This window comes from Leclercia sp. M-A074-M (genome assembly GCF_965195605.1).
In the GTDB taxonomy this organism is placed as follows: Bacteria; Pseudomonadota; Gammaproteobacteria; order Enterobacterales; family Enterobacteriaceae; genus Enterobacter.
On record NZ_CBDAHM010000004.1, the window covers coordinates 1 to 115343 of the forward strand.

At 57.2% G+C, this 115343-nt stretch carries 103 protein-coding genes and 3 pseudogenes (1 of these 106 running past the window's edge); 68 read left to right on the plus strand and 38 right to left on the minus strand.

Annotation, left to right across the window (positions count from 1 at the left end; all coding sequences use genetic code 11):
- Positions 1–349, plus strand: a 349-nt coding sequence (locus ACOKCT_RS09635) for an energy transducer TonB (protein WP_199184428.1), incomplete at its 5' end; no start/stop codon positions are given.
- Between the two features lie 49 nt (positions 350–398).
- Here the strand turns inward: ACOKCT_RS09635 and ACOKCT_RS09640 are convergent.
- The 6 genes from ACOKCT_RS09640 to ACOKCT_RS09665 all read right to left on the minus strand — a co-directional run bounded on the left by ACOKCT_RS09640 (position 399) and on the right by ACOKCT_RS09665 (position 8906).
- Positions 399–2777, minus strand: a complete 2379-nt coding sequence (locus tag ACOKCT_RS09640) for a glucose/quinate/shikimate family membrane-bound PQQ-dependent dehydrogenase (protein ID WP_420193408.1) — start codon at positions 2775–2777, stop codon at positions 399–401.
- A gap of 281 nt (positions 2778–3058) precedes the next feature.
- On the minus strand, positions 3059–3982 hold the full coding sequence (locus tag ACOKCT_RS09645; RefSeq protein ID WP_103179742.1) for a LysR substrate-binding domain-containing protein: 924 nt from the start codon (positions 3980–3982) through the stop codon (positions 3059–3061).
- 207 nt (positions 3983–4189) lie between these two features.
- Positions 4190–5065 carry a 4Fe-4S binding protein gene (locus ACOKCT_RS09650; protein WP_328797669.1) on the minus strand — a complete coding sequence of 292 codons (876 nt, stop codon included), beginning with the start codon at positions 5063–5065 and terminating at the stop codon, positions 4190–4192.
- On the minus strand, positions 5065–5898 hold the full coding sequence (locus tag ACOKCT_RS09655; RefSeq protein WP_103179740.1) for a dimethyl sulfoxide reductase anchor subunit family protein: 834 nt from the start codon (positions 5896–5898) through the stop codon (positions 5065–5067). Before ACOKCT_RS09655 ends, ACOKCT_RS09650 begins: the two co-directional genes overlap by 1 nt.
- Positions 5891–6523: a DMSO/selenate family reductase complex B subunit gene (locus ACOKCT_RS09660; RefSeq protein ID WP_103179739.1), complete on the minus strand. Its 633-nt coding sequence runs from the start codon at positions 6521–6523 to the stop codon at positions 5891–5893. Before ACOKCT_RS09660 ends, ACOKCT_RS09655 begins: the two co-directional genes overlap by 8 nt.
- Positions 6507–8906 carry a DMSO/selenate family reductase complex A subunit gene (locus ACOKCT_RS09665; RefSeq protein ID WP_159339370.1) on the minus strand — a complete coding sequence of 800 codons (2400 nt, stop codon included), beginning with the start codon at positions 8904–8906 and terminating at the stop codon, positions 6507–6509. Before ACOKCT_RS09665 ends, ACOKCT_RS09660 begins: the two co-directional genes overlap by 17 nt.
- 435 nt (positions 8907–9341) lie before the next feature.
- Between ACOKCT_RS09665 and ACOKCT_RS09670 the strand changes: the two genes are divergently transcribed.
- Entirely contained in the window at positions 9342–10685 is a 1344-nt protein-coding gene (locus tag ACOKCT_RS09670) for a VOC family protein (protein WP_159339369.1), read from the plus strand.
- A gap of 42 nt (positions 10686–10727) precedes the next feature.
- The gene (locus ACOKCT_RS09675; protein ID WP_103179736.1) at positions 10728–12236 is read left to right on the plus strand and encodes a carboxylesterase/lipase family protein; all 1509 of its coding nucleotides are present in this window, start codon (positions 10728–10730) and stop codon (positions 12234–12236) included.
- Here ACOKCT_RS09675 and ACOKCT_RS09680 read toward each other — a convergent pair.
- Positions 12223–13065: a LysR family transcriptional regulator gene (locus ACOKCT_RS09680; protein WP_156654574.1), complete on the minus strand. Its 843-nt coding sequence runs from the start codon at positions 13063–13065 to the stop codon at positions 12223–12225. The two genes, ACOKCT_RS09675 and ACOKCT_RS09680, sit on opposite strands and share 14 nt — an antisense overlap.
- Before the next feature lie 110 nt (positions 13066–13175).
- On the opposite strand from ACOKCT_RS09680, the gene ACOKCT_RS09685 reads away from it, so the two are divergent.
- The 4 genes from ACOKCT_RS09685 (at position 13176) to rimL (ending at position 17684) form a co-directional block, all read left to right on the plus strand.
- On the plus strand, positions 13176–14345 hold the full coding sequence (locus ACOKCT_RS09685; RefSeq protein ID WP_156654573.1) for a pyridoxal phosphate-dependent aminotransferase: 1170 nt from the start codon (positions 13176–13178) through the stop codon (positions 14343–14345).
- A gap of 11 nt (positions 14346–14356) precedes the next feature.
- Entirely contained in the window at positions 14357–15130 is a 774-nt protein-coding gene (locus tag ACOKCT_RS09690) for an ABC transporter substrate-binding protein (RefSeq protein WP_103179733.1), read from the plus strand.
- 248 nt (positions 15131–15378) lie between these two features.
- Positions 15379–17034, plus strand: a complete 1656-nt coding sequence (locus ACOKCT_RS09695; RefSeq protein ID WP_103179732.1) for a glucan biosynthesis protein D — start codon at positions 15379–15381, stop codon at positions 17032–17034.
- 101 nt (positions 17035–17135) lie between these two features.
- On the plus strand, positions 17136–17684 hold the full coding sequence (gene rimL / locus ACOKCT_RS09700; RefSeq protein ID WP_103179731.1) for a 50S ribosomal protein L7/L12-serine acetyltransferase: 549 nt from the start codon (positions 17136–17138) through the stop codon (positions 17682–17684).
- Here rimL and ydcK read toward each other — a convergent pair.
- Positions 17679–18659: a YdcK family protein gene (ydcK, locus tag ACOKCT_RS09705; RefSeq protein WP_263950769.1), complete on the minus strand. Its 981-nt coding sequence runs from the start codon at positions 18657–18659 to the stop codon at positions 17679–17681. The genes rimL and ydcK overlap by 6 nt on opposite strands.
- A 122-nt stretch (positions 18660–18781) precedes the next feature.
- Here ydcK and tehA point away from each other — a divergent pair, with 122 nt between their 5' ends.
- Both tehA and tehB read left to right on the plus strand, forming a co-directional pair.
- A complete protein-coding gene (tehA, locus tag ACOKCT_RS09710) occupies positions 18782–19786 on the plus strand; it encodes a dicarboxylate transporter/tellurite-resistance protein TehA (RefSeq protein ID WP_156654570.1) in 1005 nt (334 codons plus the stop codon).
- Positions 19783–20379 carry a tellurite resistance methyltransferase TehB gene (tehB, locus tag ACOKCT_RS09715; protein ID WP_263950771.1) on the plus strand — a complete coding sequence of 199 codons (597 nt, stop codon included), beginning with the start codon at positions 19783–19785 and terminating at the stop codon, positions 20377–20379. Before tehA ends, tehB begins: the two co-directional genes overlap by 4 nt.
- Before the next feature lie 99 nt (positions 20380–20478).
- Here tehB and pepT read toward each other — a convergent pair whose 3' ends face one another.
- Entirely contained in the window at positions 20479–21708 is a 1230-nt protein-coding gene (gene pepT, locus ACOKCT_RS09720; RefSeq protein ID WP_103179724.1) for a peptidase T, read from the minus strand.
- Positions 21709–21823: 115 nt separating this feature from the next.
- Here pepT and ACOKCT_RS09725 point away from each other — a divergent pair, with 115 nt between their 5' ends.
- Both ACOKCT_RS09725 and ACOKCT_RS09730 read left to right on the plus strand, forming a co-directional pair.
- The gene (locus tag ACOKCT_RS09725) at positions 21824–23416 is read left to right on the plus strand and encodes an ABC transporter substrate-binding protein (RefSeq protein ID WP_220436163.1); all 1593 of its coding nucleotides are present in this window, start codon (positions 21824–21826) and stop codon (positions 23414–23416) included.
- 139 nt (positions 23417–23555) lie between these two features.
- Positions 23556–24227: a DUF3313 domain-containing protein gene (locus ACOKCT_RS09730; RefSeq protein ID WP_420193409.1), complete on the plus strand. Its 672-nt coding sequence runs from the start codon at positions 23556–23558 to the stop codon at positions 24225–24227.
- 35 nt (positions 24228–24262) lie between these two features.
- Here ACOKCT_RS09730 and ACOKCT_RS09735 read toward each other — a convergent pair whose 3' ends face one another.
- Positions 24263–25159, minus strand: a complete 897-nt coding sequence (locus ACOKCT_RS09735; protein ID WP_156654567.1) for a DMT family transporter — start codon at positions 25157–25159, stop codon at positions 24263–24265.
- 186 nt (positions 25160–25345) lie between these two features.
- Between ACOKCT_RS09735 and ACOKCT_RS09740 the strand changes: the two genes are divergently transcribed.
- Complete coding sequence (locus ACOKCT_RS09740; protein ID WP_156654566.1) at positions 25346–26218, plus strand: AraC family transcriptional regulator; 873 nt, start codon at positions 25346–25348, stop codon at positions 26216–26218.
- Here ACOKCT_RS09740 and ACOKCT_RS09745 read toward each other — a convergent pair.
- Positions 26198–27385 carry a benzoate/H(+) symporter BenE family transporter gene (locus ACOKCT_RS09745; protein ID WP_255410822.1) on the minus strand — a complete coding sequence of 396 codons (1188 nt, stop codon included), beginning with the start codon at positions 27383–27385 and terminating at the stop codon, positions 26198–26200. The two genes, ACOKCT_RS09740 and ACOKCT_RS09745, sit on opposite strands and share 21 nt — an antisense overlap.
- Before the next feature lie 68 nt (positions 27386–27453).
- On the opposite strand from ACOKCT_RS09745, the gene ACOKCT_RS09750 reads away from it, so the two are divergent.
- Together ACOKCT_RS09750 and ACOKCT_RS09755 are read left to right on the plus strand one after the other, a co-directional pair.
- On the plus strand, positions 27454–27981 hold the full coding sequence (locus ACOKCT_RS09750) for a helix-turn-helix domain-containing protein (RefSeq protein ID WP_103179718.1): 528 nt from the start codon (positions 27454–27456) through the stop codon (positions 27979–27981).
- 80 nt (positions 27982–28061) lie between these two features.
- The gene (locus ACOKCT_RS09755) at positions 28062–30026 is read left to right on the plus strand and encodes a peptidase U32 family protein (protein ID WP_159339363.1); all 1965 of its coding nucleotides are present in this window, start codon (positions 28062–28064) and stop codon (positions 30024–30026) included.
- Here ACOKCT_RS09755 and ACOKCT_RS09760 read toward each other — a convergent pair whose 3' ends face one another.
- From ACOKCT_RS09760 to ACOKCT_RS09780, 5 genes are all read right to left on the minus strand, one after another.
- On the minus strand, positions 30027–30257 hold the full coding sequence (locus ACOKCT_RS09760) for a DUF2554 family protein (RefSeq protein ID WP_156654564.1): 231 nt from the start codon (positions 30255–30257) through the stop codon (positions 30027–30029).
- A 445-nt stretch (positions 30258–30702) separates the two neighbouring features.
- Positions 30703–30831: a DUF2474 domain-containing protein gene (locus ACOKCT_RS09765; protein WP_103179715.1), complete on the minus strand. Its 129-nt coding sequence runs from the start codon at positions 30829–30831 to the stop codon at positions 30703–30705.
- Complete coding sequence (gene cydB, locus ACOKCT_RS09770; protein WP_159339362.1) at positions 30831–31841, minus strand: cytochrome d ubiquinol oxidase subunit II; 1011 nt, start codon at positions 31839–31841, stop codon at positions 30831–30833. The genes ACOKCT_RS09765 and cydB overlap by 1 nt, the downstream gene beginning before the upstream one ends.
- Positions 31841–33247 carry a cytochrome ubiquinol oxidase subunit I gene (locus ACOKCT_RS09775; RefSeq protein WP_103179713.1) on the minus strand — a complete coding sequence of 469 codons (1407 nt, stop codon included), beginning with the start codon at positions 33245–33247 and terminating at the stop codon, positions 31841–31843. Before ACOKCT_RS09775 ends, cydB begins: the two co-directional genes overlap by 1 nt.
- 231 nt (positions 33248–33478) lie before the next feature.
- Positions 33479–34507, minus strand: coding sequence for an LLM class flavin-dependent oxidoreductase (locus ACOKCT_RS09780; protein WP_103179712.1), 1029 nt, complete (start codon positions 34505–34507; stop codon positions 33479–33481).
- Between the two features lie 359 nt (positions 34508–34866).
- Between ACOKCT_RS09780 and ACOKCT_RS09785 the strand changes: the two genes are divergently transcribed.
- From ACOKCT_RS09785 to ACOKCT_RS09820, 8 genes are all read left to right on the plus strand, one after another.
- Complete coding sequence (locus ACOKCT_RS09785; RefSeq protein ID WP_039028652.1) at positions 34867–35055, plus strand: hypothetical protein; 189 nt, start codon at positions 34867–34869, stop codon at positions 35053–35055.
- Positions 35056–35167: 112 nt separating this feature from the next.
- Positions 35168–36586 carry a PLP-dependent aminotransferase family protein gene (locus ACOKCT_RS09790; RefSeq protein ID WP_103179711.1) on the plus strand — a complete coding sequence of 473 codons (1419 nt, stop codon included), beginning with the start codon at positions 35168–35170 and terminating at the stop codon, positions 36584–36586.
- A gap of 291 nt (positions 36587–36877) precedes the next feature.
- Entirely contained in the window at positions 36878–38023 is a 1146-nt protein-coding gene (gene ydcS, locus ACOKCT_RS09795) for a putative ABC transporter substrate-binding protein YdcS (RefSeq protein ID WP_312348616.1), read from the plus strand.
- 16 nt (positions 38024–38039) lie between these two features.
- Complete coding sequence (locus ACOKCT_RS09800; RefSeq protein WP_420193410.1) at positions 38040–39053, plus strand: ABC transporter ATP-binding protein; 1014 nt, start codon at positions 38040–38042, stop codon at positions 39051–39053.
- A 1-nt stretch (position 39054) separates the two neighbouring features.
- Positions 39055–39999, plus strand: a complete 945-nt coding sequence (locus ACOKCT_RS09805) for an ABC transporter permease (RefSeq protein WP_263950777.1) — start codon at positions 39055–39057, stop codon at positions 39997–39999.
- Positions 39989–40795, plus strand: a complete 807-nt coding sequence (locus ACOKCT_RS09810; protein WP_420193411.1) for an ABC transporter permease — start codon at positions 39989–39991, stop codon at positions 40793–40795. The genes ACOKCT_RS09805 and ACOKCT_RS09810 overlap by 11 nt, the downstream gene beginning before the upstream one ends.
- A 24-nt stretch (positions 40796–40819) precedes the next feature.
- Positions 40820–42244: an aminobutyraldehyde dehydrogenase gene (patD, locus tag ACOKCT_RS09815; RefSeq protein WP_156654556.1), complete on the plus strand. Its 1425-nt coding sequence runs from the start codon at positions 40820–40822 to the stop codon at positions 42242–42244.
- Between the two features lie 197 nt (positions 42245–42441).
- On the plus strand, positions 42442–43890 hold the full coding sequence (locus tag ACOKCT_RS09820; protein ID WP_420193412.1) for a flagellin: 1449 nt from the start codon (positions 42442–42444) through the stop codon (positions 43888–43890).
- 15 nt (positions 43891–43905) lie between these two features.
- Here ACOKCT_RS09820 and ACOKCT_RS09825 read toward each other — a convergent pair whose 3' ends face one another.
- Genes ACOKCT_RS09825 through ACOKCT_RS09835 form a run of 3 tightly spaced genes read right to left on the minus strand, consistent with a single transcriptional unit; the run spans position 43906 to position 44798 of the window.
- Positions 43906–44088, minus strand: coding sequence for a DUF1869 domain-containing protein (locus tag ACOKCT_RS09825; protein WP_103179704.1), 183 nt, complete (start codon positions 44086–44088; stop codon positions 43906–43908).
- 4 nt (positions 44089–44092) lie between these two features.
- Entirely contained in the window at positions 44093–44446 is a 354-nt protein-coding gene (locus tag ACOKCT_RS09830; RefSeq protein WP_156654553.1) for a DUF1971 domain-containing protein, read from the minus strand.
- Between the two features lie 10 nt (positions 44447–44456).
- Positions 44457–44798: a DUF1971 domain-containing protein gene (locus ACOKCT_RS09835; RefSeq protein ID WP_159339354.1), complete on the minus strand. Its 342-nt coding sequence runs from the start codon at positions 44796–44798 to the stop codon at positions 44457–44459.
- A gap of 418 nt (positions 44799–45216) precedes the next feature.
- On the opposite strand from ACOKCT_RS09835, the gene ACOKCT_RS09840 reads away from it, so the two are divergent.
- Both ACOKCT_RS09840 and ACOKCT_RS09845 read left to right on the plus strand, forming a co-directional pair.
- Entirely contained in the window at positions 45217–45390 is a 174-nt protein-coding gene (locus ACOKCT_RS09840) for a GhoT/OrtT family toxin (RefSeq protein ID WP_032610845.1), read from the plus strand.
- A gap of 84 nt (positions 45391–45474) precedes the next feature.
- The gene (locus ACOKCT_RS09845) at positions 45475–46233 is read left to right on the plus strand and encodes an alpha/beta fold hydrolase (protein WP_420193413.1); all 759 of its coding nucleotides are present in this window, start codon (positions 45475–45477) and stop codon (positions 46231–46233) included.
- Between the two features lie 55 nt (positions 46234–46288).
- Here the strand turns inward: ACOKCT_RS09845 and ACOKCT_RS09850 are convergent, their stop codons facing one another.
- The 4 genes from ACOKCT_RS09850 to ACOKCT_RS09865 form a co-directional block, all read right to left on the minus strand.
- On the minus strand, positions 46289–46696 hold the full coding sequence (locus ACOKCT_RS09850; RefSeq protein ID WP_420193414.1) for a hypothetical protein: 408 nt from the start codon (positions 46694–46696) through the stop codon (positions 46289–46291).
- A gap of 345 nt (positions 46697–47041) precedes the next feature.
- Positions 47042–49204 (minus strand): virulence factor SrfC family protein, encoded by a 2163-nt coding sequence (locus ACOKCT_RS09855; RefSeq protein ID WP_420193415.1) that lies wholly within the window; start codon positions 49202–49204, stop codon positions 47042–47044.
- Positions 49201–52182: a virulence factor SrfB gene (locus tag ACOKCT_RS09860; RefSeq protein WP_263951668.1), complete on the minus strand. Its 2982-nt coding sequence runs from the start codon at positions 52180–52182 to the stop codon at positions 49201–49203. The genes ACOKCT_RS09855 and ACOKCT_RS09860 overlap by 4 nt, the downstream gene beginning before the upstream one ends.
- 4 nt (positions 52183–52186) lie before the next feature.
- Positions 52187–53533, minus strand: a complete 1347-nt coding sequence (locus ACOKCT_RS09865; protein ID WP_159339352.1) for an SrfA family protein — start codon at positions 53531–53533, stop codon at positions 52187–52189.
- A 281-nt stretch (positions 53534–53814) separates the two neighbouring features.
- Here ACOKCT_RS09865 and ACOKCT_RS09870 point away from each other — a divergent pair, with 281 nt between their 5' ends.
- Positions 53815–55413: an ABC transporter substrate-binding protein gene (locus tag ACOKCT_RS09870; RefSeq protein ID WP_159339351.1), complete on the plus strand. Its 1599-nt coding sequence runs from the start codon at positions 53815–53817 to the stop codon at positions 55411–55413.
- Positions 55414–55511: 98 nt separating this feature from the next.
- Positions 55512–55745: a YdcY family protein gene (locus ACOKCT_RS09875; protein WP_156238843.1), complete on the plus strand. Its 234-nt coding sequence runs from the start codon at positions 55512–55514 to the stop codon at positions 55743–55745.
- A gap of 1 nt (position 55746) precedes the next feature.
- On the opposite strand, the gene ACOKCT_RS09880 is transcribed toward ACOKCT_RS09875, so the two are convergent.
- Positions 55747–56196: a DMT family transporter gene (locus ACOKCT_RS09880; protein ID WP_103822045.1), complete on the minus strand. Its 450-nt coding sequence runs from the start codon at positions 56194–56196 to the stop codon at positions 55747–55749.
- Complete coding sequence (locus ACOKCT_RS09885; RefSeq protein ID WP_103179695.1) at positions 56193–56711, minus strand: GNAT family N-acetyltransferase; 519 nt, start codon at positions 56709–56711, stop codon at positions 56193–56195. The genes ACOKCT_RS09880 and ACOKCT_RS09885 overlap by 4 nt, the downstream gene beginning before the upstream one ends.
- Before the next feature lie 150 nt (positions 56712–56861).
- On the opposite strand from ACOKCT_RS09885, the gene ACOKCT_RS09890 reads away from it, so the two are divergent.
- From ACOKCT_RS09890 to ACOKCT_RS09905, 4 genes are all read left to right on the plus strand, one after another.
- The gene (locus ACOKCT_RS09890; RefSeq protein WP_103822044.1) at positions 56862–57437 is read left to right on the plus strand and encodes a helix-turn-helix domain-containing protein; all 576 of its coding nucleotides are present in this window, start codon (positions 56862–56864) and stop codon (positions 57435–57437) included.
- A gap of 65 nt (positions 57438–57502) precedes the next feature.
- Entirely contained in the window at positions 57503–58543 is a 1041-nt protein-coding gene (locus ACOKCT_RS09895) for an NADP-dependent oxidoreductase (protein WP_103179693.1), read from the plus strand.
- Positions 58544–58798: 255 nt separating this feature from the next.
- The gene (locus ACOKCT_RS09900; protein WP_103179692.1) at positions 58799–59467 is read left to right on the plus strand and encodes a GntR family transcriptional regulator; all 669 of its coding nucleotides are present in this window, start codon (positions 58799–58801) and stop codon (positions 59465–59467) included.
- Between the two features lie 181 nt (positions 59468–59648).
- Positions 59649–61187 (plus strand): methyl-accepting chemotaxis protein, encoded by a 1539-nt coding sequence (locus ACOKCT_RS09905; protein ID WP_159339350.1) that lies wholly within the window; start codon positions 59649–59651, stop codon positions 61185–61187.
- Between the two features lie 34 nt (positions 61188–61221).
- Here the strand turns inward: ACOKCT_RS09905 and pqqU are convergent, their stop codons facing one another.
- Positions 61222–63336, minus strand: a complete 2115-nt coding sequence (pqqU, locus tag ACOKCT_RS09910) for a TonB-dependent receptor PqqU (RefSeq protein WP_420193416.1) — start codon at positions 63334–63336, stop codon at positions 61222–61224.
- A gap of 264 nt (positions 63337–63600) precedes the next feature.
- Between pqqU and ACOKCT_RS09915 the strand changes: the two genes are divergently transcribed.
- Positions 63601–64662: a YncE family protein gene (locus ACOKCT_RS09915; RefSeq protein ID WP_420193417.1), complete on the plus strand. Its 1062-nt coding sequence runs from the start codon at positions 63601–63603 to the stop codon at positions 64660–64662.
- A 419-nt stretch (positions 64663–65081) separates the two neighbouring features.
- On the opposite strand, the gene ACOKCT_RS09920 is transcribed toward ACOKCT_RS09915, so the two are convergent.
- Entirely contained in the window at positions 65082–65681 is a 600-nt protein-coding gene (locus ACOKCT_RS09920) for a TetR/AcrR family transcriptional regulator (RefSeq protein WP_263950792.1), read from the minus strand.
- A 127-nt stretch (positions 65682–65808) separates the two neighbouring features.
- Here ACOKCT_RS09920 and ACOKCT_RS09925 point away from each other — a divergent pair, with 127 nt between their 5' ends.
- The gene (locus ACOKCT_RS09925; RefSeq protein ID WP_103179686.1) at positions 65809–66210 is read left to right on the plus strand and encodes a RidA family protein; all 402 of its coding nucleotides are present in this window, start codon (positions 65809–65811) and stop codon (positions 66208–66210) included.
- A gap of 54 nt (positions 66211–66264) precedes the next feature.
- Here ACOKCT_RS09925 and ansP read toward each other — a convergent pair whose 3' ends face one another.
- Positions 66265–67761, minus strand: coding sequence for an L-asparagine permease (ansP, locus tag ACOKCT_RS09930; protein WP_159339348.1), 1497 nt, complete (start codon positions 67759–67761; stop codon positions 66265–66267).
- Positions 67762–68051: 290 nt separating this feature from the next.
- On the opposite strand from ansP, the pseudogene ACOKCT_RS09935 reads away from it, so the two are divergent.
- Positions 68052–68150, plus strand: a pseudogene (locus tag ACOKCT_RS09935) (cupin domain-containing protein); the annotation flags it as partial.
- On the opposite strand, the gene ACOKCT_RS09940 reads toward ACOKCT_RS09935, so the two are convergent.
- The 4 genes from ACOKCT_RS09940 to ACOKCT_RS09955 form a co-directional block, all read right to left on the minus strand.
- Complete coding sequence (locus ACOKCT_RS09940) at positions 68122–69429, minus strand: HdeD family acid-resistance protein (protein ID WP_201304727.1); 1308 nt, start codon at positions 69427–69429, stop codon at positions 68122–68124. The pseudogene ACOKCT_RS09935 and the gene ACOKCT_RS09940 sit on opposite strands and share 29 nt — an antisense overlap.
- Positions 69430–69431: 2 nt before the next feature.
- Positions 69432–70679 carry an MASE1 domain-containing protein gene (locus tag ACOKCT_RS09945; RefSeq protein WP_159339347.1) on the minus strand — a complete coding sequence of 416 codons (1248 nt, stop codon included), beginning with the start codon at positions 70677–70679 and terminating at the stop codon, positions 69432–69434.
- 136 nt (positions 70680–70815) lie between these two features.
- Positions 70816–72060: an MFS transporter gene (locus ACOKCT_RS09950; protein WP_159339346.1), complete on the minus strand. Its 1245-nt coding sequence runs from the start codon at positions 72058–72060 to the stop codon at positions 70816–70818.
- A 147-nt stretch (positions 72061–72207) separates the two neighbouring features.
- Entirely contained in the window at positions 72208–73743 is a 1536-nt protein-coding gene (locus ACOKCT_RS09955; RefSeq protein WP_159339345.1) for a methyl-accepting chemotaxis protein, read from the minus strand.
- Between the two features lie 346 nt (positions 73744–74089).
- On the opposite strand from ACOKCT_RS09955, the gene ACOKCT_RS09960 reads away from it, so the two are divergent.
- The 23 genes and pseudogenes from ACOKCT_RS09960 to ACOKCT_RS10070 all read left to right on the plus strand — a co-directional run bounded on the left by ACOKCT_RS09960 (position 74090) and on the right by ACOKCT_RS10070 (position 97327).
- The gene (locus ACOKCT_RS09960; RefSeq protein ID WP_159339344.1) at positions 74090–74629 is read left to right on the plus strand and encodes an adenylate kinase; all 540 of its coding nucleotides are present in this window, start codon (positions 74090–74092) and stop codon (positions 74627–74629) included.
- Between the two features lie 110 nt (positions 74630–74739).
- A complete protein-coding gene (locus ACOKCT_RS09965; RefSeq protein ID WP_159339343.1) occupies positions 74740–75735 on the plus strand; it encodes an LLM class flavin-dependent oxidoreductase in 996 nt (331 codons plus the stop codon).
- A complete protein-coding gene (locus tag ACOKCT_RS09970) occupies positions 75732–76853 on the plus strand; it encodes an amidohydrolase (protein WP_103179679.1) in 1122 nt (373 codons plus the stop codon). The genes ACOKCT_RS09965 and ACOKCT_RS09970 overlap by 4 nt, the downstream gene beginning before the upstream one ends.
- A gap of 15 nt (positions 76854–76868) precedes the next feature.
- Positions 76869–79129 (plus strand): annotated as a pseudogene (locus ACOKCT_RS09975) (NtaA/DmoA family FMN-dependent monooxygenase).
- Between the two features lie 9 nt (positions 79130–79138).
- Positions 79139–79648, plus strand: a complete 510-nt coding sequence (locus tag ACOKCT_RS09980; RefSeq protein WP_263950799.1) for a GNAT family N-acetyltransferase — start codon at positions 79139–79141, stop codon at positions 79646–79648.
- A gap of 9 nt (positions 79649–79657) precedes the next feature.
- Complete coding sequence (locus ACOKCT_RS09985) at positions 79658–80581, plus strand: amino acid ABC transporter permease (protein ID WP_263950800.1); 924 nt, start codon at positions 79658–79660, stop codon at positions 80579–80581.
- Positions 80565–81338, plus strand: a complete 774-nt coding sequence (locus tag ACOKCT_RS09990; protein ID WP_156654534.1) for an amino acid ABC transporter ATP-binding protein — start codon at positions 80565–80567, stop codon at positions 81336–81338. Before ACOKCT_RS09985 ends, ACOKCT_RS09990 begins: the two co-directional genes overlap by 17 nt.
- A 9-nt stretch (positions 81339–81347) precedes the next feature.
- A complete protein-coding gene (locus ACOKCT_RS09995; RefSeq protein ID WP_103179673.1) occupies positions 81348–82235 on the plus strand; it encodes a transporter substrate-binding domain-containing protein in 888 nt (295 codons plus the stop codon).
- Positions 82236–82278: 43 nt separating this feature from the next.
- Complete coding sequence (locus ACOKCT_RS10000) at positions 82279–82899, plus strand: glutathione S-transferase family protein (protein WP_103179672.1); 621 nt, start codon at positions 82279–82281, stop codon at positions 82897–82899.
- A 32-nt stretch (positions 82900–82931) separates the two neighbouring features.
- A complete protein-coding gene (gene pptA, locus ACOKCT_RS10005) occupies positions 82932–83162 on the plus strand; it encodes a tautomerase PptA (RefSeq protein ID WP_156654533.1) in 231 nt (76 codons plus the stop codon).
- Positions 83163–83610: 448 nt separating this feature from the next.
- On the plus strand, positions 83611–85746 hold the full coding sequence (locus ACOKCT_RS10010; RefSeq protein WP_420193418.1) for a T6SS effector phospholipase Tle3 domain-containing protein: 2136 nt from the start codon (positions 83611–83613) through the stop codon (positions 85744–85746).
- Between the two features lie 9 nt (positions 85747–85755).
- Positions 85756–86463, plus strand: a complete 708-nt coding sequence (locus ACOKCT_RS10015) for a T6SS immunity protein Tli3 family protein (protein ID WP_156654529.1) — start codon at positions 85756–85758, stop codon at positions 86461–86463.
- 3 nt (positions 86464–86466) lie between these two features.
- Positions 86467–87174, plus strand: a complete 708-nt coding sequence (locus ACOKCT_RS10020; protein ID WP_420193512.1) for a T6SS immunity protein Tli3 family protein — start codon at positions 86467–86469, stop codon at positions 87172–87174.
- 321 nt (positions 87175–87495) lie between these two features.
- Positions 87496–90006, plus strand: a complete 2511-nt coding sequence (locus ACOKCT_RS10025; protein WP_263950803.1) for a DUF2345 domain-containing protein — start codon at positions 87496–87498, stop codon at positions 90004–90006.
- Positions 90003–92138, plus strand: coding sequence for an effector protein Tle3 domain-containing protein (locus ACOKCT_RS10030; RefSeq protein WP_412531187.1), 2136 nt, complete (start codon positions 90003–90005; stop codon positions 92136–92138). Before ACOKCT_RS10025 ends, ACOKCT_RS10030 begins: the two co-directional genes overlap by 4 nt.
- A 9-nt stretch (positions 92139–92147) precedes the next feature.
- Positions 92148–92855: a T6SS immunity protein Tli3 family protein gene (locus ACOKCT_RS10035; protein WP_263950806.1), complete on the plus strand. Its 708-nt coding sequence runs from the start codon at positions 92148–92150 to the stop codon at positions 92853–92855.
- Positions 92856–92858: 3 nt separating this feature from the next.
- Positions 92859–93554 (plus strand): annotated as a pseudogene (locus tag ACOKCT_RS10040) (T6SS immunity protein Tli3 family protein).
- Between the two features lie 3 nt (positions 93555–93557).
- Positions 93558–94253, plus strand: coding sequence for a T6SS immunity protein Tli3 family protein (locus tag ACOKCT_RS10045; RefSeq protein ID WP_263951671.1), 696 nt, complete (start codon positions 93558–93560; stop codon positions 94251–94253).
- Positions 94254–94256: 3 nt separating this feature from the next.
- On the plus strand, positions 94257–94964 hold the full coding sequence (locus ACOKCT_RS10050; protein ID WP_263951672.1) for a T6SS immunity protein Tli3 family protein: 708 nt from the start codon (positions 94257–94259) through the stop codon (positions 94962–94964).
- A gap of 3 nt (positions 94965–94967) precedes the next feature.
- Complete coding sequence (locus tag ACOKCT_RS10055; RefSeq protein ID WP_420193419.1) at positions 94968–95675, plus strand: T6SS immunity protein Tli3 family protein; 708 nt, start codon at positions 94968–94970, stop codon at positions 95673–95675.
- 88 nt (positions 95676–95763) lie between these two features.
- Positions 95764–95946, plus strand: a complete 183-nt coding sequence (locus ACOKCT_RS10060) for a PAAR domain-containing protein (RefSeq protein WP_409454962.1) — start codon at positions 95764–95766, stop codon at positions 95944–95946.
- A complete protein-coding gene (locus tag ACOKCT_RS10065) occupies positions 95946–96512 on the plus strand; it encodes a hypothetical protein (RefSeq protein ID WP_420193420.1) in 567 nt (188 codons plus the stop codon). Before ACOKCT_RS10060 ends, ACOKCT_RS10065 begins: the two co-directional genes overlap by 1 nt.
- The gene (locus ACOKCT_RS10070; RefSeq protein WP_420193421.1) at positions 96497–97327 is read left to right on the plus strand and encodes a hypothetical protein; all 831 of its coding nucleotides are present in this window, start codon (positions 96497–96499) and stop codon (positions 97325–97327) included. The genes ACOKCT_RS10065 and ACOKCT_RS10070 overlap by 16 nt, the downstream gene beginning before the upstream one ends.
- 134 nt (positions 97328–97461) lie before the next feature.
- On the opposite strand, the gene ACOKCT_RS10075 is transcribed toward ACOKCT_RS10070, so the two are convergent.
- On the minus strand, positions 97462–98358 hold the full coding sequence (locus tag ACOKCT_RS10075) for a LysR family transcriptional regulator (protein ID WP_103179665.1): 897 nt from the start codon (positions 98356–98358) through the stop codon (positions 97462–97464).
- Between the two features lie 129 nt (positions 98359–98487).
- Between ACOKCT_RS10075 and ACOKCT_RS10080 the strand changes: the two genes are divergently transcribed.
- From ACOKCT_RS10080 to ACOKCT_RS10095, 4 genes are all read left to right on the plus strand, one after another.
- Positions 98488–99795, plus strand: coding sequence for an MFS transporter (locus ACOKCT_RS10080; RefSeq protein ID WP_156654522.1), 1308 nt, complete (start codon positions 98488–98490; stop codon positions 99793–99795).
- Positions 99796–99811: 16 nt separating this feature from the next.
- A complete protein-coding gene (locus ACOKCT_RS10085; RefSeq protein WP_103179663.1) occupies positions 99812–100879 on the plus strand; it encodes a tartrate dehydrogenase in 1068 nt (355 codons plus the stop codon).
- Positions 100880–100882: 3 nt separating this feature from the next.
- Positions 100883–102145: a glycerate kinase type-2 family protein gene (locus ACOKCT_RS10090; protein ID WP_420193422.1), complete on the plus strand. Its 1263-nt coding sequence runs from the start codon at positions 100883–100885 to the stop codon at positions 102143–102145.
- A gap of 391 nt (positions 102146–102536) precedes the next feature.
- A complete protein-coding gene (locus ACOKCT_RS10095; protein ID WP_103179661.1) occupies positions 102537–102983 on the plus strand; it encodes a hypothetical protein in 447 nt (148 codons plus the stop codon).
- Between the two features lie 149 nt (positions 102984–103132).
- On the opposite strand, the gene ACOKCT_RS10100 is transcribed toward ACOKCT_RS10095, so the two are convergent.
- The 3 genes from ACOKCT_RS10100 to ACOKCT_RS10110 are packed head-to-tail and all read right to left on the minus strand — an operon-like array spanning position 103133 to position 104324.
- A complete protein-coding gene (locus ACOKCT_RS10100; RefSeq protein ID WP_103179660.1) occupies positions 103133–103369 on the minus strand; it encodes a hypothetical protein in 237 nt (78 codons plus the stop codon).
- Complete coding sequence (locus tag ACOKCT_RS10105; protein WP_103179659.1) at positions 103369–103845, minus strand: DUF2778 domain-containing protein; 477 nt, start codon at positions 103843–103845, stop codon at positions 103369–103371. The genes ACOKCT_RS10100 and ACOKCT_RS10105 overlap by 1 nt, the downstream gene beginning before the upstream one ends.
- On the minus strand, positions 103842–104324 hold the full coding sequence (locus ACOKCT_RS10110; protein ID WP_159338837.1) for an Hcp family type VI secretion system effector: 483 nt from the start codon (positions 104322–104324) through the stop codon (positions 103842–103844). Before ACOKCT_RS10110 ends, ACOKCT_RS10105 begins: the two co-directional genes overlap by 4 nt.
- A 282-nt stretch (positions 104325–104606) precedes the next feature.
- On the opposite strand from ACOKCT_RS10110, the gene fusA reads away from it, so the two are divergent.
- Positions 104607–106709 carry an elongation factor G gene (fusA, locus tag ACOKCT_RS10115; protein ID WP_263950813.1) on the plus strand — a complete coding sequence of 701 codons (2103 nt, stop codon included), beginning with the start codon at positions 104607–104609 and terminating at the stop codon, positions 106707–106709.
- Positions 106710–106725: 16 nt separating this feature from the next.
- Positions 106726–107343, plus strand: a complete 618-nt coding sequence (locus ACOKCT_RS10120; RefSeq protein ID WP_103179657.1) for a trypsin-like peptidase domain-containing protein — start codon at positions 106726–106728, stop codon at positions 107341–107343.
- A 141-nt stretch (positions 107344–107484) separates the two neighbouring features.
- Here the strand turns inward: ACOKCT_RS10120 and ACOKCT_RS10125 are convergent, their stop codons facing one another.
- On the minus strand, positions 107485–108057 hold the full coding sequence (locus ACOKCT_RS10125; RefSeq protein ID WP_159338841.1) for a flavin reductase family protein: 573 nt from the start codon (positions 108055–108057) through the stop codon (positions 107485–107487).
- A gap of 136 nt (positions 108058–108193) precedes the next feature.
- Here ACOKCT_RS10125 and ACOKCT_RS10130 point away from each other — a divergent pair, with 136 nt between their 5' ends.
- From ACOKCT_RS10130 to ACOKCT_RS10155, 6 genes are all read left to right on the plus strand, one after another.
- Entirely contained in the window at positions 108194–108886 is a 693-nt protein-coding gene (locus ACOKCT_RS10130; RefSeq protein ID WP_263950814.1) for an ABC transporter ATP-binding protein, read from the plus strand.
- Positions 108883–109851, plus strand: a complete 969-nt coding sequence (locus ACOKCT_RS10135; protein WP_263950815.1) for an ABC transporter substrate-binding protein — start codon at positions 108883–108885, stop codon at positions 109849–109851. The genes ACOKCT_RS10130 and ACOKCT_RS10135 overlap by 4 nt, the downstream gene beginning before the upstream one ends.
- A gap of 38 nt (positions 109852–109889) precedes the next feature.
- Positions 109890–111545: an ABC transporter permease gene (locus ACOKCT_RS10140; RefSeq protein WP_420193423.1), complete on the plus strand. Its 1656-nt coding sequence runs from the start codon at positions 109890–109892 to the stop codon at positions 111543–111545.
- A 71-nt stretch (positions 111546–111616) separates the two neighbouring features.
- Positions 111617–112384 (plus strand): arylamine N-acetyltransferase, encoded by a 768-nt coding sequence (locus tag ACOKCT_RS10145; protein ID WP_420193424.1) that lies wholly within the window; start codon positions 111617–111619, stop codon positions 112382–112384.
- A gap of 53 nt (positions 112385–112437) precedes the next feature.
- Positions 112438–113265, plus strand: coding sequence for an ABC transporter permease (locus ACOKCT_RS10150; RefSeq protein WP_420193425.1), 828 nt, complete (start codon positions 112438–112440; stop codon positions 113263–113265).
- On the plus strand, positions 113265–114086 hold the full coding sequence (locus tag ACOKCT_RS10155; protein ID WP_420193426.1) for an ABC transporter permease: 822 nt from the start codon (positions 113265–113267) through the stop codon (positions 114084–114086). Before ACOKCT_RS10150 ends, ACOKCT_RS10155 begins: the two co-directional genes overlap by 1 nt.
- Before the next feature lie 75 nt (positions 114087–114161).
- Here the strand turns inward: ACOKCT_RS10155 and ACOKCT_RS10160 are convergent, their stop codons facing one another.
- Positions 114162–115343 carry the 3' portion of a Zn-dependent hydrolase gene (locus ACOKCT_RS10160; RefSeq protein ID WP_420193427.1) on the minus strand. Its footprint extends 45 nt past the window's final position, so the window shows 1182 of its 1227 coding nt (coding positions 46–1227); its start codon lies off the right edge, out of view; its stop codon occupies positions 114162–114164.

A 115343-nucleotide genomic window follows, 5' to 3' on the forward strand; every position in this document is an offset into this window, starting at 1 on the left:
GAGCAGCGGAGTGGGGGTCGGGTTATCTTTCCCGGTGGGCGGCAGCACATCGACCGTCGATAACGGGCAGGCGGACTGCGACGGCGACGTATACCGGGTGCAGCCGCGCTATCCTGAGCAGGCCGCGGCGCAGAACTATTCCGGCAGGGTGACGGTTTCGTTTAACGTCAAGCTCAATGGCCGCGCGACGGATTACGAAGCCGCAGGGGATAAACCCTTCTTCGAGGAGACAAAACGCGCCGTCTTACGCAGCTGCTGGCCAGCAGGCGTCCATCAGAACCTGGTGGTGAGTTACCAGAACGGCAAGACGGCAACCTGGATCGAAAATTCTCTCTCCGCTAAGCCGTAGAAATAAAAAAGCCGGCCACAAAGGTAGCCGGCTCGACGGTTAAACGCGATTACGGCTTATCAGGCAGCGCATAGGCGATGATGTAATCCCCGCGATCCGGAGACTGACGCGCGCCACCCGCATTGATGATGATGTACTGCTTGCCGGTTTTCGGCGACACGTAGGTCATCGGCCCGGACTGGCTGCCCACCGGCAGGCGGTCTTTCCAGATCTCTTTCCCGTTGGCGGTATCGAACGCGCGCAGGTAGAAATCCTGCGTACCGGCGAAGAACAGCAGGCCAGACTGGGTGGAGAGCGACGCGCCCAGCGTCGGCATGCCAATCGGGATTGGCATGTGCATGCGGATGCCCAGCGGACCGGTATCTTCCACAGTACCTACCGGCACCTGCCACACCAGCTTGCCGGACTTCAGATCCACGGCAGACAGGCTGCCGAACGGCGGTTTCTGGCACGGAATACCCAGCGGCGACAGGAAGCGTTCGCGCATCGCACCGAACGGTGTCCCGTCCATCGGCACAATCCCCATCTCAATCCCGCTGGCATTTTTGGCTACGTTGGCGCGCGGCACCATGTAGTTCGCCAGCCCCAGGCGCATGTCGTTCACGAACATCAGGCTGTTGTTCGGGTCAACCGAGACGCTGCCCCAGTTCATGCCGCCGAGCGAGCCCGGGAACTGCAGGGAGCGATCGAGACCCGGCGGGGTAAAGACGCCCTGGTGGCGCATCTCTTTAAACTGGATGCGGCAGAGCAGCAGGTCAACCGGCGTAGCGCCCCACATATCCGATTCGGTCAGGGTCTGGTTGCCAATCATCGGCATGCCGACGGAGTATGGCTGGGTCGGGGAGTAACGCTCGCCTTCAACATTTCCGGCAGGCACCGGACGCTCTTCCACCTTCGCCACCGGCTGGCCGGTTTCGCGGTTGAGCATAAAGATCATGCCCTGCTTGCTGGTCTGCACCAGCACTGGCGTGGAGCCGCCTTTACCATCCGGCAGATCGTACAGCAGCGGCTGCGACGGCAGGTCGAAGTCCCAGAGATCGTGGTGGGTGGTCTGGAAATGCCAGCGTACCTGACCGGTTGTGGCATCCACTGCCACAATGGAGGAGCTGTATTTATCATCCAGTTCGGTACGCTGACCGGCCCAGAAGTCCGGGGTGGCGTTACCGGTCGGAAGGTAGATCAGGTTCAGCTTCGCGTCATAGGACATGGCTGACCAGACGTTCGGCGTCCCGCGGGTATAGGTCTGGCCTTCCGGTGGCAGGCCGGTGATGTTCGGGTTACCCGGATCCCAGGCCCAGGCCAGCTTGCCGCTGTGCACATCATAGGCACGCACCACGCCCGGCGGCTCATCGGTGGAGAAGTTATCCGCCACGCGGCCACCTACCACCACGACGTTGCCCGCCACCAGCGGGGTGGAGGTTTGCTGATAGTAGCCAGGCTTCACTTCACCCATACCGACGCTGAGATCGACCACGCCATGCTCGCCGAAGTCCTCACACAGCTTGCCGGTATCGGCGTTGATGGCGATAAGACGGGCATCGGTGGTCGGCAGGAACAGACGACGCGGACAGGCGGCAGGCTGGGTTTCAGCCTGTGACGTTGTCACATTTGCACTCTCTTCAAAATAGCCCAGACCACGGCAGCGCTGCCAGTTTGGCGCGGTGGCTTTGGAATCATAGCGCCACTTCTCTTTGCCGGAGTCGACATCCAGCGCCAGCACCTTGCTGTAGGGCGTACAGACGTAGAGCGTATCGCCAATCTGCAGCGGAGTGTTCTGATCTTCCGCCCCGGAGCCGTTGCTCTGGGGAATGTCGCCGGTGTGGGCAACCCAGGCTACTTTCAGATCGCTCACGTTCTGCTTGTTAATCTGATCCAGGGCGGCAAAGCGGTCGCCGTGGGTGGTGTTACCCCAGTGCGCCCAGTTTTTCTGCTGCTGCCCCGCGGCCACCGGTTTTACCGGTACGGGTTCGTTAGCGGCAACCAGGGTCTGCGGTTTAAACATCCAGCCAAGGCTCACCAGCATCAACACCGCCAGCACGGCGGCAACGCCGAACGCCGGGGTTTTATTGACCGGACGATCTGCGCCGCGCAGGAACGGCCAGACAAGGGCGGCCAGGAACGCCAGCACCGCAAAAGTGAACAGGCGTGAGAAGAGCGGCCAGAAATCCCAGCCTGCGTCGCTTACGGCCCAGATCAGCGAGGCGATAAACGCCACCGCGTAAAGGAGAATACCGCTGGTGCGCCCGCGTGCGATCAGGAATGCGGCGATCAGCATCACCACGCCCATGATCAGGAAGTACCAGCTTCCCCCTACGGTGGCGAGCTTAAAGCCCAGTCCACCGACGGCCAGCCCGATGATCGCCATCAGACCAACCAGTAGCCACTGCAGGAACCGGGGGAACCCACGTAGCGAATTACCTATAGCCATTTCTGTCTCCTGAAATAATCGCCTCTTCTCTGGCCAGGGCAGATTCAAACCTGAACCAAATGGGTAACAGAAGAGAAGATCCTTAATGAAAATGTCGGGCATGACGCCATTGTGGCGCCTGAGAGATCACCGCTGTGTTATTAAAATGAACCATTTGGTGAAATCGGCGGGTATGATAAATCTGTTAAATTGTTTAGTGCAATTGTTAATGAATGATTTCGCATTATTTGAGTAATGGAAACAAAAAGCCCGTCATCACGACGGGCTGGAGAGGGGTGAGATTAGACTGGCATCGATTTACGTATCGCGCTCAGCAGCGTCTGGGTGGCGGCGGAGAGCGGGGCGTCCACGCGGGTTAATACCCCAATCGGTTCGCCTGGACCGGGCGTTGTCACCGGCAACGCCACCAGCGTGCCCTGACGCAGATCCTCTTTCACTGCCCCGGACGGGACAAACCAGACATAGTCATAATCGACCGTCAGCTGACGCGACAGCGAGGCCGAGAGGGTTTCAATGCAGCCTGGTGGCAGTTTGCATCCCTGGGTTTGCAGCAAGGTTTCGGCATTCTGGCGCGGCACGGTGCCTTTCGGCGACACCACCACCGGCCACTCCATCACCCGGCTGAGGGTCACGGTATCGTTGAGGATGGGATGGCGCGGACGGACCACCAGCTTCAGGGACTCCAGGAAGAGCAGCTCATAGTTCAGGCCGCTCATCAGCTCCGGGTCCGACATTCTGCCGATCCCCAGATCCAGCTCGCCCGACTTCAGGCCCGCCAGCAGCATGGTGTTATTCATGGTGGCGACCTGCAAGGTGATGTTGCGCTGCTGCTTGTGGAACTGGCCGATGACCGCCGGCAAAATGCCCAGCGCCGCGGTGGGCAGGGCACCAATGCGCACGACATCGGGCACCACATCGTTACGCCGCGTCAGCGACTGGCCCGCGGTATTCAGGGCATCCAGGACTTTGACGGCATGAGTCAGGAACTGCTCGCCCATGAGCGTCAGTTGCGCGCCCAGGCGCCCGCGTTCGAACAGCCGCGTGCCGGTGAGCTGCTCCAGCTCGTTCAGCGTTTTTGAAAGCGCAGGCTGGCTCAGATTAAGGGTTTCAGCCGCGCGCCCAAGCGTACCCTGCTGAGCGACGGCCACAAAAGTATGAAGATGGCGCAGACGAATGCGCTGAGAAAACAAGCCATTTTTTTCCATAAGCGATGTTAAAAACAGAGCCTTCAGCGTGACAAGAAAAGTTATTTAATTTTGATAACTTGATAGCAAAATATCATTAACATTTCATCAGTTTTAGTAAAGCATCGAATAAAATCTGTCGCTTACATGCGCTATCAGGGGAGACCTGGTGAGAAGATGTAGGGGGAGAGAGCCATTTTGCATAACAAAATGGCAACATTAAAGGGGTTACGCTTCCCGCATTGCGAAAGCGTGGCGCTGGCAGATATGACAGCGATCCGCCTCAGGGGAGAAGGTGTAGAAGGTGTGATGGCAGCTACGACAGGTTTTTACCGCAAACGGATAGCGTTGTGGCGTTGCGGCCTGTAGCTGGTGCTCAATGCGGATCGCAGCGGAAAAACAGACCGCGGTACAACTGTTACAGCCCGTACAGCGGGCAGGGTCCCACGCCAGCGCCGTCTCAGTTATTTGAAGCGCATTTTCAGGGCAGGCTCTGGCGCAGGCGCCGCAGGCCATACACAGGGACAACGACAAGGAGAACTGATACTCGCTGAAGGACGATAATAACGCTCTGCGGGCGCGGCGACCGGCGCTGACCCGGCCTGACTGGACGTTCTCCTCGGGGATGTGCAGCCAGTGACGACGTAGCGGGTTAACGGCGCGGGGCGTCGGCGGAAAAATCTGCCACTCCGGCTCCCGGAGCTGCCGCAGGGTGAGGTTTAATTCGGCGACGACCCGGACCCACACCGGATGATCGGCGCTCTCCAGCGCCACGCCCCGGATGGCGTACTGGAAATGCCACATCAATAATTCATCGGCGGTTATGCAGGCTGAAAACGGCGCGACTAAGCGATCGGCCTGATAGTTCCTGAGCGTGGGAGTCAGATTTTCCGGGGCGTCGGTGGGACACGGAAAGAGGCAGTTACCGCAGCGCAGACAGCTTGCGTCATCGATCGTCTGCCCGGCGGCGGAAAGGGTAATAGCCGCCACCGGGCACGCGTCTGCGCAGGCGCGGCAGGGGTGGCGAGGGAAGGTGCGGCGCAAACAAGAAGCCCCCACGCCGGGGGGCGCAGGGGGCTTAGCGTTAAGGCGAAAAATAGCCATCAGTGAATGTTAAAGAAAACAAAGCGGAACGCGATCTCCGCCAGCACCAGCAGCACGCCACCGGCCAGAAGCCCGGTTCTGCGGTTGCGCCAGCCGCTTACGGCAAACAGTACCGCTCCGACGACAGAGGCGACCCAGCAGACCAGGCGCAGCCCTTCAAGCCGGGCAAATGCCTCCAGCGGCTGATGAGGCAGGGTCACCACGCTCTTCAGCGGCGCGTTGGCCAGATAATCCATGTATGCCGGCTGCGCCAGCAGGCGGATCGCGACAATGCCCACCACGCACACCACCGCCAGGCGTAACAGGGTATTGCGCGTCTGCATTACCGGCCCGGTGTTGAGGATCGGCAGCCAGGCCATCCCCACCGCGCCGAGGATGCCCACCGCACCATAGAACATCAGCCAGGTGTTGAAGTGCATCCAGGTGATGATAGAGCTGTTGGCGTAAATGGCGCTCATGCACCAGACGTCAATCAGCCCCAGCAGCGCCGCAACGGGCAACAGGACGCTGACCAGTCGCTTTTTCACCAGCAGGATCAGCGTACACAGCCCCAGCACAGCCAGATAGAAGCTGGCAAAGACGATTTCACGGCTTAACCACGAGCTGGCGACGTGGCGCAGCGCGTTAAAGGCGTTCAGCGGATAGCCCAGGTGCAGGGTGGAGGCGATTAACCCCAGGCCACCCATCACGCAGGCTGTCAGCAACACCGGCAGCAGCTGGCGCGTTGCCTGCGGGAGCGGTTTTGCCGCACCCGCGCTGAGCGTGAGGAACAGCGTGATGCCAACGGAACCCTGTACCAGAAGGGTAAATATCAGTAACGGCAACTCATGCATGCGGTTGCTCCTCTTTCTCAGCGCCCTGGTGTGGCTTGATCACCAGGTTAGGATGCGTGATGGATGAATCCGGCAGTCCCTGCACATCACAGACGCTGCCGTAGCGGGCGCGCAGTTCGTCAATCGGGCCGAACTTGATGGCACCCAGCGGACAGGTAGCGACGCAGATCGGCTGTTCTCCTTTGGCCTGCAGATCGACGCAAAAATCGCATTTGGACATCTGGCCCGTCTCTTCATTCATCTGCGGCGCGCCATAAGGACACGACCAGGCGCAGTAGCCGCAGCCCACACATTTGCGGGTATCAACCCGCACGATGCCGTCGCCGGGCCGCTTGTGCATGGCCGTTGTCGGGCAGTTTTTAGTGCAGATCGGATCTGCGCAGTGGTTGCAGGAGATCGACAGGGTATAGGCGAAGACGTTCTGCGCCATGCCGCCCTGTCCGGTTGGGATAAACCCGCCGCCTTTCACCTCGTAAACGCGGCGGAAGCGACGGCCCACCTCGAGATTATGTTTATCCTTGCAGGCCACCTGGCAGGCTTTACAGCCTGAGCAGCGGGACGAGTCGATAAAGAACCCCAGCTGTTTATCGCTGACGGGTGGAAAATCATTAAACTGCTGCGTCATACTTTGCGACCTCCACAAGCATGGTTTGATGAGCATTACCTTTAGCAAGCGGAGTGATACGCGCCGAGCTAAGAACGTTTGGACAACCGCCGAGATCGACGCCGTTAGCGTCCGGTAGCCACCAGGCGCCAGCCTGCATGGCGACGACCCCAGGCATGATCCGGACGGTCACTTCTGCCGGCACCTGGCAGATGCCGCGCTGGTTATGAATACGGACCGTGTCACCCTGGCGAATGCCGCGTTTTTCCGCATCCAGCGGGTTGATCCACAGCTTCTGAACCTGCACCTCCTGCAGCCACGGGTTGGCGTACTGGGTGGAGTTAGCGCGGTTTTTGCCCTTCCAGGTGATGAGCTGCAGCGGGAACTGTTTCGTCAGCTCATCTTCAGGGCCTTCCTGGGCTGGAACGTAGTGCGACAGGGCAGGGATGTCCGGGTTATGCATGTCATAGAGCCGCTTTGAGAAGATCTCAATTTTGCCCGATGGTGTCGGGAACGGGTTATTCTCCGGGTCGCGGATGTTCGCTTCGAAGGCGATAAGCGGTTTGCTTTTGAACAGATGCTGACGCTGTTGCTGTAACTCGCTAAAGGTAGGCAGATGTTCATCTGGCATGGAGAGGCGCGTCTGCTCCCAGATGTGCTCAATCCACTCTTTCTCGCTGCGGCCTTCGCTGAACTGCGCTTCGATACCCAGCTTCGCCGCCACTTCCCGCTGCCAGTCATAGTCAGAGCGACGTTCGAACTCAGGCTCAACGATCTTTTCGGACAGAATCAGATAGCTGCCGGTACCCCAGCTTTCGCCAATGTTCCAGCGCTCCATAAAGCTGGTTTCCGGCAGCAGGAGATCCGCATAGCGGGCGCTGGGCGTCAGGTAGAGATCGCTTGCGACAATAAACTCAATTTTGGATTCATCTTCCAGGACTTTCACCGCCTGATGAATATCCGGGTTCTGGTTGGCGAGATAGTTGCCCGCCAGCGAGAACAGGAGCCGGATATTGCTCTTCAGCTGCGTTGCCCCCGTCAGGCCATCTTCCGGCGTCACCTTGCTGGCATCATCGGCGGCCTGCACCCAGTTCATGATCGAGATTTTTTCTTTCACCGGGTTGTCCGGCATCTCCGGGCCGGTGGCAAACTTACGGTTGCCGATGCCGCCGTAGCCCGCTGCCCAGCCGCCTTTTACGCCGACGTTACCGGTGATGGTCGCGAGCAGCGTGGAGCCACGGGCGGTGCGCTCGCCGCAGATATGGCGCTGCGGCCCCCATCCCTGGATCAGCGCCGCGGGTTTGGTGGTGGCGTAGTCGCGGGCGAGCTGGCGAATGGTCTGGGCCGGGACGTGGGTGATTTTTTCTGCCCATTCCGGCGTTTTCACCACACCATCTTTTTTGCCCATCAGATAGGCTACCAGCGACTCGTTAGCGGGCACCCCTTCCGGCATGTTCTCCTCATCAAAGCCCAGGGTATAGCGATCGATAAAGGCTTTATCGTGCAGGTTTTCGCTGACGATGACGTACATCATCGCATCCATCAACGCGTTATCGGTTGACGGTAAAAGCGGAACCCACTCATCGGCCAGCGACGACACGGTATCGGAGTAGCGCGGGTCGACGACAATAAAGCGGGTGCCGTTCTGCTTCATCTGCTGAAAATAGTGGTTGGTATGGCCGAAAATGGTTTCCGTCGGGTTATGCCCCCAGAGGATCACCAGGCGGGTATCCTGCAACGTATCAAGAGAATTGCCGGTAGCGACCGTACCGTAGGTATAAGGTGTGGCGGCGGCGGTATTGCCCATACTGACGGAGTGGTAATATTCCAGATGCCCGCCGGTCAGGTTCAATAAACGGCGCATCATTTTATCGCCGGAAAAAGTGCCGCCGCTGACTGCGGTATTATTGTGCACGAAGCGGGATTCAGGACCATATTTCTTCGTAATGCGGGTAATATTATCCGCGATCAGGGTTGTCGCCTCATCCCAGGATATGCGTTCAAATTTACCTTCGCCACGCTTACCTACCCGTTTCATTGGATATTTCAGACGATCGGGATGATAAACAAATTTACGATAGCTACGACCGCGCACACAGGCTCGCATCACCGGCATATCGGGATCGAGTGCGGCATCCGGCCGGGTCGTAATTTGGGTCACTACGCCATCGGCAATATGCGCACGAATATCGCATTTACCGCCGCAGTCAAAGGTACTGCAGGTTTGCACCACCCGTGCGGCAGGCGTCGTACCCACCGCAGGGGCCTCTGCGCCAGGGGTAGAGGCGCTTGCACGCCCGGAGGTCAAAAAAGGCAAGGCGATGGCGGCGGAACCCGCCTTCAGGAAACTTCTGCGCGACACCCCGGACGGGAAGGCATCTTCATTGTTTTCAGGTACAGACATATTATTCCCTCATAAAAAATGTCCTTATTTTCCCTGACGCTTTAAAAGAGGTAGTTGATATTTATCAAAGAGGGTCATTAACCAGATTTAACGGCGGAAAATTCAGACTGTTGCGATAATAATTATCATTTATTCATAATGCGGGAAATGAACGAATAATTTTGCTATGGGGTTAATGACAGCGGGAATTTCAATAAATAATCAGAATAATAAAAGTTAAAATATGTACAGTGCTGCCACTATTAATAATGCAGGATATAAATGTTTGTTAGCGGATATTTTCGTTTCACTTAAGATCGGGGCTTTAATCCTTCTTTAACAGCGAAGCATGAAAAACAGGCAGCCAACCACTCAGATCACAATTCGTAAATTCTTCCAAACAGCAGCAACGGCCTTCTCTACACTCCAGGTAATATTCACTGGAGGCATGACATCATGGCGAACACCATCACGGCTGATGATATTCGGGAAAACTTTTCGCAGGCTATGTCGGCGATGTACCAGCAGGAAGTTCCGCAGTACGGCACTTTGCTGGAGCTGGTAGCGGATGTGAATCTGGCGGTACTGGAAAATAACCCGAAGCTGCACGAACAACTGGCCAACGCGGATGAACTCGCCCGTCTCAACCTCGAACGCCACGGGGCGATCCGTGTTGGTACGGCCCTGGAGCTGGCGACCCTGCGACGTATGTTCGCCATTATGGGGATGTTCCCGGTCAGCTATTACGATCTCTCCCAGGCCGGGGTGCCGGTCCACTCGACCGCCTTTCGCCCGGTAGACGATGCCGCGCTGTGCCGTAACCCGTTTCGTATCTTTACCTCGCTGCTGCGCCTGGAACTGATCGACAACGTGGCCCTGCGCGAAAAAGCGGCAGAGATCCTCGCCCGGCGTAACATCTTTACTCCCCGCTGCCTGGCGCTGATTGACCTGCACGAGGCGGAAGGAGCGTTCACCCCGGCGCAGGCCGACGAGTTTGTTCAGGAGGCGCTGGAAACCTTCCGCTGGCATCGTCACGCCACGGTCGATCATGAGACATACCTGGCGCTGCACAACGAACACCGGCTGATTGCCGACGTGGTCTGCTTCCCGGGCTGCCATATCAACCACCTGACGCCGCGCACGCTGGATATCGACCGGGTGCAGGCGTTAATGCCGGAATATGGCATCGAGCCGAAGATGCTCATCGAGGGGCCGCCGCGCAGGGAGACGCCGCTTCTGCTGCGTCAGACCAGCTTTAAGGCGCTGGAGGAGCCGGTACTGTTTGCCGGAGAAGAGCGCGGAACCCATACCGCGCGTTTTGGCGAAATTGAACAGCGCGGCGTGGCGTTAACCCCGAAAGGGCGCGAGCTCTATGACCGCCTGCTGGCGGAGGCCGGGACCGGCAAGGATAATCTGACCCACCAGCTGCATCTGCAGGAGGTTTTCCAGGCCTTTCCCGACAGCGATATCTTCCTGCGTCGCCAGGGACTGGCGTGGTTCCGCTACCGCCTGACCCCGGCAGGAGAGGCGCACCGCCACGCCTTTGGACCCGGTGACGATCCGCAGCCGCTCATCGAGCGCGGCTGGGTGGTCGCCCAGCCCATCACCTATGAAGATTTCCTGCCGGTGAGTGCCGCCGGGATCTTCCAGTCCAACCTTGGTAACGAAACCCAGGCCCGCACCCGCGGCAATGCCAGCCGTGATGCCTTTGAAGAGGCGCTGGGCTGCCCGGTGCTGGACGAGTTCACCCTCTATCAGGAGGCGGAAGAGCGCAGCAAGCGACGTTGCGGTTTGCTTTAAAAACGGTACTCTGCGGGGATGTGATAGCAACTGAAGGTCGATATGGAAAACGTCTCTTCCCCGATAGTGACCACGTGCCAGGGCGATATCTGCGGCATAACCGATGGCGATGTACAGGTCTGGCGCGCCATTCCCTATGCCGCGCCGCCGGTGGGCACATTACGCTGGCGTTCGCCGCAGCCGGTGGCAAGCTGGCAGGGCGTGCGCCAGGCCACCACCTTTTCGCCCTCAAGCTGGCAAAGCAGCGAGTACTGCCAGCAGTTGGGTGGGGGCGATCCGGGCCGTTTCTCGGAGGATTGCCTCTATCTGAACGTCTGGTCGCCGATGGAACGTGCCGCGCCGCTGCCGGTAATGGTCTGGCTGCACGGCGGCGGCTTTACCATTGGCGCAGGCGGGCTGCCACCCTACGATGGTAAAGCGCTGGCCCAGCGCGGGGTCGTGGTGGTGACGCTCAACTACCGGCTCGGCCACCTGGGCTTTTTTGCCCATCCGGCGCTGGCGGGAGAAGAGGAGCGGGTGGTACACAATTTTGCCCTGCTCGATCAGATAGCGGCCCTGGAGTGGGTGCGCGACAACATTGCTGCCTTTGGCGGTGATCCGGCGAACATCACCCTGTTTGGTGAATCTGCCGGGGCGCGGAGCGTGCTGTCATTGCTCGCCTCGCCGCTGGCAAAGGGGCTGTTTCATAAGGCGATAATCCAGAGCGGCTACACCCTGCCGGACACGCCCCGGGAGCAGGCGCTTAAAAAAGGCGAGGCGTTGGCGGCCCATTTTGGGCTGGAAAACGCCACCGCAGAGCAGTTGCGGGCGATCCCACCTGAGGCTTTCTGGCCGCTGACGGCACCGCACAACATAGCCCCCGCGCCGATCCATGGGGATTGTGTGTTGCCGGAGCCGATGCTGGAGGTCTTTTTTGCCGCCCGCCACCATCCGGTGCCGATCATGGTCGGTTCCAACAGCGATGAAGCGAGCGTGATGGCGGTGTTTGGCATCGATCTCGCCGGACAGATCCAGAAGCTGCGCCGGGAGCGGCGGCTGGGACTGGGGCTGATCAAGCTGCTCTATCCCGGCGTCAAAGACGATACCGAACTGGGGCGTCAGGTATGCCGCGATATGGCCTTCACCACCCTGGGGTTTGTCGTGATGCAGGCCCAGCAGCGGGTAGGGGAGCCGTGCTGGCGCTACTGGTTCGATTATGTAGCCGAAGCCGAACATGCCACTTACATCAACGGGGCCTGGCATGGCAACGAGGTGCCGTATGTGTTTGATACGCTTACCCTCGCCGAGCCTGCCCGACAGTATGTTAATGCCAACGACCTGGCCTTTGCCGCCCAGGTTGCCGACTACTGGGTCAACTTTGCCCGCCATGCCAGCCGGGAGTGCGACACGCTGAATGGCCCGACGCGCTGGCCTGCCTGTCACCGCAGGCGGGACGTTTTGCTACGTATCGGAGTGAATAAACATGCGGGATTTAAGCTTGAAAACCGATTTATGCGCGCCCGCATGGTGCTGTTTAAACGGGTGATGAAGCACCACGTCAGCCTGGATTAAGCAGACACGCGCGAAAGGCGGCCAGCCCCGCCGCTTTGCCGCGCGACTCCCGCAGCACCAGCCGGTAGCTGGCGCCGGTTCTTACGCTGCTGGCATAGGGCCGCACCAGCCGCCCGGCGCGGATATCCTCCGCCACCAGCGTCTCGTCGGCAATGGCGACGCCCAGCCCCTGAATAGCGGCAGTGATCGCCAGATCCATGGTGTCGAAGTGTTGATTTTTGTGCATGGCAGGCGGCTGTACGGCCTGTTTCTCCAGCCACAGCGACCAGTCGGTTTTATCCCGCGTCGGGTGCAGGTAGGTAAGCGACTCCACCGCTGTGCCCTGGCGCAGGGGACTTAATACCGGTGTTAATGCCTCTTCAAACAGCAGATCGCCCGCGCTCAGATGGGTGCCAAAGACAATGGCGGCATCATAGGATTCGGTTTTGAAGTTGACGCTGTGTTCATTGGTGGTGGTCAGGGCAATCTGCAATTCAGGCTGCTCGCGCTCCACCTGCAACAGCCGCGGTACCAGCCAGCGCATGGCGCAGGTGGGCACCTTCAGGCGCACCACGGTTTGTTGCGCCCGGGCCTGGTCCGCCACCGTGAGAAAGTGTTCATACGACGCGCGCAAATCCGGCAGCAGGGCGCTGCCCTGAGAGGAGAGACGCAGCCCGCGGGCGTGGCGCTCAAACAGCGGAAAACCAAACCAGCTTTCCAGCGCGGCGATCTTACGGCTCACCGCCCCCTGGGTCAGGCAGAGCTCTTTTGCCGCATGGGTCAGATTCAGATGTCGGGCGGTAACAATAAACGCCTCAACGGCAGTGAGCGGGAATGCGCGATGCGACACAGAACCTCCAGGTATGATTTTTTATCATGGCTATTATGACAACAATTCGATTGTCGCCACAATAGCGTTCAGGTTGAATAGTTATGCACTATCTACCAGAGGAAATTCCGATGACGCTGCGTACTCCGATACAACCCCGATCCAAACTGCCGGACGTTGGCACCACGATTTTTACCGTTATCGGTCAGCTCTCCGCTGAACACAATGCCATCAACCTTTCTCAGGGGGCGCCGAATTTCGACTGCGATCCCGCGCTGGTGGCAGGTGTCCACCGCGCCATGCAGGCGGGCCACAACCAGTACGCGTCCATGACCGGGCTGGCGTCGCTGAAGGAACGCATCGCCGATAAGATCGCCTCCCTCTACGGTACGCAGTACGATCCTGCCAGCGAAGTGTTAGTTACCGCCAGCGCCAGCGAAGGGCTCTATTCGGCCATCAGCGGGCTGGTGCATGCTGGTGATGAGGTGATCTACTTTGAGCCGTCGTTCGACAGCTACGCGCCGATTGTCCGTCTGCAGGGCGCCACGCCGGTAGCCATCAAGCTGACGGTGCCGGATTTTGCCGTTAACTGGGATGAAGTGCGCGCCGCTATTACCTCGCGCACCCGGATGATTATTGTCAACACGCCGCATAACCCGAGCGGGCAGGTCTTCTCGGCGGAGGATCTGGCGCAGCTTGCGGCGATCACCCGCAACACCGATATCATTATTCTCTCTGACGAAGTGTACGAGCACGTGGTGTTTGACGACGTGCCGCATCACGGCATGGCTACCCATCCGGGGCTGGCGGAGCGCAGCGTGATCGTCTCGTCGTTTGGCAAAACCTACCACGTCACCGGCTGGCGCGTCGGCTACTGTGTCGCCCCGGCGCCGTTGATGGATGAGATCTGCAAAATCCATCAGTTTTTGATGTTCTCTGCCGATACCCCTATGCAGTATGCGTTTGCTGAACATATGGCCGATCCGCAAACCTGGCTGTCGCTGGCTGCGTTCTACCAGCGCAAACGCGATCTGCTGGTCAACCTGCTGGCCGACTCACCGTTCCGCCTGCTGCCGAGCGCAGGCTCCTTCTTCCTGCTGGCGGATTACCGCCACTTCAGCGATGAACGCGACAGCGAGATGGTGAAACGGCTGATTGTTGATTACGGTGTTGCCACGATCCCGCTCTCGGCGTTCTATACCGACGGGACAGATAACAAATTAATCCGTCTCTCTTTTGCCAAAGATGAGGCGACATTACGGGCAGGTGCGCAGGCCCTGTGTCGGGTAAAACCACGCTAAGGAGTTCAGATATGAAAGTAAAAGCCTTCGTTGTCGGCCTGGGGTTGCTGTGTTCGTTTTCCTCACTTGCCGCAACCGAATTACGTTACGGCGTAGAAGCTGAGTATCCGCCTTTTGAGAGCCGTAACGCCTCGGGTGAACTGGAAGGGTTTGATATTGAGCTGGGGAACGCAATTTGCGCGGCGGCGGCCCTGAAGTGCAGCTGGGTTGAAACCTCGTTTGACGCGCTGATCCCGGGGCTGGTGGCGAAGAAATTCGACGCCATCAACTCGGCGATGAACATCACCGACCAGCGTCGCCAGAGCATCGACTTCACCCAGCCGATCTACCGTATTCCATCTCAGCTGGTGGGCAAGACCGGTAGCGCGGTGGACGCCACCCCGGAAGGGCTGAAGGGCAAGACCGTGGGCGTGTTGCAGGGCTCCATTCAGGAAACCTACGCCAAGGAGCACTGGGAAAAACAGGGTGTCACCGTGGTGTCGTATAAAGATCAGAACATGGCCTGGGGCGATCTGCTGAATGGCCGTATTGACGCCTCGCTGGTGATGTCTGCCGCCGGACAGGCGGGCTTCCTGAGCAAGCCACAGGGGAAAGGCTTTGGCTTTATCGGTAAGCCGGTCGCCGATGACACCATCCTGGGCAGCGGGATCGGCTATGGCCTGCGTAAAGGCGATGAGGCCACCAAAAAGCAGCTTGATGCCGCCATTGATAAAGTCCGTGCTGACGGCACTATCGACAAGCTTGCGCAGAAGTACTTCCCGGGCATCGATGTCAGCGTGAAATAATCATCTTACGCTAAGCCTCCGACGATGATGTCCGTCGGGGGCTTTTTTAAACATAACTTTACCTCCGTTTCAGGCAATTCCCCTCGACAGAAAATTCTTTCGCGCTTTGTTCATATTCTCGCCTGCCAACAATTGGATTCTTAACCGTTTTTGTTTAGGCTGTGCCCTTTTAATGATGTTCTTTCTTGCCGTTGTTTCGCCTTAAGCGAAACCCACCACCCCACGACCATAAGGACGTTTTTCCAGGCATGAATCGCAGACGTTTTTTAAAAGGATCTCTGGCCGTCGCCGCAGTAAGCGGAACTTCCGGTTTCGCCGCACTCTTTTCCCAGGCGGCCAGTGCAGCTGAATCGGATATTGCGGACGGCACCAGCCGCCGTTTCGACTTTTCTGTGCTGCAATCCATGGCTCACGACCTGGCGCAAACACCGTGGGGTGGTGCGCCGCGTCCGCTGCCGGATACGCTGGCAACACTGACACCGCAGGCTTATAACAGCATCCAGTACGATCCAAAGCAGTCGCTGTGGAACAACATCGAAAACCGCCAGCTTGATGTGCAGTTCTTCCACGTCGGGATGGGCTTCCGCCGTCGGGTGCGCATGTTCTCCCTGGATAACCAGACCGCCCAGGCGCGTGAGATCCACTTCCGCCCGGAACTCTTCAACTACCACGACGCGGGGGTCGATACTAAGCAGCTGGAAGGGCAGAGCGACTTAGGCTTCGCCGGTTTCCGCGCCTTTAAATCGCCGGAGCTGGCGCGCCGCGATATCGTCTCTTTCCTCGGCGCGAGCTACTTCCGCGCGGTTGACGACACCTATCAGTATGGGCTCTCCGCCCGCGGCCTGGCGCTGAACACCTACGCCGACAGCACCGAGGAGTTCCCGGACTTCACCGCCTTCTGGTTTGAAACCGTTAAACCCGGGGCGACCACCTTCACGGTCTACACCCTGCTCGACAGCCCGAGCATCACCGGGGCCTATAAGTTTGTGATCCACTGCGAGAAGACCCAGGTGATCATGGATGTCGAAAACCATCTCTACGCCCGTAAAGAGATCCAGCAGTTGGGTATTGCCCCGATGACCAGCATGTTCGCCTGCGGCAACAACGAGCGCCGCGTCTGCGACACCATTCATCCGCAGATCCACGACTCCGATCGTCTGGCGATGTGGCGCGGCAACGGCGAATGGGTTTGCCGCCCGCTGAATAACCCGCAAAAGCTGCAATACAACGCCTATACCGACAAAAACCCGAAAGGTTTTGGTCTGCTCCAGCTTGACCGCGACTTCTCCCACTATCAGGACATCATGGGCTGGTACAACAAGCGCCCAAGCCTGTGGGTTGAGCCGCGTAACCAGTGGGGCAAAGGCACCGTCGGGCTGATGGAGATCCCGACCACCGGCGAAACCCTGGATAACGTGGTCTGCTTCTGGCAGCCGGAAAAACCGGTGAAGGCGGGGGATAAACTGAACTTCCAGTACCGTCTCTACTGGAGCGCCAGGCCGCCGGTCCGTTCCCCGCTGGCAAACGTGCTGGCCACCCGTACCGGCATGGGCGGCTTCCCGGAAGGCTGGGCCCCTGGCGAGCACTATCCGAAGGTGTGGGCGCGCCGTTTTGCGGTCGATTTTGTCGGCGGCGATCTGAAAGCGGCCGCGCCAAAAGGGATCGAGCCGGTAATCACCCTCTCCAGTGGAGAAGCGAAGCAGATTGAGATCCTCTATGTGGAGCCGTTCGATGGCTATCGCATCCTGTTCGACTGGTACCCGACCAGCGATTCGACCGATACGGTGGATATACGGATGTTCCTGCGCTGTCAGGGCGAAGCGATCAGCGAAACCTGGCTGTATCACTATTTCCCGCCCGCGCCGGATAAACGTCAGTATGTAGACGACCGCGTAATGCGTTAAGCCTTTGCCGGGTGGCGGCTGCGCCTTACCCGGCCTACGAACTGCACCAAACCGTAGGCCGGGCAAGCGCATGCGCCGCCCGGCGTTGCAGAGGAAGCACGATGACCACACCAACTGAAGAGATCATTCCCGTCAATGCGCATATCGAACTGCGTGCCGCCGACGAGCGTTACACCTCCGAGCTGCATAATCTGGTGATCAAAAACCGGGCGTGGTTACAGGACTACCTTAACTGGCCGCAATATGTCGGCACCGAAGAGGACACCCGCCAGAACATTCAGAGCAACCAGATGCTGCATCAACGGGGTTACGCCAAGATGTTCCTGATTTTTCACGATAATGCGTTGGTGGGGGTGCTGTCGTTTAACGCCATCGAGCCGCTGAATAAAACCGGCTATATCGGCTACTGGCTGGATGAAGCGCATCAGGGGCAGGGTATTTTGTCCCAGGCACTGGAGGCCTTTATCCGCCACTACGCCGGACGCGGAGAGATCCGCCGTTTCGTCATCAAGTGCCGCGTTGACAACGCCGCCAGCAATCAGGTGGCGCTGCGCAACGGCTTTGTGCTGGAAGGGTGTCTGAAAGAGGCGGAATTCCTCAACGGAGGCTATGACGACCAGAACATCTATGCCCGGATCTGCACCTCATAATGCACCAATCAGCGGCGTGCGGGTGATATGCTGCGCGCCGTTAATCACCTTCTCACCGCGCAGGTGGATCATCTCGCCTTCCGCCGCCTCAATCACCGCGTCATCGGTAATCTCAATATGATGCTCGATCAGCACTTCCCCGCGAATGCGTGCCCGACCCTGAATCACCACTTTGTCATCTATTAAAATCGGTCCGCCGCGTAGCCAGGCTTCGCCGCCAATCAGCACATGGTGTTTAATCACGCAGTTGCCCTCAACCAGGGCATTTTCCGCCACCTGGGAGCTGTAGCGCAGGGTAGGGATGGCATCCTCCTCAAGCCCCGCGAGCAGGCGCGCGTTGCCGTACACTTTGGCGCAGTCGCATACCCAGACGTTGTTCACTTCGTTGCCTTCGATCAGCGCGTTGTCAAAAATTTCAGCGCGATGCTCAACAAAAGCGTAGCTGACAATGGCGTTGCCGTAGATCTGCGCCTGATGCACTACCCGCGACTGGCTGACCGTGGCCTCGCCAAAAATACGCAGGATCTGCTCATTGTCCGGGGTTAACCCTTTAGCGGCGATCACCATGCTGTTGTGCAGGATGCGGGCATTACCAAACAGATGGCATTCACCACGCACCACCGAAGACTGAACGGTGACGTTGTCACTTAAGCGCGCGCCGTGGCCGATCTCGGCTCCGTCAACCCATGCGTTATCGCCGACAGACGCCTGATGACTAATTACGCATGGCCGGGTAAGGCGCGCGTTACCGCTCACCTGTGCCCCGGCAAAGACCACGCTGTTCTCGTCGTAGATCCAGCAGTCATCCTCCTGCGAGAGCGCCGATTGGTCATCGATCCAGCCCCCCCGGGTGCCGCTTTTCACATCGCTGAAATCACGCGCGGCGATAATCTGGCGTACTTTTACCGCTGTTTTGGTCTCGCCATCCTGCCAGTGGTGCAGACGGCTCTCTTCGCTGAGTTGATATTTATTCATCACTGTGTCCGCAGTTGTCCTCTTTACTAACCGTAGCAAACTTTGGCTTGATCGAAAGAGTGGCATCGGCAAATGAAACTCCTTAAACTAGCATTTCAAATATAATTTATAGCTTAAAAAAAATGTACAAGACTCAACCCGCTGAACGCGTTCTTAATTTGCCCGCTGGCTACTACGGTATGGTGCTGGGTACGATTGGTATGGGCTTCGCCTGGCGCTATGCCAGCACCATCTGGCCGGTGCCGCACTGGCCGGGGGAGATGCTGGTGTTGCTGGCGATGACGATCTGGCTGCTGTTAACCGTGGCGTTTATCACCCGCGCGGTGCGGTTTCCCGGCAGCGTCCTGGCGGAGATGCGTCATCCGGTAATGAGCAGCTTTGTGAGTCTGTTCCCGGCCACCACCATGCTGGTGGCGATTGGCTTTGTGCCCTGGTATCGCCCGCTGGCGCTGGCCTTGTTCAGCGTGGGCGTGGTGGTGCAGTTGAGCTATGCGGCGTGGCAGTCCGCCGGGCTGTGGCGCGGCAAACATCCGGAGGAGGCGACCACCCCGGGGCTCTACCTGCCGACGGTGGCTAACAACTTTATCAGCGCGATGGCCTGCGGCGCACTCGGGTTTCACGATGCCGGGCTGGTGTTTCTCGGCGCGGGGGTCTTCTCCTGGCTGAGCCTGGAACCAGTGATACTGCAACGGCTGCGCAGCGCGGGTGAACTGCCTGCGCCAATGCGCTCATCTCTCGGTATTCAGCTGGCCCCTGCGCTGGTGGCCTGTAGCGCGTGGCTCAGCGTCAACGGCGGCGAGGCGGATACCTTTGCCAAAATGCTGTTCGGCTATGGCCTGTTGCAATTACTCTTTACCCTGCGGCTGATGCCCTGGTATCTGTCGCAGCCCTTTAATGCTTCATTCTGGAGCTTTTCGTTCGGCATCTCGGCGCTGGCCACCACCGGCTTGCATCTGGGGCAGAGTAGCCCGTCCGGTTTCTTTCACGCCATCGCCATTCCGCTCTTTATTTTTACCAATGCCATCATTGCGCTATTACTGGTGCGTACGTTTATCCTGTTGATGCAGGGGAAACTGTTGGTTCGTGCAGACAAAGCAACGCTTATGCAAGCTGAGGAAAAAGAATGACTGTGTTTGATGAGAACTACTTTACCGAAAAATATGGCCTGACCCGTACCCACTCCGAAGTGCTCTACAGCGCCGGGATTGTTAAGCCGGGCAAGACGCTGGATCTCGGCTGCGGCAACGGGCGAAACAGCCTCTACCTTGCGGCGAACGGCTTTGACGTCACCGCGTGGGATAAAAGTCCGATGGGCATCGAGAATATCGAGAGCATCAAGGCGAAAGAGGGGATCACTAACCTGCAGACGGCGGTCCAGGATCTCAACACCCTGCGCTTTGACGGCGAATACGATTTTATTCTCTCTACCGTGGTGATGATGTTCCTGCAGGCGGAAACCATCCCCAATCTTATCGACAACATGCAGCGCTGCACGAAACCCGGCGGCTATAACCTGATTGTGGCCGCAATGGATACCGACGATTATCCGTGCAACGTCGGCTTCCCGTTCGCGTTTAAAACCGGCGAGTTAAGCGACTACTATGCGGGCTGGGAACTGCTGAAATATAACGAGGAGGTGGGCGAGCTGCACCGCACCGACGCCCAGGGGAACCGCATTAAGCTGCGTTTTGCCACGATGCTGGCGCGTAAGCCGACGTAACCGTTCTTGTCCGGCGGCGCAGGGCTTGCACGGGCCTACAAGACCGTAGGCCGGGTAAGGCGTAGCCGCCACCCGGCGTATCCGTGCGTGCCAACCCGCTTAACGCGCCGCCAGCAGACAGAGCTGCAGCGCCGTGTTGTACGACGCCTCGAACGATTTCAACGGTAAAAACTCAAATTTTGAGTGGAAGTTATGGGCGCCGGTGAAGAAGTTCGGGGTTAACAGCCCCTTCGCCGAGAGCGCTGCACCGTCGGTGCCGCCGCGCATTGGGGTCGGTTTTGGCGTGATGCCTAAACTTTCCATCGCCTCGAACATCAGGTCGATTGCCCGGCGATCGTCACCTACCGCATTGCTGATGTTGCTGTAGGTATCTTCGATATGCCAGCTTACCTGCGCGGTAGGGTGTTGAGCGGCAATCTTCTCCGCCACTTCGCCAATTTGCGCCTTACGGGCGGCAAAACTCTCACGGTCGAAATCACGAATGCTCGCCTTCAGCAACGCCTCGTTTTGCCCGGCCTGAATGCCGTTAAACCAGATATAACCTTCCCGGCCCTCGGTATGCTCCGGGGTTTGCAGACGATCGAAATGGTTGATGTAGTCGGTTGCCATCAGCAGCGGGTTCACCAGCACGCCCTTCGCCGACATGGGGTGCGCCGTCACGCCGGTAAAGCGAATCTCCGCTGCCGCCGCGTTGAAGTTCTCGTAAACAATCTCCCCCAGCTCGCAGCAGTCGATGGTCCAGGCGAAATCGACATCAAAACGGGCCAGATCCAGCGCTTTCGCCCCGCACAGGCCAATCTCTTCGTCCGGCACAAAGGCCACCACGATATCGCCATGCTTATGCTCAGCGGTAAGGTTCTCTAGCAGCGTCATCACCACCGTCACCGCCGATTTGTTGTCGGCGCCCAGTACGCTGGTGCCGTCGCTGAAAATGATTTCTTCATTGGGGTAAGCGAGGATTTCCGGGTGTTCGCTGACCCGCAGCCAGATATCTTTTTCCGCATTCAGGCAGAGATCATCTCCGGTAAAGGTGAGGATCTGTGGATGAATATCCGGTGATAAACCGACGTCAACGGTATCGATATGGGTGATAAAACCGATTCGCGGCGCGCCGGGAACATTGCCCTTTTTTACCGCGGTGACGGTGGCAAATTCGTCGATCACGATCTCCGACAAACCCAGCGTTTGCAGCTCTGCGGCCAGCATCCGTGCCATCTCATGCTGGCCGGGTGTGGAGGGCAGGGTTTTCACCTTTGGGTCGCTCTGGCTGGTGACAGCCAGGTAGCGAAAGAAGCGTTGGGTTAATTGTCTGGCGAGCGCAGAAGCCATGGTGGATCCTTCTTTATTTGAGTTATCAGGTGTTTGCGAAATCACTTTAATGATATTTATGGTTTGGCACGACAAAAAATTCATTAGCCGTCAAATTAAAAGACAGGAAAACGCGATGAAAAGCAACCTCACAAAACTGGCGCTAACCGTCGCCGCGCTGACGGTCAGTTCCACCGTTGCCGCTAAAACGCTGGTCTATTGTTCCGAAGGATCGCCTGAGAACTTTAACCCGCAACTCTATACCTCCGGCACCAGCGTGGATGCCAGCGCGGTGCCGGTCTATAACCGGCTGGTGGATTTTACGCCGGGCACTACCGATCTGGTGCCAAGCCTGGCCGAAAGTTGGGAAGTGAGCGAAGACGGCAAGGTCTACACCTTCCATCTGCGCAAGGGGGTGAAGTTCCAGAGCAACAAGCTGTTCACCCCAACGCGAGACTTTAACGCCGATGATGTGATCTTCTCGTTTATGCGACAGAAAGATCCGAAGCATCCTTATCACAACGTCTCTAACGGTAACTATTCGAATTTCGAAAGCCTGGAGTTTGGCAAGCTGATTACCGCCATTGATAAAGTGGATGATCACACGGTGCGCTTTACCCTGGCGCATCCGGAAGCGCCGTTTGTCGCGGACTTAGCGTGGTACTTCGCCTCGATCCTCTCCGCTGAGTATGCGGATGCGATGATGAAAGCCGGCACGCCAGAGAAGGTGGATATGGAGCCGATTGGCACCGGGCCGTTTAAGCTGGCGAAATACCAGAAAGACTCGCGCATTCTGTTCACCGCCTTCCCGGAGTACTGGCAGGGTAAAGCAAAACTGGATCGTCTGGTGTTCACTATCGTCCCGGACGCTTCGGTGCGCTTCGCCAAGCTGGAGAAAAACGAATGTCAGGTGATGCCGTTCCCGAACCCCGCCGACTTGCCGCGGATGAAGGCCAACAAAGATCTTAACCTGATGAGTAAGGCCGGGCTGAATACCGGCTTCCTGTCGTTTAACACCCAGAAACCGCCGCTGGATAATGTCAAAGTGCGCCAGGCGCTGGCGATGGCGATTAACAAACCGGCTATTATCGAGGCCGTCTTCCAGGGGACCGGAACGGCGGCTAAAAATCTGCTGCCGCCGGGCGTGTGGAGCGCGGACAGCGAGTTGAAGGACTACGATTACGATCCTGAAAAGGCCAAAGCCCTGCTGAAAGAGGCCGGCTTTGCCAACGGGATGACCATCGACCTGTGGGCGATGCCGGTGCAGCGTCCGTACAACCCCAATGCCAAACGGATGGCCGAGATGATTCAGGCCGACTGGGCAAAAGTTGGCGTGCAGACCAAAGTCGTCACCTACGAGTGGGGGGAATACCTTAAGCGGGTGAAGGGGGGCGAGCATCAGGCGGCCCTGATGGGCTGGACCACGGCCACGGGCGACCCGGATAACTTCTTTGGTCCGCTCTTTACCTGTACCTCGGCCAACGGCGGTTCTAATTCCGCGAAATGGTGCTATCCACCATTTGATAAAATTATTGCTGAAGCTAAATCTATTACCGATCACGATAAACGGGTGGCGTTATATAAACAGGCGCAACAAATGATGCACGATCAAATGCCTGCGGTAATGATTGCGCACTCCACTATTTTCGAACCCGTCCGTAAAGAAGTCACGGGCTATGAAATAGACCCGTTCGGTAAACACTTATTTTGGCAAGTAGATGTAAAATAATCATTTATTACTGCCCGTTATCGTTACGGGCACTTTTTTTCAATTTGTGCTCTCTTCCTCATTTTTTGTCACTTTCTTTCCGGCCAACTTTTGCTATAACTTCAATTGCATATTTGCACTTCACAGGGATACACCCATTATGCGTACTAATACTTTATTTAAAGTTGCCGCGCTCTCCGGCCTGTTGCTTCTCGCTGGTTGTGCGTCAAAAGTGGCCGCGCCTGATCAATATTCAGGTTTTTTAAAAGACTACTCAGGGCTTAAAGAAACGACTTCCGCTTCGGGCAAGCCAACGCTGCGCTGGGTTGATCCGTCTTATAACGAAGCGAACTACGACAGCATTATCTGGAACAATATCACCTATTATCCGGCACCAAAGCCAACAACCCAGATCGGCCAGCGCACGCTGGATGAACTGTTAAACTACACCAACACCAAAATGAAGACAGCTATCGGCCAGCGTAAGCCGATTGTGACGACGCCAGGTTCACGTAGCCTGATCTTCCGCGGTGCCATTACTGGTGTGAGCTCGCAGAAAGAAGGTCTGCAGTTCTATGAAGTGGTTCCTGTTGCGCTGGTCGTGGCGGGTACGCAGATGGCAACCGGCCACCGAACCATGGATACCCATCTCTACTTTGAAGGCGAGCTGATTGACGCCCAGACCAACAAGCCGGTGATTAAAGTGGTGCGTAAAGGGGAAGGTAAAGAGCTGAGCAACGAAAGTACGCCAATGACCTTCGCAACCCTGAAGCAGGTTGTGGATGACATGGCGACCGATGCCACCATGTTTGATGTGCATAAAACCCAATAATATCAGGCCGGCCTGCCGCGTGCAGGCCGGTTTTGTTACGCCGTTCGTAGCCGTCGGAACCAGCTCTCCGGGCGGGCAAACATCACCAGATTCCCCGTTAAGATCAGCAGCAGCCCCGCAATCCCGTTGCTGTGCCAGACATAGCCTTCATACACCGTAGAAAATGAGAGCGCCACCAGCGGAAACAGCAGGGTGCTGTAAGCCGCCTTGCCTGCGCCAATTCTTCCTGCCAGCGTGAAGTAGGCGCCAAAGGCAATCACCGAGCCAAAGAGCGCCAGATAGAGCAGCGCACCCATGTAGCTTACCGACCAGACCGGCGTAAAGTCATCCCCGCGGATCAGCGCAATCGCCCCCATCACCAGCGTACCGTACAGCATCGCCCAGGCGTTGGTGGTCATGGTCTCCAGACCGTTGCGCTGGTGGCGCAGGCTGATCATATTGCCCAGCGAAAAACCGTAGGTGCCCAGCGCCGAGAGGGCAATGCCAAACAGCAGACCGGCACTCCAGCCGCTGGCCAGCAGGTCGTTCCAGAAGAGTGTTATGATGCCGAGCAGCCCCAGCGCCGCCGCCAGATAAAAACGCGCGGGCGGACGCTGACCAAAAAAGAGAAAACTGTTCAGGGCGTTATAGAGCACCGCCATGGAGAAAATCACCGACTCCAGCCCGGTATTGATATACGCCGCCGCGGTGTAAAAACACCAGAAATTAAAGCAAAAGACGCAGCATCCTTGCAGGCCGCAAAACAGATGGTCGCGCAAGGCCAGCGGACGCAGGCGGCGCAGAATCAGCAGCACCGCCATGATGGTGGCGGTGGCGACGGCAAAGCGCCAGAAAATAGAGACCGGCGCGGGGACCGGCCCTTGTTGTAGATAGATGGCAATCCAGGTGGTTCCCCAGATAATGACGACCAGAGCGTACAAAAATGCGTTCATCCTATTTCTCTTTTCAGCAAAGTCTGGGGGTCAGTATGGCGGCAGGGAAACGGGTCTTCTTTCACAGACTTGCGGTGGACTTGCATAATCTTGCGCTTTTTTCCTGACCTGCGCGGAAGAGGACTGGCACTGAGGCGAAGAACTTTTTAGACTTGTTAACTCTTATTAACAACCGGGTGAGTGGTTATGGCTGAGACCTACGGTGCCTTTGAAAATCTGCGCAAACATAAAGCGGTATTGCACAATGCCGTGGCGCTGAATTCAGGGATCCAGCTGGCGGCCTGGTCGAATAAGCGCGACACCATCACCCAGTATTGCGATCACCATACGCTCAGTCTCTATATCGCCGACGGCTACGAGAGCTATCACAAAACCACCGCCGGCTGGAAAAATGGCGGCGGTCCGGACCGTTTCTGCCTGATGCCCAAAGAGAGCGAGTCCACCTGGGATATTCGCGACGATCTGTCGTTTGTGCATCTCTACTGTACCGATGACCACCTGCGTAGCGTCGGGGAGCAGGTGTGGGACAAAAGCCCCTACAGCTTTACCCTTGACGAAAATCTGTTTGGTGACGATGCCAGCATCACCGCCCTGTATCGCCATTTTATCCTTGGCTGCGACTGGCAGCAGTCTGCTAACCAGCTCACGCTGAGTACCGCCTCCACGCTGCTCCTGACCCATCTGGTGCAGCATTACAGTAACGTGCAGTGGGCGTTGCCAACGGTCACGGGCGGCCTGTCGCCGTTCGTCCTGCGTAATGTGCTGGCCTTTATCGAAGAGAATCTGGCCCAGCCGCTGACCCTGGCGGAACTGGCCGCCCAGGCAAGCTTAAGCGAGTTTCATTTTGCCCGCATGTTCCGTCAGTCGATGCAGATGGCGCCGCACCAGTATGTGATGCAGCGGCGGATGGAGAAGGCCAAAACCCTGGTGCGGACCACCCGCCAGCCGCTCACCGACATTGCCCTGGCCTGCGGATTCAGCTCCGCCAGCCATTTCAGCAACCGCTTTCGCGCCGCCACCGGGCTTACGCCGTCCCAGCTACGAGCGGCGAGTACGTAGCAGCAGGGCGTAGCAGACGCCGCCCGCCACCAGCCCCCAGAACGCCGAGCCTATCCCCGCAAGGGTTGCGCCGCTGGCGGTCAGCAGAAAGGTCACGATGGCGGCATCGCGCTCGGCCTCATTATGCAGCGCCTGATGCAGACTGCCGCTGATGGTGCCCAGCAGCGCCAGACCTGCCAGCGTCTGGATCCAGCTTAGCGGCAGAGCCGCCATCAGTCCGCTAATTGAGCCGCCAAAAATGCCGGCCAGCAGGTAAAAGACTCCCGCCGCAGCCGCAGCCAGCCAGCGTTTACCGGCATCCGGGTGCGCATCCGGGCTCTGACAGATGGCGGCGGTGATCGCCGCAATGCAAATGGAGTAGACGCCAAACGGCGACAGCAGCAGCGCCAGCCCGCCGGTGACAATGATGAGCGGCGAGACGGCCACCGGATAGCCGGAGGCTTTCATCGTGGCGAACCCCGGCGCATTCTGTGACGCCATGGTGACTAAAAAGAAGGGCAGGCCGATGCTGATAAGCGTGGTGAGATTGAAGGTGGGGGCGATAAATTGCGGCATCACCAGCGCGAAAGTGAGTCTGTCCGTGACAACGTCACCTTTCAGCGCCGCGACTAATCCACCCACCAGCAGGGTGGCGACGATGGCATAGCGTGGGGCAAAGGCTTTGGTCAGCAGCCAGGCCAGCAGCATACTGCCACATAACAGCAGATGCCCCTCCAGATTGCTGAAGGCCTGTAACCCGAAGCGCAGCAGCACCCCGGCAAGCATCGCCGCCGCCAGTGAATGGGGGATGATCTTCATCAGTCGGGCAAACAGGCCGCTGACGCCACAGATAACGATCAGGGCATTGGCAAAAATAAAGATGCCGATGGTTTCTGAAAGCGTGACTCCTTGCAGGCTGGTCGCCAGCAGGGCGGCACCCGGTGTCGACCAGGCGGTGAGCACAGGAGCTTTATACCACCACGACAGCCCCAGCGTGCTGATCCCCATCCCCAGACCCAGGGCGGTCATCCAGCCTGCAATCTGCGGGGCCGTTGCGCCTGCCGCTGCCGCAGCTTGCCAGATAATAGCGGCAGAGCTGGCGTAGCCCACCAGTACGGCAACGAAACCGGATAAGAGGGTGGGAAAGGTGAGCGAGGATGCGCGCATGAGAACTCCGTTGTGCGTTATAACAGCCGTGAATGTAGCACTGTGCGTTATAGCATACAAGTGGTACACTCGCGGCAAGAGGAGGGGCTATGGACATTACGCAACATCTTGCAATTACGCTGAAAACGCTGCGCCAGGCGCGCGGCTGGAGCCTGTCGAAGCTGGCTGAAGAGACCGGGGTGTCAAAAGCAATGCTCGGCCAGGTCGAGCGGAACGAATCCAGCCCGACGGTCTCGACGCTGTGGAAAATCGCTACCGGACTCAACGTGCCGTTCTCCACCTTTATCACCCCCGAAGCGGAAAACCCGCCGGTATTCGATCCCCAGCAGCAGGCGATGGTGGTGAAACCGCTCTTTCCCTGGGATGAGGCGCTGAAATACGATCATTTCTCGATTACCCTCGCGCCGGGCGCCCTCAGTGAATCCACCCCGCACGAGGCCGGGGTAATTGAGCATGTGGTAGTAATAAGCGGTGAGCTGGAGATGCAGATCGACGGCGTCTGGCAGACGCTTTTACCTGATACCGGCCTGCGTTTTGCCGGAGATAAACCGCACGCCTACCGCAACAGCAGCGGCCAGACGGTGCACTTTCACTCACTCATCCATTATCCCCGATAAAGACACGCAAAACTGTTTCACTGGCCCATACTTCTGACTACAATAGCCGCCATTTTGACCATAACGGATAACGACGAAGTATGCGCCTGCCATCCCATCATCTTGAACTTTTAAGCCCGGCTCGTGACGCCGCCATTGCCCGTGAAGCGATCCTTCACGGTGCCGATGCGGTCTATATCGGCGGCCCTGGTTTTGGCGCCCGCCATAATGCCAGCAACAGCCTGCGCGATATCGCCGACCTGGTGCCGTTCGCCCACCGTTTTGGGGCGAAAGTGTTCGTGACCCTGAACACCATTCTTCATGATGATGAACTGGAACCGGCGCAGCGTCTGATTACCGATCTGTATCAGACCGGCGTTGATGCGCTGATCGTCCAGGATATGGGTGTCCTTGAGATGGATATCCCGCCGATCGAGCTGCACGCCAGTACCCAGTGCGATATCCGCACCGTGGAAAAGGCGAAGTTCCTCTCGGATGCCGGTTTCACCCAGATCGTGCTGGCCCGTGAACTGAACCTCAACCAGATCCGCGATATCCACCAGGCGACCGACGCCACCATCGAGTTCTTTATCCACGGCGCGCTGTGCGTGGCCTACTCCGGGCAGTGCAACATCTCCCACGCCCAGACCGGGCGCAGCGCCAACCGCGGCGACTGCTCCCAGGCGTGTCGTCTCCCCTATACCCTGAAAGACGATCAGGGCCGGGTGGTGGCTTTTGAAAAACATCTTCTGTCGATGAAAGACAACGACCAGACCGCTAACCTGGGCGCGCTGATCGACGCGGGCGTGCGCTCCTTCAAGATTGAAGGGCGTTACAAGGACATGAGCTATGTGAAGAACATCACCGCCCATTACCGCCAGATGCTCGATGCCATTATTGAAGATCGCGGCGATCTGGCCCGCAGCTCCGCCGGACGTACCGAGCACTTCTTTATTCCGTCTACCGACAAGACCTTCCATCGCGGCAGTACCGACTACTTTGTGAATGCGCGCAAAGGAGATATCGGCGCGTTCGACTCGCCGAAGTTTATCGGCCTGCCGGTGGGTGAAGTGCTTAAAGTCTCCAAAGAGCATCTGGATGTGGAAGTGACCGAACCGCTGGCGAATGGCGATGGCCTGAACGTGATGATCAAACGTGAAGTGGTCGGCTTCCGCGCCAACACGGTGGAGAAAACCGGTGAAAATCGCTACCGCGTCTGGCCAAACGAAATGCCTGCCGACCTGCATAAAGTGCGTCCGCATACCCCCCTGAACCGTAACCTGGACCATAACTGGCAGCAGGCGCTGCTGAAAACCTCCAGCGAGCGCCGCGTTGCGGTGGACATCGAGCTGGGCGGCTGGGAAGAGCAGCTGATCCTGACCATGACCAGCGAAGACGGTACCAGCGTCACCCATACCCTGGACGGGCAGTTTGAGGTGGCGAACAACGCCGAAAAAGCGCTGAACAACCTGAAGGATGGCGTCGCTAAGCTGGGTCAGACTATCTATTACGCCCGGGATATTCAGGTCAACCTGCCTGGCGCGCTCTTTGTGCCGAACAGCCTGTTGAACCCGTTCCGTCGTGAAACGGCCGAGATGCTGGACGCCGCGCGCCTGGCCAACTACCCGCGTGGCAGCCGCAAAGCGGTCTCTGTACCGCCGCCGGTCTACCCGGAAACGCATCTCTCATTCCTGGCGAACGTCTACAACCACAAGGCGCGGGCATTCTATCAGCGCTATGGCGTGGAACTCATTGATGCTGCGTATGAAGCCCACGAAGAGAAGGGCGACGTACCGGTGATGATCACCAAGCACTGCCTGCGCTTCGCCTTCAACCTCTGTCCAAAACAGGCCAAAGGCAATATCAAGAGCTGGAAGGCGACGCCGATGCAGCTGGTGAATGGTGATGAGGTGTTAACCCTGAAATTTGACTGCCGTCCATGCGAGATGCACGTCATCGGCAAGATGAAAAATCACATCCTTAAAATGCCTCAGCCGGGCAGCGTGGTGGCTTCCGTCAGCCCTGACGATCTGCTCAAAACGCTGCCGAAGCGTAAAGGCGCGTAATTAACGAAAATGTGTATCCGGTTTGCGCGACTTCTGCCAGTGGTGATGTTCGCGCAAGCCGTCTGCCGACTCTTCTGCCACCACCCGTAACTCATCGCTATCCGCCTCGTGGCGCAGCTGCTGCTCGACGTTCTTCACCCAAAAAAATTCATGTCCTTTATGGCTGGCCATCAGTTGGCCGGAGAAAAGGGCGCAGGTGAGCATTATTGTTGATAACGTTTTTTTAAACATCTTGCCACCGGTTGATTACGTTTACGCAGTATGATGCCGATAGTTTCGTGAGGTTATTATTCGGGTTTTTAAAGGCGGGAAAGGATTTGTTGGGATTTGTAGGGATGGGGAAGGTGGGATATGCGGCGGTTGAGGGAGTTCCGTTCACCTTGCGTTCCTTGCTTCTCTGCAAACCACGTCACCCGTGAACGTGTTAAGGGGGCTATTGCCGCCCCCTTAACAATCCCGGCTCCCGGCAAGAAAATCGCCGCTTCGCGGTGCCCTCAGCTTATTCCCTCCGGCTATCGGGTCGGGGGCGATCCTACATCCCTGTAGGTCGCCCCCTCTCGGCGCATCCATGCGCCTCGCCCCGGCCTGCGGTCAACGCTTCGGCGATTTTCAGCCGGACCAGGGAGCCGCTGTAAATTGAGTGTTATGTAGCGGCCAAATTATCGCTTTAAGTTGGCTAGTGTGACTTAAACCCCGCCGCCGTCATCAGCATACGGAAGAAAAACCCCACCAGCGCCAGCGCCAGCACGCTGCCGCCCCAGATAATCACCATCCACATCAGACGTTTCCAGACAGGTTGATTCATCAATGATAGCCCTCCCCAGGCTGGACTTTTCCGCGAAATACGTAGTAACTCCAGAAAGTGTAGACAAGGATGATCGGGATAATAAACAACGCCCCCACCAGCATAAAGCCCTGGCTCTGGGCAGGCGCAGCGGCCTGCCAGAGGGTGACAGAGGGCGGAATGATATGCGGCCAGATGCTGATCCCAAGTCCGCTAAAACCGAGAAAGATTAACCCAAGAGTCAGCACGAACGGCAGATGGTGGCTATGCGGGTTATCCAGGCAGCGCCACTGCCACAGGCCCAGCAGCGCCACCAGCAGCGGAACCGGCAGCAGGAAGAACAGGTTCGGCAGGCTAAACCAGCGATCGGCAATGGCCGGGTGCGCCAGCGGTGTCCAGAGGCTGATCGCCGCAATGATGACCAACAACGCCAGCAGCAGGCGCTTCGATATCTTACGCATCCGACCCTGAAGCGGGTTTTCACTTTTCATCACCAGCCAGGTGGCGCCCAGCAGGGCGTAGGCCACTACCAACCCCAGGCCGCAAAAGAGGCTGAACGGGGTAAACCAGTCGAACGGCCCCCCGGCAAAAGCGCGGCCGCTGACCGGAAAGCCGTTGATTACCGCGCCCACGACCATCCCCTGGGTAAAGGTGGCGAGCAGTGAACCGCCAATAAACGCCTTATCCCAGAAAGGACGATGTGCGGGCGTCGCCTTAAAGCGGAACTCGAACGCCACCCCGCGGAAAATCAGCCCGATCAGCATTAAGGTGAGCGGAATGGTCAGGGCATCGATGATCACCGCATAAGCCAGCGGAAAGGCGCCAAACAGCGCGGCTCCGCCTAATACCAGCCAGGTTTCGTTCCCGTCCCACACCGGGGCGACGCTGTTGACCATCACGTCCCGGTCGTCCGCGTCCTGGATGGCGGGAAACAGAATACCGATACCGAGATCGAAGCCGTCCATCACGATGTACATCAGGGTGGCAAAGACAATAATCACAAACCAGATCAGGGAGAGGTCGATGCCCATTATGGTGTCTCCTTGTGAGTGAATTCAGCGCTCGCAGCCGAGAGCGGGCGCGCCGGGCGGCCATCGTTTTCGGTCGGGAAGCTCTCTACTTCCTGCGGCCCTTTTTTAATCAGGCGCACCATGTAGCTGTAGCCGACGCCAAAGACCGAGGTGTAGACCACGATAAAGGCCAGCAGGCTGACGCTCATGTGCAGATCGCCGTGGGCCGATACCGCATCTCTGGTGCGCTGGAGTCCGTAGACCACCCAGGGCTGACGGCCCACTTCGGTGGTCACCCACCCGGCGAGAATCGCAATTAAGCCCGACGGTCCCATCAGCAGGGCAAACCACAGGAAAGGCCGGGAGTAATAGAGCCGCTGCCTGTAGCGCAGCCACAATGCGATCGCGCCCAGGAGCAGCATTAGCAGGCCCAGCCCGACCATAATGCGGAACGACCAGAAGACGATGGTTGAGTTGGGCCGATCCGCTTTCGGGAACTCTTTCAACGCCGGAACCTGCTTATCCAGGCTGTGGGTGAGGATCAGGCTGCCGAGCGCCGGGATCTCAAGGCCATAGCGGGTGCGCTCCTGCTCCATATCCGGCCAGCCAAACAGCAGCAGCGGCGTCGGCTCGCCGGGCGGGTTCTCCCAGTGACCCTCAATAGCGGCAATTTTGGCCGGCTGATGCTTCAGGGTATTGAGGCCATGCATATCCCCGACCAGCGCCTGTAGGGGGGCGACGATCAGCGTCATCCAGAGCGCCATTGAGAACATGCGGCGAATGGCGGGGGTATTGTTCCCGCGCAGCAGATGCCAGGCCGCCGAGGCCGCGACAAACAGCGCGCTGCTGAGAAACGCGGCAATCGACATATGCAGCAGGCGATAGGGGAAAGAGGGGTTAAACACCACCGCCAACCAGTCCACCGGCACCACCTGGCCGTTGACGATCTCATAGCCCTGCGGAGTCTGCATCCAGCTGTTGGAGGCGAGGATCCAGAAGGTGGAGATAATCGTGCCCAGCGCCACCATGCAGGTGGCAAAGAAGTGCAGCCCCGGCCCGACTTTGTTCCAGCCGAAGAGCATCACCCCCAGGAAACCCGCTTCGAGGAAGAAGGCGGTGAGCACTTCATAGGTCAGCAGCGGACCGGTAATGCTGCCCGCAAACTGGGAAAAACCGCTCCAGTTGGTGCCAAACTGGTAGGCCATCACCAGCCCGGAGACGACGCCCATGCCAAAGTTAACGGCGAAAATCTTCGACCAGAAATGGTACAGCGAGCGCCAGACGGGGTTTTTGCTTTTCAGCCACAGCCCCTCCAGCACCGCCAGATAGCTGGCGAGGCCAATGGTGATCGCCGGGAAAATAATGTGGAAGGAGACAGTAAAAGCAAACTGGATCCTCGCAAGAACAAACGCATCTAAACCAAACATGCACAACCTCAAGGTCAATCGGTGTGACTGTTATGGTAAATCAGCGCGAAAATCAGTATCAGAGACAGAAAAGGGGAATTTTTGTATAACAGTTTCAGGAAAACAGGGCGTTATCCGGAAGTGTTAAAGTTAGTTGCCACCACGCCCGGCGGCGCTTCGCTTGCGCGGGCCTACGGGCAGGGACTTTGTAGGCCGGGTAAGGCGTTAGCCGCCACCCGGCACAACGTTTGTTTATTCGTCCCGCCACCCCATGGCCGGTGCTACATGCTTCAGGATCGACTCGATCACATGCACGTTGTACTCCACGCCCAACTGGTTCGGCACGGTCAGTAACAGCGTATCCGCCTCGGCAATCGCTTCGTCCTGCTTCAGCTGGGCAACCAGCTTGTCTGGCTCGGCGGCATAGCTGCGCCCGAAGATGGCGCGGGTTTTCTCATCCAGATAGCCCACGCTGTCGCTTTCATTACGGCTGGAGCCGAAGTACATCCGGTCGCGATCGTCCATCAGGGCGAAAATGCTGCGGCTGACCGAGACGCGCGGGGTGCGGGTATGTCCCGCTTCGGCCCAGGCGGCACGGTAGGCGCGGATCTGTTTCGCCTGTTGGATGTGGAACGGCTCGCCGGTTTCGTCATCTTTCAGGGTAGAGCTTTGCAGGTTCATCCCGAGCTTCGCGGCCCACACGGCGGTGGCGTTAGAGCCTGCGCCCCACCAGATGCGATCCCGCAGACCTTCGGCGTGCGGCTCCAGGCGCAGCAGGCCCGGCGGGTTAGGGAACATCGGCTGTGGGTTGGGTTTAGCAAACCCTTCGCCGCGCAGCACATCCAGCAGCACTTCGGTGTGACGGCGCGCCATATCCGACTCGTTTTCGCCCTCCGCAGGAACATAGCCAAAGTAGCGCCAGCCATCGATCACCTGTTCCGGCGAGCCGCGGCTGATCCCCAGCTGTAAACGCCCGCCAGAGATCAAATCGGCTGAGCCCGCATCTTCCGCCATATAGAGCGGGTTTTCATAACGCATATCGATTACGCCGGTGCCGATCTCAATCCGGCTGGTTTTTGCGCCAATGGCAGCCAGCAGCGGGAAAGGGGAGGCGAGCTGGCGGGCAAAATGGTGCACCCGGAAATAAGCGCCATCTGCGCCCAGCTCTTCGGCGGCGACCGCCAGATCGATAGACTGCAGCAGCGCATCAGCGGCGCTGCGGGTGCCGGACTGCGGTGACGGTGTCCAGTGACCAAATGATAAAAAACCGATCTTTTTCATTCCGGGTTTTCCTGATTTCTGAGAAACAACATAACCCTTACTTTACGGATTACCCGATGAGAAGAAATGGCGTTTATTTCACTGATGAGGTCAAAAAATTTGAATGAATTCAGCGGCTCTGCTTGTTTTATGGAAGGATAGTGTAAATACCGCTTGCATCCTTCCATCATTAATGCGTTAATGCTCTTTCGGTTTGAAATCCAAAAATATCTGAAGCAGTTCCTAAAGCAATCTCATCACGTTGTGCCTCTCCACAGTCGCTCCTGGGTTTTATCTTTACGCTCTGATTAGTTTTGTCTCAGACCCTTATTGCCTTTAAGGCCCATTAGTTTTTACGTGTATACGTACAGGAGATTTACATGAGTTCTACTATCCATTTTCGTTGCCCATGCTGTCATGGTTCGCAGTTCCGTACTTCCATTTTCGACGTGTCTGAAAAAAATCCACACGGTGCGAAGTGCATTTTCTGCAAATCTTCCATGATCACCCTCGACCATTTAGCGGCCTCCCGTCATGCCCGCCAGGTCCCGTTTGAGCTGCGCAAGTAATTCAGTCAGGCGCCGTCACGCCTGCTGACATTCCTCTCTCACCTATAACAGTTTATTAATTCTGCCTTTTTTCTCCTGCTGATATACTATGTAACGCAGCAAGGAGAACCCGATGAAAAAATACCAGCGCCTGGCGCAGCAAATCATTTCGCAGATCGACCTGGGCGTCTGGCAGCCCGGCGATAAGCTGCCCTCCCTGCGTGAGCAGGTGACCAGCAGCGGGCTGAGCTTTATGACCGTCGGCCATGCGTACCAGATGCTGGAGAGCCAGGGGCACATTGTGGCGCGCCCGCAGTCGGGGTATTACGTCGCCGCCCGTCCCAGCGGAGAGCAGCCGATGCCGCCCGCGCAGGTGATGCGCGACGAGTCGGTGGATATCAATACCTATATCTTCGATGTGCTGCAGGCCAGCCGCGATCCCGCGGTGGTGCCCTTTGCCTCGGCCTTTCCCGATCCGCGTCTCTTTCCCTTACAGCAGCTGAACCGTTCCCTGGCGAACGTCAGCAAAACCGCCACCGCCATGAGCGTGATCGAGAACCTGCCGCCGGGCAATGTCGATCTGCGCCACGCCATCGCCCGCCGCTATGCCCAACAGGGGATGAACATCTCCCCGGATGAAATTGTGATTACCGCGGGCGCGCTGGAAGCCCTGAACCTCAGCCTGCAGGCGGTCACCGAGCCGGGCGACTGGGTGATTGTGGAGAATCCCTGCTTCTATGGCGCGCTGCAGGCGCTGGAGAGGCTGAAGCTGAAGGCGCTGTCGGTGGCGACCGACGTGCGCGACGGTATCGATCTCAACGCCCTGGCGCAGGCGCTGAACGACTACCCGGTTAAAGCCTGCTGGCTGATGACCAACGCGCAGAACCCGCTGGGCTTTACCCTCAGCGCCGACAAAAAAGCGCAGCTTGTCGCATTACTCGCCCGGCACAACGTCACCCTGATTGAAGATGATGTTTACAGCGAGCTCTATTATGGCCGCGAAAAGCCGCTCCCGGCGAAAGCCTGGGATCGCAGCGACATGACCCTGCACTGCTCCTCCTTTTCCAAATGTCTGGTGGCCGGGTTCCGCATTGGCTGGGTCGCCGCCGGGAAACATGCCCGCCGCATCCAGCAGCTTCAACTGATGAGCACCTTGTCCACCAGTTCGCCCATGCAGCTGGCGCTGGTGGATTATCTCGCCACCAAACGTTACGACGCTCATCTCAGGCGCCTGCGCCGCACCCTGGCTGAGCGCAAGCAGCAGGCGTGGCAGGCGCTGCTCCGCCATCTGCCCAATGAGGTGAAAATTCACCACAGCGACAGCGGCTATTTTTTATGGCTGGAGCTGCCCGCGCCGCTGGACGCCGGTGAGCTCAGCGCCCGGGCGCTGAAGCACCACATCAGCATTGCGCCGGGCAAAATGTTCTCCACCTCCGATACCTGGACGCCATTTTTCCGCTTTAATACCTCGTGGGCCTGGGGAGAGCGGGAGGAGCAGGCGGTGAACCAGTTAGGGCAAATAATTAGCGGGATGTTAAAAACGCAAAAATAAGTTTTTCTCGCTATTGATCGCAGCCGCTAAATAATCATTTCTTATCCCCTTAATCACGCCGCAATTAATTTGCGGCGTTTTTTATTATCGCTCATAGGAAATATGCATAACCTCATCGCCTGCTAACCCCTTGTCTATAATCCAGTTACCGGGGAATGCGCCCCCGGTCACAACCTGGCGAAATTTCTCAGGCCTGCCGGGTGGGCTGCAATGGCGCGGTCTACGTTTAATTAAGGAGATATTCTACCGGCACGGCTGCCTTCTGATTTCATTACGACAGGAGTAATACGTATGAGCAAAACATTTGCCCGTAGCAGCCTGTGCGCGCTCGGCATGACTATTTTGACTGCGCAGGCGGCAGAGCCGCCAAAAGAGATCGGCAATGGCGAAGGTCGTCTGGATATCATTGCCTGGCCGGGCTATATCGAACGGGGCGAGACCGATAAAAACTACGACTGGGTCACCCAGTTTGAAAAAGAGACCGGCTGTAAAGTTAACGTCAAAACCGCCGCGACATCCGATGAGATGGTGAGCCTGATGGCGAAGGGCGGATACGATCTGGTGACCGCCTCCGGCGACGCCTCTCTGCGCCTGATCATGGGCAAACGCGTTCAGCCCATCAACCCGGACCTGATCCCCAACTGGAAAACCCTCGACCCCAGGATCGTCAAAGGGGAGTGGTTCAACGTTAACGGCAAGGCCTACGGCACGCCCTATCAGTGGGGGCCAAACCTGCTGATGTACAACACCAAAACCTTCCCGACACCGCCTGATACGTGGGGCGTGGTGTTTAAAGAACAGACCCTGCCGGACGGCAAATCCAACAAAGGGCGCGTGCAGGCCTACGATGGGCCGATCTACATTGCCGATGCGGCGCTCTATGTCAAAGCCACCCAGCCAGATCTGGGCATCACCGATCCCTACCAGTTGACGGAAGCGCAGTACACGGCGGTGTTAAACGTGCTGAAAGATCAGCATGCACTCGTGCACCGCTACTGGCACGACACGACGGTGCAGATGAGTGACTTCAAAAACGAAGGGGTGGTGGCTTCCAGCGCCTGGCCCTATCAGGCCAACGCTCTGAAAGGGGAGAATCAGCCGATAGGCACCGTCTTCCCGAAAGAGGGGGTGACAGGGTGGGCGGATACCACGATGCTGCACGCCGATGCCAAACACCCGATGTGCGCCTATAAGTGGATGAACTGGTCCCTGACGCCAAAAGTGCAGGGCGATCTGGCGGCGTGGTTCGGTTCCCTGCCAGTGGTGGCAGAAGGCTGTAAAGCCAGCACTCTGCTCGGCGATAAAGGCTGTGAAACCAACGGCTACACCTATTTCGACAAGATCCTGTTCTGGAAAACCCCTGTCGCCAACGGTGGCAAATTTGTCCCTTACAGCCGCTGGGTTCAGGACTATATCGCCATCATGGGCGGTCGTTAAGCGCAGGGAGCGGAATATGACCTACGCAGTAGAGTTTAACGATGTCTCCCGCCTGTATGGCGATGTGCGTGCGGTGGATGGAGTAACGATCCGGATCCGTGACGGGGAGTTTTTCTCCATGCTGGGGCCTTCGGGCTCCGGCAAAACCACCTGCCTGCGCCTGATTGCCGGTTTCGAGCAGCTGAGCGGCGGCGCGATAGCTATCTTTGGCAAAGACGCCAGCGAACTCCCTCCCTGGGAGCGGGACGTCAATACCGTCTTTCAGGACTATGCCCTGTTTCCCCATATGTCGATCCTCGAGAACGTGGCCTACGGGCTGATGGTGAAGGGGATCAACAAATCTACCCGCCAGGCCCAGGCCCGCGAGGCGCTGGAGAAGGTCGGCCTCAGTTTTGCCGAAGTGCGCAAGCCTTCCCAGCTCTCCGGGGGCCAGCGTCAGCGGGTGGCGATTGCCCGGGCGCTGGTCAATCAGCCCCGTGTTCTGCTGCTGGACGAACCCCTCGGCGCGCTGGATCTCAAGCTGCGGGAGCAGATGCAGTTTGAGCTGAAAAAACTGCAGCAGGAGCTGGGCATCACCTTTATTTTCGTCACTCACGATCAGGGGGAAGCACTGTCGATGTCTGACCGGGTGGCGGTCTTTAACAACGGGCGAATCGAGCAGGTGGATACCCCGCGGGAGCTCTATCTGCGTCCACGCACCCCGTTTGTCGCCAGCTTCGTTGGCACCTCGAACGTCTTTACCGACGCCACCGCCCGGCGCGTCTGCGGCATGGCCGGTAGCTACTCCCTGCGCCCGGAGCATATTCGTCTGGACGGGCAGGGTGAAATTCAGGTGCTGGGCCAGGTGCAGGCGGTGCAGTTTCAGGGGGCGGCGACCCGTTACGAGCTGCGGCTTGCCGAGGGGGAGAAACTGCTGGTGAGCCAGGCCAACCTGACCGGCTCCGCGCTGGCCCCGGGGGTTGAGGCCGGGCAGCAGGTGACCGCCTCGTGGGCGCGCGACGCTATGGTGCCGCTGCATGAGGAGAGGTGAAATGGAGATGAGCGTTTCGCCGCCACCGGCTTCGCACGGCCTGTCGGGACGTCTGTCGGCGCTGTTCTGGCGCAGGCCGTCGTTGGGGCTGTTTTTACTCCTGCTCGGGCCGCTGATGTGGTTTGGCATTGTCTATCTCGGGTCGCTGTTCACCCTGCTGTGGCAGGGATTCTACACCTTCGATGACTTCACCATGGCGGTCACGCCGGATCTGACCTTCGCCAACATCCGCGCGCTGTTTAATCCCGCCAACTACGACATCATCCTGCGTACCCTGACGATGGCGATTGCCGTCACCATCGGCAGCGCGATTCTGGCCTTCCCGATGGCCTGGTATATGGCGCGCTACACCCACGGAAAGTGGAAAGCCTTCTTCTATATCGCGGTGATGCTGCCGATGTGGGCCAGCTATATCGTCAAGGCCTACGCCTGGACGCTGCTGCTGGCCAAGGATGGCGTGGCGCAGTGGTTTCTCAGCCATATGGGGCTGGAGCCGCTGCTCACCTCGCTATTGACGGTGCCGGGCGTGGGAGGCAGTACGCTCTCCACCTCCGGGTTGGGGCGCTTTCTGGTATTCGTCTATATCTGGCTGCCGTTTATGATCCTGCCGGTGCAGGCGGCGCTGGAGCGTCTGCCGCCGTCACTGCTGCAAGCCTCAGCCGATCTCGGCGCCCGGCCGCGGCAGACCTTCCGCTATGTCGTGCTGCCCCTGGCGATCCCGGGCATCGCGGCCGGGTCGATCTTCACCTTCTCCCTGACGCTGGGCGACTTCATCGTGCCGCAACTGGTGGGGCCGCCGGGCTACTTTATCGGCCAGATGGTCTACTCCCAGCAGGGGGCGATTGGCAATATGCCCATGGCGGCGGCCTTCACCCTGGTGCCGATTGTTCTCATTACCCTCTATCTGGCGTTCGTGAAACGTCTGGGAGCGTTTGATGCACTCTGAACGCGCACCGCTGTTTCTGAAAATCGCCACCTGGGGCGGGGTGATCTTCCTCCACTTTCCGCTGCTGATTATTGCCATCTATGCTTTTAATACCGAGGACGCGGCGTTCAGTTTTCCGCCACAGGGGCTGACGCTGAAGTGGTTCAGTGCCGCGGCGACGCGCAGCGACATTATTGAAGCTGTGACGTTGTCACTTAAAATCGCGGCTTTGTCGACGGCCATTGCGCTGGTGCTGGGCACTCTGGCGGCCGCGGCGCTATGGCGGCGGGAGTTCTTTGGCAAGAACGCGGTATCGCTGATGCTGATCCTGCCCATCGCCCTGCCGGGGATCATCACCGGTCTGGCGCTGCTGACGGCGTTCAAGACCATTAATCTGGAGCCCGGTTTCTTCACCATCATCCTCGGTCACGCCACGTTTTGCGTGGTGGTGGTGTTCAATAATGTGATTGCCCGTTTCCGGCGCACCTTCTGGAGCCTGGTTGAAGCCTCGATGGATTTAGGCGCTAACGGCTGGCAAACCTTCCGCTACGTGGTGCTGCCCAATCTGGGGTCGGCGCTGCTGGCGGGGGGTATGCTGGCGTTCGCCCTGTCGTTCGATGAGATTATCGTGACGACCTTTACCGCCGGACATGAGCGCACGTTACCGCTGTGGCTGTTAAACCAGCTTGGGCGTCCGCGCGATGTACCGGTAACAAACGTGGTGGCACTGCTGGTTATGCTGGTGACCGCCATTCCCATTCTGGGGGCCTGGTGGCTGACCCGCGACGGCGAAAACGTAGCCGGAAGCGGGAAATAACCTTGACTGAAACAGGACAAAGCTATGCAAACTCAACTGCTGATTAATGGTGAACTGGTCAACGGCGAAGGGGAAAAGCAGCCGGTCTATAACCCTGCCACCGGCGAGGTGCTGCTGGAGATCGCCGAGGCCTCTCCCGCCCAGGTGGACGCAGCCGTGCAGGCCGCGGACCGCGCGTTTGCCAGCTGGGGGCGGACCACGCCAAAAAGCCGCGCCGAGTGTCTGCTGAAGCTGGCGGATACCATTGACGCTCAGGCCGACACCTTAGCCCGGCTGGAGTCGCAGAACTGCGGCAAACCGCTGCACTGCGTGATGGGGGATGAGATTCCGGCGATTGCCGACGTGTTCCGCTTCTTTGCCGGGGCGGCGCGTACTCTGCACGGTTCGGCGGCAGGAGAATATCTGGAGGGGCACACCTCCATGATCCGCCGCGACCCGGTTGGCGTTGTCGCGTCCATTGCACCGTGGAACTATCCCCTGATGATGGCGGCGTGGAAGCTGGCGCCCGCGCTGGCGGCCGGTAACTGCGTGGTGCTGAAACCCTCTGAAATCACGCCGCTCACCGCCCTGAAGCTGGCGGAGCTGGCAAAAGATATCTTCCCGGCCGGGGTCATTAACGTGCTGTTTGGCCGGGGTAAAACCGTGGGCGACCCGCTGACCGGGCACGAAAAGGTGCGCATGGTGTCGCTCACCGGCTCTATCGCCACCGGCGAACATATCATCGGCCATACCGCCTCGACGATTAAGCGCACCCATATGGAGCTGGGCGGCAAAGCGCCGGTGATTGTCTTTGACGATGCCGATCTCGACGCGGTGGTGGAGGGGGTACGCACCTTCGGCTTCTACAACGCCGGGCAGGACTGTACCGCCGCCTGTCGTATCTACGCCCAAAAAGGGATATACGCCGCGCTGGTGGAAAAACTGGGGGCCGCGGTCGCCAGCCTGAAGATCGGCGATCCGAATGACGAGAGCACCGAACTGGGTCCGTTAAGCTCCCAGGCGCATCTCGACCGGGTGTGCAAAGCGGTGGATGAGGCGAAAGCCCTGGGACATGTACAGGTGATCACCGGCGGCAGCAAGCACGACGGTAAAGGTTACTGGTTCCAGCCCACCGTGCTGGCAGGGGCGAAGCAGGAAGATGCCATCGTCCAGCGGGAGGTGTTTGGTCCGGTGGTGAGCGTGACGCCATTCGACGACGAAGAGGAGGTGCTGAACTGGGCCAACGATTCGCAGTATGGGCTGGCCTCTTCCGTGTGGACCCAGGATGTGGGCCGCGCGCACCGCGTCAGCGCCCACCTCCAGTACGGCTGCACCTGGGTGAATACCCACTTTATGCTGGTGAGCGAAATGCCCCACGGCGGGATGAAAATGTCGGGCTACGGCAAGGACATGTCGGTGTATGGTCTGGAAGACTACACCGTGGTTCGTCATATCATGTTTAAGCACTGATCTGTGCCCAGCGCCGGTTACTGCACGGTAACCGGCGCGCAATAATATATTTTATTGAATACATTAACTTAGAAATATATTTTGCTGCCCCTTATCTCAGGGGGAAAATATATCGTTTGGTTTTATAAAATATTTCCTAAATAAAATTTTGAGCGGGCCGATAGAGTAGTCAGACCAGACAAACGGCCCTGTTCATCATGCTTGCAATTAATCATAACGAGATTGCCGGGCTCTCGCTTAAGTCCCGGAAAGCAAACACGACGATGCTTTCTCAAACCATTGAACGCCTGTCATCCGGCTTGCGTATCAATAGCGCGAAGGATGACGCGGCCGGGCAGGCCATTGCCAACCGGATGTTTTCAAATATCAATGCGGATAGCGTTATCTCCCGCGGGCTCGATGACGCCATAAGCCTGGCGCAGACGGCGGAAGGGAGCCTGAGCGATATCGGGAATATGCTGATTAAAGCCAAAAGCCTGGCGATCCAGGCGGCGAACGGCACGCTGTCGCCGTCTGACCGGGAGAGTATCAACCAGGAGTATCAGCAGATCCTGGCGACCATTACTCAGGTCTCGGAGCAGACTGAGATCTTCGGTCAATATCCGCTGGCGACCGATAAGCCGGTATTACCGCCGCAATTAATCGGCGACGTACCGCCGTTAAACAACAAATTCCCGCTAGCCGGAACCGATTATTCATTCAGTTCTGGAATTATTCCGCTGGCCTATATTCCGGCCGGGTCGACGAATATCACCATTACCATTGATTCGCTGGGTCTGGATGACGATCTACAGTTATTTACCCGGGATGGAAAACATCTCGCCGGGACACCTTTATCTGGCCCTGATGCGGATTATACCTGGGTCAGCCGCGGCATCACTGATGGCACCAAAGCCACCGCATCGGTACTGACGGCTAAAAACGGTTTTAGCAGCGGGGCGGTCTATGACGATAGCCAGCTAATTGAGGGCGGCCCGAGCTGGAGCCTCAGCGGGGAATCGCTTAACTATAACGGGATGACCATTACCTACAGCGGCGATGGCGATCGCTATGAAGATAAAGCGATTGGCGCCTGGAACGACGGGGCTAACGGTTCGAACCGCATCGAACGCATGACGCTGGATACCGTCACCGAAGATCTGCTGGTGATGGTGGTGGGGAGCGGATCCTTTACCAGCAACATTACCTGGGGAACCTTGCCGACGCCGACAATGACCCCGGCGGTTCCGCCGAAGCAGAGCCGTCCCATAGAGGTGGTGACCAGCGCCAATTTTGGGGAGCAGATGCAAACCACCACCATTGAGCCGACCCCGACGGATTTAAAGACGCTGCAGCTGGAAAATAGCGATATGGCCTCCGAGGCGGGCGCCAGAAAATGTATGGGATTACTGGATGCCGCGCTGGAGAAAGTGAGCAGCTATCGGGGGCAGTATGGCGCGATGATGAACCGGTTTGAATCCAGCAAAGCGGTGCTTTCACAGCAGGGTGTGGCGATGCAGGCCGCCCGCAGCCGCATCCAGGATGCCGACTATGCCGCCGAGGCCAGTCAGCTTGCCCGGGCGCAGATCCTGGCGCAGAGCCAGAATGCGGCCCTGAAAATGGCGAATCAGGTGCCGCAAACGGTGCTTGAACTGCTCAAAATGTAAGAAGGGAGCGGCAAACTACCAGCCGCACACCTCGTGCTCGTTTTCCGTGTCGTAGGCGCGCACGGTGTTCACCAGCTCTTTCACCACGTCGGCAGCGACATCCGGGACGAGCAGCTCCATGGGGGCATCCGTCTCGTAATCCACCGACACCCCATTGCTGTTATTGGTGACGGTAACGGTATACGTTGCTTTGCCCATGACGTTACTCCTTGTGAGTATTAACGACTTTACCCAAGCCTGCGCCATTCAGCGTCACCTCAGGGTCGGCAAAAAAGTCGATATTGAACACGGTGTCCTCGGTCATGAGTTCGATACGATGCCATTTTTGCGGCGGGGAAATACCGAAACTTCCGGCTTCAATCAACAGCTCCATATCAGATTCGGTGGCGTCGCCGTCCGGAAATCCAAAATATTTTACGGCGCCCTGCATCACGGAGAGACGGCCATAGACGCCTGCTTTGGTGTTGTGATGGGTGAAAAGCGCGGCAGGTGCAGTCTCTTTAGTCCAGAAGGGAGTAGCACGGGTATGCACAAAATTGGCAGGAATACGTAACATCGTTAGCTCCTCAGGCGTGAGAACGCCCGGCAAATTTTAGAACCTCGGGTTCAACAAAAAAATCGATATTAAAGAGGGTATCGTCACTCATCAGCTCGATGTGATGCCAGCGTTCAGGCGGGAAAACAGCAAAATGGCCGCTTTCAATGATCAATGTGGTGTCCGGATCGGGTGACGTTTCATCGGTATAACCCAGATAACGCACGGCACCCTGCATCACGCTAAGACGCGGATAAACGCCGGGACGGGTGCCGGTATCCAGATGGCGCCTGAAAAGGGCCGGTGGGGCAGTCTCTTTGTTCCAGAACGGTGTGGAACGGGTGTGTATAGAGTGTTGCGGAATACGCAGCATAACGTCCTCCCTGTGGATGAGGTCATTACAGCTCGGGTGATGGCTATTTTGTATCATAAATTGCATTTAAAATGCAACTTTAAAGGGGGGTCTTTTTCCAGGCTATACTTATCTACGCCGAAGGCCACAAAGGAGAGTCTGATGCTACAAGTCGATAAAGACAAATCCCGCAAAGTACCCGATTCGGGTAACAAAAAGCCTCAACCGGTTAAGAAGTAGAACCGGACTTCCAGGGCCGCAAAATGCGGTCCTGGTCAGCGTTTGTCCCGCCAGCTCCCGCCACAAAGTTGTAGCAAGATATACCTAACTGTTATTACCACGCAAAAAATGTGGATAATGTGTAACAAAAATACTTGATCCATATCAACATATGTCGCATATTGCGCGCGGTTATTGAACAGCACATTGGGTATTTGAAATGACGTTGTATCAAAAGATGTTAATGTTTTACGCCGTCATGGCGGCCATCAGCGCGCTTATCACCTGGTTTCTCTCTAAAGATCGCAAACGTATCCGCTTCCTGAGCGCCTTTCTGGTGGGCTCCACCTGGCCGATGAGTTTTCCGGTTGCGCTGCTGATTTCGCTTTTCTGACAACGCCCCCCGTTTTACGTTACGGCGATAGCATTCCTCTTTGATGAGCTGTATAAAAACACAGTCGTCTGAAAAGGAGTGCTTATGAACAGCTTTTATTCGCAACAGGCCCGTTGCCTGGTGCGTTGGCAGGAACTGCCCGGGAAGGGGGAACCGCTGGTCTTCATCCACGGTCTCGGCTGCGCCTCTTCCTACGAGTATCCCCGGATAGTTTGCGACCCTCAGTTCGGCTCCCGCCGGGCTATTCTTATCGATCTCCCCGGTAGTGGTTACAGTGATAAACCGGAAGCTTATACCTATCAGACCTCAGCGCAGGCGCAGGTGGTCATCGAACTGCTCAACCATTTAGCCCTAACCTCATTCTGGTTATATGGCCACAGCATGGGCGGCAGCATAGCAATAGAAACGGCTGAACTGGCCGGGGATCGTCTGTCAGGGTTGATCGTGTCTGAACCCAATTTTCATGCTGGCGGAGGCATGTTCAGCCGGGGTATCGCTGCTCAGACGGGGGAGGAGTTTGTCAGTGCCGGTTATCAGGCCATCCTGTCGGCGGAAACCTCCCCCTGGAAGGGTTGCCTCCAAAGCACTGCCCCCTGGGCAGTGTGGCGCGGAGCAACGAGCCTGGTTAATGGGGTACAGCCCAGCTGGAGCGAGCGCTATTTGCAGCTGAGTTGCCCGATATGGCTGATTTTTGGCGAGCTTTCGCTGCCGGATACCGATCTGGATGAGATGCGCCAGCAGGGTGTCGCAGTGAAAATGATCCCTGATGCTGGACATTCGATGTCGTGGGAGAACCCGTCAGCGCTGGCGAAGGCGTTGTTCGACTGTATGCATCAGGAATAGCGATCCGTCTATGACGAGCCGCAGGGTTGCAGGACAGTGCCATCAAACGTCTGTTTCAGACTAACATGATCTGCAACGCTCTGCGATCGTCATGGGTAATATCATGCGGCTGCTCTCCCTGACGGGTTAAGCGTGGCGCAGGGCTGTTAACCACTGTTTGTAGGCCGGGCAAACGCAGTGCCGTCCGGCGCAACACTGCCGGGAGGCGGCTTCGCCTTACCCGGCCTACAAAACTGCGATCGTCATGGGTAATAATATCATGCGGCTGCTCTCCCAGACGGGTTAAGCGTGGCGCAGTGCTGTTAACCACTGTTTGTAGGCCGGGCAAACGCAGTGCCGCCCGGCGCAACACTGCCGGGTGGCGGCTTCGCCTTACCCGGCCTACAAAACTGCGATCGTCATGGGTAATATCATGCGGCTGCTCTCCCAGACGGATTAAGCGTGGCGCAGTGCTGTTAACCACTGTTTGTAGGCCGGGCAAACGCAGTGCCGCCCGGCGCAACACTGCCGGGTGGCGGCTTCGCCTTATCCGGCCTAAAAAACCCGACCCGAAAGCCTGAAGGAATAAGCTGAGGGCCACCGCGAAGCGGCGATTTTCTTTGCCGGGAGCCGGGATTGTTAAGGGGCGGCGATAGCCCCCTTGACACGTTCACGGGTGACGCGGTTAACAGAGAAGCAGCGAACGCAAGGTGAACGGAACCACCTCCACTGCCGCATGTTCCCCTCACCCCACCGAGACAGGCCTGGAGTGAGGGGGGTACAGACCGCTCCTGTACCGTGTCTTACCGGCTAAGGTTCTTGCACCGTATCAGGCGAGCAAGGCCTGCAACGCTCTGCGATCGTCATGGGTAATATCATGCGGATGCTGATACCCGATGTTATCAATCGCCTGGGTATAGAGCGCCACCAGCCAGTCATAGACATAGGCCGTGGCTGCATGCACCGGCTGCTCTCCCAGACGGGTCAAGCGTGGCGCAGTGCTGTTAACCACAGGCGTGACAAACACCGGCTGCCCTTTGCGGATGCGGCTGGCCGGGCGGGCGGAAGCCGGGGTCTGAGCGTAGCCGACCCATCCCACAAAATTGCCGAGTGCGGCATGCAGCTGTGCAGCGCTGCTTTTATCGGTATCAACAATCTTTTTTAGCTGCGCCAGCAGATTCAGACGGTAGCTGGCAATCACCAGCACATCGCCAATCTGCTGCAGGATCGCGGTATCCAGCCCCAGACGGCTGGCGACGGCTTCATCCCGGCTCCACTGGCGCAGATGGTTGATCCACACCTGATGGGCCAGACGCGCTTTGTCCGTCGGCTGCAACATTTCATCGCTATCCTGGGCGCTGTCGGCAAACAGGTCGATGGCATCGGTAAACAGGCCGTTGACCTGCTCTTCGCGCGGCTGCTGCACGGCGAGCAGCGTCTCAAAGGCGCGCAGCGGCGGGAGTAATCCCTCCAGCAGCTCGCCGTGACGGGCGGCGCTCCCCTGCAGGGCACGCACCATCGCTTCGGCGGTGCCGCGCTGGGCGTCAGGATCCTGAGTCAGCGGGGCCAGATACCCCCGCATCAGCTGATGCAGTTCCCGCTGATGCTGCTGGCGTAACCCCTGCAAACGCGTCTCACGCTGGGCGGGCAGCGTCGCCTGGGATAACCACTCAATCACCCGCTGCATACTGCTGCTGTCCAGCGCCTGCAACGTTCCCCAGTGCTGACCGGGTTTGCCGAGCAGCTGTTGCACCGCTTCGTCGAGATTGGAACGGCGGGTAAAGCGCGCGTCCTGGGGCGTAATCGCCCACACCAGCCCTGGCAGGGCGGCATCGTCGCCCGGCTGGGTCGCTTTCACCCAGTTAAGCAACATTTTCGCGGTGCGGGCGGTCTGGCCGTGATGGGCAGTGGCATTGCAGATCACCAGGACATCTGGCTGTAGCTGCTGGCGATAGTGCTCCAGCAACCACTGCAGTTTCGCCTGGGCCAGCGGTGAATCGGGCTGCGCTGACGGGGCCGGAATATCAATAATATCCACTCCAGCCAGCGCGCTATTTTCTACCGGCAGGATCAGCTCCCGGGTGAGCAGGGCCAGCACGTCCAGCGGGATGCTGATGGCGTTAAGCAGCTCGCCGTTGTGCAGCGGGTGCAGTACCGCCTGCTGGACCTCCGGCAGGGCGATATCACCCCGGGTGAGGAACCCTTCGGTCGGCAGGCCAAAATTATCCACCAGCAGGCTCAGCGGCGCCGCCAGCGCCTGGGCGTGGCTGGTCTGGTGCAGAATTTGCGCCAGCTTGAGCCACTGCTGGGTCAGCTCCTGCTGTTCGCCCCACAGTAAGGACCAGACGCTTGCGCGGGTACTCAGATCCAGCGACGGCAGCAGCAGGGCAAACTGATGCCACAGGGCATCGTCCATTTGCTGGGCGGCGGCGGGCACCGTGTCGCGCCAGTAGCGGGCGATGGTGCCGACGTCGGCGGCGGTGATACCCGGTACGCTCTGAGGCTGGCGCAGGGCGCGCCATTTCTCCAGACGCGCCTCAATAACGGATTTATCCACCGCCGGGAGCGTGGCGCGGGCCAAGAACACCTGCACCAGTTCAGCTTCGGTGAGCAGGCTCAGGCGCAGCGGAAACGCGTCATCGGCCACCTCCGTTGCGGTGGGGGTAAAGCGCAACGCCATGTTGGTCAGGGCGTGGCCGGGATTGATGTGCGAAAAGTAGTCAAAGGTTCGCTGGCCGACAATCACGTTCATTCGCTGATTGTCGCTGCCGCACAGGGTGACGAGCAGGTGGGCTTTCGCCGCCTGGGAGTGACCATATAACCCGATGGTGCTCCCGGCGCTCCGCGCCCGCTGAATAGCCTTTTCCCGCGCGTCGGCCACCGCCAGTCTCGCCAGCAGGGCATCGGCGTCATTGTCGAGGAGCGGGGCGTGCTGACGCGTTGCGTTGATCCACCCGATTAATGCCTGAGTCGTGGTCGTCGTGGCTCTCATTTCAGGTATACGCTCCCGCTGTCGATCCAGTAATGGCTACCGCTGTGTCGGCGATCGGCCAGAGTATTCAGTTTAAAGGTCAGGGCATCGGCCGGGACCGGCGTACCGTCCTGTAGCCAGGCATCGCTCAGCTCAAAGGCTTCCGGACCATCCTGTTTATTGCCGCCGCAGAGCTTCAGGCGCACGTTAAGCACCCCGTCTCCGGCAATGGATTTCGCCAGCTCCGCCGAGTTAATGCTCAGGGTATAGAGCGGGGTGGCAGGCCAGCGGGCGTTCGCCAGCTGACGGAAGCCCAGCGTCACATTGCCGCGCAGCGGGAAGTGCAGGCGGGTATCCAGCTTCGCCCCCGGCTTGTCGAGGTCGATATCCTGATACCAGACGTTCTCCTCGCGCAGGGTATTTACCGTGTTATCCAGTACCCCGAGGTAGCGCACCGTGGAGTAAGCGCCGATATCCGCCGCCTTAAAGTTAAAGCGCGGCAGGCGCAGATCCAGCGCCAGGCTACAGAGCATCGCCCCAACCGCCGCGGTGGATTTCGGATTGCCAATGCGCCCCTGCTGGCTGAACGGATACCACTCATGTACCCGGTATTTGTCCAGCCACACCATCCGGCTGACTGGCACCGGCTGCAGATGGCGGATCAGCGCCTGAACGCCAGGCAGACAGCCCGGACGCCCGGTGATCAGCAGAATATCGCAGGCGTAGTGGGAGATTGCCTCTGCCACCGCATGCAGCGGTGCTGCCAGGGTAAAGTGTCCGGCCAGCATCGCGTCCTGCATTTCGCGGAAATTAACGTGCAGCGGGACGGCAAACAGGTCGAACGGTGCCGACCCGGCTGGCAGGGCGTGCTCGATGGCCTGTTGCAGGTAGTTCATCACGTTGCGCGTCGGCTTGCGGGTCAGCAGATCGCCAAAGGTGGCGTGCAGTCCGTCGAGGGGATCGTCAACGTCGCTGGCTTCCCAGGCGGCGAGGATCGCATATCCAATCGGCATAAACAGCTGTAAAGCCGTCTGCTGGCGCAGCACCGCCTGGGTGTCGATGCGCCCGGAGTCGCCAAACAGCGAGGCCATCAGCAGAGACGCGTCGGCAATGCCCGATTTCTGCAGCTGGGTTTGCAGGGCGGGCAGCACGTAGCGCTGGATCACATCCAGCAGCGTGTCATCCCCTGCGATCTTAAAGCCTTCGCGGAACAGCAGCTGCGGGGTGATCTTGACGTTACTGCCCGAACCGTCGTCGAGCTGGTAATGGGTAATGGCCATATCGGTGGTGCCACCGCCGATATCAATCGAGGCGACGCGCAGGGCCCGGCCCGGCTGACAGCCCGGCTCTGGCTCGCGATCCGGGCGGGCAAGGGCGGCGAAAAAGGCTTCGGTCTGACCGTTGTAATGGGAGATGGCTTCGTTATAGAGCCACACTAACTGGCCGCAGCTGGCCTCATCCCACTCCATCTGGATCTCCGGCACCGGCACCACGCTTTTCTCCTGCTGTTTACGGCTGGAGAAGTCCTCATCCTGCGGGTGCCAGCCCATCGCTTTCCAGACGATGGCGATGGCTTCAAACATACGGCGGCGGAATATCTCGCGCTCCTGCTTCGGCATGGCCGACGGCAGGGTGAGGATCAGGGTACGCAGCTGGCGCGGTGACGCCGGGAAGCCCAGACGCAGACGGGTGGCGACGCTGTTGATCTGCCCCAGCGCCTGCGCCAGCAGCTCGCAGAGCATGTGGGTCATCAGGGTGCTGCGGCTGTATTGCGGGGAGAAGACCGGCAGACGTTCATCCTGCGGCAGGGTGAACAGCGGCTGGCCGTCATCGTTCATCAGGTTCATCAGCGGGAAGGCGGTCGCCAGCGGTTCGCGCTGGGTTTTGCTGTTCATCTGGCTGAAACGCCAGTCCTGTACCACCGGGGTTTCATCCCACAGATAGCGGCGCGGGCTGGAGATACCGCTGTTGCCTTCGGTGCCCAGCCGCTGGGTCGCCAGCTTGCGCGCCTCGTCGCCGACGCGCACGATAGAGGGCCAGACAAAGGCGTCTTCGCGGCCGCTCTCCACCGAGAAGTGCTGCTTGCCGAAGCGGGCTTCGGAAAACTCCAGGCGGCTGGTAAACAGCGGTTCGTTGAGGAACTGCGGCTCGCTTAACGAGCGCACCTGTAGCTCGGCGGTCTGGCGCAGTCCGTCGTTGGCGTCGCCATGATCTTCAATGATCACCCCGCAGGTATGGGTGTTGCCGACATCGAGGATCAGATCCACCGGGATAGCCGGGGTGCTGAGGGTGTGGGTAACAAATTTGACTTCCGGCACCGTGAGCTGTTCCCCCAGCATCGCCAGAATGTTCAGCCAGTGCGCCTGGTATTCAAAATTGCGCATCGCCAGCTGTAAATCGCGCTCGGCGCGGTTCTCCACGCCGGTGGCGTACTGGGTGAAGGCTTCCCGCAGCCAGCCGTCAATCCAGGTCTGGTCGAGGAAGTTCGCCACCTCGTCGTCGCGCCAGGCCAACGCGAAACGGGTGCCGTTGAGAATGTCGTTCTCCACCGGCGACAGGGCGCTGGTGGCGTGGGCGGCGATCTGGCTGTCCAGCGCCAGGGTCACGCGGTGGCTGTTTCCGGCGTTGTCCGGGGTCTCCAGCTTACGCACCTGCACGCGGGCCCAGTTGTCCGGGCCTTCAACGAAGGTGCGCGGTGGGTTAAAGCGCAGGAACGGCACCGGCAGCCAGACACCGTCGAGCACCGCCAGCGACTGCTGAAGCGGAATGGTGCTTTCGGGTTTCACCACTTCTGGCTGTCCGCCGTTGGTGGCGGGCAGGGTATAGCGGCCATTCACCAGATCAAAATCGAGGCGCAGCAGGGGGCCGTTGGCGGTTTTACGCACAAACCGCCCGCTCTGGGCGGAGTCCTGCGGCGTCAGGCCAAAATCAAGAAACTGTACGCCGCTGTTCGCAATCAGCGTCACGCTCTGTTTGTAGTCGCAAAGGTTTACCAGCATAGGATCACGCACCTGCCTTCCTGAATGTCAATGGAACCACGGTCTTCGCGTCGTAGCGCGCGCTGCATTCCGCCACATCACTGGTGCCGGCCTTACAGGTAATTTCCGGCATCGGGTAGCGCGAGCCGTCAGCGCAGCGGGCATGGCCCCGGGTTTTGATCAGCAGCTCGCCGTTGCTGTGCAGCCCGGAGAAGACCTCCACGCGGCAGACCACGTTGTCGCCGTGCACCACGCGGGCAGTGCCTTTGTTGTTCTGGATTTGATAGCGCAGTGAAGGCGGCTTGCCGGTGATCGGATCGGTGACATCCAGCATGACCCGCCAGCTACCGTTGAGAAAACGGGTTGAACCGGCTTTCACCTGCCCGGCGTCCATGACCAGCGCATCTTTCGGGATGGCGGCAATCACCACCGGTTCCGCAGGGGCTGGCTCTTCGGCTTTAACGGCCACCACTTCAGCCTGATGCAGCGGCAGATTCAGTGGCAGAGGCTCAACCGCGGCAACGGGTTTGGGCTCAATCGCCACCGGGGCAGCAACAGCGGTTTTGACCGGCTCGGCGACAGGTGCCTGTTTCGGCCACAGCAGCGGGGCGGCAACGGCGGCCACCACCACGGCGGCAACCGGCAGCGGCCACAGCGGAACGCGACGTTTTTTCGCCTGCACCACCGGCGCGGCAGGCTCCGGTTTTGGCTCTGGCTCGCTGGCGCTCATTACCGGCGCGGACTGCGCTTCGTAGAGGTCATTGGCGGTGATCTTCACCGTCGCCGGGGCGGCAACCAGCGGTTCATCGGCTTTTTCGAAAACGATGGCCGGGGCCGTTTCAGGCTCGGGGTCGGGCTCAGCCACCGGCGCGGGCATCGGGTCCGGCAGCAGCGAGGCGCGCAGGCAGTCGAGAATATCCTCCCGCGCGTTTTCATTGAGGTTCACAAAACCCCAGAAGGTGATCACCGGCTTGCCATCAACCAGGAAGAGGAAGTTTTCACCGGGGAACTGAAATGCTTTGGAAAGCAGGGAACCAAACAGCTGCTGGGCGGTTTTTGGCGACTGAAGCGATTTTTTGCTCAGGGATTCGACACTCGACAGGGTGCCTTCCAGCAGGCGCAGCGCCCGAAAACGCGCATCTTCATCGGCGGCTTTCCAGCTTTTAACGGCGCCCTCAACCGGTGAGTACCAGTCCACCCGGTCGCCCTCGTCATTGACCTGCGGAATGGCAAGGCAATCGACAATGGCTTGCTGTTTGCGCAGACGCAGCGCCTCACGGATTTGCAATGCTGATTCAAAAACGGCCTGTCCGCCGCCGCCAACGGCCTGAAAATCATCCAGATTGCCGCTGCGTAAAAGGGTTTTTGCCACGATTTGGTCCCATAGACTTTTTCACGCGTCTACTTTACGAAATCTGCCGGCAAACAAACGGCAGAAGAGACGGCAAAAGGGGCGATTTCTTGCAGCATTGCGGCGGTCGAAAGTGCTTGACGTTGAATGTACCTTAAGGCAAATCGCCGTCTGGCGATTGGCGGGAAAATCAGCGGAAATAACTGCTTTAGAATAACCTGATAGTGTTTCGTTATTTGCCTGTGGGCAGGTGCTGTGCTGTTATTATCGTTCTATATAATAAAACCAAACAGGTAATTAACATGTCTACAGGGAAAACTCTTCTTGCGCTGGCGTTAAGCGCATTACTGCCAGCGGGTGCCGCATGGGCGGCCAATAACGATACCATTATCTACTGCTCTGAAGCGTCACCGGAGTCGTTTAACCCGCAGATCGCCAGCTCCGGCCCGAGCTTCGTTGCCAGCTCACAGGTGCTCTATAACCGCCTGATTAACTTCGATCCGGTCAAAAATACCCCGGTGCCTTCACTGGCTGAATCCTGGACCATTTCGCCGGATGGCAAAACCTATACTTTTACCCTGCGCAAAGGGGTGAAGTTCAACAGCAACAAATTCTTTAAACCGACCCGCGATTTTAACGCCGATGACGTTATTTTCTCGGTAATGCGTCAGAAAGACCCTAACCATCCATACCACAACGTCTCTCAGGGCAACTACGAATACTTTAACGACGTCGGCCTGGATAAGCTGATCCAGGAGGTGAAGAAGATCGACGACAACCACGTGCAGTTTGTGCTGAGCGAACCGAACGCCGCCTTCCTCGCCGACTGGGGGATGGACTTCGCCTCGATCCTGTCGGCGGAATATGCCGACGCGATGCTGAAAAAAGGCACCCCGGAAAATGTCGATACCTGGCCGATCGGCACCGGACCGTACGTGCTCCAGCAGTATAAGGTTGACTCCCTTATCCGCTATATCGCCAATCCGAACTACTGGGATGGCGCGGTGCCGACCAAACACCTGATCTTCTCCATCACCCCGAACGTCGAAACCCGCCTCGCCAAGCTGCAAACCAACGAGTGCCAGATTATTCCTGCCCCATCGCCGGTGCAGTTTGAGGTGATCAAGAAGAACAAAGACCTGACCCTGCACAGCGTCGATGCGCTGAACGTCGGCTATCTGGCGTTTAACACCGAGAAAAAACCGTTTGATAACGTGCTGGTGCGCCAGGCCCTGAACTACGCCACCGACAAAAAGGCCATTATCAACGCGGTATTTATGGGCTCCGGCACGGTGGCAAAATCGCCGATCCCGCCGAATATGATGGGCTTTAATAAAGATGTGCAGGACTACAGCTACGATCCGGAAAAAGCGAAAGCGCTGCTGAAACAGGCGGGGCTGGAGCAGGGCGCGGAAGTGACCCTCTGGTCGATGCCGGTACAACGCCCTTACAACCCAAACTCGCGCCGCATTGCGGAGATGATCCAGAGCGACTGGGCGAAGGTGGGTGTTAAAGCGAAAATCGTCTCCTATGAGTGGGGCGAATACCTCTCCGGCATGCGTAAAGGCGAGCACGACAGCGCCCTGTTTGGCTGGATGTCGGATAACGGCGACCCGGATAACTTTGCCGACGTGCTGCTGGGGTGCGACAGCATCAAAACCGGCTCCAATGCTGCACGCTGGTGCGACAAGGGCTATGATGACCTGGTGCAGAAGGCGAAGCTCACCAGCGATCCCGCCGCGCGTGCGAAGCTCTACAACCAGGCGCAGGAGATCTTCTATCAGCAGGCACCGTGGATTGCGCTGGCCAACGGCAAAACCTTCTTTGCTACCCGCAGCAATATTAGCGGATACAGCGTGAGCCTGATGGGAAGTGATTTCTCGAAGGCGAAAGTAAACTGACAGAGCGCCCGGTGGCGGCTGCGCCTTACCCGGCCTGCTTATGGCACCCGTAGGCCCGGCAAGCGTAGCGCCGCCGGGCAAGCTGAGAAGGAGTGACAATGTCACATTTAGAGGATGTTACCGCCCGCGTTGACGCGACGATAGCCGAAAGCGTGATTGCACATATGAATGAACTGCTGATCGAGCTTAGCGAGGATAGCGAGTTAACCCGTGAAGATCGCTATACCCAGCAGCAGCGCCTGCGTAACGCCATCGCTCACCACGGTAAACAGTACAAAGAGGACCAGGAGGCCCGCCATGACAGCCTGACCAAAGGCGGGGTGATCCTCTGATTCAGAACTGGCGTCTGGCCACCAGCCAGGCGCCAACCACCAGCAGCACCGCGCCGCATACCGGGCCGATCAGGGCCTTGAGCGGCACCCCCTGACTGCGCACCACATCCATCACCAGACCCCCGATTAACTGGCTGGCAACCAGCACGGCGATGGTCGTCGCGGCCCCGACATACTGATAGCCGCTGATGCTGGCGAAGACAAAAAATGAGCCCAGCAGGCCGGGAATTAAGGTCCACCAGCGCACGGTGTGAACCAGCTCGCTGAACCCGGCGACGCCGTTTTTAATCAGCAAAATCGAGACAAACAAGACGATCCCCACCAGCGAGTTGAGCAGCATGGCGATAAGAATAGTGCTTGAGGTCTGGGTGATGCGTACCATCAGGGTATTCTGCACCACCAACCCAATGCCCGCCGCCACCAGAAATACCAGCGTCAGGGTCTGGTTCATCCGATGTTATCCGGTTCGCTGCGCTCATCGAGCTGAAGCTGCATAAAGGTCAGATCCAGCCAGCGGCCAAACTTAGTCCCCACCTGCGGCATCTGGCCAGTGGTGACAAAACCTAACGTCTCATGCAGATGAACAGAGGCATGATTCTGCGCTTCGATCCCGGCCACCATCACGTGCTTGCCGATGCGTCGGGCCTCAACAATCAGCTGTTCCATCAGCGCCCGCCCGATGCCTTTGCCCTGATGATCCGGATGCACATACACCGAATGCTCAACCGTATGACGGAACCCGTCAAAGGCGCGCCAGTCGCCGAAAGAGGCATATCCCGTGACCACGCCATCATGCTCGCTGACCAGCACCGGATAGCCCATCAGCTGGCGCGCCTCGAACCAGGCGATGCGGTTATCGGTGTCCACGGTGGTGTCGTTCCAGATGGCGGCGGTATGCAGTACGGCGTGGTTATAGATCTCGCCGATAGCGGCGCAATCCTCTTTAGTGGCGTGACGAATAAGCATCTGAAACCTCGGGGTGTGTTGTTCACTATAGTGGTACGCAGTGTCACAATATTACACAAACAGTCGCTGAAAACGCTACGGCATAACACATATCTTTTCGTTATGAGAAATGCCGGTTGTAATCCATTACTTTGTCTATAGTATGGCGTGATGAATATTCTGTCAGACAATATGAATCAACGGATCAGCGCGCGCATTCGGCTTGAACGCGAGTCGCGCGGATGGTCCCTGAGCGAGCTTGCCGAGCGGGCGGGCGTGTCGCGGGCGATGATCCATAAAATCGAACGCGGCGACAGCAGCCCGACCGCCACCTTGCTGGCCCGTCTCTCTGGCGCGTTTGGCATTAGCATGTCGACCCTTATCGCCCGCGCCGAGATGCAGGAGGGCAAGCTGCTGCGCTTTGAAAGCCAGCCTGTCTGGCGCGACCCACAAACCCACTATCTGCGTCGACACGTCTCGCCGCGTACCGATCTGCCTATCGACCTGGTGCAGGTTGAATTGCCCGGCAACAGCGATGTACCGATGCCCGCCTCCTCTTATGCCCTTGCGCGCCAGCTTATCTGGCTTCAGTCGGGGGAGCTGGTGTTTCAGGAGGGGGATACCCGCCATGAAATGCGGGCCGGAGATTGTCTGGAATTAGGCCCGCCGAACGACTGCCGGTTTATTAACGAAAGCGGCGAGCCGTGCGTCTACCTTGTCGTCAGGCTTAACCAGTCCGGCTCATAATGTTAAAGCGGGCAGGGGAAGATGAGGCTAGGCTCTAAGGACGTTTCTATAAAAAGGAGTGAGGTATGAGTCAATCTTCAACGCAAAATCGTCAATGGGTTCTGGCTTCTCGTCCCCATGGTGCCCCCACCGCTGATAACTTTCGTTTAGAAACCACCGACATCCCTCAGCCCGCCGACGGCCAGCTTCTGCTGCGCACGATGTGGCTCTCTCTTGACCCTTATATGCGTGGCCGCATGAGCGATGCGCCATCTTATTCGCCGCCGGTAGAGATCGGTGCCGTAATGGTGGGCGGCACCGTCAGCCGCGTTGAGGCCTCGAACCACCCTGACTATCAGCCGGGTGAATGGGTGCTCGGCTACAGCGGCTGGCAGGAGTATGAACTCTCCGACGGCAACGGGCTGGTGAAACTGGGTGAGAACCCGGAGCACCCTTCATGGTCGTTAGGTATTCTGGGCATGCCAGGTTTTACCGCCTACATGGGACTGCTGGATATCGGCCAACCGAAAGCGGGTGAGACCCTGGTAGTGGCCGCGGCGACCGGCCCGGTAGGTTCCACCGTTGGGCAGATTGGCAAGCTGAAAGGTTGCCGGGTGGTAGGCGTTGCCGGTGGGGCGGAGAAGTGCCGTCACGCCACCGAGGTGCTGGGCTTCGACCAGTGCCTGGATCATCACGCTGACGACTTTGCCGAACAGCTTAAACAGGCGTGTCCGCAGGGGATTGATATTTACTACGAAAATGTCGGCGGTAAAGTGTTTGACGCGGTGCTGCCGCTGCTAAATACCGCCGCGCGCGTGCCGGTGTGCGGTCTGGTGAGCGGATATAACGCCACCGACCTGCCGCCAGGGCCGGATCGTCTCGGGTTGCTGATGGGCACCATCCTGAAAAAACGCATCCGCATGCAGGGGTTCATCATCAACCAGGATTACGGCCACCGCATCGAAGAGTTTCAGCAGCAGATGGGGCAGTGGGTCAAAGAGGGCAACATCCACTATCGCGAACAGGTGACGGATGGCCTGGAAAATGCGCCCGATGCGCTGATTGGCCTGCTGGAGGGAAAAAACTTCGGTAAAGTCGTGATACGTGTCGCGAACAATAACGAATAGTACCAGGTATGGCGGATTATTCCGCCATACTAAACTGTGCAAATTCCAAAATAACGTCTTTAATTATACAGGCATAGAATAAACGAAACGCGGTATACAAATCGGGGTCTATTATTTTTTCAATCACACAAAGTTATGATTGAAGGTTATCTTTTGACGTAAATCAGGCATGCGATACAGGATATATCAAATACTCAGCGGTCCTTATTTAACCGTCTGTGAAATATAGTTAAGTGTGGGTAACAGGAATAGAACATGCTGGATTTGGATAATTTAGAAAAAGCTCAACGAATGAGTCTGACGATGCAGGTTGAGGTGAGTCTGAAAAGCGCGCTGATTGCCGGCGCGTTAAAGCCAGGCGCACGGCTCGTCACCAAAGATATTGCGGATAAACTCGGTACCAGTATTACTCCTGTTCGTGAAGCGCTGCTGCGGTTGGTCTCCGCGGGCGCGCTGCACGCGACCCCGGCGCAGGCTTTTCTGGTGCCGGAAGTCAGTTTAGAGCGTTATAGCGAAGTCAATGCCATCCGTAAGGAGCTGGAATGCATGGCTGTCGCGGCGGCATGCAATCAAATGTCCGACGAGAAGTTAGAGACGCTGCGCGATCTTTCAGAAAAATTTCACGAGGCGATGAGCAATGGTGAGGTGGAGCGGGCGCTTCACACCAACCGTGCTTTTCGTTTTACGCTCTATCATTATGCCGATATGCCCACGCTGATGTCGCTTATCGAACAGCTTTGGGTGCGCATAGGGCCTTGCTTCAACTGTCTGTACAATCCAGACATTGTGCTGCCGAGCCGCTCCTATCGTTATGATGAACTGCTTGATGCCCTTGCGAAGGGCGATCAGGAGGCCAGCCGTGCGGCGATTGATAAAGTGATCGACGAAGCGAATGAGATATTAATCAGGCAGTTTGTGAACTAACCGCGCCATAAATAAACGAAGCGGTAATTTCACTAAATATGACCTGTTCTTTTTTCCGGCAGACGTGCTGCTGCCGGAAAGTTTATTTATTAGCCTACTGATAAGACCAGCTTAACTATGAAATAACCCTGACCTCTGCCGATAACCTTAAAAGGCACATTCGCCTTTTAAGGAGCCAGGAATGAGTGTCAGTCAACGATTACGTAATATAAAAATGAGCAGAAAGCTCGCGGCGGGTTTTGGTCTGGTACTGCTGCTGGTTGCAGTATCGACCCTGCTCAGCGTGATGCGCTTTAAAGAAATTCGCGACGTTTACCAGCAAACCAACCTGATCTACAACATTAATATCGAAGTCTTCCAGGCCAAGATCAACCGCCTTAAATTCCTCTATACCGGTGATGAAAAATCTGGCCAGCTGATGGCGAATTATGTCAAACACGCCGTGGAACTGACCGAAGAGGCCCGTGAGCTGGAGTGGACGGCGAAAGAGAAGGCCATCGTTGACGCCATTGCCGGGCACCTGGCCCGTTTTGGCAGCAGCGTGACCGAAATGCAGAGCGCGATGATAGCCTGGAACGCCAACAAAAACGACCCGGCGGCCACCGCGGCGCTGAAAGCTGCGGAAGACAAAGTCAAAACCGCTGGCGACGACAGCAGCGCTTCAATCCGCGAGATCATTGCCCTGGTCAAGACCCATAACGATTCGCTGGCCTACAGCTCCAGTACCATCACCGCTATTATTGGCGTGGCGGCGATCCTCTTCGGCATTCTGGTCTCCTGGTGGGTGACCCGCCAGATCACCCGTCCGGTAAAACAGAACCTGCAATTGGCTGAGCGTATCGCCAGCGGCGATCTCAGCTCCGATATCCGCCCGCAGGGAGAAGACGAACTGGGCAAACTGACCGGAGCGATGGGCCGGATGAACGATAAACTGCGCTTGATGATTGGCGAGGTGCGCAGCAGCGTGGCGCAGGTGTCGCTGGCCGCCAGCGAAATTGCCGAAGGAAATACCGATCTCTCCTCGCGCACCGAGCAGCAGGCTGCGGCAGTCGTGCAGACCGCCGCCAGCATGGAGGAGCTCACCGCCACGGTGAAGAACAACGCCGATAACGCCCGTCATGCCAGCCAGCTGGCGGCAGAGGCCTCGCAGACTGCGACCCAGGGCGGACGGGTGATGCGCGACGTGGTCAGCACCATGAGCGATATCAACACCAGCTCGCAAAAAATCGCCGATATCACCGCGGTGATCAACAGCATCGCCTTCCAGACCAATATTCTGGCCCTCAACGCAGCCGTGGAAGCGGCGCGGGCGGGAGAACAGGGGCGGGGCTTTGCAGTGGTGGCCAGCGAAGTACGCAGCCTCTCCCAGCGCAGCTCTCAGGCGGCGAAGGATATCGAGCAGCTGATCAGCGAGTCGGTCTCCCGCATCTCTACCGGCAGCGAGCTGGTGGCGAAAGCCGGGCAGACCATGGAGCAGGTGGTGGATTCCGTCACCCGCGTAAATGACATCATGGGCGAGATCTCTTCGGCTTCGGAAGAGCAGAGCCGTGGTATTGAGCAGATCTCCCGGGCGGTGATGGAGCTGGACACCACTACCCAGCAGAACGCCTCGCTGGTAGGCGCCTCGTCGACGGCGGCAGGAGCGCTGGAAGATCAGGCCCGTCTGCTGGAGTCGCTGGTGGCGGCGTTCCGTCTGGAACAGCGCGCACAGATGGCGTAAAACAAAACCGGCAGCCTGGGCTGCCGGTTTTTTATCACTCGAAGCGATACGAGACGGAAAGGCCCACCCCGTAGTTACGCCCCGGTGCCGGTTCGTAGTAACGCCCGTTTGATTCGTTCACAATCACCGAGCCGACATACTCTTTGTCGAACAGGTTATCCACGCGACCAAAGATGTCCATGCCCCAGTTGCCCATGTTCAGCTTATAGCCGGTGTTCAGACCCACAACGGTATAAGAGGGCGCTTTGGCGGTGTTTTCGTCATCGGCTTCGATGTCGCTCATATAGCGTACATCCGATCCCGCATACCACCCCTCGACCGGCTGCCAGCCAAAGGAGGCATAGCCCATATTGCGGGCAATGCCCGGCATCCGGTTGCCGTTACAGTCGCCATCGCCACAGACGTTGGTGCGGTAGGTGGCATCCAGATAGGTCCACGCCATTTTCAGCTTCCAGTTCTCAGCAAACTGCTGATCCAGAGAGAGCTCCACCCCCTGACGGCGGGTTTTACCGGCGTTCTTGTAGCTGGTGCGGCCGCCCGCGCTGGCGTCAACGACGATCTCATCGTCGGTATCGGTGCGGAAGAGCGCCGCGGTGAACAGACCATTGCCGATCCGCGTTTTGCTCCCCACTTCATAGGTATTGTTGGTCGACGGCTTGAGGCCAAAGTTCAGGCCGCTCTGGTTATCGGAACGGTAGGAGAGCTCGTTGATGGTCGGGGTCTCAAACCCGCGGCCTGCGGCGGCATAGAGGTTCCAGGCGTCGGTCACGCGGTACTTCAGCGCCCCGGCCGGAAGCCATTTGTGGTAGCTGGCCTCGCCGCTGTCGTCGCCATTAGCGCCCTGCACATAGTGGTCGTTCGAGTCGAACCAGACGGAGCTGTAGCGCACGCCCGCATCGAGAGAGAGCTTTTGCGTCAGCTGCCAGTTAGTTTGCAGATAAGGGTCAACGTTCCACATCAGGTTACGTTCATCGCGACGCTTCGCCCCTTTGACGCCGTAGTCCGGCACCCCGTTGTTCATCACGAAGTTTTCATACCCGCGACGATCTTCGCTCAGGTTTTCGTAGTTCAGGCCGGTGGTAAAGGTCATTGGCACCAGCAGCTCCCCGCGGTGGGTCCAGCGGGTATCGATGCCCTGGTAGTGACGCTGCATGTCGATCACGCCGCCAGCGTGAGTAGGGCGCAGCTGTGGCTGGTAGGGAATCGACTGGTACTGGGTCATCTCACGTTCACCGGCGTAGGCCATCACGCTGAGGTCGTCCTGCGCGCTGAGCTGGCGCTCATAGCGCAGGCCGGCCTGGGTCTGCTTGATGGTTTTGCGGGTGTTGTACTGATCGCCGCGCGGCGACTGGCGCGGGTTGTCCCGCCACTCCTGATAGTCCAGCCCGCCGGGATCGTTGGCTTTCATATCCACGCTGTTGAAAATCAGGCTCAGCTTGCTGGCGTCGTCGATGCGCACGCCCAGCTTGGCGTTGGCGAGATTTTTACGCGCCCCGCTGTGGTCGCGATAGCCATGGGTGGTGAAGCGAGTGGTGGAGACGGTGTAATCCACATCCCCCGGCTGGGTGCCGTCGCCCATCGCGCCGGTGGCCTTCAGCCCGTAGCGCCAGCTGCCGTAGCTGCCGTAATAGCTGCTGGCCTCGACGGTGTTCGGCTCACGCCCGGTTTCGGTGGTCATGTTAACCACCCCGCCGGAGGCGTTGCCATAGAGGGCGGAAAACGGCCCGCGCAACACTTCTACGCTCTCAATGCTGTTGAGATCGATATTCGAGGTTTGCCCCTGACCATCCGGCATCGTCGCCGGGATACCGTCCACATAGAGGCGAATGCCGCGCACCCCGAAGGTGGAGCGGGCGCCAAAACCACGGGTTGAAAGCTGCAGATCCTGGGCGTAGTTCTGTCGGTTCTGGATCTGTAATCCCGGCACGCTGCCGAGGGATTCAGAGAGGTTAATCCGCGGGGTCGCATGACGTATATCCTCGCCGTTAACCACGCTGACCGCGGCGGGGGTATCTAACTCAGAGAGCGATTGTGGGGACGCGCTGACGATCATGGTCTGTTCGTCGGCCGCCATCGCCGCGACAGGGGTTAAAACAGCAGGAACCAACAGCAGGGGGAGCGTTGCCCTGCGGGCAGAAAAGATTTTCATGAATTAAAAAACCGCTTAAAAGAGAGACGAACCAAATGGAACATGTGCGGGTATGGTAAATCTTTTGTAAATATTTTGAAAACCAAAACAGCACATAGCGTTAACCCAAGTGTAGGTTAAATCAGCGAATAAGCTTGATGCGATCAAGAATTACTCCACATTGAGATAAATAATGATTACTATTCTCATCCATAATCAGGCGAAGCGATGACTTTGCCAGCCGGAAGCGATGTCAGCGGTACCATTTACTCGAAGGGAGTTGTTATGAATTTACGTCACCTGTGCTCGCCGCGTCTGCGTAGCTCACTGCTGTTGGGGTCTTTGCTGGTAGCCGGTTCTTTTAATGTTCATGCCGCAGAAGAGATGCTGCGTAAAGCGGTGGGTAAAGGCGCATATGAAATGGCCGTCAGCCAGCAGGAAAATGCTCTATGGGTTGCCACCACCCAGAGCCGCAAAATGGATAAAGGTGGGGTGGTCTACCGCCTCGATCCGCTGACGCTGGAAGTGACGCAGGCCATTCATAGCGACCTGAAGCCGTTTGGCGCCACCATCAATAACGCCACCCAGACCCTGTGGTTTGGCAATACCACCAACAGCGCGGTAACGGCTATTGATGCCAAAACCGGTGACGTGAAGGGCCGTCTGGTGCTTGACGATCGTAAGCGCAGCGAGACTGTGAAACCGCTGCAACCGCGTGAGCTGGTGGCGGATGACACCACGAACACTGTCTATATCACCGGTATCGGCAAAGAGAGCGTGATTTGGGTGGTGGACGGCGAAACGCTGAAGCTGAAAGAGACCATTACCGGCACCGGCAAATTCAGCACCGGCCTGGCGCTGGATGCCCAGGCGAAACGTCTCTACACCACCAACGGCGACGGCGAGCTGGTGACCATCGACACCGCCAGCCATAAAATCATCGAGCGTAAGAAGCTGCAGGACGACGGGAAAGAGCACTTCTACCTGAACCTGAGCCTGGACGTTAAAGGCCAGCGCGCATTCATCACCGATTCTAAGCAGCCGGAAGTGCTGGTTGTCTCCCTGAAAGATGGCAGCATCATCAGCAAGGTGGCAGCCCCGGAATCTCTGGCGGTGCTGTTTAACCCGGCCCGGGACGAAGCCTACGTCACCCACCGTGAAGCGGGCAAGGTGAGCGTGATTGACGCCAAAACCTACAAAGTGACCAAAACGCACGACACGCCGACCTTCCCGAACAGCCTGGCGCTCTCCGCCGACGGCAAAACCCTGTACGTGACGGTGAAGCAGAAGTCGACCCGCCAGCAGGAAGCGACCCAGCCGGATGATGTGATCCGTATCGCGCTGTAAGGTTGGTTATGCCGCCCGATGGATGTTAAACCCCAGGCCCGCGCAAGCGCAGCGCCGCCGGTCAACGAGGACGAGTGCGGTCTTTATGCCGGGTGGCGGCTGCGCCTTACCCGGCCTACCAACAGCCAAACCGTAGGCCCGCGCAAGCGCAGCGCCGCCGGGCAACGAGGACGGGTACGGTCTTTATGCCGGGTGGCGGCTGCGCCTTACCCGGCCTACCAACGGCCAAACCGTAGGCCCGCGCAAGCGCAGCGCCGCCGGGCAACGAGGACGGGTGCGGTCTTTATGCCGGGTGGCGGCTGCGCCTTACCCGGCCTACGAATGTATGCGGGTTTTGTAGGCCCGCGCAAGCGCAGCGCCGCCGGGCAACGAGGACGCGTACGGTCTTTATGCCGGGTGGCGGCTGCGCCTTACCCGGCCTACGGAGCAGGACGCTGGCACAGGCCGCTTGCCAGGTGCGTAAACACCTTAATAATGTCCGGCAGCGCCTTCTGCGGGTCCTGGCTGGCGGCGATCCACAGCGCGGCATTCATGGCGGCGCTGTTTAACATATAGGCTGCACTGCCCGCATCCACAGGCTTAATCTCACCGCGTTCGAGCATCTTCAGGATGCTCTGGCGCGTGGATTCAAGGCAGCTCAATTGACCGGGCCACTGGGCGGGATCGCCGAGAAAAGCAGGGCCATCAAGCAGCACGATGCGTCGCACCTCCGGATCAAGCGCCATTTTGATATAGGCGATCCCCTCCGCCAGCAGTCTTTCCCAGTCATCACTTACATTTGCAGCCTCAGCCTTCGCACGCTGCGCCATATCTCGATCTATCTGGTCGACAACGGCGGCGAGCAGCCCCTTTTTATCACCAAAATTGTGGTACAGCGCCCCGCGGGTAAGGCCAACGCTTGCCGTTAATTCATCCATGGATGCGGCGGCAAAGCCGTTTTCCGCAAAGGCTTTCCGTGCAGCCATCAGCAGTTTTGCACGGTTCTCTTCCATCGTTTCGCTGCGGCGTCTGGCAACCATAAGCTCTCCAATTTCATTTGACATACGCGGCGTATGTGATATTAATTTGACATACGCCGCGTATATTAAATCATCTTTACGCGCTGCGCGTTGCCTTTTCCAACGTTAATACAATACAGGATACCTTATGATCCAGCGCGAACCGGTTTTCCCCGCCAACCGTCATGCTCTTTATGAAGCACACGGTTATTCTGCCGCCATCCGTTCCGGCGATTTGCTGTTTGTTTCGGGTCAGGTGGGAAGCCGCGCCGATGGCACCCCCGAGCCCGATTTCGCCGCTCAGGTGCAGCTTGCGTTTGATAATCTGAAAGCGACCCTTGCCGCGGCGGGGTGTACCTTTGACGATCTGATTGATGTGACAACCTTCCACACCGATCCTGAGAATCAGTTCCCAACGATCATGCAGGTCAAACAGGCGATTTTCCCGCAGGCTCCTTATCCGAACTGGACCGCCGTTGGTGTCACCTGGCTTGCCGGATTTGATTTCGAAATTAAGGTCATCGCGCGCATTCCTGCTCCGGTTGCTTAGGCTCCCGGGCAAAAAAAAGGGAAGGCATCTGCCTTCCCTTTTTTATTGAAGCGATTAACGCGCGGTCTCTTCCACCAGCGGAGCGTCATGCTTCTCTTCATCCGGGTGCTTTGGCGCGGTGCTGTGGACCGCATGCACGCGCTTGCGCACACCAAACCAGCCCGCGACCAGCAGAACCGCCAGCAGCGGGATGGTGGCGATGGTGTAGGTGCCGTTCGGGTAGTCGAACGCCATCAGCACCAGCACGCTGAACAGGAACAGCAGTGTCAGCCAGGAGGTGACCGGCGCGCCCGGCATTCTGAAGCTTACCGGGGCGGCGGTGCCTTCTTTGATCGCCTTGCGCAGACGCATCTGGCACACCACGATGAAGGCCCAGGAGGCGATAATGCCCAGCGCCGCAACGTTTAAGACGATCTCAAAGACCTGGGACGGCACCAGATAGTTCAGGAATACGCCGAAGACGTAGACCACCAGCGTCGCCAGAATGCCCGCATAGGGCACCTGCTGTTTGCTCATTTTCGACATAAACTGCGGCGCAGAGCCGCCCATCGACATGGAGCGCAGAATACGCCCGGTGGAGTAAAGGCCGGAGTTCAGGCTGGAGAGCGCCGCGGTCAGCACCACGATATTCATGATGCTGCCCACGTACGGCACGCCGAGCTTCGAGAAGAAGGTCACGAACGGGCTCTGGCCCGCCTGATAGGCGTTCCATGGCAGGAGCAGAACCAGCAGCACCACGGAGCCGACATAGAAGAGGCCGATACGCCAGATCACGCTGTTGATCGCTTTGGGTACCGTTTTCTCCGGCTCTTTACATTCGCCCGCCGCGGTGCCCACCAGTTCAATGGAGGCAAAGGCGAACACCACGCCCTGGACCAGCACCAGGGCAGGCAGCAGGCCGTGCGGGAAGAAGCCGCCGTTATCGGTGATCAGGTGGAAGCCGGTCATGTTGCCATCCAGCGTTTTACCGCTGCCGAGGAACACGGTGCCCACTACCAGGAAGATGACGATCGCCAGTACTTTTACCAGCGCAAACCAGAACTCCATCTCAGCGAACCACTTCACGCCGATCATGTTCATGGTGCCGACAATCGCCAGCGCGCCAAGGGCAAACACCCACTGCGGCACATCGCCAAACGCGCCCCAGTAGTGCATATAGAGGGCCACGGCGGTGATATCCACGATCCCGGTCATCGCCCAGTTTACAAAGTACATCCAGCCCGCCACGTAAGCGGCTTTCTCACCGAGAAACTCGCGAGCGTAAGAGACAAAGCTGCCGCTGGACGGACGGTGTAACACCAGCTCGCCAAGCGCACGCAGAATAAAGAAGGAGAAGATACCGCACACCAGATAGACCAGTGCCAGAGCCGGGCCAGCCATCTGCAGACGTGCGCCTGCACCTAAAAACAGCCCGGTACCGATAGCGCCGCCGATGGCAATCATCTGCACCTGACGGTTGCCCATCGCCTTGTGATAGCCCTCTTCGTGGGCGTTCAACCAGCGACGTTTCGCAGCGTGATGATCGGCTGCGCTTTTATTGCTTGTTTTCATTGAGTTACCTGTTTGCCTGTCTGAATCAAGAACATCGTGTCCATAACCGGCGCTCGGCAATACAAACGATTGCTCTCGCGCGGAAATATTCTGCCTTTCCAGTCATTCTGCGTATGGATAAGGCAAAACATGGCGAAGCATCCTACCTGCAATTAATAAACGACGCAAAAAATAACGGCGTGAAAGTGATGCAGATGGAATGATTATTTGCGTCCAACTGGATGCGGATTTCCTGTTCCTGAAGGATGAACGCCCAGGCATACAGACCACATGTGTGGCAGGCGCATAATGAGGCCGCGATGACCCATATCGCCATCGTCGAAGCGGTGAACGGCAGCCCGGTGGACTGGCTGGAGAAAGTCACCGACGAGCACTATCCGCAGATGTAGAAAATCTGTTTTTGATAAAGGCGATCAGCGAAACGCCATTGGGATGCACGATGGCGTGCAGCGCCCGGGTATAGTCCAGCACCAGCCCGGGCGTCCAGGCCATATTGGTGGCGCGTTTGCGCAGCTGCGCGGCGATCCACAGCTCTGGAATGAGCAGCAGCCGCAAAAAACCGCCCCGGGTACAGCGCTCTTTCAACACGCCATCCAGAGCCGCTTCAAGGGCATACGCCACGCTGCTGGAGCAGTTGCGCCAGGTGAGGTTATAGGTTTCGGTCTGGCGGTACTGCGCCCAGAAACTGTTAAGCGACGCCGCATTAAAAATGGAGAAGTGGATTTTGCGGTTAGACTCGCACCAGATCCCCGCCTCATAGCGATAGTCAGGTTGGTATTTCCCCGCCACGGTATTCGCTTCAACCGCTTTGAGCAGATTAAAAAACTCGGAGGGGGAACGGTCGATCTCCGCTGCCGGATAGAGGCTGATGTAGAGGTGGGGAGGGCACTCCAGCGCCGCATGGCCGGTGGATATCACCCCGTTGGCATCCACGGCGGCGATATAGCGGTTAATGACCGGGCGCGGCAGGGGCTGCTGTTTTGCCGATCCTTCCGGGGTCCAGACATGGACAATCAGCTGATTGCCCGGCGTGTTTGTCACGGTGGGGGGCAGCGCCTCGCGCGGGGCGGGGATCAACGTCTGCGGGGCGAGAATATCAAACACCGAGCGGCCATGACGGACCTGCCGCATCCGCAGGGAGAGGAGCACCGACTGCACCCCGCCGGTGAGCATGACCATGCCGATAAACTGCGAGACGGTGCCATCATGCTGCGTTGGAAAGGGCAGGAACAGAAAAATGGCGAACAGGATCTGTGCCACCCCGGCGAGCAGCGCTCGCCGCCAGTGGGTAAAGCGCACCACCACGGCAGAGGCGATGGTGAACAGGCCGGTAATGAAGTACGCCAGCCCAAAGACGATGGCCAGCGCCAGCGTGCCGTCGTGGCGTCCGGATAGAATCAACATGGCGATGAGCAGGAACAGGCCGCCCTTGAAGTAAAAGATGCCGCGCTGGGTTCCTTTCGCCGACGACCCCAATGTCAGGGATACCAGACTGTCGAGCAGCAGAAACAGACCAAAGATATGCAGCGGAAAGTGCAGCCCGCCCTGCAAGCCATCGATAAAAATGGCCAGCCCAAGCCCGCCCCAGAGCACGCCTGCCAGCATAAAGTAAGGTGCCGCTTTACGGACAAATGTCGCACCGGCGAGCAAAAAGGCGATCTGCAGCATCGTTAAACCTCCTCCTGCGGCGTGGTCTGGAACAGGCTTCCTCTCTCGCCGGACCAGAAGGCGACAATTACCGGGCGATCCTTATCCGCCATCAGCAGCATATTGCGCTCTGTTATCGATAGCGGTGGGCGGTCCGCCAGCGCCAGGCTGAAACGAAAGGGCTCGGTTACGGGCTGACCCTGCGCCACCGCCTGCCAGCGGGCAACCATCTGTTGCTTCTGCTTTGCATCGGGAACCCGGGCGAGCAGGGCTTCCCGGCTGGTGAGAGGGGCTAATACGGCACTGAGGCGCGGGTCGGCATGAGACTCCCAGACCAGACGACCGCTTTCAGGATCCAAAGAGTACGCCACGCCCTGAAAACGGCCATCCCCTGGACGGTGTGTTTTCTGGGCGCGGATAAAGACCAGCAGCAGGGCGGCCGCGGAAAGGTAGCACTGTGCCAGCAATATCGACTCTTCCGGCATCAGGCGGGCAAAATAGAAGGGACCGGTCTCCCGCCATGAGGCGTAGATAACCACCGCGCTAAAGAGAATGAAGGCCAGCGACGCCAGACGATTACCGCACACCACGGTGGTAGCGGTCAGCAGGATCAACGGCAGGCAGGCGAGGGAGTAAATCAGGGCGATATTGTCGCCGCGATCGGGCACGTCGCTAAAGATGAACAGGGTCGCCAGCAGTATTGCGAACACTAAACAGACCCCGAACAGCGACTCGCGCCGCGCCGCTTTATCCCCCGGGGCCAGCAGGCCCATCAGCGGCGGGGTGACAAACAGCGTGCCGGTGACGTTGGCGCCCCAGGCGAGCCAGAACCAGCTCATCTGAAGGGTGCCGGCAAGAGAAGAGAGCCAGATCGCCCCTGCGAGCGCGTTCAGGGTACTGAAGACGACCGTGGCAATCGTCCAGGTGACGATCTTATGCAGCCGATCGTAATGCCGTGAAAAGTAATGCACCGACCAGGCAATCCCCAGATGGCTGGTCAGTGAAAACGCCCCCAGCGCCAGGGAGACGTGAAAAGTATGGTGAAAGGTGAGCCCCAGCACCAGACGGGCAATAAACAGAACCAGCCACAGCGCGAGCCATTGCTTTTTTGGACTCAGCAGAAAGGCGGTGACGGCAACACCTGAAGGTAGCCAGATAAAAGCCGTCCGGATGTCGGGGCCGTCGAGACAGAGCGACAGCCATCCCAGGAGATAGTAGAGGGCACCCCAGGCGAGTAAGGAATACGCTGACGTCAGTTTCGCTGCTTTCATCCAGGCTCCCGGCGGCGGTTATCGCTTTAAAAAGATATGACCTTTTCGCCGGGTTAGCCATTTTTGCGGTGATCGGTAAGGCGTATTAGTCAAACCCCCGATCTCATGTCATGCACCCGATATTCACGCGTGTTGTTCAAATATCTGAGTGCTGTTCTGCCTTTTTGGGGGATGGGTGTCGGAGAGACAGCAATACGGCAGCTAATGTCAGTAACGGAATACCATGAAAAAGGACAATAACCAGCGCGGGGGTAAACCAGATATAGAATGGCGCGACAATTAACATACCCACGCCAAATCCGGTCATCTGCAGCAGCGTCATCAGGCTAAAAACAGGCAATCGTAATGATTCAGGCTCGCGTTGAATACGCGAGATCAGACTGACGTCCGCCAGACCATCTCCCACTCCGGCCACTGCGATAAACAGCAGTGCCAGCGGAAGGGCTGTCTGTTGAAAGGTAAAGATAAAGCCAAGGGACATAAACGCCACGCCATAAAAAAACAGCCGATCTGTACGCATCTCGCAGCGCACTAACAGGTAGTTTGCCAGACGCGCCCCGGCGAATTTTCCACTGGCCCAGACAGCCAGCAAAAGCCCCATTGTTTTCCCGGCTGATGCGGGTGTAAAAAGCGCAGAAATGATGGGAAAGCCTACGTTATGGGCAGCACTGCCCAGGGTATCGGCCATGGTTACCAGCAACATGCCTGCTAACAGCGGAGCCGTCCGCAGCCCTGTGACCAGATTACGCCACTCTTTACGCTGCTGTGTTGACTCATCAGCAACAGGCTGCACCAAAAAGCGTAACGGCAGTACGCACAAACCCGCCACCAGATAAGTCACAATATTCGCAGCAAACACAATCTCGTAGCCGCTGGTCGCCAGAAGAATACCGGATACAAGGCTTCCCGTCACCGCCCCCGTCGCAGAGGCAGAGGTTAACCAGGCGTTTGTGGATACACGTCGGGACTCATCAATCCACAAGGGCAGCTGACTGTTAAGCCCGATAGCGAACATCGAATTTCCCAGTCCAATACCCAGTGCAATCAAAGGCAAGATATAAAGCTGAGTCGCCGCAGGCAAAATTAACAGCGAGGCTAACAGCGCAGCGCGTATTACATCAAAAGCCACTAAAGGCAGACGGCCATGAAAGCGGCGAAAAAAAGGCACACCGACAGCACTTGCAATGATGCCTCCTGTCACCCGGCAGGCCAGAAAGATACTCACATGCGTTACGCTCTGGCTCAGCAAATAGACATAGGTGGACAGCACCACCATATTCAGGAAAGCACCAAAATCAGAGATAAACCTGGCCGTAATGATTAAGCCGCTATTTCTGGCGGAACGGGTATTCACTCTTTCGTCTGGCAGTCTATCACTCATTCAGGTTGCCCTTGTGGAAAACAGCGACAGGTATCTGTCTGATTATGCATGGTTTAACATATTCTTAACCCAGATGCGCTTTCCATCAAGTCATCTTCAGTTGGCGTGCAACCACCGTCTGTTTTTTATCGTCTTACCCCATCACTTTTAGCCGCCAAACACCGCAATCGCCTGTTGCAGGCGGGTGGTGCGCTGGGTGAGGTGGTTGGCCGCCTGGGTGACATGCTCGACCATCCCGGTATTGTTATGGGTCATTACCCCGATACGGGAGATGGACTCATTAATCAGGCTCAGGGCCTGGGTCTGCTCCTGGGTAGCATGTCCTATCTCCTTAATAAGCGATGACATATTCAGTACGTTGCCAATCATGGTGGTCAGCTGCGCTTCGGTCTGCGCTACCATATCCACCCCGGCATTGACGCTGGCGACGTTTTTCTCGATAAGCGCGGCGATCTCCTTTGCCGCTGACGCCGAGTGCTGGGCCAGATTGCGTACCTCGGCAGCCACCACCGCAAAACCGCGTCCGGCTTCTCCGGCGCGGGCCGCTTCCACCGCAGCATTGAGCGCCAGAATATTGGTCTGGAAGGCGATCCGGTCGATCACTGCGATGATATCGACGATCTGGCGGTTATCCTTTGATACCGACTGCATCACGCCGATGGTTTGCTTCATCACGGCTTCGCCACGGTACGCGCTGGCGCTGGTCTGGTCCGCCATCTGGATAGCCTGTTCTGCCGTATCTGCGGTCTGCTGAACCGCGCTGGCTATCTCTTCCACCGCCGCGGCCGTCTGCTGGAGATCGTCCGCCGTCTCTTCGGATCGCGCCTGCAGGGCATCGCCTTCCTTCGCCACCTGCTGGCTGATAGCGCGGATGCCGCTGATTTGCGTTCCCACATCATCCACCAGCGAATTGAGGTTTAAGCCGGACTGGTTAACCAGCCGCATCATTAAGCCTATTTCGTCGACACGTTCAAAATGGGTAGAGTCCGTTTTGCGCCCGGAAACCACGCACTGCATCTTTTTGACGATGGTTTTTAACGGGCGACAAATCTGGGCATTAAGAAACAACCCCAGCAAAATAAAGAGGAGCCCCAGCGCCGCAATTTGAATTAAGCCGCCGGGGAGAGATAAAGAAACAGCAAAGGCGAGCAGGGCGGTTATCCCAAGGGAGTAATTAATCCGTTTTGCTGTGCTGAGACGTTTGAAAAGCGAGAGAAAGGAAAATAGTCCCCGGCGAACCAGCACCCCTTTATAAAAGCGGTGGCCTTTTACCTGATTATTACGCACCCGCTTATAGAGCGCTTCACTGGCATCAATCTCATGGCGCGCGGGAATATTGCGCACCGAGATATAGCCGGTAAGCATGTCATTCTGATAAACCGGCGTCACGTTGGCGCGCACCCAGTAGTGATCCCCGTTGTGACGGCGGTTCTTCACCAGTCCCGTCCAGCTTTCACCCGCTTGCAGGGTAAACCACATATCGGCAAACGCCTCCGCGGGCATATCCGGATGGCGGATCACATTATGAGGTTCACCAATAAGATGTTCTTCTTTATAACCGCTGGCATCAATAAAGGCCGAGTTCGCGTAAGTAATATGGCTCTGGATATCGGTGGTCGACATTAAGGTCGAGCCTTCGTTAAGCAAATACTCGTTTTGTGTAACGTAATTGTTACGCCTCATAAATTACTCCAGGCTGATGTCTGCGTAAATAAAAGCCACCCGAAAAAGATTCAGGTAAGGTTGTATATTATTTTAAATAGTCCGGACGGCGTATTCTCCACAAATTCCCGATAATTAGAAAGTATCGCCATTAACTATTTTTTATTGGTTATGGGTGGCGCGCGTAATAAAAATGTCATCAACAAGGAGAAAAGGTTGGGGGTGGCGGGGAATAAATTGACTTAAGCTAAATATAAAGAAAGTAATGGATACCTGACCGAAACCGGACTCTTCGAAATAGCGTTTCATTAACAATGATAAAACATTATCATGGTTGACCACGGTTATCCGCTTAACAGGTGAGACGATGAAAATTAATATTATTGGCACCAGCGGCAGCGGCAAGAGCACGCTCGCCCGCCGGATCGCCACTGAACTGGCGCTGCCCTGTATCGAAATGGATACCCTCTACTGGCTCCCGGAGTGGCAGGGCACCCCGGACGATGTTCTCTTTGCGAAACTGGAAGCCGCCCTCAGCGCGACACCTGGCTGGGTGCTGGACGGCAACTATAACCGCACCCGGCCCATAAAATGGCGCGACGTGGATCTGGTGGTATGGGTGGATTACGGCCTGGCCCGCACCCTGCGTCAGGCGGTGACGCGGGCGGTAAAACGCGCCTGGACGCAGCAGGAGCTGTGGCCCGGCACCGGCAACCGGGAGAGCTTTCGCCGCTCCTTTTTCAGCCGCGAGTCGATCCTGCTCTGGACGCTTAAAACCTGGCGCAGCAACCGGGCGCGCTACGAGGCGGATATGCGCAACCCCTCTTATGCCCATATCCGCTTCGTCCGTATTACCACCCGACAACAGGCCGAAGCGCTGCTCGCGGAGCTACGTGCAGCGCGCTAACCCGCCGCGGTATTTCTGAAATATGGCAAACCAAATGTAAATTAATTGTTTCTCAGCGGTGAAATCGCCCCTTAATAATGGCGACATGTTTAGTCAAACGAGATTGCAACATGTCCTGGCGAATCAGCATTCTGGATAAAAGTCCTGTCGCAGAACACGAAACGGCCGCCGATGCGCTGGCCCGCACCCTGAGCCTGGCGCAGCAGGCGGAGACGCTGGGTTATCACCGCTTCTGGATTGCCGAACACCACAACACCCCGCAACTGGCGAGTCCGTCCCCGGAGCTGCTGATTGCCTGGATCCTCGGGCAGACCCGGCGCATTCGCGTCGGCTCCGGCGGGGTCATGCTGCAACACTACAGCCCCTACAAAGTGGCGGAAAACTTCAACCTGCTGGCGGCGATTGCCCCGGGGCGTGTGGATCTGGGCGTCGGCAAGGCGCCCGGCGGGCTGCCGCTCTCGACAAAGGCGCTCCAGCTCGGCCTCAACTCGCAGGAGAAGGGCGATTTCGCCGCACAGCTGGCGCAGCTGGATGGCTGGATCAACCCAGGTTCAGAGGAGGAGGCGGTGCGTGCCACCCCGCGGCCGCAGGTGCCTGCCGCCGGTTTTCTGCTCGGTGCCAGCGTGGAGAGCGCGCGTCTCGCCGCCCGCCTCAACTGGGACTTTGTCTTTGCCGCCCATCTGAATGGTGACCCCGAACTTTTGCGTGAGGTCATTGAGACCTGGCGCGCCCACAGCGCCCGCGAGGTCATTGTCGCGGTGCAGGCCATCGTTGCCCCCACACAGGCGCAGGCCGGGGCGCTGGCAAGCGCAGTAGAGGTGTGGGGCGTTGAGCTGGCCAACGGCCAGCGGGTGACCGTCGCCAGCGAAGAGCAGGCCTACGCCTTTGCCCGCCAGGCGAACAGTGAGCCGCTGCGCATCGCCCGTCGCGCCCAGTCCCTGCTGGTGGGCACTGCGGAGTCGGTGCTGGAACAGCTGGAGGCGTTGCATCAGCAGTGGGGCATTCACGAGTTCATCATTGATACCCCGGTGGCTGACGGCGCTGCGCGGGTGCAGTCCCTGCGTCTGCTGGCCCAGGCCCGACAGCAACGGGAGGTGGCGGTATGAGCCTGGAGCAACAGCTGATCGCCTGGCGCCGCGAGCTGCACCAGAACCCGGAGCTTTCCGGCGAGGAGGTAGAAACCACCGCGCGCCTGCGCCAGTGGCTGGGGGATGCCGGGATCGCCATCCTTCCCTATGACCTGCAAACCGGCGTGGTCGCCGAGGTGGGGAGGGGTGAAAAACAGATTGCCCTGCGCGCGGATATCGACGCCCTGCCGATTGAGGAGCGCAGCGGGGTGGCGTTCACCTCTCAGCGTGCCGGGGTGATGCACGCCTGCGGCCACGACATACACACCAGCGTCATCCTCGGCGCCGCCTTGCAGCTGAAAGCGCGGGAAGAGGCGCTCAATGGCCGGGTGCGGATCCTGTTCCAGCCCGCGGAGGAGAACTTTGGCGGCGCCAAAAGCCTGGTGCGCGCCGGGGCCCTGCGCGACGTCAGCGCCATCTTCGGCATGCATAACGAACCCGGTTTACCGGTCGGACACTTTGCCACCCGCGGCGGCCCGTTTTACGCCAACGTTGATCGCTTCGTGTTGCGCATTACCGGTAAAGGCGCTCACGCCGCCCGTCCTCATGAAGGTCACGACGCCATCGTGACCGCCAGTCAGCTGGTGACGGCCCTGCAAAGCGTTGCCAGCCGCAACGTCAACACCCTCGACTCGGTGGTACTGAGCGTGACGCGCATTACCGGGGGAAATACCTGGAACGTGCTGCCGGAGCACGTCGAGCTGGAAGGAACCCTGCGCACCCATCGCACCGAAGTGCAGCAGAACGTGAAGGCCCGGGTAGCTGAGATCGCCGCCGGATTCGCCAGCGCCTTTAATGCGCAGATCGATATCACCTGGTATGCCGGGCCTACCGCGCTGGTCAACGACGCCACCTGGGCCGAGTTTGCCACCTCGGTGGCGCGGGAAACTGGCTACGAGACGCAGCAGGCGGAGCTACACATGGGCGGGGAGGATTTCGCCGTCTACCTCCAGCAGATCCCCGGCGCCTTCGTCAGCATTGGCAGCGCCAGCCCCTATGGATTGCATCATCCGGCTTTTAACCCGGACGAAGCCCTCATCGCACCCGCCGCGCGCTATTTCGCCCGGCTTGCAGAAAAAGCACTGAATCAACTTTAAGGGGAAGGAGTCACTATGACCGCAACACGACAGCTGCGTCTGGGCACGATATTGCATGGCGCGTCGGGGAATATGTCGGCCTGGCGCCACCCGGCAGCAATCGCCGATGCCAGCATCAATTTTGATTTCGTCAAAGAGACGGCCCTGAAGGCCGAAGCGGGCAAGCTCGACTTTATCTTTGTCGCCGATGGCCTCTACATCAACGAGAAGTCGATCCCGCATTTTCTCAACCGCTTTGAGCCCCTGACCGTGCTGTCGGCGCTGGCGACCGTCACCTCCCGGCTGGGGCTGGTGGGGACATTATCCACCTCCTACAGCGAGCCGTTCACCGTGGCGCGCCAGTTCGCCAGCCTCGATCACCTGAGCCATGGCCGGGCGGGCTGGAATGTGGTCACCTCGCCGCTGGAGGGGTCAGCAAAAAATTTCTCCCGGGATAAGCACCCGGAGCACGCCCTGCGTTACCGGATTGCCGACGAATATCTCGACGTGGTGAAAGGGCTGTGGGACTCCTGGGAGGGCGACGCCTTTGTGCGTAACAAAGAGACCGGGCAGTTCTTCGATCCGCAAAAGCTGCACACCCTCGATCACCACGGGGATTTCTTTAAGGTGGCCGGGCCGCTGAATATTGGCCGCACACCGCAGGGCAGGCCGATTGTCTTCCAGGCCGGCGCCTCGGACGATGGCAAAAGGCTGGCGGCGAAACATGCCGACGCCATCTTTACCCACCATGACACCTTTGATGAGGCCCGGGCGTTCTGGCACGACGTGAAAAGCCAGCTTAAACAGCATGGCCGTCGGGAGGACGAACTGCACATCTTCCAGGGGGTAAGCGTCATCGTCGGGAAAGACAGTGACGATGTGGAGCAGCAGTACCAGACCACCGCCGCGCTGGTCTCCATCAACGATGCCCTGAACTATCTTGGCCGCTACTTTGAGCATCACGATTTCAGCCAGTATCCGCTGGACGAGGCCTTCCCGGACATTGGCGAGCTGGGCAAAAACAGCTTCCGCAGTACCACCGATGAGATCAAGCGCAACGCCCGGGAGCGCAACTTAACCCTGCGTCAGGTGGCGCTGGAAGCCGCCTCGCCGCGCCCGCGTTTTTCCGGCACCCCGGAGCAGGTGGCCGATGGGTTACAGCAGTGGTTTGAAGGCCATGCGGCGGATGGCTTCATTATTCAGGGCGGCACGCCGGACACCTTCCCGCGCTTTGTTGACCAGGTGGTGCCGCTGTTGCAGGCGCGCGGCCTGTTCCGCACTGAATACCCCGGCACCACCCTGCGCGAGAGCCTGGGTTTAGCGCAGCCCGTTAATCAGTTCACAAAACAATAAGAGAACCTGCCATGAAAAAATCATCGCTTATTCTGGCGCTCGCGCTGGCCTTTACCCCTGCCGTCTGGGCAGAGAACGTCACAATTAACGGCACCGGGGTGAGCCTCGAGGCCAATAAAACGCCGATCAACACGGCAAAAAATCCCCAGGCCATCGCCCAGTTGCCCGCCAGTTTTAAACCGGTGGTACCGGGAAAATTCACCGTAGCGATTGCAGGCCTGAGCCAGCCGCCGCTGACGGTCTTCGCCGATGACAACAAAACGCTGATTGGCAGCGAGGCGGATATCGCCCGTCTGGTGGCCGACAGCCTCGGTCTGGAGCTGAACGTGGTGCCCACCTCCTGGGAAGACTGGCCGCTGGGGGTCTCCTCCGGGAAATACGACGCGGCGATCAGCAACATCACCGTGACTAAAGCGCGCAAAGAGAAGTTCGATTTCGCCACCTACCGGAAAGATTCGCTGGGCTTCTACGTCAAATCCACCAGCCCGATCAAGAAACTTGAGCAGGCTGAGGATATCGCCGGGCTGCGGATCATTGTGGGCTCCGGCACCAACCAGGAGGCGATCCTGCTGGCGTGGGATGCGGAGAACCAGAAGAAGGGGCTGAAGCCGTTCACCCCCATCTACACCAAAGACGAAGCCGCCCAGACCCTGGCGTTACAGTCCGGTCGCGCGGACGCTTACTTTGGCCCGAACGTGATCGGCGCATGGAAAGCGGCCCTGAACGGGAAAACCAAACTCGTGGGCAGCGTGGACGGCGGCTGGCCGAAAGCGGCGCACATCGCCGTCACCCTGAAAAAAGGCAGTGGCCTGGCAGAGCCGGTGCAGACCGCGCTCAACGGCGTGATCAAGAACGGCGACTACGACAAGGTACTGAACCGCTGGGGTGAAGGGGTGGAGCGCATCCCGTACTCCGAAGTTAACCCGGCTGGTCTTGGCGACTAAGGAGATCCTATGAGCGACCTTTTTCGTGACGTTTCACCGGAGGATGCCGATCTTCAGCCCATTATTAACGGGCTGTTCGGTGAATACGCGGCGCGCTACGGGGACTACTTCTCTAAAGATACCGAGGTGGAACTGACCGAGTGGTATCTGCCGCCCCAGGGGCTGTTTATCGTGCTGGAGCGCGACGGAAAGATTATCGCCACCGGGGCCTACAAGCCTTTCGATGCCCGAACCGCCGAGATCAAACGTATCTGGACCGACAAATCCCTGCGTCAGCAGGGGCTTGCCGCCCGTGTGGTGCAGGAGCTGGAGCGCCGGGCGTGGATTGCCGGTTACAGCCAGATCTATCTCACCACCGGCTTCCGCCAGCCGGAAGCGGTGCGGCTCTATCTGAGCCAGGGCTACGCGGCGCAGTTCGATCTTAACCGCGACCCGGAAGAGTACAGCCAGCCACCGTTTGACGGACGGCTGCGCTTCACCAAAACGCTGGTACGCGAAGCGTTCAGCAAATCAGCTTGAGGAACGACGATGAACAACGTTGAAACCATCAAAGTGGTCCCGGCGCGCTATCCGCTGCGCACGGTGGGGGCGATTGTGGCGCTGTTTGTGCTGGCGGTGGTCATTCAGTCGGTCGCCTTTAACCCCCGCTGGGAGTGGAGCGTGTTTGCCCGCTGGTTCTTCGACCCGGTGATCCTCGAGGGCGTTGGGCAGACATTGCTCCTGACGCTGATCGGGACCCTCCTTAGCGTGGTGTTTGGCGGCGTGCTGGCCCTGGCGCGGTTGTCCTCCTCGTGGCTGTTGAGCAGCCTCGCCTGGGGGTACATCTGGCTCTTCCGCTCCCTGCCGCTGATTGTGGTGCTGATCGTTCTCTACAACTTCTCCTATCTCTACGACAGGCTGTCGCTCGGCGTGCCGTTTACCGGCATCACCTGGGGCAGCTTTGAAACTATCAACGTGCTGGGGCAGTTCTCTACGGCGGTGGTCGGGCTGACGCTGGTGCAGAGCGCCTATACCGCGGAGATCATTCGCGGCGGCTTTTTAGGGGTCGATCACGGCCAGTATGAAGCGGCAGCCGCGCTGGGCTTACCGGCCTCACGCCGTACCCTGCGTATCATTCTGCCGCAGGCGCTGCGCACCATTTTGCCTTCCGGGTTCAACGAAATCATCAGCCTCGCCAAGGGCACAGCGATGGTTTATGTCCTGGCGATGCCGGAGCTGTTCTACACCATCCAGATGATCTACAACCGCACCCAGGAGGTGATCCCGCTGCTGATGGTCGGTGCCGTCTGGTATCTGGCGATCACCACCGTGCTGTCTGCCATTCAGCACCTGGTTGAGCGAGGCCTGGCCCGCAGCGAGCGCCGCTCGGCAGTGAACAGCTCCCGCGCCACCCGCACCCGTTCAGTCACCACTCCAACCACACAGGAGCCCGTCCATGCCAGCCTCTCCTGAAGGACATATTTCCATTACCGGTGTGAGCAAGTTCTTTGGCCGCCACAAGGCGCTGGATAACGTCTCGCTGGAGATCCCGCCCGGCTCGGTAACGGTGATCCTCGGCCCGTCCGGCTCGGGTAAATCGACCCTGCTGCGCACCATTAACCACCTGGAGCGCGTCGATGAGGGCTTTATTCAGATTGACGGGGATTACATCGGCTATCGCCGGGAGGGCAATACGCTATACGAGCTGAAAGAGAAGGCTATCCTCAAACAGCGGGTCAATGTCGGCTACGTGTTCCAGAACTTCAACCTGTTCCCGCATCTGACGGTGCTGGAGAACCTGATCGAAGCGCCCATCGCCCACAGACAGCTGAGCCGTAAAGAGGCCATCGAGCGGGCTTACGAACTGCTGGACGTCGTGGGGCTGCGGGATAAAGCCGACGCCTGGTCGCGTCATCTTTCTGGCGGGCAGCAGCAGCGCATCGCCATTGCCCGGGCGCTGGCGTTGCGTCCGCGGGTGATCCTGTTTGATGAACCCACCTCGGCGCTGGACCCCGAACTCGTTGGCGAGGTGCTGGATGTGATCAAAAAGCTGGCCCGCTCCGGCACTACGCTGGTGGTGGTGACCCATGAGATCGGCTTCGCCCGGGAAGTGGCGGACCAGGTGGTGTTTATGGTCGACGGCAAAATCGTGGAGCAGGGCAGCAGCGACGAGGTGCTGAACCGACCGTCCCACGCCCGAACGCGGCAGTTCCTGTCCAAAGTGCTGTAAGGAGTGAAGATGAAAAAGGGCGTACTGGCGTTACTCATGGTGGCATCCACAAGCCACGCCGCGATTGATTTACAGGCCAACGAACAGCCACTGCCGGTGACGGTGGACAAGCAGGCGGTGGCGAAGATCCCGGCTAACTATAAATTTGTCGAACCGGGCACCCTGACGGTGGCCATTTCGGCGCTCAACTCCCCGCCGCTGGCGCTGCTGGCCAGCGACAACCGCACCCGCATCGGCAGCGACCCGGATATCGCCCGATTGCTGGCGGGCAGCCTCGGGCTGAAATTAAAGCTGGTACCGACGGCGTGGGAGGACTGGCCGCTGGGCATCACCTCCGGGCGTTACGACGTGGCGCTGGTGAACATTGCGGTGACCGAGCAGCGTAAAGAGAAGTTTGATTTTGCCACCTATCGCGTCGATAACCTGGCCTTCTCGGTAAAATCCACCAGCGAGGTGCAATCGATTAAAAGCGCCGCCGATCTCTCAGGCAAAAAGGTGATTGTCGGCTCCGGCACTAACCAGGAGCGCATTCTGCTGGGCTGGAACGAGGAGAACAAAAGCGCCGGGCGAGAGCCTGCGCTGCCGGTCTATCTGACCGACGACGCCTCCGGCAATCTCTATATCCAGTCCGGCAGGGCGGATGTCTTCTTCGGCCCGCAGTCGGTCTCGGCTTACAAAGCGGCGCTGACCGGCAAAACCCGGGTGGTGGGCTTAGGGCCGAAGAAGGCGTATGTGGCGACCACGACTAAAAAGGGGAACGGGCTGGTGTATGCCTTACAGGCCGCCCTCGACGGGGCGATCCAGCGGGGAGAGTACCAGAAAGTGCTGGCGCGCTGGGCGGAGCAGGGCGAAGCGGTAACGCAGTCGGAGGTCAATCCGCCAGGCATCACCTACTGATGCTGCTCTACACTTAGGGTTATGACCCTGAAGTGGAGCGATCATGATCAAAGTGTATGGCGTACCGGGCTGGGGTTCAGCCATCAGTGAGGTGATGCTGACCCTCGCCGACATTCCGTATCAGTTTATCAACGTCGACGGGTTCGATAAGCCGGGGGCAACCCGTGAGCTGCTGGAAAAACTCAACCCGCTCTGTCAGGTGCCAACCCTCGAGCTGGAAAACGGCGAAATCATAACGGAGACGGCGGCGATTGCGCTGATGATCCTCGATCGTTGCCCGGAACTTGCGCCTCCGGTTGGACGCGCGGAGCGCCAGCAGTTTCAGCGCCTGCTGATCTGGCTGGTAGCCAACGTCTATCCCACCTTTACCTTTGCCGACTACCCGGAGCGCTGGGCACCGGACGCCCCGGAACAGCTACAGCAAAACTGCCGTGAATACCGGAAATCGCTCTACCTGTGGCTGGATAATCACCTCAAAGCCACCCCATACGCCTTTGGCGAGCAAATCACGCTGGTGGACTGCTACCTGTGCGTGATGCGTACCTGGGGACCACGTCCGGACTGGTTCGCTGCCAATACCCCGAAGATCACGGCCATCGCCGATAGCGTGTGCAAGCTCCCGAAACTGCACAAGGTGCTAAAAGACAACACTATTCTCTGCTAGTCTGGAATGCTCATTCAAAAGGAGCCCTGCACATGCCACACGTTGATATCAAATGTTTCCCGCGCGACCTGAACGACGAGCAAAAAACCGCCCTGGCGGCGGATATCGCCGAGGTGATTACCCGTCATCTGAACAGTAAAGATCGCGCCATTTCCGTAGCCCTGAACGAGGTCGCAGAAGCGGACTGGAAAGCGCAGGTCTGGGACAGGGAGATTGAGCCGAAGCTGGATGAGTTGATTAAGAAACCGGGTTATTCGATGTAAATCTTTTGCCCGGCCTGCGTGTACTGTACCCGTGTAGGCCGGGTAAGGCGCAGCCGCTACCCGGAAAATGAGGCTACCGGATAAAATAAGGTGTTCGTCATTTTGTTATTTAAATCTGATTAAAAGGCGAGTGTTTTATATTTGCGCGGTGATTTTTTTACGTCACTAAATTTATTTAGTGAATATCCTTGTATCTATAACGCCTGATTTTACATGGCTAAATCATATTTTAATGATAGAGGTGGGTATATTATTTGAAAACAAGCCCACCGTTTATTAAAAGGATGTTTATCTATGGCAGGGAGCAACGAGGCTGTCCAACAGCAGGCTATCTTAAATCGTTATTTATTGTATTTTCCCCGTAGTAAAAATCTCTGTATGAGTGCGTGCTGGAGCATGAACTGGCTCTGCTGGACAGAAGATATGGTTACAAAATGGAGTTGATGGGATGACGGAGTCAAAGACCAAACCATATGCCCCGAGGGTGATCTCTGAAGGCGATATTCCGGTACACAAAAGTCTGGGAGAAGTCGCCCAGACGCGCAACGTGGGCGTGCCACGCCCGATGCCGGGGATCGTGATTCTGGTCCACGGCGTGAACGACGTGGGTGAGGCTTACCAGAACCAGGAGAAGGGTATCCTTGCCGGACTGAGTAAACGGCTTAATCGCCAGGATTTTTACGCTCATGAATGGAAAGACTACAGGATCACGGCTCCTGGCCGTTCGCCCATTATCCCGTTTTACTGGGGATATAAACCGGTTACCTATGACGACTACCGGGCAGACCAGAAGCGCTACCGGGAAGAGGTCGGCAAGATGAGTGAGAAAGCCCATCTGCCGTATGATGCCTATCAGGAAAATAACGAGAAGAATAAAGCGGCGCTGGGTAATGACGGCAAAGGACCCTTTAAATTCCAGAGCGATAACTTTAAAAACGCGCTTGATATGCATTTTGCCAAAGGGGGCGGGACCTTTGCTAATGCGACGACCACTATTCCCGACATGTTAGGACCGGGTGCCGGTGGCTTTGGTGTGGCCGCAGCGGGATTTGCCTCGCTGCACCTCAATGACGGGGACTATACGCATCCTGTTTATGAGAACCCGCATCGCATCTATCAGTTTTTTGCCGCTCAACGGCTGGCGGATTTGATTATTCAGATTCGAAGTGATCCTGTTACTGAAAAGGATGTGATTAATGTGGTCGCCCACAGCCAGGGTACGATCATCACCATGCTGGCAAATATGTTGGTTAAACAGGCCGGATATGATCCCGTTAACTGCGTCATTCTTAACCACTCTCCCTATTCGCTGGAGTCGCGCGTGTTTGAAAATATTCAGCCCGGATATCAACAGACCAACGCGGCCAGGCAGAACACCTTTAAAAACTTCTGTCGCCTGATGTACACGCAGTGGAAAGGGGGCGGAAAAATATCAGAGGGTGAACTGCAGGCGATGGAGGCCTCCTGCACCCTGCGTAAACCTTCCGATAATCCGCTGCGGACCGATGACCGGTATTCCCGGAGCAATGACGGCAAGGTGTACAACTACTTTTGTCCTAACGATGGCGTCGTGTCGCTGGAAAATGTGCAGGGGATGGGCTGGCGGGGTATCCCTCAGAAAATAGCCCGTGATATTCCTAATCTGTATCAGCGCGTTTTTTATCAGCACGGCGAGGTAGGGAAAGAGCCGGACGGTGCGCCTTTTACGTTACCGCCGCGAAAGGAGGGAGATGCAGAATATGCCTTCCTGACGAACAGCAGTTATAACTTTCGTGATGTAATCATTAACGGCGAGGAATTACCGGAGCCGTTTATTTTCAAGCTCCAGGGGCAGGATAACCATCCTGATAACGATCCAAAAACCAGTGACAAACCCTATACCTATTATATCGATCCGGAAAGTCCGGACGCTTACATCTCCTATTCCGCCAAAGCCAGCGCTATTAAGCGCACGGACTCTGCAATGTATATGCTCAACAGCTATCAGCGAGTTAGCTGGAAACCAGGGCATGTCTTAACGCGCGATGAACTTGAGAATGAAAGTATTGCCCGGAAACACACAGTCATTGAAGGGAAGGTTACGGGTTCAAAAGAGTACCCGGTACTGTCCATAACCTGGCTGAAAACCCGTGAAGAGCTGGAAGCAGAATGGCAGAAAACGGATCCGGTTGGTTACAGCCAGCACTCTTCCATTGTGATGAGCGAGTTTGCGCCGTCTCAGGCAATGGCCTTTGACCTGGCGATTGGACAGTGTAAATCGTTTGATTTCAAAGCGGGGAAATTCTGGGAAGAGCTATTGCATCGTGCAGACTGGCGGGATCCATTAAATGGTTTTCCTGCTGCTAAAGAATATTATCGTTCCGGAAGATTACCAGCGGGTACGACTAAAAACTTTATGAATAAACCTGACAATGTGCTACCACAAGGTGATTACGGTGTAAAGAATGATTATGCCGGCATCCGACCTCGGTCACGTCATCCGAAAGATATTGATATGGGTATTGTCAGGTTGGAAGACTTCAAGGAAATGAAGTTATTGCAATGGGAAATGCCAAAACCTAAAAGTGACAGCCAGTTGGCTTAAGGACAGAGCATGAAGGGACTTTGTGTTGTTTTCGCATTCGCTACTATTTTACTGACTGCGAATAGTTTGGCGAAAACGCCACCGACGCAGGTTGTTTATCGGTTCGATGACCATCGCTACCTTGAGTTAAAAGGTTGGGATTGCCAGGGGGAACTCTGGTATACGGATATAAAGCGAGGCATTCATTCACAGCCATATTTTCAGTTTTACCGAATATTCACCCGCAAATTTATTCATCCTTCAGAGCGTTATATTTCTATCCCAAACTGGGAGGTGGATGGATTTCTTGTTTCGAAAGATTATGGCGAAACATGGAAGGCTGTTGGCTTTGCTCCCGGGCATAATGAACCTAATGGTGATGACTACGCGCCTGCTGAAGACGTATTATCCTTCACCGTCGTCAACGATCAGGGTTTTTTACAGACCAAACACCGTCTGTATATGTCGTCAAAGCCGTTTGAAGATCCGCGTATTCTGCCTGGTGGCCCAGGCATTGAATTTACCGTGGAGGACGGTATGGGAGGCATAGTTAACGGGAAGCTGGAACCCCGTTCTCCGGGCTGGGCCTGGGGGATGATTTATATGACTAAGCAAGGGCTTGAAAACAGCACTCAACAATTTAAAACGAACTGGCAGGGTTTACCCGACAAAGTCCCCGAAGTGAAGGGGTACACCGGCTGGGATCATATGCGCTGTGACATGGATGCGGGGCGATAAATGATGAAAGGATTATGTACTATTCTCACAGTCGTCACCGTTGTGCTGGCTTCTGAGTGCCAGGCGAAAGAGTCACCGACACAAGTTATTTATCGGTTTGATGAACATCGTTACCTCGAGTTGAAAGGATGGGATTGTGAAGGAGAACTCTGGTATACGGATACCAAACGGGGTATTCACACAATGCCAGCCAGTCAGTTTTATCGAATTTTTACGCGAAAGTTTATTCACCCCTCTGAGAAATATATAGCAATTACCAACTGGCAAGTGGATGGATTCCTTGTTTCAAAAGATTATGGCGAAACATGGAAGGCTGTTGGCTTTGCTCCCGGGCATAATGAACCTAATGGTGATGACTACGCGCCTGCTGAAGACGTATTATCCTTCACCGTTGTCAACGATCAGGGTTTTCTGCAGACCAGACACCGGCTGTATATGTCGTCAAAGCCGTTTGAAGATCCGCGTATTCTGCCGGGTGGTCCAGGCATTGAATATACCGTCGATGACGGTATGGGAAGCAAAGTAAATGGGAAAATAGAACCCCGTTTCCCAGGGCCAGCCTGGGGGATGGATTACATCACCAAACAAGCACTGAAAGATAATACAGCCCAATTTAAAGCAAACTATCAGGGCTTACCCGACAAGGTACCTGAAGTGAAGGACTATACCGGTTGGGATCGGATGCGCTGTGACATGGATGCGGGGCGATAGGTGATGAAAGGATTATGCCGGGCGGCGCTGCGTTTGCCCGGCCTACAGTTTCCGTGCCCTTCCAGGCCGGGTAAGGCGCAGCCGCCACCCGCAAATGAGGCCGCCGGATAAAAAAACGTGTTCGTCATTTTGTTATTTAAATCTGATTAAAAGGTGTGTGCTTTATATTTGTGTGGTGATTTTTTTATGCCTATGAATTTATTTAGTGAATATCCTTGTATCTATAACGCCTGATTTTACATGGCTAAATCATATTTTAATAATAGCGTTGGGTGTATTATTTAAAAGCAGGTCCACCGTTTATTAAAAGGATGTTTATCTATGGCAGGGAACAACGAAGTTGTCCAGCAGGCTACCTTAAATCGTTATTTGTTGTATTTTCCCCGAAGTAAAAGCGTTATTCCGGATGTTCACTCGTTTACCGGAACAGAGGGGTTAAGCGAGCCCTGGCGCTATACCATCCGCTTTACCAGTCCGGATCAGAACATTGCCATTGAGGCCGTTCTTAACCAGATGGCCGAATTTATTCTGCGAGCCCCGAATCCAAATGCCTCCTGGCAAGGGCAAACGCCCTGGCTGCCGGTACGACAGATAAACGGTACGATCACGCAATTTTCCCGCCTGAAGTCTTCCGGTGATGAAGCGCTGTATGAGTGTGTGCTGGAGCATGAGCTGGTATTGCTGGACAGGAACTACCGTTCCGCGGTGTACATGGACATGACGGTGCCGGAACTCGTCACGAAGCTCATGAAGGAGAGTGGGTATTTTGACGGCTACAACATCGATTTTGACCAACTCATCCATATTTACTCGCGACGGGAGATGATTATTCAGTGGAAAGAAACCGATCTACAGTTTATCCGCCGGTTACTGGCGGAGGTGGGGATCTGGTTCCGCTTAGAGAATCACGACAAAGTGAAGGCTGAAACCGTCGTTATTTTTGGGGATTCTGAACGCCGTTACCTCTTCTGCGACAAACAAGTGCCTTATGTCCGCCGTTCTGGCATGACCAGTTACGCCGATTACATTACCGATCTGGAGGAACAGCACGATTTAATCCCCCAAAACGCGTTGGTACGCACCTATAACTACCGCGACCCGCACTCGCCTCAGGCCGACAAAACTATCGACATAAGTGATATCCCTCAGGGTGTCACCACAGGACAACATTATCACTATGCCGATCCTTACCTGACTAACGGTGATTATTATGGCGAAGAGGCGGAAACGGCCACGTTTTACGCCCGGCTTCGTTATGAGCGTCTGCTGAACGGCCAGAGTATTCTGGGCGCAACGACCAGCGATCCCGAACTTCAGCCGGGTATCATATTTCACCCCACGGGGCCCATTCCAGACGGTTTTAAACCCGGCTTTCTGATAACGAAAATGACCATCCGCAGCAGTCGCGCGGAACATTACCGCGCCGTGCTGACGGGTATCCCCTACATCCACGGCTACAGCTTCCGCCCTGAATATATACCCCGGCCAGTGATAGCCGGAACCGTGCCTGCAAGAGTGGCGGCTATCGGGGGTGATAAAACTTATGCCGGGCTTGATGCGCACGGGCGCTACCGGGTGAAGTTTGATTTTGACCTGGATGAGAAGCGTGACGGGTTTGAAAGCGCTCTGGTACGTCTTGGAAGAGCCTATGCCGGTGACACCTTTGGCATTCACTTTCCGCTGCTGGACGGCACCGAGGTGGCCATTGGTTTTGAAGGCGGCGATCCGGACCGACCTTTTATTGCCCACGCTATGCATGATGGCAGCCGCCCGGATTTAGTCACCAACCGCAACGATACCCGCAACGTGATCCGCACGGCTGCGTTCAACAAGATTCGTCTTGAGGACCGCCGCGGCCAGGAGCATATCAAGATTTCTACGGAGTACGGCAAGGGGCAATTCAGCGTGGGACATCTGGTCGATGCTGAAGGGAAAAAACGTGGCGAAGGCCTTGAGGCCCGTACCGATGACTGGATGTCACTGCGTGCCGCCAAAGGGGTGATGATCACTACTGAAGCCCAGCCACGCGCCGCAGGGAAACAGCTGGATATGGCAGCAGCCATCGCGCAGCTTGAGAAAGCTTTATCGCTGGCGATGACCCTGCAACAAAGTGCGCTGACGGCGGGGGCCTGTAATGTCGAAACCGACCAGCAGAATGCGCTCAGTCAGGCGTTAAGTCATCTCACGGAACCCGGCATTCTGGCCTATGGCAAAAACGGGATTGCTCAAATCACACCGGACAGTCTGCAACTGTCTGCCGGGAAGGACCTGATCGCCACGGCGGGCAATGATACCAGCGTGAATGTGGTGAAAAAATTCTCACTGGCCGTGGGGGAGAAAATTTCGCTGTTTGCCCGCAAGCTCGGTATCCAGATGATTGCCGGTGCAGGGGATATCACGACCCAGGCGCAGCGCGGTGAAATGCACATGCTGTCACAGCAGGATTTCACGCTGACCAGTACCGCCGGGAAGATGAACGGCAGTGCCAGAGAGGGGATGCAGTTTGTCTGCGGTGGGGGCGGGATCCGCATCAGTCCGAACGGGCTGGTCACCATTTTCTCGCCAACCGGCATTGAGCTTAAAGCACCGAACCTGAAATACGACGGTCCGGAAAGTGCGTCAGTTCAATCGCCATCCTTCGAGAAAGGTGCTTTTAAGCTCCGCTATAAGCTGCACGCGGGCGATGACCCGGAGCAAATTCTGGCAAACAAAAAATTCAGACTGACGAATTCGTCCGGCCAGATTGTAGAAGGCGTGACGGACAGCAATGGTCATTCACCGCTGCTTGATGCTGATGACCTCGACAGTTACAAAATGGAGTTAATGGAATGACGGAGTCGAAGACAAAACCATATGCCCCACGGGTGATCTCTGAAGGCGATATTCCGGTACACAAAAGTCTGGGAGAAGCCGCCCAGACGCGCAACGTGGGCGTGCCGCGCCCGATGCCGGGGATCGTGATCCTGGTCCACGGCGTAAACGACGTGGGTGAGGCGTACCAGAATCAGGAGAAGGGCATTCTTGCAGGACTGGGAAAACGGCTTAACCGGCAGGATTTTTATGCCCATACCTGGAAAGACTACAGGATCACCGCTCCCGGCCGTTCGCCCGTCATCCCGTTTTACTGGGGATATAAACCGGTGACCTGTGACGACTACCGGGCAGACCAGAAACGCTACCGGGAGGAGGTCAGCAAGCTGAGTGAAAAAGCCCATCTGCCGTATGACGCCTATCAGGAAAATAACGAGAAGAATAAAGCGGCGCTGGGTAATGACGGCAAAGGACCCTTTAAATTCCAGAGCGATAACTTTAAAAACGCGCTTGATATGCATTTTGCCAAAGGAGGCGGAACCTTTGCTAATGCGACGACCACTATTCCCGACATCTTAGGGCCGGGTGCCGGTGGCTTTGGCGTGGCCGCAGCGGGATTTGCCTCATTGCACTTTAATGACGGGGACTATACGCATCCAATATATGAAAATCCTCACCGTATTTATCAATTTTTTGCCGCTCAGCGGCTGGCGGATTTGATTATTCAGGTCAGGGCAGAGGATATAACAAGGAATGATATTATGAACGTGGTAGCTCATAGCCAGGGAACTATCATCACCATGCTGGCAAATATGCTGGTGAAACAGGCTGGATATGCTCCGGTTAACTGCGTCATTCTTAACCACTCCCCGTATTCGCTGGAGTCGCGCGTATTTGAAAATATTCAGCCCGGATATCAACAGACCAACGCGGCCAGACAGAACACCTTCAAAAACTTCTGTCGCCTGATGTACACGCAGTGGAAAGGTGGCAGAAAAATAACAGAGGGTGAACTGCAGGCGATGGAGGCCTCCTGCACCCTGCGTAAACCTTCCGATAATCCGCTGCGAACCGATGACCGGTATTGCCGGAGCAACGACGGCAAGGTGTACAACTACTTTTGTCCTAACGACGGCGTCGTGTCGCTGGAAAATGTACAGGGGATGGGCTGGCGGGGTATCCCTCAGGAAATAGCCCGGGATATTCCTAATCTCTTTCAGCGCGTCTTTTATCAGCACGGCGAGGTAGGGAAAGCGCCGGACGCAAAGCCTTTTGCGTTGCCGCCGCGAAAGGAGGGGGATGCAGAATATGCCTTCCTGACGAACAGCAGTTATAACTTTCGTGATGTAATCATTAACGGCGAGGAATTACCGGAGCCGTTTACGTTTAAACTCCAGGGACAGGATAACAGGCCTGATAACGATCCGCAGACCAGTGACAAACCCTATACCTATTATATCGATCCCGACAGCCCGGATGCCTACATCTCCTATTCCGCTAAAGCCAGCGCTATTAAGCGCACGGACTCTGCCATGTATATGCTCAACAGCTATCAGCGTATCAGCTGGAAACCGGGGCATGTCTTAACGCGCGATGAGCTTGAAATAGAGAGTATTGCCCGGAAACATAAAGTCATTGAAGGGAAGATTACGGGTTCAAAAGAGTACCCGGTGCTGTCCATAACTTGGCTGAAAACCCGTGAAGAGCTGGAAGCGGAGTGGCAAAAAATCGATCCGGTTAGTTATAGCCAGCACTCATCTATTGTCATGAGTGAGTTTGCGCCGTCACACGCGATGGCGTTCGATCTGGCTATTGGGCAGTGTAAAGCGTTTGATTATAAGGCAGGGAAGTTCTGGGAGGAGCTGTTACATCGTGCAGACTGGCGCGATCCAATGAATGGTTTTCCTGCTGCTAAAGAATATTATCGTTCCGGACGACTGCCAGATGTCTCGACAAAGAACGTAATGAATAAACCAGATGAAGTGCTGCCTAAGGGTAATTACGGTGTGGATAATGATTATGCCGGTATCCGACCAAATGTTCGTAACCCGAAAAATATCGATATGGGCTTTTTCAAAGCAGAAGACTTTCAGGAAAGGAAGTTATTGCAATGGGAAATGCCAAAACCTAAAAGTGACGGCCAGCTGGCTTAAGGACTGAGCATGAAGGGACTTTGTGTTGTTTTCGCATTCGCCACTATTTTACTGACTGCGAATAGTTTGGCGAAAGAGCCGCCGACGCAGGTGATTTATCGGTTTGATGATCATCGATTTCTGGAGCTTAAAGGCTGGGACTGCGAAGGAGAACTCTGGTATACGGACACTAAACGAGGTATTCACACAACACCAGCCAGTCAGTTTTATCGAATTTTCACGCGAAAATTTATCCATCCTTCTGAGAAATATATAGCAATTACCAACTGGCAAGTGGATGGATTTCTTGTTTCAAAAGATTATGGCAAAACCTGGAGGGCAATTGGCTTTTCTCCTAAGCATAATGAACCTAATGGTGATAACAGAGCCCCTGCCGAAGACGCGGTATCTTTTACCGTCGTGAACGATCAGGGTTTTTTACAAACCAAACACCGGCTGTATATGTCGTCCAAGCCTTTTGAAGATCCTCGCATTCTGCCTGGTGGGCCAGGGATTGAATTTACCGTGGACGATGGTATGGGAAATAATGTAAACGGGAAGCTAAAACCTGGCTCCTCAGGCCCTGCGTGGGGACTAGATTACATCACCAAACAGGGTCTGAAAGATGACATAGCCCAGTTTAAGACAAACTATCAGGGCCTACCCGACAAAGTCCCCGAAGTGAAGGGGTACACCGGCTGGGATCATATGCGCTGTGACATGGATGCGGGGCGATAGGTGATGAAAGAATTATGTACTATTTTCGCAGTGTTCGCCGTTGTTCTGGCTGCTGATTGCGTGGCGAAAGAGCCGCCGACTCAGGTAGTTTATCGGTTCGATGACCATCGCTACCTTGAGTTAAAAGGATGGGATTGCGAAGGAGAGCTCTGGTATACGGACACTAAATGAGGTATTCACACAACACCAGCCAGTCAGTTTTATCGAATTTTTACGCGAAAGTTTATCCATCCCTCTGAGAGGTATATAGCAATTACCAACTGGCGAGTGGATGGATTCCTTGTGTCGAAGGACTATGGTCAAACCTGGAGGGCCGTCGGCTTTTCTCCCGGTCATAATGAACCGAATGGAGATAACAGAGCGCCTGCTGAAGATGTTGTGTCGTTTACCGTCTTAAACGATCAGGGTTTTCTGCAGACCAAACATCGGCTGTATATGTCTTCAAAACCGTTTGATTATCCGCGCGTCGTGGCAGGTGGGGCTGGTATTACATACAAACTGGATGATGGCACCGTCCAGACAATTAGCCCCGACTTTCCAGGTTGGAAATGGGGAATGGTGTACTTTACTAAGGAATGGCTGAAAGGAAAGGTTGTAAGTCATGAACAAAACTATCAGGACCTGCCCGACAAAGTTCCGGAAGTGAAGAATTATACAGGTTGGGATCGTATGCGCTGTGACATGGATGCGGGGCGATAAGTGATGAAAGGATTATGTACTATTTTCGCAGTGTTCGCCGTTGTTCTGGCTGCTGATTGCGTGGCGAAAGAGCCGCCGACTCAGGTAGTTTATCGGTTCGATGACCATCGCTATCTTGAGTTAAAAGGGTGGGATTGCCAGGGGGAGCTCTGGTATGCGGATACTCAGAAAAAGATCCATTCGCAAATTTTTTCACAATTTTATCGAATATTTACCCGAAAATTTATTCACCCCTCTGAACGATATATTGCAATAACTGGTTGGGGTGCAGATGGCTTTCGCGTATCGAAAGATTATGGGAAAACCTGGGCAAGTGTACGCTTTGCGCCTGGTCATAATGAACCGAACGGTGATGATTACGCACCTTATGAAGACGTATTATCCTTCACCGTCGTGAACGATCAGGGTTTTCTGCAGACCAAACACCGGCTGTATATGTCTTCAAAACCGTTTGATGATCCGCGCGTCGTGGCAGGTGGGGCTGGTATTACATACAAACTGGATGATGGCACCGTCCAGACAATTAGCCCCGACTTTCCAGGTTGGAAATGGGGAATGGTGTACTTTACTAAGGAATGGCTGAAAGGAAAGGTTGTAAGTCATGAACAAAACTATCAGGACCTGCCCGACAAAGTTCCGGAAGTGAAGAATTATACAGGTTGGGATCGTATGCGCTGTGACATGGATGCGGGGCGATAAGTGATGAAAGGATTATGTACTATTTTCGCAGTGTTCGCCGTTGTTCTGGCTGCTGATTGCGTGGCGAAAGAGCCGCCGACTCAGGTAGTTTATCGGTTCGATGACCATCGCTATCTTGAGTTAAAAGGGTGGGATTGCCAGGGGGAGCTCTGGTATGCGGATACTCAGAAAAAGATCCATTCGCAAATTTTTTCACAATTTTATCGAATATTTACCCGAAAATTTATTCACCCCTCTGAACGATATATTGCAATAACTGGTTGGGGTGCAGATGGCTTTCGCGTATCGAAAGATTATGGGAAAACCTGGGCAAGTGTACGCTTTGCGCCTGGTCATAATGAACCGAACGGTGATGATTACGCACCTTATGAAGACGTATTATCCTTCACCGTTGTCAACGATCAGGGTTTTCTGCAGACCAAACACCGGCTGTATATGTCGTCAAAACCGTTTGAAGATCCGCGCATTCTGCCGGGTGGCCCAGGCATTGAATATACCGTGGATGACGGTATGGGTGGCACAGTAAACGGGAAACTGGAACCCCGCTCCCCCGGATGGGCCTGGGGGATGATCTACATGACAAAGCAAGGGCTTGATGGCAGCACGCAACAACTTAAAACGAACTGGCAAAATTTGCCCGACAAAGTCCCCGAAGTGAAAGGCTATACCGGCTGGGATCGTATGCGCTGTGACATGGATGCGGGGCGATAATTGATGAAAGGATTATGTACTTTTTTCGCCGTCGTCACCGTTGTGCTGGCTTCTGAGTGTCAGGCGAAAGAGCCGCCGACTCAGGTAGTTTATCGGTTCGATGACCATCGATTTCTGGAGCTTAAAGGCTGGGACTGCGAAGGAGAACTCTGGTATACGGACACTAAACGAGGTATTCACACAATACCAGCCAGTCAGTTTTATCGAATTTTTACGCGAAAGTTTATCCATCCCTCTGAGAGGTATATAGCAATTACCAACTGGCAAGTGGATGGATTTCTTGTTTCAAAAGATTATGGCAAAACCTGGAGGGCGGTTGGCTTTGCGCCCGGACATAATGAACCTAATGGTGATAACAGAGCGCCCGCAGAAGACGTGGTGTCTTTTACCGTCGTCAACGATCAGGGTTTTCTGCAGACCAAACACCGGCTGTATATGTCTTCAAAACCGTTTGAAGATCCGCGCATTCTGCCTGGTGGCCCAGGGATTGAATATACCGTGGATAACGGTATGGGAAGCAAAGTAAATGGGAAAATAGAACCCCGTTTCCCAGGGCCAGCCTGGGGGATGGATTACATCACCAAACAAGCACTGAAAGATAATACAGCCCAATTTAAAGCAAACTATCAGGATTTACCCGACAAAGTCCCCGAAGTGAAGGGTTACACCGGCTGGGATCGGATGCGCTGTGATATGGATGCAGGACGATAAGGAGATAGAAATAATGAAAGGTGTCATTCGATTAAACGACCCGCTGGTAAGCGGTGGAAAAGTAACGACAGCTTCCGGTGCGCCCTTTATGGGCAAACCCGTGGCCCTCAGGGCCGATCTGGTGACGTGCCCTTTGCACAGAGGGACATTTCCAATAAATGAATGTCATCCCACCTGGACTATGCGCGGCAGGGGGGTTGTGGTGGATGGTTGTCACGCGGCCTGTGGTTGCGAAATCAAAAGTACCTTGCCTGTCGCGGGGGCTGCGTGATGAAAGAGTGGTGGTTATTCAAGAAACAGCCAGATGCAGATACCGATGTGCCAGTCGCGGTTATTATTGTCCTGTATGTTGTCGCCATAGGAGCGAGCCTGCTGATCAGAGCTTTAACCTGGCCTGAAAAGGAACAGGTTACTGCCATTTTTTTTGTGCCTTCAGTTATTTTACCCTTTTGCCTTGTCTCTGTGATTGTTTATGTAGCGTTCATGTTTCATGACGCCAATATTCACTATTTTGAAACTCGTAAATTCATTGCAAAAGAGCGGGAAATTCATTTAAAAGCTTATGCTCGAAAAAATGTGGCTATTGCAGCATGGTCTGCCATCACTCCGCTGGAGCAACCGGCACTGAACATGTTGAAGCTGGAAGGGGAGTTTCCACTGGCGCCGAAAACACCGGTAAAAATTCTGCTGGAAGCGCTTTTCGACCAGACGCGCAATGAACAGGTATTTTGCCGCCTACTGGCTCCGATGGCCGAAAAGCTGAAGGGATACAATTACCGGGTTTTTGAAACCATTGTCTGGGTTCGCGGAGGGAATGAAAATTGTATAGAGAGCTGAGGCGCTCGCTGGACCGATTAGGTGTGGTTCATGCCAGTACCTGCAAAATTGAATACAGCACTGAATGTCCCGATTATGCACTTATCAGCAAATGGACCAAACTGTCAGATTACAGGGTTGAAAACCGATTATTGGTTATCGTTGATTTACATGAAGAAGAAAATGAATCAAAGAACATGGAAAATGCTTGTGCATTCCTGCTGACCAACCATTATGTCCGGGAGGAAGGTGAAAAACCGGTTTATCTGTATCAGCCCATGGCCGGTGTGACAGATGTTGAGGCAAAAATGCCGATCTATCTGGAGGCAGGCTCGGTACTTACACCGAAAACGCTCTGGCATACCGGGCTGCCCCGTACTGAGAAATACCCGTTAATGCAGGTTCTGGATGAAAGGGGGCTGGCATCGGAGCGGCTGGATGTAGATGCCTCTTTCGGCGAAAAGAGTGCCGGGTATCGGTGGCTGGCGCTGGCTTTGGCGGCAGATGCGGTGAAATATGCCCAAGGGGAGCAGTTGGTGGCCTGTTCAGAAAAAAACAAATTTTGTATTACTGCACTCTCTTCCCAGAAAACCAGTATCCCGGCAAACCTTGAGTGGGGAAGCTGGAGTAATCCACTTATGCCTTCGGTTATGGCTGCATTTTTCTGTGTAATTTCATTCTTTGCATATCAGATTACTTTCTCAGATAAAAATGCCCCGCTATCTCTTTGGGGGCTTATTGCGAGTATCTTTATCCCTTTCGTCGGGTTTATTAGCATAGGCTGCTTAGCGTTAGTTATAAAAACCAATGAAGCATATAGGGACATGGGATATTAGTGTGCAGCTGAATCAAAAGATCTGTTTCCCGAATTCAGACCGTCATCAGGATTTGCCGGGCGGCGCTGCGCTTGCCCGGCCTACGGCTTCTGTACCCTTGTAGGCCGGGTAAGGCGCAGCCGCCACCCGGCGATTCATACATACAGCTCCGGATGCGCTTCAAGCATCGCCAGCATATTATCCCGAATCTCATCCTGCGCCCCGGCCATCCACACCGCCTCCAGCGGCATCCCCATCTGCTCCGCACCGTTCAGCTGCACAAATTTCACGCCCGGCATCAGATAGCGGCTACTCCAGGCGGGCACAATCGCCAGACCAATACCCGCTGCCACCAGGTTGATAATGGTCTGCTTCTCGTCCGCCATCTGTGACACTGTCACTTCTATCCCGGCGTGATGGAAAAGATTCATGGTCAGGTCGTGGCTGTGCGGGCGCGAGCGCCGCTCCGGCAGGATCATCGGCATCCCTTCCAGCTCCGCGATATCGACCTTCTCCCGGTCAGCAAACGGATGGCTGGCGGGCAGGGCGAGAATTCCCGGCTCATTGCATAAAAATGCCCGGCCAAACTGGGCGTCGAGCTGGGCAGGCGGGCGGATAAAGACCAGATCCAGCCTGCCGCTTTTCAGCTTCGGCAGGAGGTGTACGGTCTTATCTTCGAAAAGCTGAATCTCCACATCCGGGTAGTGCTGGCGGAAGAGATGCAGCAGTCCGGGCAGCAAACCGATGGCCGCGCTGTCGATGGTGCCGACGCGCAAAAGCGGCTGCGCCCGGCGTGGATTTTGACGAAATTGCAACATAATCGCGTCGGCATGGGCGAGCAGCTTACGTGCCTCTTCCCGCAGCAAGACGCCATTCTCCGTCAGCGCCACCCGGCGGGTCGAGCGGGTAAACAGCCTCGTGCCAAGTGCCTCTTCTAAAAGACGAATATTTCTTCCCAGGGCGGAGGGCAGCATATCCAGGCGCTGGGCCGCCTGACCGAAATGCAGGGTTTCGGCTACCGCCAGGAAACAGCGCAGGTGTTGTAGTTCCATTCTGGCTCGCTCTCGATTATTGCATTTTTTTGTATAAACCGATGCGCATGATCATGCAAGAAATATCAGCATACTCATCAAGGCAGCCCGACTGCGTACCCTACAAAATAATTATGAGGAACACCTCACATGACCTGCACAATCGAACAACGGGTAATGCGCAAAATCACCTTGCGCATCGTACCCTTCATCATGCTGTTGTACTTCATCGCCTTCCTCGACCGCGTGAACATCGGTTTCGCGGCGCTCACCATGAACGCCGACCTCGGCTTCTCCCCGGCAGTGTTTGGTTTCGGTGCCGGGATCTTCTTTCTCGGCTACTTCCTGTTTGAGGTGCCCTCCAACCTGATCCTCCACAAGGTCGGGGCGCGTATCTGGATTGCCCGGGTGATGATCACCTGGGGGCTGGTCTCCGGCGCCATGGCTTTCGTGCAGGGTACGACCAGCTTCTACACCCTGCGTTTTCTGCTCGGCGTGGCGGAAGCGGGCTTCTTCCCGGGGATCATCCTCTACTTAAGCTACTGGTTCCCGGCGCAAAAGCGCGCCCAGGTGACGGCCATCTTTATGGCGGCAGCACCCATCTCCACCGCCCTCGGCTCGCCGATATCCGCGGCGCTGCTGGAGATGCACGGCATGATGGGCTTCGCCGGCTGGCAGTGGATGTTTGTTCTCGAAGCGGTGCCGGCGGTGATCCTCGGCGTGGTGGTGCTGTTCTGGCTCACCGATCGCCCGGAAAAGGCGAAATGGCTCAGCGAAGAGGAGCGTGGCTGGCTGATTGCCACCCTGCAACGCGAGCAGGCGGCGAAACAGGCCACGGCCCAGCACAGCGTCTGGAAGGGGTTGCTGGATAAACGCGTTCTCGCCCTGTCGCTGGTCTACTTCGGCACCTCCGCCGGACTCTATACCCTGGGCATCTGGTCCCCGCAGATCATCAAAACCCTCGGCGTCTCCTCCATGACCGTTGGCCTGCTGAATGCGATCCCGGCGGTGCTGGCGGTAGCGGCCATGGTGCTCTGGGCGCGTCATTCCGACAGAACCGGCGAACGCTCCTGGCACGTAATTGCCGCCTGCATTGTGGCTGCGGCAGGGCTGTTTATGGCGGGCAGCACGGCAAGCATCGTTGGGGTGATCCTCGCCCTGACCATCGTTAACTGCGGCATCAGCGCCTCCAAGCCACCGCTGTGGAGCATGCCAACCCTGTTTCTTTCCGGTTCGGCGGCGGCGGCGGGGATCGCCACCATCAACTCCCTCGGCAACCTGGGCGGCTTCGTCGGTCCGTTCATGATTGGCCTGATCAAGCAACAGACCGGCAGTTACGCCTGGGGGCTGTGGTTTGTCGCCGGGCTGCTGATCCTCTCTTCACTGGTTGTGCTGTGGCTCTCGGCATCCAGCCGTAAAACGCAGGCCAACGAAACATTAATTCAGTCAAAACATTAATTTAAGGAAAAAAACTATGAAAGATTACGCCATTGCAGCCATCCCCGCAGACGGTATCGGCCCGGAAGTGATCACCGCAGGGGTTGAGGTCTTACACGCCCTGGCCCAGCGTCAGGGAGATATGCGTTTCTCAGTACATACCTTCGAGTGGGGCTCGGACTACTACAAAGCCCACGGCGTGATGATGCCGGAGGACGGGCTGGAGCAGTTAAAAGCCTTTGATGCCATCTACTTTGGCGCGGTGGGTGCTCCGGACGTGCCGGATCACATCACCCTGTGGGGGCTGCGTCTGCCGATCTGCCAGGGCTTCGATCAGTATGCCAACGTGCGGCCAACTAAAATCCTGCCGGGCATTCAGTCCCCGCTGCGCAAGGCGGTACCCGGCACCCTCGACTGGGTGATCGTGCGTGAAAACTCCGAAGGGGAATATTCCGGCCACGGCGGTCGCGCGCACCGCGGCCTGCCGGAAGAGGTGGGCACCGAGGTGGCGATCTTCACCCGCACCGGGGTGACGCGCATTATGCGCTACGCCTTCCGCCTGGCGCAGTCGCGTCCGCGTAAGCTGTTAACCGTCGTCACCAAGTCCAACGCCCAGCGTCACGGGATGGTGATGTGGGATGAGATCGCCGCCGACGTCGCCCGCGAATTCCCGGACGTCACCTGGGACAAGATGCTGGTGGATGCCATGACCGTGCGCATGACCCTGCACCCGGCGTCGCTGGATACCATCGTGGCGACCAACCTGCACGCCGATATCCTCTCCGACCTGGCCGGGGCGCTGGCGGGCAGTCTGGGGGTCGCGCCGACCGCCAATATCGACCCGGAGCGTCGTTTCCCGTCGATGTTCGAACCGATCCACGGCTCGGCCTTTGATATTACCGGCAAGGGTATCGCCAACCCGGTCGCCAGCTTCTGGACCGCGGCGCAGATGCTGGAACATCTGGGGGAAGGGGAAGCTGCCGCGCGCCTGATGGCGGCGGTGGAGCAGGTCTGCGCCGAAGGGATCATGACCCCGGACGTGGGCGGCACGGCCAACACCCGCGAGGTCACCCAGGCGGTGATCCGCGCCATTGCAGAAGGCTGATCTATGGCACAACACGACGATAGCGCCCTGCGAGGGGCGCTTACTGAGATCTTTATGGCGGCGGTGAAAAGCGCCGACCCCCATGAGGCGCTGATTAACGCCCTGCCGGCGAAACCGCGCGGGCGCTGCATTGTAGTCGGTGCCGGGAAAGCCAGCGCCGCCATGGCCGCCGCGCTGGAGGCCGCCTGGCCGGATGTCGATCTGCAGGGCGTGGTGGTGACCCGTTATGGCCATGCCGCCTCGACGCAAAAAATTCGTATCGTCGAGGCGGCGCACCCGGTCTCCGATGCCATGAGCGAAGTGGCCTCAATGCTGATGATGGAGCAGGTGAAGCACCTCACCGCCGACGACTGCGTGATTGCGCTTATCTCCGGCGGGGGATCGTCCTTGCTGGCGCTGCCGCGCCAGGGCATTACCCTGGCCGACAAGCAGGCGTTGAACAAAGCGCTGCTAAAGAGCGGGGCGACCATCAACGAGATGAACACCGTGCGCAAGCAGCTGTCGGACATCAAAGGCGGACGTCTGGCGCTGGCGGCGCTGCCTGCCCGGGTGATTACGCTTATCATCAGCGACGTACCGGGTGACGATCCCCAGAGCATTGCCTCCGGCCCGACGGTGGCGGACAGCTCCACGCCAGAAGAGGCGCTGGAGGTTATCGCCCGCTATGGCCTGAAACTGCCGGAGCCGGTAATGCGGGTGCTACGCACCCCGCGTGCCCCGGTGACGACAGCAGAGATTGACGAGGATATCCGCCTGATCGCCACCCCCTCCGGCGCGCTGGCCGCTGCCGCAGCCGTGGCGCAGAAGATGGGATACACCCCGCTGATCCTGGGGGATGCCCTGGAAGGGGAAAGCCCGCAATTAGGTATCGTGATGGCCGGGATTGCGAAATCCGTGAAACAGCACGGCCTGCCGGTAAAAGGCCCGGCGGTGCTGCTGAGCGGTGGAGAGACCACGGTGACGATTGGCGATACGGGATGTGGCCGCGGCGGGCGCAACACCGAGTTCCTGCTGGCGCTGGCCTGTGCCCTGAAGGGCGAGGCGGGAATTTACGCCATCGCCGGGGACAGCGACGGGATTGACGGCACCGAGGATGCGGCGGGAGCGATAGTGACGCCGGAGACGCTGGCTCGCACCGCGCTGGATGCTAAGGCGATGCTGCGCGGGCATGACAGCTATAGCTACTTTGCCGCCGCAGGCGATCTGGTGGTGACCGGCCCGACATTAACCAACGTGAATGATATCCGGGTGATAATGATCGCCTGACAGGAGCAGTGCCGGGCGGCGCTGCGCTTGCCCGGCCTACAACGGCACCGGCCCCGTAGGCCGGGTAAGGCGCAGCCACCACCCGGCGTTTTTTCAACAATTTGCGAGGCTGCTTCCGGGAATGCCTCTTGCCGTCTCGTCTGTATCGCAGTATCTTCTTGTTGCGCTTGCAAAATCAGGCGTCGGGATTAGCCTCCTGCAACCTTAGTGACGGCGCAAAGCTTCATTTGCGCCGTGCGACCTGCTACACCTCAATGGTGGGCTGGACGGGGGCGCTGCAAAGCGCGCCGGTGTCACTAAGGCCGGTAAGGCTAACTCCGTTCAGTTCACCACCAGCGAGATTAGCCTCTCCTGTGGTGATGTAAATTAATCACTTAGTGAGGTTGCCAATATGGCTACGACCCTAACCCCAATTCACGCATTAATTACCAGACCCTTCAACCATCTTACCGATTTCATCGAGCTTGCAGATAACTGCGAACGCTACGTTGAAGCGATGGTAGAAGCCGACGATCCCCGAGATAAACTGGCTCTGTGCGGACGGCTGTCTACCAGCCTCTCTCTGCTGATGCCGACGCTTAACGAGCCCATTCCTCCGGAAATGGTGGATGTGTTGACCATTGATACGCTGCCCACTCATCTCCCCGTGTTCGAGCCGGAAACCGATACTCTGTGCCGGTACTGTCAGGAACTCACTCAGTTGACAATGAGTGGCATGCTGACAAGCGAGCAGCAGCGCGTTATCGAAGATTTGCTGTTTGACCTAGTGAGTTATTTTACTTACAGGCTGAAAGCTCCGCGCTGGCTGAGGACAGAGCAGGGCGATGTATTACTTTGAAAACGATAAAATTTACTTCTTAATGCTTAGAGTATCTGGCATGAAAATGAATCTCTGAATTTAATTCGGCCAACATGTATATCGAAGAGTCGTTAGGTTGTGATATTCACGAAACACCCTTACAGTTATTATCTATAAGGGCGTTGATTTTATCTCTTTTTCAGTGATGCAGTTATATAAACGATGATGGCTACGATGAGTAATGATAAAATGCAGAGGGAAAGGAAATAATATTTATCCCATGTATCACCAGGGATGACATCTGTAAAGATTCTCACCAAACTATAGGCTTTCATTTCTGGTATCAGTAAAAATAAGGCCGCTAACACCAGGGTGTATAGCAGCGCTTCCCCAATCCATAATAACACGTAATGCAGTGGCTTCATTAATACACCTGTATAGTACCGAAAGCAGTTAATGAGGACGTTACTTGTATGGTTGGCGTTTTAAGCAAAGCATCGCGTAACAGCATAAAATCTGATAGACGCGGCAAGGTAATACAACCTTCGCTTACGCCTTTATAACCAGCGGGATGCAAGCGAAAGTGTCCTCTTTCTACCTGTCCTGTGAACGTAATATCATCAATCTGTGCGTCATGTCTGTACAAAGCAAACCATACTGACCTGTCCGAACCGGATACGAACGATGCAAAAGCATCACTCAACCCTGTTAGTGCACCACCTGTACCACGTGTAACAATGTAGTATAAACCTGGCGGTAGCGGTCCGATAGAAGGGATTGCAATATCATTAGCATTGTTGCGTGATGTGCCTGTACCAGAATAAGCCGGAAAAAAACCTATTCCGGGGCAGCTCAGATTACTTAGTTGATTCCCATTTAGATGGAAAGTGCATTGGATCATCGTTCATTCCAGCTATCGGAGAAAATGACATTCCCATCACAATATTTCCATGTTATTTTCTCATATCGTAAGGATACTGCTTCCAGATGATTATGCTTTTCAGTTGCTGGATTTTTACAATCGTGCATCATGGGGCAAATTGAAATAACCTTAACGTTCTCAAGTAACATATTGAAGTACTCTTCCTCTTGTCCTGAGTGATTAATTTTATACCATTTCAATTCTACGCTTTTTAGTGTCTGCCCCTGAGCTACAGCCTTATATATATATGGGCTTGAGGAATCAAATTCTTTCTGAAATGTTAATGGCGCATGTAAGCGCGTTCCGGTGATTTTGCCTGTGCTATTATCAGTCGGTAAGTGTAATCCATGACTAAAACCCAGAACCTCAATGCTTCCTTCACGATCTTTAACATCAACCGATCCTTTAATATCAGCTCCACCATCGTCTTTCATCCATAAGTAAGCTGGAATTGCCATTTGTGTAATCCTTTAATTAGTTGATAAACGAAAAAAAGCCTACATACATTAAGGTTAATTTGCAAAAACATTGATCCCGAAAATAAATAAGGTTTTTTTATTCGTTTAAACAAAGTTGATTCATGCGGGCTAGCCTGCATCGAACTCCTGGCGTTGAAATGTTCTCAGTACATTCACCGCAGAATCACCCGTCCCCCCTTTGACAGAGCACTACACTGATCTACATACCTGCACGCGCTAACCCAGCGCGCGTTTGTCATGTCCATTAAATAAGGATGCATCATGATCCGGCCTATTCCTCTCGAGCGTTATCGCAATATCGGTATCTCGGCGCATATTGATGCCGGTAAAACCACCACCACCGAGCGCATCCTCTTCTATACCGGGGTGAGCCATAAGATGGGGGAGGTCCACGATGGTGCGGCGATCACCGACTGGATGGCGCAGGAGCAGGAGCGGGGGATTACCATCACCTCGGCGGCGGTAAGCTGCTTCTGGTCCGGCATGGATCGCAGCTATGAGCCGCACCGGATCAATATCATCGACACCCCCGGCCACGTCGATTTTACCATCGAGGTGGAGCGCTCCATGCGGGTGCTGGACGGGGCGGTAATGGTCTATGACTCGGTAGGCGGAGTACAGCCGCAGTCGGAAACCGTCTGGCGGCAGGCCAATAAGTACCGGGTGCCGCGTATCGCCTTTGTCAACAAAATGGACCGTCCGGGGGCCGATTTTTTCCACGTGGTGCAGATGATGATCGACCGGCTGAAAGCGCACCCGGTACCGATTGTCATCCCCATCGGCGCGGAAGAGCATTTCACCGGGGTGGTGGACCTGATCCACATGCGGGCCATCATCTGGGATGACGCTACCCAGGGGATGACCTTTACCTATGCCCCGGTGCCGGATGATTTACAGGCCACTGCCCGGACCTGGCGGGATAAAATGGTCTCTGCGGCGGCGGAGGCCAGCGACGAGCTGATGGATAAATACCTCGACACCAATGAGCTCGACGAGGCAGAAATTATCCGCGGCTTACGTAAACGGACGGTGGCTGGAGAGATCCAGCCGATGCTCTGCGGCAGCGCCTTTAAAAACAAAGGGGTGCAGCGAATGCTCGATGCGGTGATCGAGCTGATGCCGTCCCCCCTCGACGTGCCCGCTATCGACGGCGTGGATGAAAAAGGCCAGCACGCCGAGCGCCACCCTAATGATGACGAACCCTTCTCGGCGCTGGCGTTCAAGCTGATGTCCGACCCCTACGTCGGGCAGCTGACCTTTATCCGCGTCTACTCCGGGGTGCTGAAAAAGGGCGACGCGGTCTTTAACCCGGTGAAAGGCAAGAAGGAGCGCATCGGGCGTATCGTCCTGATGCACGCCAACGACCGGCATGACGTGGAGGAGCTGCGCACCGGGGATATCGCCGCCTGCGTCGGGCTGAAAGATGTCACCACCGGCGACACCCTGACCGACCCCAACGCGGTGATCACCCTTGAGCGGATGGAGTTCCCGGACCCGGTGATCTCCCTCTCCATCGAGCCAAAAACCAAAACTGACCAGGAGAAGATGGGCATCGCCCTGCATCGTCTGGCGGCGGAAGATCCCTCCTTCCACCTGCATACCGATGAAGAGTCCGGTCAGACGATCATTTCCGGGATGGGCGAACTACACCTGGAGATCATCGTCGACCGCATGAAGCGGGAGTTTGGCGTCGAGGCCAACATTGGTCGCCCGCAGGTGACCTACCGGGAAACCATTCGCAAAGCGGTGAGCGACGTTGAGGGCAAGTTTGTCCGCCAGTCCGGTGGGAAAGGACAGTATGGCCACGTGGTGCTGAGCCTTGAGCCGCAGGCGCCGGGCAGCGCCTTTACGTTTGTCGATGCCACCAAGGGCGGGGTGGTGCCCCGGGAGTATATTCCGTCGGTTGAGAAAGGGCTGCGGGAAGCGATGAACAGCGGGGTGCTGGCGGGCTATCCGGTGGTGGATATCAAAGCGACCCTGACTTTCGGCTCTTATCACGATGTCGACTCCTCGGAGATGGCCTTCCGCATGGCGGCGATCTTTGGCTTTAAGGAGGCAGCGCGCAAGGCCGACCCGGTGATCCTGGAGCCAATGATGCATGTGGAGGTGGAAACCCCGGAAGAGTATGCCGGGAACATTATGGGCGATCTCTCCTCCCGGCGCGGGCTGGTGCAGGGGATGGAGGAGCGGTTCGGCAGCCAGATTATACGCGCCGACGTGCCGCTGGCGGAGATGTTCGGCTACGCCACCACGCTGCGCTCCATGTCCCAGGGGCGAGCCACCTACAGCATGGAGTTCCACCACTACGCCGAAGCGCCGCGTATCGTGGCCGATGAGATCATCGCCGGGCGGTCGAAAAAGTAGGCCCGTGGGGTGAACCATGAAGCGTCTGCATTATGCTCTCGCCGCACTCATGGCACCCCTGTTACTGCTGGGGTGTGTGGTGATGTCTGGCACCAGCAAAACCGACTTTGCCGCCACCCGGCAGGCGGATCTCGTTTTTATCGGCCTGCCGGCACCGCTGAACTGGCTTGCCGCCGGGATGCAGGGCACCACATTCCCGGTTTCAAGCCAGCTGTCGCTCACCGCCGCGCACGTCGCGGTGCCGCTGCTCAAGCCGGTCAGAGCCCAGCATCCCACCTGTGATGTCGCGGTAATTGGCGATAACAACCGCGGCAAGATCGTCCATCAACTGGCCTGGGCCCGGGCCGGACGCAACGTTACGCTGTTTGGCTATAGCGCCATCAACAGTTTGCCCAAATCCAGCCGGGGCAAAATCGACGGCTTTGTGAAGCGCAACGGCTGCTACTACGGCATCATTACCGGGGCGGGGGCGGTATCGGGCATGTCCGGCGGACCGGTAATAGACAGCCTGACCGGGGAGACGGTGGGGATCATCACCAACGTCATCCCCGGCAAGGGCGCGGTGGCCTTTGTGGCGGTGCAGGACTTTACCAACCTGCTGGACCGCATGCGGATCCCTTATAAGACCTATTAGACGATATTGACTACAGTGCAGGACCTGCGACGCCGGGTGGCGGCTGCGCCTTACCCGGCCTACGTGTCCCGTGCTCGTGTAGGCCCGTGCAAGCGAAGCGCCGCCGGGCAAAATCCGGCATCTGAATAAACACCGGTTATTTCACTCAGGCGCTTTCACCTGCTTCCCGCTGGTCACAAAGGTGCCTGCGCCCAGGTGGTGCAGGGTGTTGCGCTTATCGTCGTCAAACTGCCAGCGTCCGGCCGCGAACGCCCGTTCATCGGCGGCGGCTGAGACCACCTCGCCAAACAGGGTGTCATATTTTTCTGCCGCGGAGGTGGCGGGCAGCAGACGGCACTCCATCCACGCCAGGCACTTCTCTTCAATTACCGGCAGCCCCAGCACCGGGCCGTTAATCACCGGAATCCCGTAGCAGTTGAACTTATCCTCATCGCGCCCGCTAACGCTGCCCACGGCATAGGTCCAGTTGGTGGCCGCCACGCCGGGAATGACAATCCCGAACATGCCGCTGCGCTCAATCAGCTCCCGCGACCAGGCGCTTTTATCCACCACGATGGCGATCCGCGGCGGCTCGAACTCCACCGGCATCGACCAGGCGGCGGCCATGACGTTGCGGCGGTCCAGGGAGTCGTCGCGGCTGGTGATCAGGATGGTCGGGCCGTGATTTAACAGGCGGCTGGCGTGCATTAACTCAACGGGGCGGAAGTGGCTCATAGAAATTCCTCATCAATAGCATCAGAGCATTAAACGTCTGAAAGCCATCGGAAATCAATACGCAACAAAGGTGTCATGTTTTCGCAACACAAGCTGCCTACAGTGGCGGGCATCAAATCCCAAAGAGGATAACAAGATGCTCACTTCCATATCGCTCAAAGGCGTGTCGTACGCTTTTGGCGCGAATACCGTATTGAATCAAATCGATCTGCATATCGAGCCGGGTAGCGTGGTTGCGCTGCTGGGGCCGTCGGGCTGCGGCAAAAGCACCCTGCTGCGTCTGCTGGCGGGGTTAACCCAGCCTGCACAGGGTGAGATCCATTTTGGCGATCGCCTGGTGGCGAAAAGCGGATGGGCGCTGTCGCCGGAAGCCCGGGACATCGGCATGGTGTTCCAGGATTACGCCCTCTGGCCGCACATGACCGTGGCGCAGAATGTGATGTTCCCGCTGAAGATGCGCCATGTTCCGCGTCAGGAACGTGAAAGCCGCGTGGCGCAGGCACTGGATCGCGTCGGCTTAAGCGCTTTTGCCGATCGCAAGCCGGCGGGGCTCTCGGGCGGACAGCAACAGCGCGTGGCGCTGGCCCGGGCGATTGTCGCGGAACCGAGAGTGCTGCTGTTTGACGAACCGCTCTCCAACCTCGACAGCGAACTGCGTGGCACCTTATGTCACGAGATGGCGTCACTGCTGCGCCAGCTCGGCACCACCGCCGTCTATGTTACCCACGACCGCCGGGAGGCTGAAATCCTGGCCGATCGCATCGTGCATTTGTCTGCTGGCAGCGTCGCTGCCGATCGTTTGATTACCACCTCAGGGGAGTTCGCATGAAAGCTACAATGTCCGTTAGAAAAGGAGTGCTGTTAGCCATGGCGTTATCGTCCGTTATGATCTCCAGCGCCCACGCGCTGACCGTCTACACTGCCGGGCCCGGGTCGCTCGCCAAAAACCTGGCCAGCGGCTTTGAAAAGAAAACCGGCGTGAAGGTGGATATCTTCCAGGCCACCACCGGCAAAGTGATGGCCCGCCTCGAAGCGGAGCAGGCTAACCCGCAGGCCGATATTCTGATCTCCGCTTCCTGGGATACCGCGGAAGATCTGCACAACCGCGGCTGGCTGTTGCCGTACCAGAGCGCCAATGCGGCTAACGTGCCTGCGGATCTGAAATCAGAGGACTTTGTCGCCCAGGGCGTCTCGGCGCTGGGCATCGTCTGGAACACCAAAAGCGGCACCCCGGAACCGAAAGAGTGGCGCGATCTGACCACCGCCGCCTTTAAAGACAAAGTCACCACCCCGGACCCGGCGCTGTCCGGTGCTTCTCTCGATCTGCTGATCGGGTTGCAGAATGGCATGGGCGACAAGGCCTGGAGCCTGTTTGATGAGCTCAAAAAGAACGGCATGGTCGTCAGCGGCCCGAACGCTCAGGCGGTCACCCCGGTGATGCAGGGAGCCAAAGCGGCGGTGTTCGGCGCGGTGGATTATGTCTCGTATGGCAACATCAGCCAGGGCGAATCACTGAAGGTGATCTTCCCGGCCAGCGGCACGGTGATTGCCCCGCGTCCGATGATGATCCTCAAATCCACCCAGCATGCGGATGACGCTAAAGCCTTTGTGGATTACGTTCTCTCCCCGGAAGGTCAGGCGATGGTGGCCGATGCCTGGCTGATGCCGGCCCGTGGCGATGTGCAGGCCAAACGTCCGCTGCTTAACGACCTGAAAATTCTGCCGACCAAAAGCGATGGTAGCAGCGAACGCAGCGATATCCTCAAGCGTTTCAACACGCTCTTCACCTTATAATCAGGCGACGGGGGCAACCCCGTCTTCAGGACGGCTTCGTGAATCCTAAATATTTATCGGTAACGACGCTGGGATTATTGCTGATCCTGGTGGCGTTTCCGCTCACCTTTATTCTGCTCCAGGCGGTGTTTCCGCACCTCAGCGCCGGACAGTTCTCCGGGGCGTTCAGCGGCATCAGCCAGCTACTGGCGGAGCCGCAACTGCCGGGCATGTTGGGGGGTACGCTGCAAATTGCCCTTGGCGTCGCGCTGGTCAGTGCGCTGATCGGCTTTCCCCTCGGCGTGGCGCGCGGGCTGTTTAACCTGCCGCTGCCGAGGCTGTGGGATCTGCTGTTTCTGATCCCGTTTTTAACCCCGCCCTATATCGCCGCGCTCTCCTGGATGCTGGTCCTGCAAACCAACGGCTATCTGCAACAGATCACCGGGGTCAATCTCAACGACCTGCTGTTCAGCAGGAGCGGCATTGTGCTGGTGATGGCGCTGAATATCTTCCCGGTGGTCTATTTTGCGGTGTCGCGCAGCCTGCTGGCGAGCGGCCAGCGTCTGGCGCTGGTGGCCCGCGTTCACGGTGCCAGCCCCGGCCGGGCGTTCTGGCATATCACGCTGCCCATGCTTTCGCCGTCGCTGTCGGCGGGGATGCTGCTGGCCTTTACCCTGGCGATTGAAGAGTTTGGCGTGCCTGCCGCTCTCGGCACGCGCGCTGGCGTGGTGATGCTGACCACCGATATCGAGAAAAAGCTGGCGGACTGGCCGATCGATCTTTCGGGCGCATCGATGCTTTCCGTGGTGCTGGTAGTTATCGCCCTGAGTGCCTGGTGGCTGCAGAAAAAGCTGACCGGGCATCAGGATGTGACCAGCATTACCGGCAAACCGACCGAGAATATGGGCGCCAGCGCCGGGATTTTTACGCTGCCGGTTATCGCTGTTTTTGCGCTGACCGGGTTTATCGCGGTGATCCTGCCGGGGGCGTCGATGGCGCTGTCCGGGGTGCTGGGAACCCTGTCTGGCGGGGTGACGCTGGATAATCTGACCGGCGGGCACTATGCGGCGCTTTTCAGCCAGCAGGGGGATGCGCTGTCGGCGCTGGGCACCAGCCTGTCGCTGGCGCTGGGGGCGGCCTGTATTACCGGCGTGCTGGGCCTGCTGGCCGCGTGGCTGGTGGTGGTGCAGAAGATCAAAGGGCGCGGCGTTCTGGATGCGCTCTCCCTGATGCCTGCCGCCTTGCCGGGCGTGGTGGTCGGGGTGGGGCTGATCCTGCTGTGGAACCGTCCGTTCTGGCCGGTCTCGCCCTATAACAGCTGGGCGATATTGCTCCTGTCCTACTGCTGCCTGTTGTTGCCGTGGCCGGTGCGCTATGTCGGCAGCGCGCTGCGCCAGCTGGGAGGGAATCTTGAGCCTGCCGCGCGGGTGCATGGCGCGTCGGCGTTTCAGGCGCTGCGCTTTATCGTGTTGCCGCTGGTCTCCCCGGCGATGCTGGCGGCGATGCTGATGGTGTTTGCCATCGCCTCGCGCGAGCTGGTGACGTCGCTGCTGCTGGCCCCGGCGGGCACACAGACCGTCTCGGTATTTATCTGGCGGCAGTTCGAGCAGGGTTCTGTCGGACAGGGAATGGCGATGGCGACCCTGACGCTGCTGACCGGGCTGGTGCTGATGTTAACGGCGCTCGGGATCATGCAGCGCTCGGCGCGGGGATAAAAAGCACGTTTCACACCGTGAGCGGGGAAAAATAGTTTATAAACAAGGAAACTGTAAAAAGGAAACTGATTATGACCCCGTTTTTGACCGCTTATCTCGCCCGTACCGGCTGGCAGCAGCCGGTTTCTGCGGACATCGCCACCCTGCGGGGCCTGCACCTGCATCACAACAGCGCCGTCCCGTTTGAGAATATCGATGTGGTGCTGCCGCGTGAAATCCAGCTCGACGAGCAATCCCTGGTGGATAAGCTGGTCACCGCCCGCCGCGGCGGGTATTGCTTTGAGCAGAATGGGTTGTTCGAGCGGGCGCTGCGTGAGGTGGGATTCCATGTGCGCAGCCTGCTGGGGCGGGTGGTACTGGCGAATCCGGCCCAGATGCCGCCGCGCACCCACCGTCTGCTGCTGGTGGAACTGGAGGGCGAACGCTGGATCGCCGACGTCGGTTTTGGCGGGCAGACCCTGACCGCGCCCATCCGTTTGGTCGCCGAAGAAGAGCAGGCGACGCCGCACGGCCTGTACCGGCTAATCAACGACGGTTGCGACTGGGTGCTACAGTTGTATTACGTCATCCCGGCCAAAGCCACCCAGGCAAAACTGGCGCAGGAGTTTATCGAGCTGGCGACCAGCCCGGAGATTCAGGCGGAGGGGATCGTGAAGCAATTTAACTGGTACCCGGGCATCGACGCGAAATATGTGAAGGGGGCGCTGGATGATGCGACGTGGCAGAAGCTGTTCGCGGAAATTTCGCCAGAAACCTTAGCGGAGAACGGCAAAAGTTTCCCTCTCAAACCCTACTTTGACGCTATCAAAGAAGGTTATGAGAGCCAGGTTTCGAACTGAGGGTATGGCGTGCCTGGCAGAATATTGCCAGGCACCTTTAGCGGTGATTATTCATGCGACAGACATTGAACGCTTTCCTGCTGGTTCTTCCGGCGACGCTGATGATTGGCATCTTCTTTCTCTGGCCGCTGGGCTATTCGCTTATTTCGGCTTTTACCCATGAAACAGGTTTGACGCTGGCGCACTTTGAAAAAGTGTTTAGCCTCTATTCGAACGATATTCTCTTTACCCTGATCATTGTGCTGGTTTCACTGGCGATCCTGGCGCTGCTCTCCATCATTATTTCCGCCGTGATTGTGCTCTCGCCCTGTCGTCGTCTCGTTAAAGCGCTGGCCTTTTTATACCGCCTGCCGCTGTTTATCCCATTCATCGTTGCCGCGCAGATGATGCGGACCTTCCTGGCAAAAAACGGCCTGATGAACAATACCCTGGTTGCCCTCGGCGTAATGACGCCGATGGAGACCACCTCGCTGCTGGGCTGGAGCGGGATCATTATTACCTTTGTCTGGAAACAGATGGCCTTTACCACGCTGCTGATTAGCGGCGCCATGGCGGCGGTGGAGTCTACCCATATTCTGGCGGCGAAAAACCTCGGTGCCTCCCGGGTGCGTATCCTGTTCGACATTATTTTGCCCCAGGTGTTGCCGACCATTGGCATCGCGATGGTGTTATCGACGGTCACCATGATGTCGGTGTTGTCAGTTCCTCTGATGATCGGCACTGGCGCCCCAACAATGATGACCGTTGATATGGCATTTCGCGTCAACTCGTATGGCGACTATCCGGTTGCCAATGCGATGGGGGTCATCTCGTACCTGATGTGCGCCGCGATGTCCTGGTTCTATCTGCGCCACAGCCTGAATGCAAAAGGAAACCCCTGATGAACACGCTGTTTAATAGAGTTCGCGGTAGCTTTATTCTGCAAACCCTGCTGCTTACCTTTCTGGTGCTGGCGCTGTTTGGCCCGCTGCTGAACCTGCTGATCTGGACGGTGGCGGAGAGCTGGTTTTTCCCGCATACCTTGCCCAGTCAGTGGGGGCTGAAGTACTGGGGGCAGGTTTTTAGCCCTTACAGTGACGTCTCCGGTTCGTTGTCCATCAGCGTCCTGATAGCCCTTCTGTCGGTGGTGGTGTGTCTGCTGATTTCAATCCCGGCAGGGTACGCACTTTCGCACCGGTCCATGCCGTGCCGCGCCTTCTTTATGCTGCTGTTTTTGATCCCGCAGGCTTTCCCGAACCTGACGGTCTATATGAACGTGGCGCGGCTGTTCTACCAGTGGGGGTTGAACGGGACGATTGCCGGGGTAGTGCTGGTGCACAGCGTGCACGGGCTGATGTACTCCATCTGGATAAGCGTCGCGGCGTTCTCGGCGCTCGATCCGCTGCTGGCGCGGGCGTCACGCAATCTGGGCGCCGGGCCGGTCTACACCTTTTTCCATATCATCCTGCCGCAGGCCGCCCCCGGGTTGATTGCCGCCAGTATCTTTGTCTTTCTTGAGTCGCTGGATGAGTTTACCGCCACGTTCTTTGTCGGCGCGCCGGAGATCAACACGCTGCCAATACTGCTCTATACCGCCAGCATGTCGGGAAATTATCAGATGTCCTCCATTACGGCGCTGATTCTGCTGGTGCCGTCGGTGATCTTTATGTTGGTGATCCAAAAATTTATGCGCCCTGAGATGCTGTCCAAGCTGGGGAAATAACCGCAATTAGTTACAACATGCTGTAAGCGTTTTCGATTAATGGTTCCCCGGCCGTTGGCCGGGGAAAGTGCCTGTTTATGACTCCTGCGCCGCACTCAACACGCTATGCAGCAACACATTGGCCCCTTTTTCTGACCATTCCGGATGAATCTTTTCCGCTTCGTTATGGCTAATGCCCTTCACGCAGGGGATAAAGATCATGCTGGCAGGCGCGATTTTGCTGACGTAACAGGTATCGTGCCCGGCGCCGGATACCATCGATTTTGATGAATAGCCCAGCGCGGCCACAGCCTGTTCCGTTCGGACAAGACAGGTTTCATCAAAGGCGACAGGTGCATAGTCGAAGATGCGCTCGACGCTGGCGCTCACGCCACGCGCCGAAAGACCTGCAGCCGCCTGATGCAGCGCGGTTTCCATCGCCTCCAGCGCCTCGCTGAGCGGATGGCGGAACTCTACGCTGCACACCACCCGGGACGGGACGACGTTTCGTGAATTCGGGGTCACGTTCGCCATGCCGATGGTGGCACGCCCGTCCGGGGCATGTTGATAACCGATCGCCTCCACCTTCAGCGCCAGCTCCGCAAAAGCGGTCAACGCATCGCGGCGGCTGTGCATTGGCGTAGTGCCCGCATGTGCGGCAAACCCGTCGAGAGTAAGGGTAAACCAGCGCTGGCCCATCGCCGCACGCACCAGGCCGATATCAATGGCTTCGTCTTCCAGAATAGGCCCCTGTTCGATATGCAGCTCATAGCAGGCGTGGATCGGGAAGGCGCGGGCAGGGCGTGGGCCACGATAGCCGATGGCCTCAAGGGCGTCGCGAACGGTGATCTGTTTGCTGTCCATCCTGGCGTAAGCAAAGGCTTCGGAAAGTTGACCCGCCCAGACCCCGGAGGCGAGCATCGCCGGGGCAAAGCGCGCGCCTTCTTCGTTGGTCCAGTTCACCAGCACGATATCGCGCTCGGTTTCTACCTGATGATCGTTCAGGGTGCGCAGCAGCTCCAGCCCGGCCAACACGCCGTAGATCCCGTCATAGTTGCCGCCGAGCGGCTGGGAATCCACGTGGGAACCAGTCATCACCGGGGGAAGCGCCGGGTTTTTACCGGCGCGGCGGATAAACATGTTGCCCATGCTGTCCACTTCGCAGCTAAAACCGGCCTCCAGTGCCCACTCGCGCAGCAGGTTGCGGGCAATACGGTCTTCCTCGCTTAGCGCCAGGCGGGTCACCCCGCCGGCGGGGGTGCCGCCGATCTGCGCCAT

Coding starts and splice junctions, on each gene's coding strand:
- ACOKCT_RS09640 (WP_420193408.1), bottom strand. CDS start 2,777: ATGGCTATAGGTAATTCGCTACGTGGGTTCCCCCGGTTCCTGCAGTGG.
- ACOKCT_RS09645 (WP_103179742.1), bottom strand. CDS start 3,982: ATGGAAAAAAATGGCTTGTTTTCTCAGCGCATTCGTCTGCGCCATCTT.
- ACOKCT_RS09650 (WP_328797669.1), bottom strand. CDS start 5,065: ATGGCTATTTTTCGCCTTAACGCTAAGCCCCCTGCGCCCCCCGGCGTG.
- ACOKCT_RS09655 (WP_103179740.1), bottom strand. CDS start 5,898: ATGCATGAGTTGCCGTTACTGATATTTACCCTTCTGGTACAGGGTTCC.
- ACOKCT_RS09660 (WP_103179739.1), bottom strand. CDS start 6,523: ATGACGCAGCAGTTTAATGATTTTCCACCCGTCAGCGATAAACAGCTG.
- ACOKCT_RS09665 (WP_159339370.1), bottom strand. CDS start 8,906: ATGTCTGTACCTGAAAACAATGAAGATGCCTTCCCGTCCGGGGTGTCG.
- ACOKCT_RS09670 (WP_159339369.1), top strand. CDS start 9,342: ATGGCGAACACCATCACGGCTGATGATATTCGGGAAAACTTTTCGCAG.
- ACOKCT_RS09675 (WP_103179736.1), top strand. CDS start 10,728: ATGGAAAACGTCTCTTCCCCGATAGTGACCACGTGCCAGGGCGATATC.
- ACOKCT_RS09685 (WP_156654573.1), top strand. CDS start 13,176: ATGACGCTGCGTACTCCGATACAACCCCGATCCAAACTGCCGGACGTT.
- ACOKCT_RS09690 (WP_103179733.1), top strand. CDS start 14,357: ATGAAAGTAAAAGCCTTCGTTGTCGGCCTGGGGTTGCTGTGTTCGTTT.
- ACOKCT_RS09695 (WP_103179732.1), top strand. CDS start 15,379: ATGAATCGCAGACGTTTTTTAAAAGGATCTCTGGCCGTCGCCGCAGTA.
- rimL (WP_103179731.1), top strand. CDS start 17,136: ATGACCACACCAACTGAAGAGATCATTCCCGTCAATGCGCATATCGAA.
- ydcK (WP_263950769.1), bottom strand. CDS start 18,659: ATGAATAAATATCAACTCAGCGAAGAGAGCCGTCTGCACCACTGGCAG.
- tehA (WP_156654570.1), top strand. CDS start 18,782: ATGTACAAGACTCAACCCGCTGAACGCGTTCTTAATTTGCCCGCTGGC.
- tehB (WP_263950771.1), top strand. CDS start 19,783: ATGACTGTGTTTGATGAGAACTACTTTACCGAAAAATATGGCCTGACC.
- pepT (WP_103179724.1), bottom strand. CDS start 21,708: ATGGCTTCTGCGCTCGCCAGACAATTAACCCAACGCTTCTTTCGCTAC.
- ACOKCT_RS09725 (WP_220436163.1), top strand. CDS start 21,824: ATGAAAAGCAACCTCACAAAACTGGCGCTAACCGTCGCCGCGCTGACG.
- ACOKCT_RS09730 (WP_420193409.1), top strand. CDS start 23,556: ATGCGTACTAATACTTTATTTAAAGTTGCCGCGCTCTCCGGCCTGTTG.
- ACOKCT_RS09735 (WP_156654567.1), bottom strand. CDS start 25,159: ATGAACGCATTTTTGTACGCTCTGGTCGTCATTATCTGGGGAACCACC.
- ACOKCT_RS09740 (WP_156654566.1), top strand. CDS start 25,346: ATGGCTGAGACCTACGGTGCCTTTGAAAATCTGCGCAAACATAAAGCG.
- ACOKCT_RS09750 (WP_103179718.1), top strand. CDS start 27,454: ATGGACATTACGCAACATCTTGCAATTACGCTGAAAACGCTGCGCCAG.
- ACOKCT_RS09755 (WP_159339363.1), top strand. CDS start 28,062: ATGCGCCTGCCATCCCATCATCTTGAACTTTTAAGCCCGGCTCGTGAC.
- ACOKCT_RS09760 (WP_156654564.1), bottom strand. CDS start 30,257: ATGTTTAAAAAAACGTTATCAACAATAATGCTCACCTGCGCCCTTTTC.
- ACOKCT_RS09765 (WP_103179715.1), bottom strand. CDS start 30,831: ATGAATCAACCTGTCTGGAAACGTCTGATGTGGATGGTGATTATCTGG.
- cydB (WP_159339362.1), bottom strand. CDS start 31,841: ATGGGCATCGACCTCTCCCTGATCTGGTTTGTGATTATTGTCTTTGCC.
- ACOKCT_RS09775 (WP_103179713.1), bottom strand. CDS start 33,247: ATGTTTGGTTTAGATGCGTTTGTTCTTGCGAGGATCCAGTTTGCTTTT.
- ACOKCT_RS09780 (WP_103179712.1), bottom strand. CDS start 34,507: ATGAAAAAGATCGGTTTTTTATCATTTGGTCACTGGACACCGTCACCG.
- ACOKCT_RS09785 (WP_039028652.1), top strand. CDS start 34,867: ATGAGTTCTACTATCCATTTTCGTTGCCCATGCTGTCATGGTTCGCAG.
- ACOKCT_RS09790 (WP_103179711.1), top strand. CDS start 35,168: ATGAAAAAATACCAGCGCCTGGCGCAGCAAATCATTTCGCAGATCGAC.
- ydcS (WP_312348616.1), top strand. CDS start 36,878: ATGAGCAAAACATTTGCCCGTAGCAGCCTGTGCGCGCTCGGCATGACT.
- ACOKCT_RS09800 (WP_420193410.1), top strand. CDS start 38,040: ATGACCTACGCAGTAGAGTTTAACGATGTCTCCCGCCTGTATGGCGAT.
- ACOKCT_RS09805 (WP_263950777.1), top strand. CDS start 39,055: ATGGAGATGAGCGTTTCGCCGCCACCGGCTTCGCACGGCCTGTCGGGA.
- ACOKCT_RS09810 (WP_420193411.1), top strand. CDS start 39,989: ATGCACTCTGAACGCGCACCGCTGTTTCTGAAAATCGCCACCTGGGGC.
- patD (WP_156654556.1), top strand. CDS start 40,820: ATGCAAACTCAACTGCTGATTAATGGTGAACTGGTCAACGGCGAAGGG.
- ACOKCT_RS09820 (WP_420193412.1), top strand. CDS start 42,442: ATGCTTGCAATTAATCATAACGAGATTGCCGGGCTCTCGCTTAAGTCC.
- ACOKCT_RS09825 (WP_103179704.1), bottom strand. CDS start 44,088: ATGGGCAAAGCAACGTATACCGTTACCGTCACCAATAACAGCAATGGG.
- ACOKCT_RS09830 (WP_156654553.1), bottom strand. CDS start 44,446: ATGTTACGTATTCCTGCCAATTTTGTGCATACCCGTGCTACTCCCTTC.
- ACOKCT_RS09835 (WP_159339354.1), bottom strand. CDS start 44,798: ATGCTGCGTATTCCGCAACACTCTATACACACCCGTTCCACACCGTTC.
- ACOKCT_RS09840 (WP_032610845.1), top strand. CDS start 45,217: ATGACGTTGTATCAAAAGATGTTAATGTTTTACGCCGTCATGGCGGCC.
- ACOKCT_RS09845 (WP_420193413.1), top strand. CDS start 45,475: ATGAACAGCTTTTATTCGCAACAGGCCCGTTGCCTGGTGCGTTGGCAG.
- ACOKCT_RS09855 (WP_420193415.1), bottom strand. CDS start 49,204: ATGAGAGCCACGACGACCACGACTCAGGCATTAATCGGGTGGATCAAC.
- ACOKCT_RS09860 (WP_263951668.1), bottom strand. CDS start 52,182: ATGCTGGTAAACCTTTGCGACTACAAACAGAGCGTGACGCTGATTGCG.
- ACOKCT_RS09870 (WP_159339351.1), top strand. CDS start 53,815: ATGTCTACAGGGAAAACTCTTCTTGCGCTGGCGTTAAGCGCATTACTG.
- ACOKCT_RS09875 (WP_156238843.1), top strand. CDS start 55,512: ATGTCACATTTAGAGGATGTTACCGCCCGCGTTGACGCGACGATAGCC.
- ACOKCT_RS09880 (WP_103822045.1), bottom strand. CDS start 56,196: ATGAACCAGACCCTGACGCTGGTATTTCTGGTGGCGGCGGGCATTGGG.
- ACOKCT_RS09885 (WP_103179695.1), bottom strand. CDS start 56,711: ATGCTTATTCGTCACGCCACTAAAGAGGATTGCGCCGCTATCGGCGAG.
- ACOKCT_RS09890 (WP_103822044.1), top strand. CDS start 56,862: ATGAATATTCTGTCAGACAATATGAATCAACGGATCAGCGCGCGCATT.
- ACOKCT_RS09895 (WP_103179693.1), top strand. CDS start 57,503: ATGAGTCAATCTTCAACGCAAAATCGTCAATGGGTTCTGGCTTCTCGT.
- ACOKCT_RS09900 (WP_103179692.1), top strand. CDS start 58,799: ATGCTGGATTTGGATAATTTAGAAAAAGCTCAACGAATGAGTCTGACG.
- ACOKCT_RS09905 (WP_159339350.1), top strand. CDS start 59,649: ATGAGTGTCAGTCAACGATTACGTAATATAAAAATGAGCAGAAAGCTC.
- pqqU (WP_420193416.1), bottom strand. CDS start 63,336: ATGAAAATCTTTTCTGCCCGCAGGGCAACGCTCCCCCTGCTGTTGGTT.
- ACOKCT_RS09915 (WP_420193417.1), top strand. CDS start 63,601: ATGAATTTACGTCACCTGTGCTCGCCGCGTCTGCGTAGCTCACTGCTG.
- ACOKCT_RS09920 (WP_263950792.1), bottom strand. CDS start 65,681: ATGGTTGCCAGACGCCGCAGCGAAACGATGGAAGAGAACCGTGCAAAA.
- ACOKCT_RS09925 (WP_103179686.1), top strand. CDS start 65,809: ATGATCCAGCGCGAACCGGTTTTCCCCGCCAACCGTCATGCTCTTTAT.
- ansP (WP_159339348.1), bottom strand. CDS start 67,761: ATGAAAACAAGCAATAAAAGCGCAGCCGATCATCACGCTGCGAAACGT.
- ACOKCT_RS09940 (WP_201304727.1), bottom strand. CDS start 69,429: ATGCTGCAGATCGCCTTTTTGCTCGCCGGTGCGACATTTGTCCGTAAA.
- ACOKCT_RS09945 (WP_159339347.1), bottom strand. CDS start 70,679: ATGAAAGCAGCGAAACTGACGTCAGCGTATTCCTTACTCGCCTGGGGT.
- ACOKCT_RS09950 (WP_159339346.1), bottom strand. CDS start 72,060: ATGAGTGATAGACTGCCAGACGAAAGAGTGAATACCCGTTCCGCCAGA.
- ACOKCT_RS09955 (WP_159339345.1), bottom strand. CDS start 73,743: ATGAGGCGTAACAATTACGTTACACAAAACGAGTATTTGCTTAACGAA.
- ACOKCT_RS09960 (WP_159339344.1), top strand. CDS start 74,090: ATGAAAATTAATATTATTGGCACCAGCGGCAGCGGCAAGAGCACGCTC.
- ACOKCT_RS09965 (WP_159339343.1), top strand. CDS start 74,740: ATGTCCTGGCGAATCAGCATTCTGGATAAAAGTCCTGTCGCAGAACAC.
- ACOKCT_RS09970 (WP_103179679.1), top strand. CDS start 75,732: ATGAGCCTGGAGCAACAGCTGATCGCCTGGCGCCGCGAGCTGCACCAG.
- ACOKCT_RS09980 (WP_263950799.1), top strand. CDS start 79,139: ATGAGCGACCTTTTTCGTGACGTTTCACCGGAGGATGCCGATCTTCAG.
- ACOKCT_RS09985 (WP_263950800.1), top strand. CDS start 79,658: ATGAACAACGTTGAAACCATCAAAGTGGTCCCGGCGCGCTATCCGCTG.
- ACOKCT_RS09990 (WP_156654534.1), top strand. CDS start 80,565: ATGCCAGCCTCTCCTGAAGGACATATTTCCATTACCGGTGTGAGCAAG.
- ACOKCT_RS09995 (WP_103179673.1), top strand. CDS start 81,348: ATGAAAAAGGGCGTACTGGCGTTACTCATGGTGGCATCCACAAGCCAC.
- ACOKCT_RS10000 (WP_103179672.1), top strand. CDS start 82,279: ATGATCAAAGTGTATGGCGTACCGGGCTGGGGTTCAGCCATCAGTGAG.
- pptA (WP_156654533.1), top strand. CDS start 82,932: ATGCCACACGTTGATATCAAATGTTTCCCGCGCGACCTGAACGACGAG.
- ACOKCT_RS10010 (WP_420193418.1), top strand. CDS start 83,611: ATGACGGAGTCAAAGACCAAACCATATGCCCCGAGGGTGATCTCTGAA.
- ACOKCT_RS10015 (WP_156654529.1), top strand. CDS start 85,756: ATGAAGGGACTTTGTGTTGTTTTCGCATTCGCTACTATTTTACTGACT.
- ACOKCT_RS10020 (WP_420193512.1), top strand. CDS start 86,467: ATGAAAGGATTATGTACTATTCTCACAGTCGTCACCGTTGTGCTGGCT.
- ACOKCT_RS10025 (WP_263950803.1), top strand. CDS start 87,496: ATGGCAGGGAACAACGAAGTTGTCCAGCAGGCTACCTTAAATCGTTAT.
- ACOKCT_RS10030 (WP_412531187.1), top strand. CDS start 90,003: ATGACGGAGTCGAAGACAAAACCATATGCCCCACGGGTGATCTCTGAA.
- ACOKCT_RS10035 (WP_263950806.1), top strand. CDS start 92,148: ATGAAGGGACTTTGTGTTGTTTTCGCATTCGCCACTATTTTACTGACT.
- ACOKCT_RS10045 (WP_263951671.1), top strand. CDS start 93,558: ATGAAAGGATTATGTACTATTTTCGCAGTGTTCGCCGTTGTTCTGGCT.
- ACOKCT_RS10050 (WP_263951672.1), top strand. CDS start 94,257: ATGAAAGGATTATGTACTATTTTCGCAGTGTTCGCCGTTGTTCTGGCT.
- ACOKCT_RS10055 (WP_420193419.1), top strand. CDS start 94,968: ATGAAAGGATTATGTACTTTTTTCGCCGTCGTCACCGTTGTGCTGGCT.
- ACOKCT_RS10060 (WP_409454962.1), top strand. CDS start 95,764: ATGGGCAAACCCGTGGCCCTCAGGGCCGATCTGGTGACGTGCCCTTTG.
- ACOKCT_RS10065 (WP_420193420.1), top strand. CDS start 95,946: ATGAAAGAGTGGTGGTTATTCAAGAAACAGCCAGATGCAGATACCGAT.
- ACOKCT_RS10075 (WP_103179665.1), bottom strand. CDS start 98,358: ATGGAACTACAACACCTGCGCTGTTTCCTGGCGGTAGCCGAAACCCTG.
- ACOKCT_RS10080 (WP_156654522.1), top strand. CDS start 98,488: ATGACCTGCACAATCGAACAACGGGTAATGCGCAAAATCACCTTGCGC.
- ACOKCT_RS10085 (WP_103179663.1), top strand. CDS start 99,812: ATGAAAGATTACGCCATTGCAGCCATCCCCGCAGACGGTATCGGCCCG.
- ACOKCT_RS10090 (WP_420193422.1), top strand. CDS start 100,883: ATGGCACAACACGACGATAGCGCCCTGCGAGGGGCGCTTACTGAGATC.
- ACOKCT_RS10095 (WP_103179661.1), top strand. CDS start 102,537: ATGGCTACGACCCTAACCCCAATTCACGCATTAATTACCAGACCCTTC.
- ACOKCT_RS10100 (WP_103179660.1), bottom strand. CDS start 103,369: ATGAAGCCACTGCATTACGTGTTATTATGGATTGGGGAAGCGCTGCTA.
- ACOKCT_RS10105 (WP_103179659.1), bottom strand. CDS start 103,845: ATGATCCAATGCACTTTCCATCTAAATGGGAATCAACTAAGTAATCTG.
- ACOKCT_RS10110 (WP_159338837.1), bottom strand. CDS start 104,324: ATGGCAATTCCAGCTTACTTATGGATGAAAGACGATGGTGGAGCTGAT.
- fusA (WP_263950813.1), top strand. CDS start 104,607: ATGATCCGGCCTATTCCTCTCGAGCGTTATCGCAATATCGGTATCTCG.
- ACOKCT_RS10120 (WP_103179657.1), top strand. CDS start 106,726: ATGAAGCGTCTGCATTATGCTCTCGCCGCACTCATGGCACCCCTGTTA.
- ACOKCT_RS10125 (WP_159338841.1), bottom strand. CDS start 108,057: ATGAGCCACTTCCGCCCCGTTGAGTTAATGCACGCCAGCCGCCTGTTA.
- ACOKCT_RS10130 (WP_263950814.1), top strand. CDS start 108,194: ATGCTCACTTCCATATCGCTCAAAGGCGTGTCGTACGCTTTTGGCGCG.
- ACOKCT_RS10135 (WP_263950815.1), top strand. CDS start 108,883: ATGAAAGCTACAATGTCCGTTAGAAAAGGAGTGCTGTTAGCCATGGCG.
- ACOKCT_RS10145 (WP_420193424.1), top strand. CDS start 111,617: ATGACCCCGTTTTTGACCGCTTATCTCGCCCGTACCGGCTGGCAGCAG.
- ACOKCT_RS10150 (WP_420193425.1), top strand. CDS start 112,438: ATGCGACAGACATTGAACGCTTTCCTGCTGGTTCTTCCGGCGACGCTG.
- ACOKCT_RS10155 (WP_420193426.1), top strand. CDS start 113,265: ATGAACACGCTGTTTAATAGAGTTCGCGGTAGCTTTATTCTGCAAACC.